The organism is Rugamonas rivuli (assembly GCF_009380165.1).
GTDB lineage: Bacteria > Pseudomonadota > Gammaproteobacteria > Burkholderiales > Burkholderiaceae_D > Rugamonas > Rugamonas rivuli.
The window spans coordinates 744637-859589 of sequence record NZ_WHUF01000001.1 but is presented as its reverse complement, the minus strand read 5'-3'; the positions used below and the strand labels follow the sequence as shown (position 1 = coordinate 859589).

Genomic DNA, 114953 nt, shown 5'->3' with positions numbered 1-114953 from the left:
GGCCGCAGCCTATGACATGGGCCTGCGTTCGCTGGCCATCGTCTTCATGCACGGCTACCGCTATCAGGCGCACGAGGTCAAGGTGGCCGAGATGGCGCGCTTGATGGGCTTTACCCAGGTATCGGTTTCGCACGAAGTGAGTCCGATGATGAAGCTGGTGGCGCGCGGCGACACCACCGTCGTTGACGCCTACCTGTCGCCCATCCTGCGCCGCTACGTCGACCAGGTGGCGAAGGAAATGCCGGGCGTGAACCTGCAGTTCATGCAGTCCAGCGGCGGCTTGAGCGACGCGCGCGCCTTCCACGGCAAGGACAGCATCCTGAGCGGCCCGGCCGGCGGCATCGTCGGCATGGTCCGCGCCAGCAAGCTGGCGGGCTTCGACAAGGTAATCGGCTTCGACATGGGCGGCACCTCGACCGACGTGTCGCACTTCTCCGGCGAGTTCGAACGCGTGTTCGAAACCCAGGTGGCCGGCGTGCGCATGCGCGCGCCGATGATGAGCATACACACAGTGGCGGCGGGCGGCGGCTCCATCCTGCATTTCGACGGCAGCCGCTATCGCGTTGGCCCGGACAGCGCGGGCGCCAATCCGGGGCCGGCCAGCTACCGGCGCGGTGGCCCGCTTGCGGTCACGGACTGCAATGTCATGCTGGGCAAAATCCAGCCGCATCACTTCCCGCAGCTGTTCGGCGCGGAAGGCCGGCAGGCGCTCGATGCGCAGGCCGTGCGCAGCCGCTTCACCGAACTGGCGGCGCAGATCACGGCCGCCACCGGCAAGGAGAGCACGCCGGAACAGGTGGCCGAGGGCTTCATCGAAATCGCCGTCGGCAATATGGCCAACGCGATCAAGCAGATTTCCGTGCAGCGCGGGCACGACGTGACCGAATACACGCTGACCAGCTTCGGCGGCGCGGGCGGGCAGCACGCCTGCCTGGTGGCCGATGCGCTGGGCATGACGACGGTGTTCGTGCATTCGCTGGCCGGCGTCATGTCGGCCTACGGCATGGGCCTGGCCGACCAGACCGTGATACGCGAGGCGGCGGTGGAAGTGCGCCTGAGCGTGGAAGCGCTGGTGGACCTCGATGCGCGCCTGCATGCGCTGGGCCGCCAGGCGCGCGCCGACTTGCATCACCAGGGCGTGGAGGACGAGCGCATCGTGCTGATACGGCGCGTGCATCTGCGCTACGAGGGCACCGATTCGGCGCTCATGGTGCTGTTCGATACCACCGACAGCATGACGGCGCAGTTCGAAGCGGCTTATCGCAAGCGCTATTCCTTCCTGATGCCTTCCAAGGCGCTGATCGTCGAGGCGGTGTCGGTGGAGGCGGTCGGCAAGTCCGACGCGCCGTCGGAGACGGTGGAGCCGGCCGCGCGCCGCGTGTCCGGCCTGATGCCGCATGCGGTGGTGCCGATGTACACCGGCGGCAAATGGCGCCAGACCAATCTGTATCAGCGCGGCGCCACGCGCATCGGCGATGTCGTCAAGGGCCCGGCCATCATCGCCGAGGCGAATGCGACCACCATCGTCGAAGCGGGCTGGCAGGCCGAGGTAACGCTGCACGACCATCTGGTGCTCAAGCGCGTGACGGCGCTGCCGGAGCGCCGCGCCATCGGCACCAGCGCCGATCCGGTGATGCTGGAGATCTTCAACAACCTGTTCATGTCGATCGCCGAGCAGATGGGACTGCGCCTCCAGAACACCGCCTACTCGGTCAACATCAAGGAGCGGCTGGACTTCAGCTGCGCCATCTTCGACGCCGACGGCAACCTGATCGCCAACGCGCCGCACATGCCGGTGCACCTGGGCTCCATGGGCGAGAGCATCAAGACGGTGATGCGCGAGAACGCGGGTCAGATGCGCGCAGGTGATGTCTTCATGCTCAACGATCCCTACAACGGCGGCACCCATTTGCCGGATGTGACGGTGATCTCGCCGGTGTTCGACGAGGCGGGCGTGGACATCCTGTTCTACGTCGGCTCGCGCGGACACCATGCGGATATCGGCGGCACCACGCCGGGTTCGATGCCGCCAGATTCCCGCGTGATCGAGGAAGAGGGTGTATTGATCAACAACTTCAAGCTGGTGGATGGCGCCAATGCGGGCGCCGCCGGCGGCCAGCTGCGCGAGGCAGAAACGCGCGCGCTGCTGGCGGGCGCGCGCTACCCGGCCCGTAATCCCGACCAGAACATGGCGGACCTGCGCGCGCAGGTGGCCGCCAACCAGAAGGGCGTGGACGAGCTGCACAAGATGGTCGCGCACTTCGGGCTGGAGGTGGTGCAGGCCTACATGGGCCACGTGCAGGACAATGCCGAGGAATCCGTACGCCGCGTCATCAGCGCGCTGAAGGACGGCAGCTACACGCTGCAGCTGGATAACGGCGCGCAGATACAGGTGGCGGTGCGGGTCGACCAGGCCAGCCGCAGCGCGGAGATCGACTTCACCGGCACGTCGCCGCAGCTGGAGAACAACTTCAACGCGCCGTCGGCGGTGTGCATGGCGGCTGTGCTGTACGTGTTCCGCACGCTGGTCAACGACGAGATTCCGCTCAACGCCGGCTGCCTGAAACCGTTGAAGGTGCTGATACCGCCGGGCTCCATGCTCAATCCGCATTATCCGGCATCGGTGGTGTCGGGGAATGTGGAGACGTCGACCTGCATCACCAACGCGCTGTACGGCGCGCTGGGCGTGATGGCGGCGGCGCAGGGCACGATGAACAATTTCACTTTCGGGAATGCGCGCTACCAGTACTACGAAACCATCAGCGGCGGCTCCGGCGCGGGGCCGGGCTTCGACGGCACCAGCGTGGTTCAGACCAATATGACCAACTCGCGCCTGACCGATCCCGAGATCCTGGAGTTCCGCTTCCCTGTGCGGCTGGAGAGCTACGCCATCCGCGAAGGCAGCGGCGGCGCGGGGCAGTGGCATGGCGGGAACGGCGGCACGCGCAAGGTGCGCTTCCTCGAACCGATGACGGCGGCCATCCTGTCCAATAACCGCATCCATGCGCCGTTCGGCATGGCGGGCGGCGAGCCCGGTGCGCTGGGCCGCAACACGGTGGTGCGCGCGGACGGCCGCGTCGAAGAACTGGCCCACATCGGCAAGACCGATATGCAGGCGGGCGATATGTTCGTGATCGACACGCCGGGCGGCGGCGGCTACGGCCCGGCCGGCGGCGAGGGTGGACGATGACGCCACTGCAGGCCGGTAGCTTCCTGCTGCGGCCCTTCATCGCCGCCGACGCGCCGGCCTTCGCGGCAGGCGTGCGGGAATCGATGGACAGCGTGGGCATGTGGATGACCTGGGCGCACGCCGAATACTCCGATGAGCAGGCGCTGTCCTGGTTCGAATGGTGCGACGCCAGCCGTGCCGATGGCAGCGCACACGAATTCGGCATCTTCCTCGCGGACGGCGTAACGCTGGTCGGCGGTGGCGGATTGAATCAGCTGAACGCGGTGAACGGCTTCTGCAACCTGGGCTACTGGGTGCGCGCCTCGGCGCAGAGGCAGGGCGCGGCGGCGGCAGCGGTGGGTGCATTGTCGCGCTACGCCTTCGAGCAGCTGAATCAATCGCGGGTGGAAATCGTGATCGCGGCGGGCAACGAGCCCAGTGCCGCCGTGGCCCGCAAGGCCGGTGCCACGCACGAATGCCTGGCCCGCAACCGCCTCAAGCTGCGCGGCCTTTGCGTGGATGCCCACGTCTTCTCCATGATACCGGCCTAGCCTCGCAGACCGGTGCGCCTGCCGATACCGTCGGCATCGAAAAATAGTACCAGCGATTCCCGGCTTGTCGATGGCCGGGACGCAGCGTACAGTTTTGGTTCGATGAACAGACGGGAAGGGAGGACACAGTGCGTACGATACTCAAGCTCCTGCGTGGACGAGGCTCGGCGAACCGCGCGATCCGGTCGGCCTTTCTGCTCTGCGCCCTGTACTTCGTGACGTGGTACCTGATTTCCCACCTGTCGAACTTCCCCGGCTCGCTGATGTTCTGATTACGCCGTCGTCGCGATACCGTACTTGCGCTGGGTGTGCGAATACTGCGCCTGCAGCGCCTCCAGCGAAGGATGGGCCGGGTCGATCTTGCGCATGCGCTCCAGCAGGAAGGCGCATTGCTCGGCCAGCGGAACCTCCCAACCCAGATCGTCCAGCTGCTTGAGTATCGCCGACGTCGCCGCCGGCAGCAGCGACATATTGGCCGGCGCCTTGCGCAAGGCCGCGTTCAGCGTATCGACCGCCGCCCGCAGGTCGCCCTGGCCGCGCTGCTCGGCTGCGTGGGCGATCAGCTCTTCCACATGATGCTTGATCTGCTCGCCCATGCCCGCCGCCAGATCGTGGCGGCCCGCCTTTTCGAACACCTGCACCGCATCGTCCATCGACACGCCGCTTTCGGTATCGTTCATCAGGTTGAGCATCAGGTCGGACGCCTGCTGGTCCAGCTTCACATTCAGGCAGCTGTGTACCAGACCGATTTTCAGCCCGGTCGACAGGCCACGGCTGGCGCCGATGGCATTGACGGCGGTGGTCAGCTCGGCCGCCGCTGCGGTGATATTGCCGCTCATTTCCTGCAGCAGGCCGGCGGCGATGGCCCGGCAGGCCTCGACGTTGGCGCTGGCGCGCAGTGAGCGTTCCATGTCGCGTATCACGCCGCTGGCCTGGTTGGCGTCGCCTTTCTTGACCAGCGTCTTGACCAGCTTGACGTGGTCTTCCGGGTCGCGGAATTCGGAGTACTTGGCCTTGGCCACCACCTGCTTGAACGCCTTCTCGGCGACGCCGACGTCGCCGGTCTCGTATGCCACTTCGCCCAAGTGGCGCAGGCGGTGCACCATATTGGGCGAGATCGCCACCGCGTCTTCCAGGATCTTCTTGGCCGACTCCTGCTGGCCCAGCGCCTCGTGCGTGCGCGCGAGCAGGTCGTAGGCCGCCATGAACTTGGGATTGTGGGTCAGCAGGTCCTGCAGCGTGTCCTGCGCCTCGATGTACTTCTGCTGTCCGAATTGGCAGCGCGCCATGCCCAGGTGCGCCCAGGCGATGGGGCGGGTCATCAGGATCACCTGGTACACCACCTCGGCCTCGGCCAGCTCCTCCAGCGTCACCAGCAGCTCGGCGCGCAGGCGCGCGAAGTCGATGGCGTAGCGGGGATTCTTTTCCTCTGCGATCAGGCATTCGGCGACGGCCTTGCGGATGCTACCCATTTCCACCAGCTGGTGTATCGGCAGGAACACGTCGCGCCGCTCGACCGCCTTGCGGATGCGCTGCAGCAGTGCGTCCACGGTGAAGGGCTTGAGTACGTAATCGGTCGGCGTCAGTTCGGCCGCGCCTATCACTTTGCTGTAGACGCCTTCGGAGGTGAGCATGATGAAGATGGTGGACGGCAGTATCAGCTTGTGCAGGCGCAGGTCTTCCAGCAGTTGCTGGCCATCCTGGCCGTTGTTCTCGCCGCTGCCGTTGCCCAGGTCGTACTCGCACAGCACGATGTCGAACGGTTTCTTGCCCAGCTGGCGGATGGCCGTGCCGGAGCTGACCGCGTAGTCGATCTTGGTGATGCCGGCCTGGTTCAGCATATTGTGCAGGCTACCGCGCATCCCCGGGTTGGGGTCGACGATCAGCACCGACAAATCACTATATTCCGCCATGTTACGCATCCTAGCTAAAGTTAAATCTAGCATACTCCATGGCAAGTCAAAATGTTATGAAAACCCGGCGCTTTGCCCGTGGCAGGGGCATAAACCCGCCCAAAATGACTGAAAATGTTGCTTTGACGGCAGTTTTTGGCCCGAATTGGCGCTGTATAGACGACGGCGTAACGGGTATAATGCGCGCAAAGGAAATTATGCATTACAAGTATCTCGTGCTCCATCTACCTTTAATCCGCAGCCACGCTGCATCAACCATCCTCCAAATATGTTGATCCTGCCGGGCTCCAACGCCCTGTCCGCATTCCGTAGCCAACGCCTGTTAACTCAACTGCAAGCCGCGCTGCCTGCCGTCGCCGCCGTCCAGGCGCGCTATGTCCACTTCATCGATGCCGCCGCGCCGCTATCGGCCGACGACACCAGCCGCCTCGGCGCGCTGCTGACCTACGGTGAGCCGGCCCACGCCGACAACACCGACGGTGCAGTCGAAGAGTTCTTCGTCATTCCGCGTTTCGGCACGATCTCGCCGTGGGCTTCGAAAGCCACCGACATCGTCCACAACTGCGGCATGGCGCACATCAAGCGCGTCGAGCGCGGCATCGCCTTCCGCATCAATCTGAAGACCGGCATTTTGGGCAGCAGCATCGGCGCCGCCAAGAAGCTGTCGGACGAAGAAGTGCAGGCCGTCGCCGCGTTGCTGCACGACCGCATGACGGAATCGGTGCTGCGCCATCCTGACGAAGCCGCCGGCCTGTTCCGCACGCTGGAAGCGAAGCCGCTGGAATCGGTGGACGTGATCGGCATGGGCAAGGCAGCGCTGGAAAAGGCCAACACGGACCTGGGCCTGGCGATGTCGGACGACGAGATCGAGTACCTGGACGCCGCCTTCACCAAGGCCGGCCGCAACCCGACCGACGTCGAGCTGATGATGTTCGCGCAGGCGAACTCGGAGCACTGCCGCCACAAGATCTTCAACGCCGATTGGACCATCGACGGCGAAGCGCAGACCAAGTCGCTGTTCGGCATGATCAAGAACACCCACCAGCTGCAGCCGAAAGGCACCATCGTCGCCTACAGCGACAACTCGTCGATCATGGAAGGCGCGGAAGTGATGCGCTTCTTCCCGCAGGGCGACGCGCACCAGTACGCGCCGACCACCGAGTTGACGCACACACTGATGAAAGTGGAAACCCACAATCACCCGACCGCGATCTCCCCGTTCCCTGGCGCCTCCACCGGCGCCGGCGGCGAGATCCGCGATGAAGGCGCGACCGGCCGTGGCGCCAAGCCGAAGGCTGGCCTGACCGGCTTCACCGTGTCGAACCTGATGCTGCCGGGCGCCGTGCAGGCATGGGAAAACGATGCCGACGTCACCGCGCCAGTGGCCGACTACCGCAACAGCGGCAAGGCCTACGGCAAGCCAGACCGCATCGCTTCGGCGCTGCAGATCATGATCGAAGGCCCGCTGGGCGGCGCTGCGTTCAGCAATGAATTCGGCCGTCCGGTACTGGGCGGTTACTTCCGTACCTACGAACAGAATATCGGCAAGCAGTTCGCCGGCGCGCACGACACCGTGTTCGGCTACCACAAGCCGATCATGATCGCGGGCGGCATCGGTAACATCTCCGGCCAGCACACGCACAAGAACGACATCCCGGTCGGCAGCCTGCTGGTGCAGCTGGGTGGTCCGGGCATGCGCATCGGCATGGGCGGCTCGGCCGCGTCGTCGATGGCCACCGGCACCAACACTGCGGACCTGGACTTCGACTCGGTCCAGCGCGGCAATCCAGAGATGGAACGCCGTGCGCAGGAAGTCATCAACGGCTGCTGGCAGTTGGGCGCCAACAATCCGATCATCTCGATCCACGACGTCGGCGCAGGCGGTCTGTCGAACGCCTTCCCGGAGATCACCAACGACGCCAAGCGCGGCGCGATCTTCGACCTGCGCAAGATCCCGCTGGAAGAAAGCGGCATGGCGCCGAAAGAAATCTGGTCCAACGAATCGCAAGAGCGCTATGTGCTGGCGATCTCGCCGGACAGCCTGCCGATGTTCAAGGCGCTGTGCGAGCGTGAGCGCTGCCTGTTCGCAGTCGTCGGTACCGCGACCGAAGAGCGTCAACTGAAGCTGATCGATCCTGAGCTGGGCAACGAGCCTGTCGACATGCCGATGGACGTCCTGCTGGGCAAACCGCCTAAGATGCAGCGCGACGTGCATCACGTACAAAACGAATTCCCTGCGATCGACCTGACCGGCATGGACCTGGAAGAAGCCGCCAAGCGCGTGCTGCTGCTGCCTACCGTTGGCGACAAGTCCTTCCTGATCACCATCGGCGACCGTACCGTGGGCGGCATGTCCGTGCGCGACCAGATGGTCGGCCCATGGCAGGTGCCGGTAGCCGATTGCGCCGTCACCGCGATGAGCTTCGAAGGCTATCTGGGCGAAGCGATGGCGATGGGCGAGCGTACTCCGCTGGCCGTGATCAACGCCGCAGCGTCGGGCCGCATGGCCGTCGCCGAGGCGATCACCAACATCGCCGCCGCGCCGATCAAGGATATCTCCGACATCAAACTGTCCGCCAACTGGATGGCCGCCTGCGGCCAGCCTGGCCAGGATGCAGCGCTGTTCGACACTGTCAAGGCAGTCGGCATGGAGCTGTGCCCGGCGCTGGGTATCAGCATCCCGGTCGGTAAAGACTCGCTGTCGATGCGCACCACCTGGAAGGATGAAGGCGACCAAAAGGCTGTCACCTCGCCGGTTTCGCTGATCGTCTCGGCCTTCGCGCCGGTGCACGACGTACGCAAGTCGCTGACCCCGCAGATCAAGACCGACGCTGGCGACACCGCCATCATCCTGATCGATCTGGGTCGCGGCAAGAACCGTCTGGGCGCATCCGCGCTGTCGCTGGTCATGGGTCAGCTGGGCAACGAAGCACCTGACGTGGACAGCCCTGAAGACCTGAAAGCCTTCTTCACCGCGATCCAGCAACTGAACAACGACGGCAAGCTGCTGGCCTACCACGACCGATCCGACGGCGGCCTGTATGGCACGCTGACCGAGATGGCCTTCGCCGGCCGTGCGGGCCTGTCGATCAACCTCGACATCCTGACCTTGGAACAAGGCCACGGCGCCGACCAGGGCGACGCCAAGAACTGGGCCGGCCAGATCGCCGAACGCCGCAACGAGCAAACGCTGCGCGCGCTGTTCTCCGAAGAGCTGGGTGCTGTGATCCAGGTTCGCGCCGAAGAGAAGTCGCTGGTGATGGACGTGCTGCGCACCTTCAACCTGGGCGCATGCAGCCATATCATCGGCAAGCCGAACGACCGTGGCGTGATCGAGTTCACCCGTGACGCCAAGATCATCTACACCAAGCCGCGCTCGGAACTGCACCGTCTGTGGAGTGAGACCAGCTGGCGTATCGCCCGCCTGCGCGACAATCCGGCCTGCGCCGATGCCGAATACGACCGCATCCTGGACGAAACCGATCCTGGCATCACGCCGAAGATCACCTTCGACCTGACCGAGAATGTCGCGGCGCCGTTCCTGGCGACCGGCGTGCGTCCGCGCGTGGCGATCCTGCGCGAGCAGGGCGTCAACTCGCACATCGAGACCGCATACGTGATGCACCAGGCAGGCTTCAACGCCGTCGACGTGCACATGAGCGACCTGATTGCTGGCCGCGTCAAGCTGGATGACTTCCAGGGCATCATCGCCGTCGGCGGCTTCTCGTACGGCGACGTGCTGGGCGCCGGCGAAGGCTGGGCCAAGACGATTCTGTTCAACGCCGCGCTGGCCGAGCAGTTTGCCCGCTTCTTCGCGCGCACCGACAGCTTCGGCCTGGGTGTCTGCAACGGTTGCCAGATGATGAGCAATCTGAAGTCGATCATCCCTGGCGCGCATGCGTGGCCTAAGTTCACCACCAACAAATCGGAGAAATTCGAAGCGCGCTTCGCGATGGTGGAAGTGCTGGACTCGCCGTCGATCTTCTTCAACGGCATGGCCGGCACGCAGACCGCTATCGCCATCGCCCACGGCGAAGGCTATGCGGACTTCACGCAGACCGGCAACATCAACGAAGCCGTGGCAGCGATGCGCTTCGTCGACAACCGTGGCGCCGCTACCGAAGCCTATCCGTACAATCCGAACGGTTCGCCGCAAGGCCTGACTTCGGTGACGACGGCCGACGGCCGCTTCACCGTGATGATGCCGCACGCCGAACGCGTATTCCGCTCGGTGCAGCAGTCGTGGCACCCTGAATCGTGGGGCGAGGATTCGCCTTGGATGCGCATGTTCCGCAACGCGCGCAAGTTCGTTGGGTAAGCAAGGCAGGTAAGATAAGCAAAGGCCGGAGCGATCCGGCCTTTTTTTATATCCAGCCCAACACGCCGCCGAAGACTGCCAGCGCTACGCTCACGCCCGCAGCCAGCGCGGCAACCACGGTGATCTGCCGCTTCAGCGACGTCATGTCGTGCACCCAGTAGGCGACCACGAAGAACGGCAGGTAGCCGATCAGCCAGATCAGCCACGGCGCGCTCAGGTTCCACGCAGGCCATTCCCAGACCAGCGCGCCGATGTGGTTCAGCCAGACTTCCACGCACACGCACAGCACCGAGTTGACGGCGGCCAGTAGCCAGCGGTTGTTGATACCGGCAATCTTCAGCTTGCGGTCGGCGGGCAGCGTGCGCGCCGCGTACAGCCCCATGATGGCAAACATGAAGCTGATCTCGATGTTCAGGCCGATCAGCAAGACATAGGCGGAACCATTCGGTGTGCTCCAGGCCGGCGCAAAGCCGGAGAAGTGGAATAGCATGCCGTTCCAGATCTCGTTGACCCAATCCATCAGCCAGAACGCCAGGCCCGCCAGCACCACGTTCCAGCGTCTGGCGGAAGCCTGTTCGCCGTAGGCGTGTATCACCAGCAAAAGCAGCGGAATGATGTACCACTGAAAATGCGATGCGTTGCGGACCAGTTCCTGGGCCGGTGCTGCGGATGCTGCGATCATGGCTTGCTCCCGTGGTGAAGATGAAACGATTCTAGGCACGGGGAGCATTGCTGGCTTGACAAGGTAGGACATATTTTTTGACAATTCAGGCCATGCAGAAAACTCCTCCGGCCATTCCAGGCACCTACGTCCGCATGCTGTTCGATTACCTCGAAGGGCAGGGGTGCGCCGCTGAGACAGTCTTGGGAGAGTCTGCGCCTGCGGCGGATGCCGGCGGGCTGTCCTATTCCGCCCGGCACTGGCAGATGCTGCTGGAGCGCGCCGCGCGGCACCTGGACGATCCCGCGCTGGGCCTGCGGGTGGGCGCGACCATCTCTCCCGCGCATTTGGGGGCCTTAGGCTACGTTCTGTTGGCATCCAGCGGGGTTCCGGCGGCACTGGAGCGCTACGTGCGCTATCAGCGGCTGGTGCACGATGTCAGCCCGGTCGGCTACCGGCTCGACAACAACGCTCTGGTGCTGGAATGGAGCGCCGAGTCGCGCGGCGTGGGCTTGCTGGTGAATCAATGCGGTATGGCGGCGCTGGTGCAGTTCGCCCGGGATATCACCGGCAGCGATGTGGCGCCTTTGGCCGTTCACTTCGTTGAGCCGCAACCAGCGGATCTGGCGCCGTATGTTGCGCTGTTCCGTTGTGCGCTGGTCTTTGCTGCGGCGGCCACCAGAATCGACTTTGCGGTCAGTTTGCTGAGCTTGCCGTTACGCCAGCCTGATCCGGCTTTGGTGGCGATGCTGGAGTCTCAGGTGCAACAACGTCTGGCGGCATTGCCGCAAAAAGACGATCTGGCCCAACTGGTCCGGCGCCATATTGCCAGCGCTTTGATTAAAGGCGAGCCGTTTCTTGATCAAATCGCGGACGAATTGAATATGTCCGGCCGCACACTGCGTCGGAAATTGGAGCAAGGCGGTAATACATTCCGGGTGTTATTGGACGAAACTCGTCTGCAGATGGCGCAAGGCTATTTGCGTGATAAGCGCCTGGCATTGCCCGAAGTCGCATTACTGTTGGGTTATTCCGAGCAAAGCGCTTTTAATCGCGCCTTTTTACGATGGAGCGGCGATACACCCAGCTCATGGCGTCGAAAGATGTTTATTGGCCTCGCGATAACTGAGCGCTGAAAGCCGATGTTTTTCTTTTGATGTAAATGCGCGGACGGCATCGGGATCATGGCGGGCATAATCCCTCAACGCCCAGCCGATTGCTTTTTGTATGAAAAATTCTTTTTCGTGCGCGAGCATGAGAGAGTAATTGAATAGTCTTTCAACATCCACCTTGTCGCGCCAACCTAATTGATGCAATAAGGCGATCCGGCGCACCCACATATCGTTATGCTCGATAGCCTGGTCCATTCCATCATGGCGATAACGCAAAACATCGCCGATTACCGCAGCCAGCGCATCCACCGTATCCCACCATGATTTACTCTGGACCAGCTCCAGTAGATCGGGAATATGCGCCAGCTCCAATTGTTTCCAGTGCATCGCCAGCAGATCGATTGCGACATATTGATATTCCCTTTGCGGAAAATCCCATAATGCGCGCGCATAAAGAATTAAATTATCCGCGCTTATGCCTTTTAATTGCTGGAGTAAAGGCTTGGCGGCCTGCCGTCTTTGCGGCGTGCCGACGCCCAGGAAATCGAACTGGTCGCGCATGTAAGCGCGCACGGCCGGAGCGCGCCCGGGCGTGGCGGCATGGGCGAGGGCGGTGTCGAGTGCTGTGTGGAATTCTGGAGTCATCGTTGGCCAGTATAGATGATTTTGCGTGTAGCCCCTTAGGTACGCCAGAAGTTGGCACGTATTTGCCAGATTCTGGCTTGCGGTGGGCAAAAGAAACGGCGAGTGCTACGTCGCCGGTCAAATAAAAAAGCGCCTCAGGAGGCGCTTTTTTGGGGAGAGCGGAAGCCCGGCTTATTGGACTTTGGCTTTCTTGGTCAGCTCGTCGCGGAAGGCGGCGATTTTACGCTGCTGCAGTGCTTCAGCAATCTGGCCTTTGACTTCTTCAACTGCAGGCAGTTTGGTGGCGCGGGATTCTTCCAGCTTGATCACGTGATAACCGTACTCGGTTTTAACCGGGGTCTGGGTGATTTCACCATTTTTCAGAGCAACCATCGCATCGGCGAAAGGTTTTACCAGTTTGCCCGGAGCCATCCAGCCCAGATCGCCGCCGTTATTAGCCGAACCGTCTTTCGACACTTTGGCCAGTTCTTCGAATTTACCGCCGGCTTTCAGCTTGGCGATAATATCCTTGGCTTCCTGTTCGGTTGCGACCAGGATGTGACGCGAGTGATATTCTTTCTCGCCCATGGCAGCTTTATACTTGTCGTATTCAGCTTTGATCTCGGTGTCTTTAATCGGATTCTTTTTAACGTAGTCAGCCAGCATCGCGTTGATGATAATGCTTTGACGTGCGTTTTCGATTGCTGCTTTAACTTCAGGCTTGGTGCCGAAACCTTGTTTATCCGCTTCCTGGATCATGACTTCGCGGCCGATCAATTCTTTCTTGACCATCTCACGCAGTTGCGGGCTGTCAGGCTGCTGACCTTGCGCTACTACTTGTTTGACCATCTGGTCTACTTTAGCGGCAGGAATAGCCTTGCCATTAACGGTCGCGACGTTTTGCGCGAATACCGGAGCTGCGACGACAGCGATCAGTGCTAACAACAGGCGGGTTGGCTTCAACATCATTATTAAATCCTATAAAAAAACAAGAAATCGCACTCGGGCGGTGCATTGTACCAACGCAAAATCAAAAACGGCGCCCCGCAGGGCGCCGCCTCATCTATAACATTACTGCACTTTTGCTTTCTTGACCAGTTCTTCCTGGTAGGCTTGCAGTTTCTTCTGGGCCAGTGCTTCCGCAACTTGCGGCTTCACTTCTTCCAGGGTCGGCAGTTTGGCTGCACGGATGTCGTCCACTTTGATCACGTGGAAGCCGTTCGGGGTTTGAACTGGCTTCTCGGTGACTTGGCCTTTTTGCAGGCCGACGAAGGCTGCCGAGAATGCTGGTGGGTAGGACGAAGGTACTGCCCAATCCAGATCGCCGCCATTGGCTGCGGAACCGGTGTCTTTCGACGCTTTTGCCAGTTCTTCGAACTTGGCGCCGCCTTTGATCTTGGCGATGACGTCGTTCGCTTCAGCTTCGGTTGCCATCATGATGTGGCGGACATGGTATTCCTTGTCGCCGTTCTGGGCCACGAAGCGGTCGTATTCAGCCTTGATGTCGGCATCCGAAACCGGGTTCTTCTTCATGTAGTCGCCGACCAGTGCGTTGACGATGATGGCCTGGCGGGCGTTTTCGATTTGCGTCTTGACCGCTGCATCTTTACCGAAACCTTGTTTTTCCGCTTCCTGCATCATTACTTCGCGGCCGATCAGGTCTTTCTTGATCAGTTCGCGCAGTTGAGGCGAATCCGGCTGCTGGCCTTGGGCAACGACTTGCTTGACCACGGCGTCAACGCGCGAGGTTGGGATGGCTTTGCCATTAACTACGGCAACGTTTTGAGCGAAAGCAGGTACGGCGGCAACGGCGAGAAGTGCAATCAGCAAACTGGCTGGCTTGAAAGTCATTATTAATTCCTGTAAGGGGAAAGTTTTAGCGAAATTGCCTGGGCAGGAGTTGGATCTGCTATCTGTCTTTGTGTTCAATTATTTTGAAACCGATAGCGACCGCTCCCCGACCAAGCGCTACATCATACTTCGGACGGAGCCAATGCGGTAATGGCCAATGCATGAATTTCTTTATGCATCATATCGTGCACGGAATCATACACGAGTCGATGTCTTGTGACGAGTTTGAGCCCCTCGAATTGTAACGAAACAATTCTAACGTTGTAATGACCCCCACCCGAGGCCGCGCCGGCATGGCCGGCGTGCAGGGCGGAGTCGTCATCCAGCGTCAGTTCCAGCGGTGCCAGGGCGGCCTGGAAGCGGCTGCGCATGCGCTCCATGCGGTCGTCTGTATTGATTCCGCTCATGCTTCATCCTTCATGTGACGCGACAGGTAGATGGTTTGACCGACGATAAACACAAACATGATGCCGGTGGCGCCAAAGGCCTTAAAACTGACCCAGGAGCTGGTGTCGCCTTTAAACCAAACGAAGGCGACATACCAATTCAGGAATCCCATTGCCGTATGGAAGCAGATCCAGGCCCAATTCAAGCGGCTCCAAACCTGGTCCGGCAATTGAACGATTTCCTCCATCGACTTGCGCATCAGATTCTTTTTAAAGACGAACTCGCTAATGAACAGGCCCAGCGCGAATGCCCAATAGAAAATGCTGAGTTTCCATTTGATGAAATCTTCGTCGTGCAGATAGATCGTCATGCCGCCGAAGACGACGAACATGAACAGCGAGAACCACAGCACGGAATCAACCTTACCGTTTCGTAATTTGGCGTAGGTGATTTGCAACGCCGTGGCGAGTATGCCGACCAGCGTCGCGATGACGATAGGAGACTGATCCGCCGTCACCGAGCCGCCGGAGACGATGCCGCTGAGATAGGTGTTAATGAAGTGCTGGGCCGCTTCCGCATTCCAGCCCGACAGCTTGTAAGCGACAAAGAACAGCAGCAGCGGGATCAGGTCGAACAGAAATTTCATGTTGTCTCAGGCGTTATTGTGGGTCGAAGCGCAGCGAGGCCGAATTGATGCAATAGCGCAATCCGGTTGGAGGAGGGCCGTCCGGGAACACATGGCCCAGATGGGCGTCGCACACCGCGCAAATGATTTCGGTGCGCAGCATACCATGGGTGCGGTCGGTTTTTTCGATGACATTGGCCGGATCGAGCGCTTCGAAGTAGCTCGGCCAGCCGCAGCCGGAATCGAATTTAGCGTCGGAACGGAACAAGGGCGTGTCGCAGCACACGCAGGTGTAGATGCCGTGTTCGTGATGATCCCAGAACTTGCCGGTGAAAGCGCGTTCGGTGGCGGCGTGCCGGGTGACTTGGTATTCCATAGGGTCCAGCATGGCGCGCCATTCGGCGTCGGATTTGGTGACTTTATTGCTCATGGCTTAGTGCTCGCTTAAGAAGAACAGCTTACTTCGAGATGGCTTGCCCAGTCCGGCGGCAAGGCTGCATATTGATCGTGCTCAGGCTGTTCGTCGTATGGGCGCTGCAAAACTGACAGCAATCGCTCCACCTCAGTAAAGTCCTTATTTTGTGCTTTTTCAATGGCAATTTGCGCCAGGTAATTACGCAGCACGTATTTGGGGTTGACCTTGTTCATCGCAAGCTGACGGGCGCTGTCGTCGCTGGCTTCGGCCTGCAGACGGGCGCGGTACTGCGCGGCCCAGGCGTCGAAGGCCGGGCGGTCGATGAAGAGGTCGCGCAGTGGTTCGTCGCCGCTGGTGTCGGCTGCCTTCAAGCCGCTCAGGCGGCGGAAGAAGAGGGTGAAATCGACATGGTTGGCATCCATTAGCGCGAACATGGCGTCGAACAGCGCACGGTCGGCGTCGGCATGCTGCTCCAACTGGGACAAGCCCAGCTTGGCGCGCAGCAGCTCGTCCATCTTGGCGGCGAATGCCGGTTGGTAGACGTCCAGCGCAGCCTGCGTGGCCTCGACCTCGCCGATCAGCGGCAGCAGCGCCTGGCCCAGTGCGTAGCAGTTCCAATGGCCGACCTGCGGCTGGTTGGCGTACGAGTAGCGTCCCTGCTGGTCGGTGTGGTTGCAGATGTGGTCGGAATCGAAGGCCTCCATGAAGCCGAACGGGCCGTAATCCAGCGTCAGGCCGAGGATGGACATATTGTCGGTGTTCATCACGCCATGCATGAAGCCGACAGCCTGCCAGTGGGCGATCATTTGCGCCGTGCGGCGCGTCACCTCGGCCAGCAAAGCCTGGTAAGGATTGTCTTCTTCGCGCAACGCCGGATAAAAGCGGTCGATGACGTAGTCCGCCAGGATTTTCAACTCGTCGTTCTTGTTGCGGTAGAACCAGTGCTCGAACGAGCCGAAGCGTACGAAGGTGGGCGCCATGCGCACCACCACGGCGGATGTCTCCACGGTTTCGCGCATTACACCCTGGTCCGATCCCGCCACCGACAGCGCGCGCGAGGTCGGGATGCCCAGCCCATGCATCGCTTCCGAGCACAGGAATTCACGAATCGACGAGCGCAGCACCGCGCGGCCATCGCCCATGCGCGAGTACGGCGTCAGGCCTGCGCCTTTCCATTGCAGTTCCATCGGGCCTTCGGCGGTGGCGACATCGCCGAACAGCATGGCGCGGCCGTCGCCCAGCTGGCCGGCCCATACGCCGAACTGGTGGCCGGAATACACGGCGGCCAGCGGCAGCGCGCGCTCTGGCGCGGCGTTGCCGATCAAAACGTCGAGGCTGTCGGCTAGTTGCGCAGGCGTCAGCCCGACCAGCTCGGCGGCCGGCGCGCTGACGGCGACCAGATACGGCGCCGGCAGCGGCGTCGGCATCAGACGGGTGTAGAAGGCGGGCGGCAGGGACGCGAAGGAATTGTCCAGCGGCAGTTTAGAGGCAGTAATGGCAGTTCCCGTTTCTGAATAAGCCCCATAGGGCGCAAGCCTGCGATTTTACCGCAGCAAGGGCATGCCGCAGTGCAGCATCGAAATGCATTGACGCTCCTTGGCCGGGCATTCCAAACTCGTTCATATAAAATCAACTTTTCCCGGAGCTTGCATGTATCCCCAGAGTCCGCTGATGGGCCAGATGATGAACCAGCCCTTGCTCGTTTCCAGCATACTGGACTTCGCCGCCCGGCACTACGCCAACAGCGAGATCGTCTCGCAGCGGGTTGAAGGCGACCTGCACCGCTACACACTGCGCGAATGCCAGCAGCGCAGCAAACGCCTGGCCAACGCCTTGCACGGCTTAGGCGTACGCATGGGCGAGCGCGTCGCCACGCTGGCCTGGAACGGTTATCGCCACCTGGAAGCCTATTACGGCGTGTCCGGCTCGGGCGCCGTGCTGCATACGATGAATCCGCGCCTGCATCCCGAGCAGCTGGCCTACATCTGCAACCATGCCGAAGACCAGTACCTGATGTTCGATTTCTGCTTCCTGCCGCTGGTGGAAGCGTTCGCGCCGATGTGCAAGACCATCAAGGGCTACATCCTGCTGGGCGCGGCCGACCGCATGCCGGCCGAAACCAAGATACCGAACCTGCTGTGCTACGAAGACCTGATCAACGCCCATTCCCCCGATTACGAATGGCCGCTGTTCGATGAGAACGCCGCCTGCACGCTGTGCTATACCTCCGGCACCACAGGCAATCCCAAGGGCGCGCTGTACTCGCACCGCTCAACGGTGCTGCACGCTTACGCATCGGCGCTGCCGAACGTGCTCAACGTTTCCTCGCGCGATACCGTGATGCCGGTCGTGCCCATGTTCCATGTGAACGCCTGGGGGCTGCCGTATTCGGTGCCGCTGTCCGGCGCGAAAATGGTGTTCCCCGGCCCCGCGCTGGACGGCAAGTCGGTCTACGAGCTGATGGAGAAGGAAAAGGTCACGTTCTCGGCCGGCGTGCCGACCGTGTGGCTGGGCCTGATCAACTACGCGATGCAGAACAAGCTGAAGTTCTCGACCTTCCGCCGCACGGTGATCGGCGGCTCGGCCTGCCCGCCGGCGATGATGAACGCGCTGATCGACGAGTTCGGCGTGGAGGTGATCCATGCGTGGGGCATGACGGAGATGTCGCCGCTGGGCACGGCCGGCGGCTTGCTGACCAAGCATCTGGACTTGAGCAAGGAAGAGCAGCGCAAGATCCTGCAAAAGCAGGGCCACGGCATCTACGGCGTCGACATGAAGATCACCGACGACGACGGCAAGGAACTGCCGTGGGACGGTGTCAGCTACGGCCATCTGCTGGTCAAGGGCCCGTGGATCATCTCGCGCTACTTCAAGAACGAAGGCGGCGACGTGCTGCAGGACGGCTGGTTCCCGACTGGCGACGTCGCCACCATCGACGAAGACGGCTACATGCAGATCACCGACCGCAGCAAGGACGTCATCAAATCCGGCGGCGAATGGATAGGCACCATCGACCTGGAGAACGTCGCCATGTCGCATCCGGCGGTGATGCAGGCCGCCTGCATCGGCGTCGCCCATCCCAAGTGGGACGAGCGGCCCCTGCTGGTGGTGGTGCTGCGGCCGGGGCAGGAAGTCAGCCGCGACGACTTGCTGGCCCACTTCCACGGCAAGGTGGCCAAATGGTGGCTGCCGGACGATGTGGTGTTCACCGATGCCTTGCCGGTGGGCGGCACCGGCAAGATCCAGAAAAACAAACTGCGCGAGCACTACAGGAACTACCGCCTGCCCACCGCATAAAGCCGCCTTATTTTTTGGCGGCTGGATGCAGCGCCATCGGCAGCTCCGGTAACAGCAGCAAGGTCAGCAATCCCAGCCCGACCAACAGCGTGCCGGCGCCGAAGATATTGCCGATGGCGTGGCGGTAGACTTGCGCCGTCGCCGCCTGGCCGTGCAGTTGATGGGCCAGGATGGCGCCCGAACCGGTCACGCCGACCAGCCCACCCAGCGAGCGGAAGAAGGCCAGCATCGCCGTGCCGACGCCGCGCCGCGAGGCGGGCAGTGCGTTCTGCACAGCCATCGTCATATTCGGCATCACCAGGCCGAGGCCGGCGCCGAGCACGAACATGGCAGGCTCCATCACCAGATAGCCCGCCGATCCGGCGATGCCCCAGGCCAGCACGCCGAACGACGCGGTCGCCAGGCTCAGACCCAGCAGCTGCGCCGGCTTGTAGCGTCCGCCGGACCTGGCCAGCACGCGTCCGTTCAGCGACGACGAGATCACCAGGCCCACCATCATCGGCACCGTCAGCAGGCCCGAGTTGGCCGGGCTGGCGCCCATCACCATCTGGAACAGCAGCGGGAAGAACACGCTGGAGCCCATCATGCCGACGAAGGTCAACGCCAGCACCACGCTGGCGACGTTGAACACGCGGTTCTGAAACAGGTCCGGCGGCAGCACCGGCTCCGGCACGCGGCGCACATGCCACAGCAGCGCGGCCGTCAGCACCGCCGCCAGCGCGCTCAGGTATTTCACCTCGCTGCCATCCCACGGCCATTCGGTGCCGCCCAGCGCCAGCACCAGCAGCGCCGCCGTCACCGCAGCGGTCATCAGCACCGAGCCCAGGTAGTCGATCTTGTGCTCGCGGTGCGGGCTGTTGTGGTGCATGGACTTGGAAATCACATACAGCGCCGCCGCGCCCACCGGCACGTTGACGTAGAAGATCCAGTGCCACGACAGCCAGTCCGTCAACAGGCCGCCCAGCACCGGCCCCAGCACGCTGGTGGCCGCGTACACGGCGGCGATGCTGCCCTGGCGCTTGCCGCGTTCGGCCGGCGGTATCAGGTCGCCAATGACGATCTGCGCCAGCGGCAGGAAGCCGCCCGCGCCCAGGCCCTGGATGGCGCGGAAGACGATCAGCTCCATCATGTTCTGCGCCAGGCCGCACAAGGCCGAGCCGGTCAGGAAGATGATGATGGCCGCGTACAGCAGCGGCTTGCGGCCGTACTGGTCGCTCAGCTTGCCGTACAGCGGCATGGTGGCGGTCGATGCCAGCACATAGGCCGTCACCACCCACGACAGATGGGCCATGCCGCCCAGGTCGGAGACGATGCGCGGCAGCGCGGTGGCGACGATGCTCTGGTCCAGCGCGGCCAGGCCGATCATGATGACCAGGCCCATATAGATGGCGCGGATTTCCTTCGCCGTGGCCGGCGCACCGTTTGCGGTATGAGCGCTCATTCGCCGACCTCGTTCAGGTATTGGATGGCATGGCGCAGTGCTTGTGCGCCTTCCGGCGGCAGCTGCGCCAGCTTGCGGGCCAGCCAGTCCAGGCGGCGGCTGCGGATGTCTTGCAGCACGGCCGCGCCTTGCTCGGTCAGCAGCAGGCCGACGCGGCGGCGGTCCTCGGGATTGGGCGTATCGCGCCGCACCAGGCCAGCGTTTTCCAGCGCCTTGATGTGGCCGCTCATGGTGGGGCCGCGCAGCTTTTCCATGCGCGCCAGCTCGGCCACGCCGATGCCGGGCGTCGTGCTGATGGCGGACAGCAGCAGCTTGTGCTGCAGCGACAAGCCGTGCGGATCGCTGTCGCCCTCCTGGCGGATGCGGCGGAACACGTGGTGCAGGGCGGTGCGCAAGTCGTCGGCCAGCGCGATGGCGTGCTTGGGGATGGGAGGTTCGGCGGGCATGGGTATCTCATAAAATAGGTAGGCTACCTATCTATATTAAACCACGGCCTGCCGCTTTTCAAGGCAAAAAAAAGCCCGGCGAACCGGGCTGAGGGAGGAAACGTCTGTTAAAGCTGCTGCTACTTGAGGGCGCCGAACACCTTGCCGATCAGCTTGCTGCCTGCGCCGAGCGGATCGGCGCGGATGGCTTTTTCTTCCTCGCCTATCATCGTGTACAGGCCGTCCAGCGCGCGCTGGGTGACATAGCCTTCGACCGTGGCCTGGTCCTTGGCCAGTACGCCGAGCTTGGGCGCCATCGCCATCGCGGTGTTGTACTTGTTGGCCAGGTCCGAGCGGTCGGTGACTTTTTTCACGATCGGCAGGAACTGCACCGCCAGTTTCGGCGACGTCTTCTCGCGGAAGAAGTCCGTCACCGAGGTGTCGCCGCCGGTCAGGATATTCTTGGCGTCGGTGATGCTCATCGATTTGACGGCATCCATCAGCAGCGGCTTGGCCATCGGCACGGCTGCCTCGGCCGCGTGGTTCATCTGCACCACCAGATCGTCGAGCTGCTGGCCCTTGCCGGTCATCTTCAACAGCGGACGCGCCTGCTCAAGTATCTTTGGCAGCGGGATGCGCACCTTCTCATTGTTCAGGAAGCCGTTCTCCGCGCCCAGCTTGGAAACGGCCAGCGACGAGCCTTTTTCCAGCGCCGCCTTCAGGCCGCCGGATGCATCCTGGTTGCTCAGATCGGCCAGCGATAGCGCATAGGCGCTGGCCGCAGCCAGTGTCAGGGGAAGCAGCAGGGCGACGGCGCGGCGGGAAATGAGCATGGTGGACCTCCAGGTTGGCACGGCCGGCGGTCGCCGGCATGATGCTACTGTACCCCAGCGCCGCTCATGCCGCCAGTGCCGGCAACTCCCGCGCCAGCCGTTGCAGCAGGCGGTCGCATTCGAAGACGCTGAGCGTCTTGTGGCTGCCGCCTTCGCCTTCGATGTCGATCACCTCGTCCATTTCTCCGCGCGGATCGCCTTCCACGTTCGGGTTGCGCAGCATCTTGGGTGCGGCGAAGCGGCGGCTGTCGTTGACGGTCATGATGTTCTCGACCGCGTCCACCATCAGCCCGTACAAGTCTTCGCCGCGCTCGACGATCAGGATCTTGGCCTGCTCCAGTTTGTCCAGCGGCGGCATCTGGTACAGCTGGCGCAGGTCGATCACGCTGATCATCTGATAGCGCAGGTTCAGCATGCCGCGCATGAAGGCGGGCATGCCGGGCGGCCGCGTGATGTCGCCGGAAAAATCGATGATCTCGCGCACCTGCTTGATCTCCAGCGCGTAGGTGTTCTCCAGCGCGAAGGTGATGTAGACCTGGCGCTGCCCCTGTTTTGGATCGCGCTCCGTCTTCACGGCCTCGTCCTTGGGATACAGGTTGGCGTGGCCGGCGCGCATTTCCTTGATCTCGTTGCTGCTGAAGATTTCGCGGTGGTTGAGGAAGATGATGTCGCCCAGCTCGGGCTTGGCGATGCAGCCGCCGAACATGCCGGCGCGGGCCTTGCTCAGCAGCGGGATGGCCATCACTTCCTCGCTGTAGAAGTTGACGATGTTGTCGACCGAATCGACCAGGAAGCCGATGGTGGCGTCGTCGATGCGGGCGATGACGATGCGCTGATCTGGCAGGAACTGGCGCTCGGTCTGCACCGCCTGCACCGGCGCGGCGTTGAGCAGCGTGTTGAAATCGACCACGGCCACCTGGCTGCCGCGGAAGTTGATGCGGCCCAGGCACAGCGCGCTGTTGAGCACCGAGGCTTGCAGCTCGGGCACGCGGATGATCTCCTGGATCGCGCTCATCTCGAAGGCGAACGACGAGCCGGCGACGCGGAAGCTGACGCACTGACGCCGCTCGCCCTGGTTGCGCCGCGCCTGCTGCCGGTGTGCGCCTTGCAGCGCCAGCACCTGCGGCACGTTCTCGATGCGCACCAGCGCCCCCGGGTCCAGCACCTGCACCAGGCGGGCGCCGTCGTCCAGCAGGATGGTGCCGGCCACCACGCCGTGGGTGTCGCCGTTGGCATAGCTCAGCGTGCTGCGCTGTTCGGGGCGCACGCGCAGGATCTCGCCGGTGGCGTCGAACAATATGCCGACCAGCACGCCCTGGAAATCGAGGATGGCGATCTTGTCGCTGACCTCGGCCGCGCGCGCCTCCGGCCGGAACACGCGGCCCAGGTTGACCACCGGGATCACCGTGCCGCGCAGCGTGAACACGCCTTCCAGGAAGGCCGGCGACAGCGGCAGGGCGCTGATCTTGGCGGGGAAGTTGACCACCTCGCGGATGCAGATCGCGGGCAGCGCGAACTCTTCGCCGCCCAGCACGAAGGAGCCGAACAGTTCGGTGACGGAGGAGGTGGCGGCGTTGCTGCTAGTGGCGGGCATGGAGCTGGTCCTCTGCGGTGGCGATGATGTCGGTGACGGCGTAGCTCTGGGTGGCGCAATCGATGGTCAGCGTGCGGCCGCACTTGCCGCCCAGCCGGCAGTAGCTGACGTTGAGGCCGCACTGGCGCAGGTATTTGTGGGCGGCGGCGGCGTTCTGCTGGCCCACCTGCAGCCGCGACGAATGGCGTTGGAACATATGGGCGCCGCCGGCGACCACCACTTCGATATCGGGATAGTCGGCTTCGGTTGCGCCCATCAGGCGCAGCAGCGAGGGCACGGCCTGGCTGACATAGCGGGCGCCGATCTCGCAGTCCTGCTCCGGTGCTTCCGGCAGCAGGCAGTGGGCCAGGCCGCAGCAGCCGCGCTTCTTCCACAGGAAGGCGATGCCGACGCAGGAGCCCAGCAGCGCTTGCAGCTGGTCGGTGCGCACGCCTATCTTCAGCTTGCCCATCGGGACTTGCAGACAGTGCGGCATGGCGGCGGGGTTCAGACCGCCGAATTCGCTTATCGTGTTGATGCCGCTGCCGGCGCTGGTTGTCGCTTCCATGGTCGGGCTACCCAGGTTTTTCCATCGAATAAATCATCGGCCGTTCGAAGTGGTAGGCGGTATCGAGGCCGCCGATCGATTCGGATTCGCCCAGGATCAACCTGGAGTGGGGGGCCATGCTGTGGCGGGCCTGCTTCAGTACGGTCTCCTGATGTTGCTGGTCGAAGTAGATCAGCACATTGCGCAGGAATACCAGGTCGAATTGCTTGTGCGGCTTCAGCAGAGTCAGCAGGTTATGCTGGGCCAGCTCCACGTTTTTCTTCAGCGCTTCGACCACTTGCAGGCCCTTGGCGCTGGGCTTGAAGTACTTCTTCACCCAGTCCGGATGCGAGGCGTGGATGCGCTCGACCGAGCGGCCGGTGTACTCGCCAGCCCGTGCCACCGCCAGGATCTGCTGCGAGATATCGGTCGCGTGGATCTGGTAGCTGAAGCCCGGATGCGCTTCCTGGAACTCTTCGCACAACATGGCCATCGAGTACAGCTCCTCGCCGCTGGCGGCGGCGGCCGACCACACCTTGAGTCGCTTGCCTTGATGCGTTTGCCACCACTGCGGCAGAAACTCCTGCTCCACGTAGTCCCAGACTTGCGGCGTACGGAAGAACAGCGTGTCGTTGGTCGTGACCAGGTCGATGAAATGCGGAATCTCGGCCCGGTCCTGTTCCACCTTGTCCAGATAAGCCTGGTAGCTGCCGATCTCCAGCGCCTGCATGCGTGGCCGCAGGCGCCGTTCCAGCAAGATGCTTTTGCGCTCACTCATCGCGATGCCGGTGTGCTTGCGCACCAGCGCGATGAGGGCGCTCAGCGTTGCTGGGCTCAGTCCGGCGCTGGCGCTCATCGTCACACCACGAAGCCGGCTACGGTTTTATTCAGGTCGCCGGCGCGCTGGTTCAAGCCTTCCGTCGAGCGGGCGATGCTGTCGCAGGCGGCGGCCGATTTCTCGGCTTCCTCGGCGATGTACTGCACGGCCGTGCTGACTTCGCGCGCCGTCAGCAGCTGCTCGTTGGTGGCGGTGGAGATGTCCGAGATCGCAATGGTGGTCTTGGCCACGCCGGCGACGATCTTGTCGAAGGCGTCGCTGGCCTGGCGCGAAATCTCGCTGCCGGCCGAGACCCGCTTGACCGACTCGTTGATCAGCTTGGAGATTTCCTTGGTGGCCTGCGACGAACGCTCGGCCAGCTTGCGCACCTCGTCGGCAACCACCGAGAAGCCCAGGCCGTGTTCGCCGGCGCGGGCGGCCTCGATGGCGGCGTTGAAGGCCAGCATATTGGTCTGGTTGGCGATCTCGCTGATGACCTTGACGATTTCGCCGATGTCCTCGGACGAACGGTTGATCAGGTCCATCGCCTCGATCGACTTGGCCACCGCCTTGGCGCCGGCCTCAGCTTCGTGCTGGGTGGCCTTGGCCAGGGAGTCGGCGTCGTTGGTGTTCTGGGCGATGGTGTTGATCGAATTGGTCAGGCCGTCGATGGAGGCATTCATTTCCTCCACGGTGGCGCCCAGCGCCTGAGTGCCCACGGCGACGCCGTTGGAGCGCTCGGCGATGGTGGTGGAGGCGTCGGCAAAGCCGTTGGCCGAGGCCACGACATCGCTGATGACCTTGCGCAGGTCGGTGATCATCTTGCCTATGCCCTGGGCCAGGTGGTCCAGCGGCTCGTCGCCGTCGACGACGATCTTGCTGGTCAGGTCGCCCGATGCGGCCCGGTCGACCGATTCGAGCAGGCGCGTGATCTTGGCGCCGTCCGCCTCAGCCTTGGCCGCCACCGAGTTTTCCAGGTTGACCTGGTCGGTGATGTCGCTGGCGAACTTGACGACTTTATACGGTTTGCCGTTCAGATCGAGCACGGGATTGTAGGTGGCTTGTATCCATATGGTTTTGCCATTATTGCCGATTCGCTTGTAGCGGCCACCATCGAATTCGCCGCGGTTTAATTTCTGCCAGAATCGTTTATATTCCGAGCTATTCGCATACTCCGGTTCGCAGAACATGCGGTGGTGTTCGCCCTTGATATCTTCCAGGGTATAACCCATGGTATTAAGGAAATTATCGTTAGCATTCAGGACATGGCCGGCCATGTCGAATTCAATCACCGCCTGAGCCTTGGAAATGGCGGCCACCTTGCTTTCGTACTCGGCGTTCTTGATTTTGCTGTCGGTGATGACGGTGGCGAACTTGATCACCTTGTAGGCCTTGCCGTCGGCGTCGATGATGGGGTTGTAGGAGGCGCTGATCCACACCTCGCGGCCGCCCTTGGCGACCCGTTTGTACTCGCCGCGGTCGTACTCGCCGCGCCCCAGGCGGGCCCATAAGTCCTTGTATTCAGGAGTCTTTACGTATTCGGGATCGCAGAAGATCGAGTGGTGCTTGCCCTGGACTTCCTCCAGCGTGTAGTCCACGGTTTTCAGGAAGTTTTCGTTGGCGTGCAGGATGGTGCCGTCGAGGGAGAACTCGATCAGCGCCTGCACGCGATTCAGCGCGGTATTAATGGCTTGAATATCAAGATCTTGTGATTTGATTACCTGGCTATGCGCGTCCATATAAAGTCCTGTTATATTTTGAGAGAATTAATTGAGGGGAAATATTGATCGGAATTCAATTGGCTGTATTCATTCGCTGCCGAGGAATCTGTAGCCATTATTTATCCGGATTTGAATCGAACACAAGCCTCGTATTTATAATTTCGTCGCGCATGTACTTAATTTGCCACGAGGAATTAATATGAATGTGAGTATTGGTTAGAATCTCGCTTATTTAAAAAGCGTAATCGCGGCATTCAAAAGCGGTGGGCGAAACGGCAAGTTTGCCAGACTGCCCATCGCACCTTCCTGTACCATGCCGTAACGCCCTTCAAAAAAATAATACGACCGTTCTTTTATGCGGTATAGTAGGCGGGCTGAGATTCCCACCAAAAAACATAAGGAAGAGACATGACTGCTGAATATCAAGTCCACGGCACCGTTGCCGTCATCACGCTGAACAATCCGCCGGTCAACGGCCTGGGCCTGGCCACCCGCACGGCGGCGGTCAAGGGCATCCAGCAGGCGCTGGCGGACGACGCCGTCAAAGCCATCGTCATCACCGGCGCCGGCAAGGCCTTTTCCGGCGGCGCCGACATCAAGGAATTCAATTCGCCGAAAGCGTTGACCGAGCCCAGCCTGCACACGCTGATCGCCACCGCCGAAAGCTCGACCAAGCCGGTGGTTGCGGCCATCCACACCGTCTGCATGGGCGGCGGCCTGGAGCTGTCGCTGGGTTGCCACTACCGCGTGGCGATGCCGGGCGCGCAGATCGCGCTGCCGGAAGTCAAACTGGGCCTGCTGCCGGGCGCAGGCGGCACGCAGCGCCTGCCGCGCGTGCTCGGCCTGGAAATGGCGCTGAACATGATCGTCTCCGGCACGCCGGTGCTGTCCGACAAGCTGGCCGGCACCGCGCTGTTCGACCAGGTGTTCGCCGCCGATGCCGACCTGGTCAGCTCCGCCGTCGCCTTTGCCGAGAAGATCGCCGATGCGCGTCCGCTGCCGAAAGTGCGCGACCGTAAGGTGGACTACCCGAACCACGAAGCCTTCCTGCAATTCTCGCGCAACACCGTCAAGGCCATGTCCGGCCCGTTCCCGGCGCCGCTGGAGTGCGTGGAAACCGTGGCCGCTTCGGTGACGATGAAATTCGAAGACGGCATGAAGTTCGAGCGCGAGCGCTTCCTGCACCTGATCCAGACCACCGAATCGAAAGCGCTGCGCCACGCCTTCTTCGCCGAGCGCGTCGCCAGCAAGGTGCCGGACGTGCCGGCCGACACGCCGACCCGCGCCATCAAGCAGGCCGCCGTGATCGGCGCCGGCACCATGGGCGGCGGCATCGCCATGAACTTCCTGAACGCCGGCATCCCGGTCGTCATGCTGGAAACCAGGCAGGAAGCGCTGGACAAAGGCCTGGCCACGATACGCAAGAACTACGAAAACACCATGAAGAAGGGCAAGCTGACGCAGGAGAAGTTCGACCAACGCATGGCCCTGGTCAGCGGCACGCTGGCCTACGAGGATATCGGCCAGGCCGATATCGTGGTCGAGGCCGTGTTCGAGGACATGGGCGTCAAGGAGACCGTGTTCCGCAAGCTCGACGAGGTGATGAAGCCGGGCGCCATCCTGGCCTCCAACACGTCCACGCTGGACCTCAACCAGATCGCCGGCTTCACCAAGCGTCCGCAGGATGTCATCGGCACCCACTTCTTCTCGCCGGCCAACGTGATGAAGCTGCTGGAAATCGTGCGCGGCGCGCAGACCGGCAAGGACGTGCTGGCCACGGCGCTGGCGCTGTCGAAAAAACTCAAGAAAACCGGCGTGGTGTCGGGCGTGTGCGACGGCTTCATCGGCAACCGCATGATCGAGCAGTACAGCCGCCAGGCCGGCTTCCTGCTGGAAGAGGGCGCGCTGCCGGAGCAGGTCGACAAGGCGGTCGAGAAGTTTGGCTTCGCCATGGGCCCGTTCCGCATGGGCGACCTGGCCGGCAACGACATCGGCTGGGCCATCCGCAAGCGCCGCTACGTGGAGAAGCCGGAAATCAGCTATTCCAAGACTGCCGACCTGCTGTGCGAGATGGGCCGCTTCGGCCAGAAGACCGGCGCCGGCTGGTACGACTACAAGGCGGGCGACCGCAAGGCGTATCCGAACGAGCAGGTCAACGCCATGATCGTGCAGCACTCGGCCGACATCGGCGTTGCGCGCCGCAAGATCAGCGACCAGGAGATCGTCGAACGCCTGGTGTACTCGATGGTCAACGAAGCCGCGCACATCCTGGAAGAGGGCATCGCCTTGCGCGCGTCGGACATCGACATGGTCTACCTGACCGGCTACGGCTTCCCGCTGTTCCGCGGCGGCCCGATGTTCTATGCCGACACGGTGGGTCTGCCGAACGTGCTGGCGGCGATCAACAAGTACGCCCAGGGCCACCAGGGCGGTGCGTGGAAGCCGGCGCCGCTGCTGGTCAAGCTGGCCGAAGAGGGCAAGGGCTTCAATAGCTGATCGTTCACTGCTGTCTGAAAAAGCTCACATGCACAAAAAATTTTCGTTGCGTGTGAGCATTTCTCTCCAATTGTCGCTATAATTCCTCCAAACCAGCAGCACTTTCTTCGAAGCCCTAAAAAACGGTTCGAGTCGCAGCGTGAAGTACACGTTACCACCCAACTCATTTTTAGAGGCACACATGAAACGCATCGTCCTTGCCGCAGCATTGGCATTCGCAGCAATCTCCTCCGCGCACGCAGTCCGCATCAACAACCTGTACAACACCGGCATCGGTGCCAACGGCAGCGGCGACACCCATTACAGCCTGAACGCAGCCAGCAGCGATACCGTCATCGGCAACACCGTGCCGGTGATCACGTTCGACAACGTCTGGCCGATCAGCCCGTGGCTCGCCAACGATGGCACGTCGAAATGGATCACGCCAACCGCCTCGCAAGGCCAGAGTTTTGACGCGTTCAGCGCCGGCACCTACACCTACACCTTATCGTTCGACCTGAGTGGCTACAACGCCGCCACGGCAGCCTTCACCGGCCGCTTTGCCGCCGACAACGACGCCGTGATCAAACTGAACAATCAAGTCATCGCCAGCGGCAGCGGCTTCACCGCCTGGAACGGCTTTGCGGCCAGCAGCGGCTTCCAGGCTGGCGTCAATACTTTGCAATTCGTGGTTGGCAACTGGGCGCAGAACGGCGGCAATCCGACCGGCCTGCGTGTGGAATTCCTGTCTTCCGACGTAGCGGCGGTTCCTGAACCGTCGAGCTACGCTATGTTGTTGGCCGGACTGGTCCTGGTGGGGGTAGTGGGTAGTCGTCGTCAACAAGTTCGATAAATATTCCGCTTTCTCGTTTAAGCGCTTCGGCCGCCTTTCAGGCGGCCTTTTTTTGCCCTGCTGCTGCGGCCTGCATGTGATTGCAATAATTATATTGTTGTGATACGTTCACTCTTTAACATGAAACCAGGGGGAAGTATGAAGCCATTAAATTCGTCGCCGTTTGCGCAGCAACGTCGCCGTTTTCTTGTACAAGGTGCGGCGCTCACCGTAGCAACTGCTACCTGCGGGTTGATGGTGGGGAAGCAGGCGAGCTCGCTCTTGTCGTCGGACTCGCCGGTAACGCTGGCCGCGTCTGCTGATCCGGTCACTGCGCCGGACTTGAGCGCGATGGTGCGCAACGGTCAGCCTGTCCCGGTCGAACAGTTCTTTTCTTCGCCCGAGAATTTCACGCATTTCTTGAAACTGACCGGCGCCGCGTAACGGAAAGACATGCAGCAATCTGCATGTCTTCCGTCCGTTCTGCTGGATTTAGCTGAAGGAAATCAGGTTCCTGTCGGGTGCGAAAGTCCCGTCGTTGGCGTTAATGGCGTCCTTGAAGTCGCCGTTTAAACGCCACCTGCCCGCGGCATTGACCACCTGTCCGCTTATCCCATAGTCGAAGACTTCCTGCGGGGTCAATACGCGGTCATACAGAATGATGTCTGAGACTTTCCAGCTTACGACATCCGCGTTTGAAGTCAGGCTCGTCCGCCCAATCTGAATGGCCTCCAGGCCGCCGACGTTGGACCACGGAGCCCCCGGTTGCGTGTACCCCATCAGGAAGTCGTTGACGTAGAGCGCAATACGCGAATTCGCTTCGACAGTGAACGTGATACGCGTCCAGGTATCGGCGACATCTGTACGGCCTTTATGACCGGCGTCGATGCCCACTGTTTTTCCGTCAAATAACTGCATGAAGGCGTTGGCGTCGGCGAGTCCGTTTTTATAGATCACCCAGCCGCGCGCATCGGCATTGACCGCGCCCGTGACCCGGCGGATGAAGGGGCCTGCGGTCTCCAGCGACTTGACGCTTTGATTGACGGTGTAAGAGATGGAGAAATTTGTCGACGAGCAGAGCGCTGCTTTGGGTGCGATGGTGAAGCAGCACCATTGCGACGGTGTATTGGTGAACGTGGCCGAACGCTCGGAGAAAATACTGTTCAATTTCCGGTTGATCAGGGCATCGGGTGGCGCGGTGCGTGAACGGTCGAGCACGGCGGTGATGGCCGCGAACACTTCCGGGCGGATGTTGTTACCAGCGTCAGTGACCAGCACATTCCACGGTTTTAAATCCTTCACCTCGCCGCTGTTCCATACCCAATGGCAAGCAAGCTGCACGCCGGTGCGATAGAAGTTTTGCAGCAAAATCGACAGGTTGTGCTGTGTTGTAGTGTCCTGCAGCGCCGCCTCCTCGTCTTTGTTCAAGCCGAAGCTGCCCACATAGTATGGCTTGCCCAAATCGCTGGCCAGTTTCTGCATCACTTTCAGGTACGGCAAAGAGCATGACGTCAAATCCGCCCGCAATGCGCCGCTCTGGCCGGATACCGGCGCTTCTCCACTGCTGAAGTACTCGCTATTGAGGAACAGGTTTTCGCAGATGGTGTCGATCGGGCTTGGATTCATCGCACGGACGATCTCGACATGTTCGTCGATCGTATACTTTCGTGGACTGTAGTGCGGTAGCGCCGCGTTGCCGGAGGAGATCATGCGCTGCAGCGTGTCTTGCGCCCGCATGGTTTCAGCAATGTCCTTCAGTACGGCTGGCGCCGTGTTGTAGTCCAGGCCCGTGTTCAGTGTGATTTCCTGGCCTGCCATCCAGGCGGCAATACCCACATGATTTTTGTACCTGGCGACGAATGCAGCGGCAAAAGCGCGCAGGTAGTTTCGGGATTTGGAATCGCTTTGCAGCAATGCGCTTTTGTCCTCGCCCACCAATTCGGGAATGGCCAGGATGTTCCAGAACGGACAAGCGATAATGCCGATGTTGTGCGCCTTGGCGGCATCGAGCAAGTTCTGGACGGCGGCCCAATAAGAGTCATTGATTTTGAGGTCGCTGACGGCATTGCCGTTGAAGCTGGGCTGGCCCACTACGACGCTCCACGACAAATAACTGCCAGAGGCTGAGAATGGCGCAGCCATCACTTGCAGGTATTTAATGCCTTTCGATTGAAGATAGGGGAAGTCTTCAAGGTAGTCGGGATTGCTGGGGCCGGTCACCCCTTTGCCCGTTGCCGACCAGCCTCGACGCTCAAGGTAGCTGTAGGCATTCAATCCGATGCTGGCAACAGGTCCGGTGTTGAGTCCGTCATTGTTGTACTCCTGCATGACTCCGTTTTCGACTTTGATGTATGGCATAACGTTCCCTTGGCTACGAATTGTGGTGTGATATTGAAAGTTTAAGTTTATCAATAATTTAACGCGAGCCATAGCCTAAAAGACAAAAAAAATAGCCGCCATCGCTGGCGGCTATTTCGCACTGCTCAAGCAGGCTTAGTCGTTGGCGTAGATGTTGTTATTCTTGGTTTCGCCGACGAACAGCGCGCCGATCACCGCCGTGATCAGGGCGATGATGATCGGATACCACAGGCCGTAGTAGATGTCGCCCTTGAACGCCACCAGCGCGAACGAGATGGTCGGCAGCAGGCCGCCGAACCAGCCGTTACCGATGTGGTAAGGCAGGGACATCGAGGTGTAGCGGATGCGGGTCGGGAACATCTCCACCAGCATGGCGGCGATCGGGCCGTACACCATGGTCACGTACAGCACCAGGATGAACAGCACCAGCACCATCATCGGCTTGTTGATCTGCGTGTCGTCCGCCTTGGCCGGATAGCCTGCGGCCTTGATGGCGCCGCCGACTTCCTTCTTCAGCGCGGCTTCGGCGTCCTTGCTGGCCTTGTCGAAGTTCAGGCCGTCAGGCGTCATGGTGGCGTTGAAGGCGGTGATTTCCTTGTCGCCCACCTTGATCTTGGCGACGCTGCCGGCCGGGGCTTCCTGCGTGGTGTAGTTCACCGAGGCGTTGGACAACATGCCGGCGGCGATGTCGCACGACGAAGGGAACTTCTTGGTGGCGGTCGGGTTGAACAGGAAGTGGCAGGATGCCGGATCGGCGACCACCACCACTGGCGAGTTCTTCAGTGCGGTTTCCAGCGCTGGATTGCCGTAGTGGGTCAGGGCGCCGAACAGCGGGAAGTAGGTCGCCGCGGCCAGCACGCAGCCGCCCAGGATGATCCACTTGCGGCCGATCTTGTCCGACAGGATGCCGAAGAAGATGAAGAACGGCGTGGCCAGTGCCAGCGACAAGGCGGTCATGATGTTGGCGCTGGCGCCATCGATCTTCAGCACCTGGGTCATGAAGAACAGCGCGTAGAACTGGCCGGTGTACCAGACCACAGCCTGGCCCATGGTCAGGCCCAGCAGCGCCAGGATCACGACTTTCAGGTTGCGCCATTGGCCGAAGGCTTCGCTCAGCGGAGCTTTCGAGGTCTTGCCTTCGGCTTTCATCTTGGCGAAGGCCGGCGATTCATTCATCGACAGACGGATCCACACCGAAACACCCAGCAGCAGCACCGACACCAGGAACGGCACGCGCCAGCCCCACGCAGCGAAGTCTTCTTCGCCGACGGCGGTACGGGTGCCCAGGATCACCAGCAGCGACAGAAACAGGCCCAGCGTTGCAGTGGTCTGGATCCACGAGGTGAACGAGCCGCGCTTGTCGTGCGGCGCATGTTCGGCCACATAGGTTGCCGCGCCGCCGTACTCGCCGCCCAGCGCCAGGCCCTGCAGGATGCGCAGCGACACCAGGATGATGGGCGCCGCGATGCCGATGGCCGCGTACCCGGGTAGCAGGCCGACAATAAAGGTGGAGGCGCCCATGATCAGGATGGTGATCAGGAAGGTGTACTTACGGCCGATCATGTCGCCGAGGCGGCCGAACACCAGCGCGCCGAATGGACGCACAATGAAACCGGCGGCAAACGCCAGCAGTGCGAAAATAAAGGTGGTGGTCGGCTCGCCGATGAAGAACTGCTTGGCGATGATGGGGGCGAGCGAACCGTACAGATAGAAATCGTACCATTCGAAAACCGTACCCAGCGAGGACGCAAAGATCACCTTGCGTTCTTCCGGCGTGATGCTGCCGGACTTGGGCAGGTTGCGCGGGTCGGCAGTGCCTGATGTTGTCGTCATTTTTGTCTCCGTTAATTTTTTGGATTTCCCCAGCCGAGATAGTTACATTTTCGTCAGCTTGAGCGCAGTGTGGACTGCGAACCTTACGTCAGGCTTGCTTCAAACTTACGCGAAACTTACAGAAATAATTTGCGAACGACCGTACTAAAATATGCTATTCTGATTTCACTAAAAACCCCCACCTATACTTACAGGAGACATTCATGATCGACGCCGTCATCGTTTCAACCGCCCGCACGGGCCTGGCCAAATCGTGGAAAGGCGCGTTCAACATGACGCACGGCGCCACGCTGGGCGGCCATGCGCTGCAGGCGGCGATCAGCCGCGCCGGCATCGAAGCGGGCGAGGTTGAAGACGTGCTGATCGGCTGCGCGAATCCCGAAGGCGCCACCGGCGGCAATATCGCGCGCCAGATCGCCATCCGCGGCGGCTGCCCGGTGACGACCGCCGGCATGACCATCAACCGTTTCTGCTCGTCCGGCCTGCAGACCATCGCCACCGCCGCCCAGCGCATCATCGCCGGCGAAGGCGACATCTACGCCGCCGGCGGCGTGGAATCGATCTCCTGCGTGCAGCAGGAAATGAATATGCACATGTACAAGGAAGTCTGGCTGTCGCAGCACAAGCCGGAAATCTACTGGCCGATGCTGCAGACGGCGGAAACCGTGGCCAAGCGCTACAACATCAGCCGCGAGCGCCAGGATGAATACGGCGTGCAAAGCCAGCAGCGCGCCGCCGCAGCCCAGGCCGCCGGCCTGTTCGACGCCGAGATCGTGCCGATGACCACCACCATGGGCGTGGCCGACAAGGCCAGCGGCATGCTGCTGACGCGCGAAGTGACCATCTCCGCTGACGAAGGCATCCGCGCCGACACGACGTATGAAGCCGTCTCCAAGATCCGCAGCGCGGTGCCGGGCGGCGTCATCAGCGCCGGCAACGCCAGCCAGTTCTCGGACGGCGCGTCGATGTCCATCGTCATGAGCGCGCAGGCTGCAGCCGCCAAGGGCTTGCAGCCGCTGGGCATTTTCCGTGGCTTCGCCGTCGCCGGTTGCGAGCCGGACGAGATGGGCATCGGCCCCGTGTTCGCGATTCCCAAGCTGCTGAAGAAAGCCGGCCTGAAAGTCGAAGACATCGGCCTGTGGGAATTGAACGAAGCCTTCGCCGTGCAGGTGCTGTACTGCGCCGACACGCTGGGCATCCCGATGGACCGCCTGAACGTGAACGGCGGCGCGATCGCCGTCGGCCACCCGTACGGCGTGTCGGGCGCGCGCCTGACCGGCCACGCGCTGCTGGAAGGCAAGCGCCGTGGCGTCAAATATGTGGTCGTCACCATGTGCATCGGTGGCGGCCAGGGAGCGGCGGGCCTGTTCGAAGTGGTGTAAGCGATGCAGTCGCTACTGCTGTCGCGGCGCGATATCGCCTTCATGCTGTACGAATGGCTGGATGCGGAGGCGCTGACCCGGCACGCCCGCTTCCAGGACCACAACCGCGAAACCTTCGACGCCGCCCTCGACACGGCCGAACAGCTCGCCACCGAGCTGTTCGCGCCGCATAACAAGAAGAGCGACAACGAGGAACCGCAGGCCGTGCCAGGCGAGCACTGCCTGGACGTGCGCATCATCGATGAGGTGAAGACCGCGCTGGACGCGTTCTCGGCCGCCGGCCTGATGGCAGCGGGCCAGGACTACGAGCGCGGCGGCATGCAGCTGCCGGTGGTGGTGGAAAAGGCGTTGGCCGCCTACTTCACGGCGGCGAACGTCGCCACCAGCGCCTACACCTTCCTGACGATGAGCAATGCCAACACCCTGCTCAAGTGCGGCACGGCGGAACAGGTGCGGCGCTACGTCGACCCAATGTTCGCGGGCCGCTACTTCGGCACGATGTGCCTGTCCGAACCGCAGGCCGGCTCCAGCCTGTCCGACATCGCCAGCCGCGCCGTGCCCGACCCGCAGTCCGGCGTGGACGGCGAACGCCAGTTCCGCCTGAGCGGCAACAAGATGTGGATCTCGGCCGGCGAGCACGATCTGTCGGACAACATCGTCCATCTGGTGCTGGCCAAGATACCCGGCCCCGACGGCCAGCTGATTCCCGGCGTCAAAGGCATTTCGCTGTTCATCGTGCCCAAGTTCCTGGTCGACGAAGACGGCAGTCTCGGCGAACGCAACGATGTCGTACTGGCCGGCCTCAACCACAAGATGGGCAACCGGGGCACCACCAACTGCCTGCTCAATTTCGGCGAAGGCAAGTTCCAGCCGCAAGGCAAGGGCGGCGCCATCGCCTACCTGGTCGGCAATCCGCATCAGGGCCTGGCCCAGATGTTCCACATGATGAACGAAGCGCGCATCGGCGTCGGCCTGGGCGCGGCGGTGCTGGGCTACACCGGCTATCTGCACGCGCTGGACTATGCGCGCAACCGCCCGCAAGGCCGCCATCCGGCGCAGAAAGATCCGGCCCAGCCGCAACTGCCCATCATCGAACACACCGACGTGCGGCGCATGCTGCTGGCGCAGAAAGCCTATGTTGAAGGCGGCCTGGGTCTGGTGCTGTACAGCGCCCGCCTGGTCGACGAACAGCACAGCGCGGAAACGCCGGAAGCCCGCGAACATGCGGCCCGTCTGCTGGACTTCCTGACGCCGGTCACCAAATCATGGCCGTCGCAGTGGTGCGTGGAAGCCAACAGCCTGGCGATCCAGGTGCACGGCGGCTACGGCTATACGCGGGAATATAACGTCGAGCAGTTCTATCGAGACAACCGGCTGAACGCCATCCACGAAGGCACGCACGGCATCCACGGCCTCGACCTGCTGGGCCGCAAGGCCAGCATGCAGGACGGCGCGCTGTTCAAGGCCTTCGGCGCCGAGCTGCGCAAGACGGTGCGCAAGGTGCGCGGCAGCGTCGGTGCGCCGGATGCGCTGCCGGCCGAACTGGCCGAGCTGGCCAACATCAGCCGGGAGCTGCTGGCCCATGCCGCTGCGCTCGACGCCGCGTGGCAGGCAGTGGAACTCGTCACGCAAAAGCTGTATGCTGCCGGCGACATGAACAAAACCCTGGCCAACGCCAGCCTGTACCTGGAAGCGGTCGGCCACGTCGTGGTCGCCTGGATCTGGTTGCAGCAGGCCTTGCTGGCCGCTGCGGCCCTGGATGGAAGCGACGCCGATTTCTATCGCGGCAAGCTGCAAGCCTGCCGCTACTTCTTCCGCTGGGAATTGCCGAAAGTCGAACAGCAGCTGGAACTGCTGGCCAGCATAGACACCACCACGCTCGACATGCGCGACGCGTGGTTCTAAAGAAGCGATAACTAAAGCGAGACACAATGATCAAGCACATCGTAATGTGGAAACTGAAAGACCATGCCGAAGGCGCTGACCGCGCCGCCAACGCGGCCAAGATGAAAGCGCTGCTGGACGGCTGCGTCGGCCTGGTGCCGGGCCTGCTGAAGCTGGAGGCGGTCATCGCCCAGCCCGGCCTGGAGGCGACCTACGACCTCATGCTGTACTCGGAGTTCACCGACAAGGCCGCGCTGGACGAATACCAGAACCATCCCGACCACGTGGCGATGAAGCCATTCTTCGTCGCGGTGCGCGATGCGCGCCAGTGCATGGACTACGAAATTTAAGGATATCGCGATGCGTACAACTCAAGAATTGTTTTCTCTGGCCGGCAAGACCGCGCTGATCACCGGCGGTTCGCGCGGCCTGGGCCTGCAAATGGCGCTGGCGCTGGGCGAGCAGGGCGCCAAGGTCGTCATCTCCTCGCGCAAGCAGGCTGACCTGGACGAGGCCGTGGCCTTCCTGATCGGCCACGGCATCAATGCCCACGCCGTCGCCGCCGACCTGTCGCAGGATGCGCATGCGGACGCTCTGGTGACGGCCGCGCTGGCCCACCTGGGCCACATCGACATCCTCATCAACAACGCCGGCGCCAGCTGGGGTGCGCCCGCCGAAGACCATCCGGTCGAAGCGTGGGACAAGGTGATGAACCTGAACATCCGCAGCATCTTCGTGGTGTCGCAACTGGTCGGCAAGCGTTCGATGATCCCGCGCCGCTATGGTCGCATCATCAACATCGCCTCGATCGCCGGCTTGGCCGGCAATCCGCCGGGCACCATGCAGACCATTGCCTACAACACGTCCAAAGGCGCGCTGGTCAACTTCACGCGCACGCTGGCGGGCGAGTGGGGCCGTCACGGCATCACCGTCAACGCGTTGGCGCCGGGCTTCTTCCCGTCGAAGATGACCAAGGGCTTGCTGGAAAAACTCGGCCCTGACGAATTGTCCAAGGATGCACCGCTGGGCCGCCTCGGCGACGACGAGGACTTGAAAGGCGCGGCCGTGCTGTTCGCGTCCGACGCGGGCAAGCACATCACCGGCCAGATCCTGGCGGTGGATGGCGGCGTGTCGGCGGTGTGACGATGACCGGCATTCCCAAGACTTATCAGCGCATCGTGCTGGCGGCGCGTCCGCGCGGCCCGGTGGCGCCGGAAAACTTCCGCCTGGAGACGCTGGACGTGCCCGAGCTGGCCGACGGCGAAGTCCTGATACGCAACCACTACCTGTCGCTGGACCCGTACATGCGCGGCCGCATGAGCTCGGCCAAGAGCTACGCCAGTTCGCAGCCGCTGGACCAGACCATGATAGGCGGCACGGCCGGCCAGGTCGTGGCCTCGCGCAACGACTACTACCGCGTCGGCGAGTTCGTCGGCGGCATGCTGGGCTGGGCCGACATGGGCGTGTCGGACGGCGTCCTGCTGCGCAAGCTGGACACCACGCGCATCCCGCTGTCGACCTATCTGGGCGTGGTCGGCATGCCGGGCATGGCGGCCTGGTACGGCTTCAACCAGATACTCGAAGCTGGCGCTGGCGATACGGTGGTGGTATCGGCCGCCGCCGGCGCGGTGGGCAGCGTGGTCGGGCAGCTGGCGCGGCTGCGCGGCTGCCGCGTGGTCGGCATCGCCGGCGGGCCGGAGAAGTGCGAGTACGTGGTCAAGCAGCTGGGCTTCCATGCCTGCGTCGACTACAAGGCCGGCAACCTGGAGGCCGACCTGGCCGCCGCCACGCCGGACGGTGTCGACGCCATCTTTGAAAACGTCGGCGGCGCCTGCCTCGATGCCTCGCTGGCGCGCACCAATGCGTTTGCGCGCGTGGCCCTGTGCGGCCTGATCGCCGGCTTCAACGGCCAGGAAATGCCGATCAAGAATTCGCGCCTGCTGCTGCTCAACCGCGTGACGCTGCGCGGCTTCATCATCACCGAACACATGGAATTCTGGCAGCAGGGCTTGCAGGAGCTGGCCGTGCTGGTCGCCAATCACCAGATCAAATACCGCGAAACGGTAGCGGAGGGCCTAGCGGCCGCGCCGCAAGCGTTCATGGGCCTGCTGCAAGGGCATAACTTCGGCAAACAACTGGTCAAGCTCATCTAATGAAAACATTCAGAGGCAAGGTCGTCGTCATCACCGGCGGCGCGAGTGGGTTGGGTCGCGAATTCGCCAACGTGGCGGCGCGTGAAGGCATGAAGCTGGTGCTGGCGGACGTGCAGGCCGATGCGCTGCAACGCGCCGTCGACGAGCTGAAGGCGCAGGGCGCCAGCGTCATCGCGCAGCTGTGCGATGTGCGCAAGAGCGAGCAGGTGCAGGCGCTGGCCGATGCGGCGGTCGCTGAATTCGGCGCCGTGCATCTGGTGTTCAACAACGCCGGCGTCGGTTCGGGCGGGCTGATCTGGGAGAACACCGAGGCCGACTGGGAATGGGTGATGGGTGTGAATGTGTGGGGCGTGATCCACGGCGTGCGCATCTTCACCAGGCTGATGCTGGAGGCGGCCAAGCAGGATGCATCGTTCGAAGGCCACATCGTCAACACGGCGTCGATGGCGGGCTTGCTCAACGCGCCGGCGATGGGCGTGTACAACGTCTCCAAGCATGCGGTGGTGTCGCTGTCGGAGACCTTGTACCAGGATCTGCAACTGGTCGGGGCGCCGATAGGGGCTTCGGTGCTGTGCCCGTATTTTGTGCCGACCGGGATCAGCCAGTCGCACCGCAACCGTCCCGAGGATGTGCGCATGACGCAAGGCCCGACCGCCAGCCAGCTGGCGGCGCAGGCCATGACGGACAAGGCGGTTTCGTCGGGCAAGGTGTCGGCGCAGGATGTGGCGGAGATGACTTTCAAGGCCATCGCCAACGGCGACTTCTACATCTACTCGCATCCGGGCGCGCTGGCCGGCGTGCAGGAACGCATGCAGCATATCGTGGCCGGCACCAATCCCGGCGATCCGTACGCGGCCACGCCGCATGTGCGCGAAGCGCTGCGCGCCAAGATGAAGCTGGACTGATCGGCCCCCAGCCCGACAAACGCATGGCCGTGACTTTCGCTTTGTCAGGCCGGGCGCCGGCCGGGGCGACAGGCACCATCGGCTACAGTTTCGCGGCGATGGCCAGGCCGGCCTCGGTGGTGCTGGCCTTGCCGCCCATGTCCGGCGTGCGCTCGCCGTCCAGCAGCCATGCTTCGATGGCGGTGACGATGGCATCGTGCGCTGCGCGGTAATTGGCGTCGCCGTTGCCGAGGAAGTCCAGCATCATCGCGCCAGACCAGATCATGGCGACCGGATTGGCGATGTTCCGGCCGTAGATATCGGGCGCCGAGCCGTGCACCGGCTCGAACAGGGACGGCCATTGCCGATCTGGATTCAGATTGGCCGACGGCGCGATGCCGATGGTGCCGGTGCAGGCCGGGCCCAGGTCGGACAGGATGTCGCCGAACAGGTTGGACGCCACCACCACATCGAAACGCTCCGGCGACAACACGAAGCGCGCAGCCAGGATGTCGATGTGGTACTGGTCCCAGGTCACGTCCGGGTAGTCCCTGGCCATGTTGGCCACGCGTTCGTCCCAGTAGGGCATGCTGATCGAGATGCCGTTCGACTTGGTGGCCGAGGTCAGGTGCTTGCGCGGCCGGCTCTGCGCCAGTTCGAAGGCGTATTGCAGCACGCGGTCCACGCCGGTGCGGGTGAAGATGGCTTCCTGCAGCACGAACTCGCGCTCCGTTCCTTCGAACATGCGGCCGCCGACGGACGAATATTCGCCCTCGGTGTTTTCGCGCACGATGTAGAAGTCGATGTCGCCGGGCTGTTTGTTGGCCAGCGGGCAGGGCACGCCGGGCATCAGGCGCACCGGCCGCAGGTTGACATACTGGTCGAACTGGCGGCGGAACTTCAGCAACGAACCCCACAGCGAAATATGGTCGGGCACCAGCGCCGGCCAGCCGACCGCGCCGAAGAAGATGGCTTCGTAGCCTTTCAGCTGCTCGAACCAGTCGTCCGGCATCATCTTGCCGTGCGCGGCGTAGTAGTCGCAACTGGCCCACTCGAAGCGGGTCCATTCGATCTGGATGTTGAAGCGGCGGGCCGCGGCTTCGACGACTCGTATGCCTTCGGGCATGACTTCCTTGCCGATGCCGTCTCCGGCGATGACTGCGATTTTGTGCGTTTTCATGGGCGTTCTCCTTGGCGACTAGGATAGCGCGATCCGTCTCGCTTAGAATGTGTTGAAATGTGGCTTCATGGAACACGTATCGTGAATAATGGGATAGAAAACGGCGATTTGCGCGTGCTGGTGGCGGTGGTGCGCGCATCCAGCTTCGCCGGTGCGGCGCTGGCGCTGGGCATGTCGCCGGCCTATGTCAGCAAGCGTGTCGGGGTCTTGGAGGAGATGCTGGGTGTGCGGCTGTTCCACCGCACCACGCGGCGTGTCGTGCTCAGCGAGGATGGCGAGCAGGTCCACGCCCGCGCGCTGACGATACTGGAAAGCCTGGCCAGCCTGTTCGACGACGTCGCCGAGCGCAAGGGCGTGCCGCGCGGGCTGCTGCGGGTCAGCAGCAGTTTCGGCTTCGGCCGCAACGTGGTCGCGCCGGCGATTGCCGGACTGCTCAAAGCTCATCCGGCGCTGGAAGTCCGGCTGGAGGTGTTCGACCGCCTGGTCGATATCGTCGGCGAGGGCTTCGACCTGGATATCCGCGTCGGCGACGACATCGCGCCGCATCTGATCGCGCGGCGGCTGATGGACAATCACCGCATCCTGTGCGCCGCACCGGCCTATCTCGAACGGCGCGGAACGCCGCGCACGCTGCTGGAACTGGCCGGCCATGACTGCCTGGCGATCAAGGAGCGCGACATGCCGTTCGGCGTGTGGCGCTTGCGCAGCGGCGCGCAGGAAGAGATTGCGGTCAAGGTGACGGGGCCGCTGTCGTCCAACCACGGCGAGATCGCGCTGCAATGGGCGGTGGCGGGTGCCGGCATCGTGCTGCGCTCGCGCTGGGATGCGCAGCCCTTGCTCGACCGTGGCGAGCTGGTGCAGGTGCTGCCCGAATACACACAGACCGCCAACGTCTGGGCGGTGTATCCGCAACGGCTGGCGGGTTCGGCCAAGGTGCGCGTGTGCGTGGACTTCCTTGAGCGGCATCTGGCATGCGACAATCCCGCATCACCAACCAAGCCCGCACGCCGATGAGCCACACCGCCAAGCATGACATCCGTATCGGAGACTGGACCGCGCTCCAGGCCGACGCCAAACTGATACGCTTTGAAGTCTTCGTCGAAGAACAGAAAGTCCCCGCCGAACTCGAAATGGACCACATGGACGCAGTCTGCCTGCACGCCGTGGCTTACGATGCGGATGGCACGCCGATCGGCACTGGCCGCCTGCTGCCGGACGGCCACATCGGCCGCATGGCGGTGCGCCAGGCCGGGCGCGGCACGGGCATCGGCGGCGCCTTGCTGCAAGCGCTGATGGCCCAGGCGCGCGCCCGTGGCGACAAGCAAGTGGTGCTCAGCGCGCAATCCCACGCCGCGCCATTCTACGAGCGCCACGGCTTCGCCATCGATGGCGACGAATTCTACGAAGCCGGCATCGCCCACATCAATATGCAGTACACCTTTTAAACTCCGCTACAGGCTGCCGCGCACGCCCAGGTAGTAGCGGCGGCCGATCGGGTCGTAGACGCTGGCGTTGGTCTCGGTGCCGACGGTGTCGCCGGTCAGGCCGCTGATCACCGGCGCGGGCTTGGTGTTGAAGGCGTTGTCGATGCCCAGGTAGAGCGACAGCGTCTTGCGCAGCGCGTAGCTGAGCTGGAAGTCGTTGACGACCTTGGCGCCGACCTTGACGCTGCCTGCCGGTTGCTTGAACTGTGCCAGCAACTGGTCATCCACGGCCGATGCGCCGATGTAGCTGGTGGTCGAGTTGAGTGTCCATTCCCGCCATTGATAACCCAGGTTGAGCATGGCCTTGTTGCGCGGGTAGCCCACTTCGCCAGCAGCCTGGTCGGCCGGCGTGCCGGGCAGCGGTATGTTGTAGAACTCCTTCAGATACGTGTAGGCGAGCCGAGCGGCCAGGCGCCCCGGTCCCAGCGTGCCGGTCCAGGCGCCGGTCAGGTCGATCCCCGATGTACCGGTGCCGCCGCTGTTGGTGACGGCGCTGTCGATATAGGTCAGCGCACCGGCACTAAAAGCCCCGGAATTGCTGGCGCGGCGCGTGATGAATTGGCAGAAGCTGCTGTTGCCGCCGTTGTAGCACTGGTCCAGCGCGTACTGGCGCGGCGTGGTGACGATGGCGTCGGCGATCTTGATGTTGAAGTAGTCCGCCGTGAAGGTGAACCTGGCCGGCGTGTACACCAGGCCGACCGTGCTGGAGCGGCCTTTCTCCGCCTTCAGGCCGGGGTTGCCGCGGTTGTAGCCGCTCAGTGCCTGGATGTCCGGCTGGCTGAGCGTGAATTTGCCGTTGGCGTTGATGTTGGCCAGCACGCCGGCGTCGGCGCGGCAGGCGGTGTCGCGCGCGCCGGTCGAGCTGGCCGTGACGCCGCTGCACGGATCGACGATGCCGGTCGGGAAGACCTGGCTGGGCGGCAGGTACAGCTCGTTGATATTGGGCGCCCGTGTCGACAGCGCGCGGGTGGCGCGCAGCTTGAGCGTATCCGCCGTGCGCCATTCGAGGCCGGCGTTCCAGCTGTTGGCGGTGCCGACGGTGGAGTAGTGGCCGGAGCGGAAGGCGCCCAGGAAGCTCAGGTCCGTGGCAAATGCGCGGTCCTTGAGCAGCGGCACCCGCGCCTCGGCAAAGAACTCGCGTACCGAGAAGCTGCCCGACGTGGCGGGCAAGGCAGCGCCCGAATTGAGACCGCCCTGGGTCAGTGCATCGGGCACGCTGGACGAACTCTCCTTGCGCCATTCGAAGCCGGCCGCCACGCCGACCTTGCCCGCCGGTAGTGCGAACGCTTCGCCGCTGAACGAGGCCCCGGCCAGTTTTTGTGTGATCTCCACGTCCAGTATGCTGGGCACCGTCACATAGGCCAGCGCGGCCGGCGAGATGGTGTTGTAGCCAAAAATATTCAGCGGCGAGCAGCCTTGGGCGCGGGCCGTTGCATCGGCACAGACGGCGGCGCCGCCGGCGTCGGGAATGGCTTGCATGGCGTTGCGGAATTTCTGCAGGTCGACCTGGCCGTCGGCGCGCTGGTGTTCGCGGGTCTTGCCGTAGACCAGATAGCTGTCGTAGCGCCAGCCGTCCAGCGTTCCTTTCAGGCCCGTGGCCAGGCGCGAGGTGTCGCGGTCGATGCCGGCCTGGCGGTTGCCGATCTCGGCCAGCCGGCGGCTGAAGCTGTAGTCGCGCAGGCCGTCGCCGGTGCTGTCGGCGCTGCGGTCGAACAGATATTGCGGCACCAGCGGATTGCGCACCGCTACGCCATTGACCATGGTTTCGGCGGGCACCTGGCCGTTGCTGCTTTTGTAGAAGTCCGCCGAGGACAAGGCCAGCGGTTCAATGATGGTGCGGACCTTGGTGCTGCTGTAGTTGCCTTCGACGAAGCCGATAACGGCCGGCGTGAATGCATGCTCGCCGTTCAATGCCAGCAGATAGCGCTCGGTCGGCACGGCGATGGTGCGGAAGGCGGAGCGGTTGAAACCGGTCGCGGCCAGGCCGAGCGCGGCGTCGCCGTTGGTGGACCAGGGGATCACGTTACCTTGCGCATCGTAGGTGTAGTTGCCGGCCTTGCCGGCGGCGTCCTTGTTGTAGAAGAAGCGGCCCTGCGGCGCGGCCACCGAGTAGTTGCGGACCGGGACAAAGGCGTCGGCCGCCAGTCCGCTGCTGAGCATTTTTGATATCTGGTCCTGGGCCGAAATGTCGCGGTCGCGCGAGGACACGGCGCCCTGGCGCGTGTAGGCCAGATGGCCCATCAGGCTGGTGCGGCCGTCGGCGCTGTCGTAGCCGTAGCTGAGCGCCATTTTCTTCTTGAAGTCGTCGCCATGGCTGCTGCGGCCGGTGCTGGCGTCGAAGCTCAGTCCATTCAGATTGCGCTTGAGGATGATGTTGATGACGCCGGCCACGGCGTCCGATCCATACGTGGCGGATGCGCCGCCGGTCAGCAGTTCGATGCGCTCGATGAAGTCGGTGGGGATGGCGTTGAGGTCGACCGCGCTGCTGCCGGATACGCCCGCAACGAAGCGGCGGCCGTTGACCAGCACCAGCGTGCGGGCGTCGCCAAGGTTGCGCAGGTTGACGCTGGTGACACCGCCGCTGGTCGGCAAAAAGTTGGAATTGTTGCGGCTGAACGCGGGCGTGCCCAGCGTCGGATTCTTTTGCAGCAGTTCCTGCAGGTTGGTGGCGCCGGACGCGGCGATGTCGGCCGCGCTGAGGATCTGCAGCGGCGAGGGCGATTCCGCACCGGGAGCTGCCAGCCGGGTGCCGGTGACGTGCACGGTCGGCATGTCCGCCGCGCCGTCCTGGGCCCAGCCGCCCTGGCTGCCGAGCGCCATGCCGCAAGCCCCCAAAGCGCGCCATGCGTTGCGGCGCGAGATCGTTATTGTCATGGCTAACCCTCCTGGATGGACGAAAACAGGATTTCTGGTTGCTAGCGTTCTATTTCTAACGGAACACTTTACGCAACAAGATGGGAGGGTGTAAACAATTTACGTCTTTATCGCCCAGAAACGCAACAGGCTTACTGGCCGTACTTTTTGAGCAGGGCGCCCAGGCGCGCGGGGCCGTGCGTGCCATACCATTGCCAGATGGCTTCGGCCTGCCTGGGGTTCTGGTCGTAGTAGGTTTTGCTCAGCGCCAGCCAGGCGGTGGAGGTGAACAGCGGCTTGTCGAGGCGGGTGAACTCCTTGCCGTAGCGCGCGGCCACGGTGGCGTCCATATCATCCTGCGAGGCCAGCGACACGGCAAAGCCGTCGATGCGATGCCGCCGCAGTTTTTCGAAATTGGTGTCGGGATTGGCGGCGCCCTGGTCGACCTGCACGCCACGCTCGCGCAGCACCTTGATGTGCGGCGCGCCGTGCGACAGGCCGATGATGCGGCCGCGCATCACCACGGCCGGATCGCCGTTCTTGGGCAGGCCGTCGGCGGTGCGCACGAACACCACGCTGTACAAGGCCATGCCGCGCGTGGGGTCGGGCTTGCCGTGTTTGTCGAGCGGATAAACGATCTGCGGCGAAGCGCCGACCACGTCGGGGGAGAACAGCGAGGTGGCGTCGATCTTGCCCGCTTCCATGCTCATGCGCAGGCGCGGCGGCGGCATGCGCACCATCACCGTCTCGCAGCCTGCGCTGGCGGCGGCGTCGCGGGTCAGTTCGGCCAGCGCGCCGGCCGCCGGCTTGGCTTCGTTGGGGCCGTTGCCGAGGTAGTAGGGTGGAACGGCCTGGTCGGTGTAGCCGAAGCGCAGTGGCGCGCAGGCCGCTGTAGCCTGGCCGGCCAGCAAGGTCAACATCGGTAGGAACAGCAGCGGCGTTACACGCATGGGCATGGTACAAGTGGCAAGTCCTGCGGCGGGCCGGGATGGCCGGACGCAGACGGGTCTGATCGCTAGTGTATCAGCATCTCTTGCAAGGTCGCCGGTGCATCGGCGTAGAGCTTCACCACGGTGGAGGTGCGCGTGCCGTAGCTCGGGCTTTCGATGCGCACCGCCGACAACATGCGTTCCAGGTCCAGCGGCACGCCGGTTTCCGGCAGGCGCTGGTCGGGCGCGGGCGTGGTGTCGGCCAGCATTTCGAAGAAGGCGTCGTCGGGCGCGCCCAGGCACAGCAGGCTGGCGAACTGGGCCTTGGTCTTGACCACCTTCGGCCACGGCGCATCCAGCAGCGCGTTCGACAGGCCGTACACGCCCGGCTCCAAAGGCTGGCCGTTGCGCGGGTCGGCGTCGCCGCGGTTGGAGAACCAGATCAGCGTGTCGCCGTCGCTCAGCACCAGGTTGAAGCCGTTGTAGGCGGCGGCATCGGCGCGGATGGCGTCTACGTATTCCTGCGGCGTCATGCTGCCGGCCAGGAAGTCGGCGACCAGGTGGCCGCGTGAGGGCGCATCGTCGCGGTGCTCGGACGGTGCGCGGATGTTGGTGATGGCGGCAAAGCGCGAGGCGTTGCGGCCGGCCGCCGGCTGGGTGATGCCCATCCAGCTGCCGCCGGCCTGCAGGTCGCGGCCGGCGTAGATTTGCGGATGCTCCGGCCACGCGGCGGCCGGCGCGGTGGCGCGCTGGTAGAACTCATCACGGTTGGCCGCAGCCACCAGCGGTACTGCCGGTATGACCCGCCAGGCAAAAACGATCAGGCACATGTGACTAAATCCGTAAAAACTTCGGTATGACGCGGGCCGGCGATCCAGGCCGGCAATCCGGCCTGTTCGACGGCGCGCTCCAGCGCGGCGGCAAAGCCGTCGGGCGTGGCGGCATAGACTTCCATCCATGTCTGCTTGCCGTCGGTCGCTTGCGGCCTGCGCTTGAGCTGGCAGGCGACGCCATGCTGCGCGCCCAGCGCGGCCTGCATGGGGACGACCGCCGCCAGCAAGGATGGCGCGTCACCATCCTTGACCTGATAGTAGATGTAGAGATCCATGCTAGAGATCGAGTGGGTCCAGCACGTAAGGCATGTCGAGGAAGATCAGCGGTGCGCCGTCGGCCGAGCCCAGGCGGACCGAGGCCGCTTCGATGGCGGCCAGCTTCATTTCGACCAGCGCATCGATGCCGCCCTTGCCGTTGGGCGCGGCGTTGACGACCATGCCGCATGGTTGTTCGGGATCGGCCGTGGCGAACACTTCGACGCCGGCCGCTGCGGCCGCGTCGGCAATGCTGACCAGCGTGGTGCGGCGCTTGAGCTTGCCCAGGTACTGGCTGCGGGCGACGATTTCCTGCCCCGGATAGCAGCCCTTCTTGAAGTTGACGCCGCCCAGCAGCTCGAAGTTGACCATCTGCGGCACGAACTGTTCCTGCGTGGCCTTGGTAATCTGCGGAATGCCGGCGTGGATTTCCGACAAATGCCAGGCGTCCGTGCGGCCGACCGACAGCTTGGCCGCCAGCTCCGGCACCACGGTTTGCGCGACCTCGGCCGACATCAGCCACTGGTAGCGCGCCGCACCAAACGCATCGGCCACGCGCAGCAGCGTGCCCAGCGGATGGTCGAGCTTGGTGAGCGGTTGGTCCGGCAGCGGGTCGAACCAGTTTTGCAGCGCGTCTTCGGCCATGCCGCCGCCCAGGCCCAGCACGACCTGGTTGGCCGGCAGTTCGCCCGCGTCGCTGAGCTTGGTCTTGGCGCGCAGCACGAACATGGACAGGCGCTTCTGCACCGGCGCCTGGATCTCGCGCGGCAGTTGCAGGAAGATGGTGCTTGCGTTACGCCACATCAGGAACGAGGCCAGCAGCCGGCCTTTGGGCGAGCAGTAACCGGCCAGGCGCACTTCGCCCGTGCCCAGGTGCTCGACGTCGTTGGTCAGCTGATTGTGCAGGAAACCGGCCGATTCCTCGCCGTCCAGCGCGATCAGGCCCTGGTCGCCGATCGGCGCGACAAAGCCCACGGCCAGCTGGGTGGTGGTCAGCGCCTGGGCTTGCTGTACTAAAAGTTCATTCCAAGAAGACATAATTTCCAATAATTTGACGATTAAAGCATTATCATTACGGGCTCATTATAGTGATGTCGGACGGATCGCGTCGGATGCCGCGCAAAACGCGGCACTGGCGGACTGTGCCAAGAAGTGGCAAGCTGTGCGACTTGATCCAACCCAACGGCTTTAACAATGGCTTTTATAAAAAAAATTATCACCCTTTGCATCATGCTGGCCATCGCCGGCGGCGGCTATTTTGTCTACTGGTCCCAGCACCCGATCATCGGCGATGAGATCGAAGCCATCGAATTCACCATCGCGCCCGGCAGCGGCGCCCACGCCGCCGGCCAGCAGATCGCCGAAGCAGGCGTGCCCATCGAGCCGCTGCTGTTCAACCTGCTGGCGCGCGTGACCAATAAAAGCGGCAAGCTGAAGGCCGGCGCCTATGAACTGAAGCCGGGCACCACGCCGCTGCGCCTGATCGAGCAACTGGTGCGCGGCGAGTTCGCGCAGGAGCAGCTGACCATCATCGAAGGCTGGACCTTCCGCCAGATGCGGGCCGCCATCGCCGCCCACAAGGGCTTGAAGCACGATACGGTGGCGCTGTCGGACAAGGAAGTGATGAGCGCGATCGGCTCGGAGTACAAGCTGCCGGAGGGCATGTTCTTCCCCGATACCTATCTGTTCGCGAAGGGCGCAAGCGATTTGCAGATCTACAAGCAGGCGCACGGCATCCTGCTCACGCGCCTGAACGAGGCTTGGGAAAAGCGCGATCCGGCGCTGCCGTACAAGACTCCGTATGAGGCGCTGACCATGGCGTCGATTGTCGAAAAGGAAACGGGCCAGAAGTCCGAACGCGGCATGATCGCCGGCGTGTTCGTCAACCGCCTGAAGCTAGGCATGTTGCTGCAAACGGATCCGACCGTGATCTACGGCATGGGCAACCGCTACGACGGCAAGATCCGCAAATCGGATCTGGAGACCGACACCCCGTACAATACCTATACCCGCACCGGCTTGCCGCCGACGCCGATCGCCTTGCCGGGCGTGCAATCGCTGGCGGCGGCGCTGGCGCCGGCCAAGACGGCGGCGCTGTATTTCGTTTCCAAGGGCAACGGCACCAGCCAGTTCTCCGATAATTTGACCGACCACAACCGGGCGGTCAACAAGTACCAAAGATAATTCATGACTCAACACCGCGGTAAATTCATCACCTTTGAAGGCATAGACGGCGCCGGCAAATCGACCCACATCGCCTTTGTCGGCGACTATCTGAAGAACAAGGGCATCAAGCTGGTCAGCTCGCGCGAGCCGGGCGGCACGCCGCTGGGCGAAAAGCTGCGCGATCTGGTGCTGCACGAAAAAATGCATCTGGAAACCGAGGCGCTGCTGATGTTCGCCAGCCGCCGCGAGCACATCGCCCAGGTGATCGAGCCTGCGCTCCACAGCGGCGCCTGGGCCATTTCCGACCGCTTCACCGACGCCAGCTTCGCCTACCAGGGCGGCGGCCGGGGCATGGACCTGGCCAAGCTGGAGGCGCTGGAGCAGTGGGTCCACCCGCATCTGCAGCCGGACCTGACGCTGCTGTTTGACGTGCCGCTGGAAGTAGCGCGCGCACGCCTGGACGCCACCCGCTCGCTGGACAAGTTCGAGCAGGAAAAGGCCGACTTCTTCGCCGCCACCCGCAACGAGTACCTGCGCCGCGCCACCCAGTTCCCGGCCCGCTTCCGCGTGATCGACTCGACCCAGTCGATTCCGGACATCCAGCTGCGGATCGCGGGCATCCTCGATGAAATGCTTGCACTTTAAAAGTATTGCATAAGCGATTGTTTTAAAACAGAATACCAATAATGAGCAATTCCATATATCCGTGGCAAGAATCGTCCTGGCAGCAGCTGCAACTGCTGCGCCAGCGCATGCCGCACGCCATCCTGTTCCATGGCGCCGCCGGGATAGGCAAGTCCGACTTCATCGAACGCTTCGCCCAGGGCCTGTTGTGCGAGGCCGTGCTGCCGGACGGCCATGCCTGCGGCCAGTGCGCGTCCTGCGGCTGGTTCTCCCAGCAAAACCACCCCGACTACCGCCGCGTGCGGCCGGAGGCGCTGGAAGACGAGCCCGCCGAGAGCGAGGAGGGCGAAGGCGAGGCCAAGAAGACCGCCAAGTCGACCAAGGCGCCGTCCAAAGAGATCAAGATCGAGCAAATCCGCAACCTGTCGGATTTCATGAACATTTCCACTCACCGCCAGGGGCTGCGGGTGGTGGTGCTGTATCCGGCCGAGGCGCTGAACATGCCGGCCTCCAACGCCTTGCTGAAGACGCTGGAAGAGCCGCCGCCGGGCACGGTGTTCCTGCTGGCCTCCAACAGCCTGGACCGGCTGCTGCCGACCATCCTGTCGCGCTGCCGCAAGTTTGCGCTGCCGATGCCCAGCCACGCCGAGGCCTTGGCCTGGCTGAAGGCCCAGGGCGTGCCGGACGCCGACAGCTGGCTGCGCGAGCAGGGCGGCGCGCCGCTGGCCGCGATGACGCAGGCGGAAACGGGCAACCGCGACGATCTGGAAGTGCTGCTGCAGCTGCTGGCGCATCCGAGCGTCGAAGGCGCGTTAAAAGTTGCTGATAAACTGCAAAAAGTGCCGCTCAGTGCACAGGTTTCCTGGTTGCAGCGCTGGCTTTATGACCTGTTTTCCTACAAACTGGCAGGTAACATCCGGTACTATCCGCGCTACCAGAAGGAACTGGCCAGCCTGGCTGGCAAGATCCACGTCAGCCGCTTGATGGCAGCGATCAAGGGAGCGAATGAACGCCGGGCGACCGCCGACCATCCGCTGTCGCCGAAGCTGTTCCTGGAGGATATGTTGCTCGATTACGCCGCCTGCTGCGCCTGAAAGGGAGTCCATGTCCGCTGCCAGCCCTCTCGACCCGACCGCCGCGCCAGCCGTTGCGCGGCCGACGGTATTGTCGCTGGCCATCAAGGAAAAAGCCGCGCTGTACGCGGCCTATATGCCTTTCCTGAAAAACGGCGGCATGTTCGTGCCGACCCAGAAGCCGTACAAGATCGGCGACGAGATCTACCTGATCCTGGCGCTGATGGACGATCCCAACAAATATCCGATCGCGGGCAAAGTCGCCTGGATCACGCCGGCCGGCGCGCACAACAACAAGGCGCAGGGCATAGGCGTGCATTTCCCGGAAGACGAGAGCGGCCAGCGCGCCCGCCTGCGCATCGAAGAGATACTCGGCGCGGCGCTGCGTTCGTCGCGCGCCACGCATACGCTTTAATGCACGCTTTAACTTCCCCACTGTTCCGAACGACATGACCACAGCTTTCCGCCACCGCCTTGCCACGCTCGACGATTTGCCGACCATCGTTGCCATCTACAACACCACCATCGCCTCGCGCGAAGTGACGGCGGATACCGAGCCGGTATCGGTGGAGTCGCGCCTGGGCTGGTTCCACGAGCACACGCCGGACAAGCGCCCGCTGTGGATCATCGAGCGCGCCGACGATACGGCTGCCCAACCGGAAACGCTGGGCTGGATGTCGTATTCGAATTTCTACGGCCGCCCGGCCTATTCGGGCACGTCGGAGATTTCGATCTACATCGCCGAAGCCTGGCGCGGCAAGGGCGTGGGCGGCTACTGCATCGCACAGGCCATCGCCCACGCGCCTTCGATCAAGGTGCATACCTTGCTGGGCTTTATCTTCGGCCACAACCAGCCTAGCCTGGGCCTGTTCGCCAAGTTCGGCTTTGCCACCTGGGCCAACCTGCCCAAGGTGGCCAATCTGGACGGCATCGAGCGCGACCTGATCATCCTGGGCAAGCGCGTAGGCTGATCGCTACCTCAGCGCGCGGTCGACGGCTGCGCGTATCTGGTCGGTGGCGCACACCACCGCCGAGTGGCCGCAATCGCCTTCGAGCACCGTGGTCGTGGCCCGCACCTTGCGCGCAAACGCCAGCGCCGGCTCGGGATTGACGATCAAGTCCTGGCGCGGGTTGATGATGTGCACCCGCGCCTTCACCTTGCCGGCGGCATCGTCGCCGATGTCCTGCGCCAGGAAGGCGCGGATTTGCCAGCGCGAGTCGTTGGCGTCGGCCGCATCCGGGTCCGGCTCCACTGTCTTCGCGATGAACTTCTCAACCTCCGCCGGCTTGGTCTTGGCGTTGCGGTAAGCCGGCGTGTCGAAGTGCGTGGCGAAGATCTGGTGGTAGAGCGGCAGCCTTGGGTTCTGCTTGTACTCGCCGTTGGCGTATTCCGGATCGGCCAGCATCGCCGCTTCCTCGGTGCGCCAGAACAGCAGGTCGTAGCTGGTCTGGCGCGGCGTGCCGGCAATCGGTACTGCCACGTCCATGTAGTCGGGATGGCTCACCATCCACTGGAAGGTTTGGGTGCCGCCCATCGAATACCCGATGATCGCGTGCACATGTTTGATGCCCAGCTTGTCGTTCAACAGGCGGAACTCGGATTCCACCATGTCGCGCACGGTGAAGACCGGGAAGGCCGTGCCGTGCTGCGTCGCGCTGTTGGAGGGCGAGCAGGCCACGCCGTTGCCGATCGCATCGATGACGATCACGTAATGCCCGGTCGTGTTGAGCAAGCCTTTCGGGCCCAGCAGCTCTACCGCCTCGGCGCTGGTGCCGGTGTGCCACGGCAGGAACACGACCGCGTTGGAGCGCGCGGCGTTCAGCGTGCCGATGGTGCGGTAGCCGAGCTTGCAGTCCTTGATGACGGCGCCGCTTTCCAGGTGCACATCGCCGAGATCGGCGAATTGCTGGGGCGGTGCATCGGCGGCGATGGCGGCCAGGGGCAGGGCGAGTACGAGGGCGGGCGCGATACGACTGAACATCAGGCGGACTCCGGCAGTGATTGGGAACACCGATTCTAGGCCAGGCGCGCTTGAGTTACAATCACGCCATGTTTATCGATTCCCATTGCCACATTAATTTCCCCGAGCTGGCTGCTCGCATGCCCGAAATCCTGGCCAAGATGGCCGACAACAAAGTGACCCACGCGCTGTGCGTGTCGGTCGACTTGCCGGATTTCCCCCAAGTGCTGGCGCTGGCCCACGAATATCCGCACATCTACGCCTCGGTCGGCGTGCATCCGGATTATGAAGACACGCCCGAACCGAGCGTCGAACAGCTGGTCGAGCTGGCCAATGATCCGAAGATCATCGCCATCGGCGAGACCGGGCTGGACTACTTCCGCCTGCAAGGCGACCTGGAGTGGCAGCGCGAGCGCTTCCGCACGCACATCAAGGCATCGCGCATCACGCGCAAGCCGCTGATCATCCACACCCGCAACGCCAGCGAGGACACCATCCGCATCATGCGCGAAGAGGGCGCAGGCACGGAGGCGGGCGGCGTGGCCGGCGTCATGCATTGCTTTACCGAGTCGCTGGAAGTGGCGCGCGCGGCGATCGAGATGGGCTTTTACATTTCCTTCTCCGGCATCGTCACCTTCAAGAGCGCCAAGGATCTGCAGGCGGTGGCGCTGGAAGTGCCGCTGGAGCGCATCCTGATCGAGACCGATTCGCCCTATCTGGCGCCGATGCCGCACCGTGGCAAGATGAACGAGCCGGGCTTCGTGGCCCACGTCGGCGAGTACATCGCCAAGCTCAAGGGCGTGCCGGTGGAGCAGGTCGCCGAGCAGACGACGGCCAACTTCTTCAAGCTGTTCAACGTCGCGGCGTGACCTTCCTATGCTGAATCTATCGAAACGCCGCGCGCTGCTGGCGGCCCTGGCGCTGGCTGTGACCGCGCCAGTTTTCGCCGCCGAGCAGACCGATGACGAAGTCGACCTGTTCCGCGCCATACAGCTGGATAACCTGTCCGCCGTGAAGAAGCTGCTGGCGCGTGGCTTGAGTCCGAATGTGCGCGAACCGGGCGGCGAGACGGCGTTGATCGTCGCGATGCGATACGAGGCCTACCGGGTGGCTCAATTCTTGATGGACCAACCCGGCATCGACCTGGAAGCGAAAGCGCCCAACGGCAATACCGCGCTGATGATGGCGGCCTTCCGGCAAAACAAGGAAACCGTGCTGGACATGATCAAGCGTGGCGCCCAGGTGAACCAGAAAGGCTGGTGCGCCTTGCACTACGCGGCAGCGGCCGGCAGTACCGAGATCACCACCATCCTGCTCGACAAGCACGCCTACATCGACGCCGAGTCGCCGTCCGGCATGACGCCGCTGATGATCGCCGCCCGTGAGGGCCAGGAAAAAGTGGTGGAGTTATTGCTGGAGCAGGGTGCGGACGCGACCCTGAAGGACGGCGGCTTCCACCTGACGGCCGCCGAGTTCGCGACCAAGGCCGACAAGCCCTGGATCGCGAAAACCATCAATGCCCACCTGGCCGCAAAGGCCAGGCCTTAATCAGGCTTTGCGGCGCTTGGCGTAAGCAGCCAGACCCAGCAGGCCCAGGCCCATCATCGCCCACGAGGATGGTTCCGGCACCGGGCTGGTGTTCGTCGTGAGATCGAGATTGTCTATGGCGATGCCTGCAAAACCCGCAAGCCCGTCTGGACGTTCGATCTGGAACGACGTGATGTCGTTAAAACCTGTCAGCGAGAAATGGTTAAACGCTTTGCCTTCCCGATTACCCCAATAATTAGGTATGTCGTCCAGGGTCAGCACAGTGCTGACCTTGCCACCGGCAGAGAGTGTAGCGCTGAGCACAAATGTGGTTTGCGCCGGGTATTCGCTCCAAACAGGCTGCTCGTCATAAAAGTTGGTCAAGTCCAGGCCGTTCAGGCTGAACGAGCCGCCGTTGTCGCGACGAACCCGCAACGTGTCAAAGCTGACCAGATAGTCGGTACCGTTATCCGCACCCGTACCGGGGAGCCCGGCTGCCCAATGTATACCCAAGACTGGCGTAGTGTAGACGTGGTTGTATCCGGTGAGCGCATAGCCTGCAACATGCGAGGGGGTATTGCCTAGGAATTCGGTATAGGCGGAATGGCCGTAGGGATCACTCGTCAGGGGAGACTGCTGGCCTCCCGGCATGGCGGACCCCGCCAGTCCATTGAAATCGATCACTTCCGCCCGAACACCTGCGCTTGCTGCACCCAATGCAGCGACCATAAGCAACTTTGATAAAGTCTTCATGCAACCTCCTTGGTTAAGTTGTTTTTAATTATATATTGTCTTTATTGTATTTTCACGAGGATGACTGTTAAAAGTGCAAGATCGGAATTGGCAGGTCTTTTGCGCGCAGTTCGCCGCTTCGGCGCCGGGGTTTGTTGGCGATAATGGATCCAGTGCATTGCCTCCAGACACAATGCTCATTAACCAAGGATACCCATGCTGAACGAACGCGAGATTGAAAGCTGCTATCTGGGGCAATTCATTCCAGTCCACTACCATCACAATATGCTGATGGATCAAAACCGCATGCACGGCTTCAAGTCGGCCATCGACTACGCGGTCAAGCCCGGCGCCAAGGTGCTGGAGTTGGGTGGGGGCACCGGCGTGCTGTCGTGGTTCGCGGCGGCCAAGGCGTCCAAGGTGTATTGCGTCGAGTTTAATCCCGACATGGTCAAGGAAGCCCGCAAGATGCTGGCGCTTAATCCCAACGGCGAAAAGGTCGAGGTCGTCCATGCCGACGCCTTCGAATACCTGCCGCCGGAGCCGGTCGACGTCGTCATCTGCGAGATGATCCACGTCGGCATGCTGCGCGAGAAGCAGGTGGAGGTGATTGAATCGTTCAAGCGCCGCTACACCGAGCGTTTCGGCGGCCCGTTGCCGGTGTTCCTGCCGGAAGCCGTCATCATGGCCGTGCAGCCGCTGCAGCAGGAATACGATTTCGAAGGCTTCTATGCGCCTATCGTGCAGTTCCAGGAAACCACCGTGATCTATCCGGGCACCGTGGAAATGTCCCAGCCTGCGGTCTACAGCATCATCGATTTCAACCAGCCTAACGAGCTGACCTATTCGTGGCAGGGCAAGTTCGTGGTCGAACGCAACGGCGAGATCAACGCCATGCGCTTCGTCACCAAGAACATCCTGGCCGTGGTGGCCGAGCGTTCGACCACCATCGACTGGCTCAACCACTACATGACGTTGCCGCTGGCCACCCCGGTCAAGGCGCGCGAGGGCGATGTGCTGCAAGTGAGCTTCCAGTACCGCGCCGGTGGCTCGATTCCATCGCTGCAAGCCTCGCTGCGCGCCGAAATCCTCTACGAAGCCGCACTGCAACCGGCCAGCTACATCCCGGCCTACGCTTAAAAAGCCCTTCCCGCAGGTCGTTCTGAAGCGTATATTTCGTCTTTTGCAGAAAGAAATATATGGAACAGAACGACCAACGCTACCTCATCCAGCAGAACAAGATCGCCGACGGCGACCAGAAACCACCCGTCTTTGCCAAAGTCATGCGCAGCAAGGAAGGCGTGTTCGAAGGCGTTTCCTTCATTAAATCGAAGGAAAAGGCCTCGATATTGACCATCGAGCAGGCCAACCAGGCCATCGAATGGGCGGCCAAGAAAAAACCGAACGCCCACGAGTACGTCACCAAGATCATCTGCGTCGGCCAGTAATTCCCATTCATCCGCCATTTCACGCGATTAACCGCAGTGTTTCTGCAGTTGGTCGCATGAGAATTGCCGCCGGAGACCAGCCGCACTAAAGTGACAGCATTGACAACGCATTAACTGCATCGGGAGCATCTCATGTTCGGATTTATGCTGTGGCTGGTTTTGCTGTTCCTCTGCTGGCCGCTGGCTTTGCTGGCGCTGGTGCTCTATCCGCTGTTCTGGCTGATCACGCTGCCGTTCCGCCTGATCGGCATCGGCGTTGAGGGTTTGTTCGAGGTGCTGCGCGCCATCGTCATGCTGCCGGCGCGCATCCTGGGCGGTTCGCCAGGCCGCTGAGTCAGTCGCGGTCTGGCGCACCGAGCGGAAAGTAGGGGCGGAAGTACCGCGCCTCATCCACCGCACGGGCGAACGACGGGCGCGCCAGCAAGCACGCACGGTAGGCACGCAGCACTGGAAACCGTTCGGCAATCGGAAATACCCAGTCGGCGTAAAACAGCGCCGGCGCAGCGGCACAGTCGGCCATGGAGAAATCCTGGCCCGTGGCCCAAGTCCTGTCGACAAGATATTCTTCGAGCCACGCATACGCGGCTTCCAGCTTGCTCGCCGCGTAGGCGAGTCCTTCCTCCTTTTTCTCCGCAATGCCAGTCAGTGCCTCGCCCACGGCGTGCTGCACGGGGCTCATCACGTGCAGATCGAAAAAGCGGTCGAGAAAACGCGTTTCCAGCGCGGCCGCGGAGTCCGTGGGTATCAGGCGTACCGGTCCCGGATGCTTGAGTTGCAGGTGCTCGATGATGATGCTGGTTTCGACGACGTTGCGATCGTCGTCCACCAGCAGCGGGAATTTGTGCAATGGCCAGCGCCGCTGCCACTCGGCCGAGTGCTGCGGCGTATCCGGCCCCAGGCTGCGGAATTCGAATGGCAGGTCATTTTCGTAAAGCGCGATCAGCACCTTCTGCGTGTATGACGAAAATGCGTGCCCGTAAAGTGCGAGTGTCATGTTGAAGTCTCCGTTTGTTCAGGCCAGGTTGGCTTTGAGATAGGCTTCCAGCTTGGCCAGGTGCTGCTTGCCGCCTTCGATGGCGCCGTACTTCTCGACCACCTCGTCGCGCGATTCCTTGTTGGGATAGAGCTGGCGCAGCGTGAGCAGGGTGCCGCCGGCGATTTCCTGCAACGTGATGCTGGCTTCGAACCAGATCCGCTCGCCGCAGCCATGGTCGTACACCAGCCGGGATGGCGGCGTGATTTCCTTGAATACCGAGTGGTTGGGATAGCGGGTGCCATCCGGCCCAACCATGTCAAAGGTCCACTCGCCGCCGACCCGGAAATCCATGCTCACTCTTTCGTTGCTGAAGCCGTCCGGGCCCCACCAGCGGTTCACATGCTCGGGCATGGTCATGGCTTTCCAGATCAGCTCGCGGGCAAAAGGCAATTCTCGCTGCAATACTAATTCGCGTTCGTTTTCACTCGTCGTCATTGCGTGTTCCTTTCTCTTTTTCCAAGGTATGCAGGTAGTCTTCCAGGCGGTCCAGACGGGACTCCCAGATGCTGCGCTGCTCGTCGATCCAGCCCGATGCCGTTTCAAAGGGCGCTTTTTCCAGACGGCAGGGCCGCCATTGGGCATTCTTTCCACGGCTGATCAGCTTGGCTCTTTCCAGCACTTTCAGGTGCTTGGTGACGGCCGGCATGGACATGTCGAACGGTTGGGCAAGCTCGCCCACCGTGGCATCGCCTGTGCCCAGGCGTGCCAGCATCGCCCGGCGGACAGGGTGGGCCAGCGCCGTGAAGATCGCATCCAGCTGAGTTTCGTATTTAACCATAAGGTTAAATTAGACTGAAAAACCGTTCCTGTCAACAGGTGACGGGAACGGTGCGACTGGTTTGGAAGAGGTTTAGAAGTCGACCAGGAAGCCTACGCCCAGGGATTTCTGCGAGTAGTTGTAGTCGATCAGGCTTTGGCCGTAGCCGCTGAAGGCTTGCACATAACCCTTCAGATTCGCCACCACCGGGAAGGCCCAGCCGGCCTGCAGCGCGCCGTGGCGCTTGGAGAAATTGCGCCGCGCCATCAGCGAGAATTCGTGGCCGTTGTTGCGGTAGCTGAGGTTGAGGTCGCCGTGGCCCAGGTAATCGGTGATGTCGATGTTGTCGTTGTCCGAGCGGGCGTTGTCCAGCCGCTTCCACAGGCGGAACTGCGCGGCAAACTTGCCGTGCTCCGCGCCCACCTCCGCATACACCCGGTTCCAGCTGCGCGACAGCGTCGAGGTCTGGCCGTTAGACTGGTGCACCATGCCCAGCGTCAGGTAGCGCACGTCGAGCGCGCTGCCCAGGTCGATGTTCAGCGGCGTGGTCAGCATCAGCTCGGGCTGGTAGTTGGTCTCGCGGAAGGGGCTGGATGCGGCGCGGTTGTAGGCTTGCCAGAAGCTGTTCTGGGTGTAGCCGAACCACAGGTCGACCGGCGTTTTGAAGGCTTGCTCGATCAATTTCATCTTGAAGCTGAGCTGATAGGTCAGTTCGACGTGTTTCGACTCGACGCCGGCAGGCGTGAAGTTCTCAAAAGGCGCATCATTGGAGCTGGTGCTGTAATTGGCCAGCAGCAGATAGGTGTCGCGGTGCGGGCGGAAGTTGAACACGCCGCGCTTGGCCGAGCGGTCCAGCTCCCACCATTGCACCATGCGCGAGACGGTGTCTTCCGGCGGGATGGTCGTCAGCGCGGCGACCGTGGGTGGCAATACCGGCGGCGTGGGCGGCTCCGCAGGCTGGGTGCTCGACGGCAGCGTCAAGGCGACGGCCAGCTTGCTGTCCTTGCCGGCGTCGGGTACGCCGACCGCGGCGCCGCCAGCGGCCTTCAGCGCCGGACCGGTCTTGGCCAGGCCGTCGTAGCAGGCCAGGCGCGCGCTGGCGTCGCCCAGCACGGAGCAGCGCTCGATGCGCAGTTCCAGGTCGGATACCGGCTGGGCCCATGCCATAGCCGGAGCTATGCCTAAGGAGAGAAGAAGAACGGTTTTGCCAGGTACGGTCATGTGGAACTTTCAGATAAACTTGGGAATTAGTCTACAGACTATATTAATTGCCACCAGTCATGTCGCACGGCAGGGCTTGAATTCCATCGCATGCGCCATATCTACGACTTCCTGCATGACAACTGCAACAAGGAGAGAATGATGACCCGCAAGACACCCATCGAGCGTTACCGCAACATTGGCATCAGCGCCCACATCGACGCTGGCAAGACCACGACCACGGAGCGCATCCTGTTTTATACCGGCGTCAACCACAAAATCGGCGAGGTGCACAATGGCGCCGCGACGATGGACTGGATGGAGCAGGAACAGGAACGCGGGATCACCATCACCTCCGCCGCCACCACCGCCTTCTGGAAAGGCATGGCGGGCAATTTCGCCGAGCACCGCATCAACATCATCGACACGCCGGGCCACGTCGACTTCACCATCGAAGTCGAGCGCTCGATGCGCGTGCTCGACGGCGCCGTCATGGTGTATGACGCGGTCGGCGGCGTGCAGCCGCAATCGGAAACCGTGTGGCGACAGGCGAACAAGTACGCCGTGCCGCGCATCGCCTTCATCAACAAGATGGACCGCGTCGGTGCGGACTTCTTCCGGGTGCGCGAGCAGATCGCCACGCGGCTGAAGGGCGTCGCCATTCCGATCCAGATTCCGCTGGGCGCCGAGGACAACTTCCACGGCGTGGTGGACCTGGTCAAGATGCGCGCGATTAACTGGGACGACGAGAGCCTGGGCGTCAAGTTCACCTACGAGGACATCCCGGAGAACCTGAAGGCGCTGGCGCAGGAGTGGCACGACAAGATGGTCGAAGCCGCCGCAGAAGGCACGCCCGAGCTGCTGGAAAAATACCTGGACGGCGGCGTGCTGAGCGAGGAAGAGATCAAGGCCGGCCTGCGCCTGCGCACCATCCGCAACGAGATCGTGCCCATGCTGGCCGGCAGCGCCTTCAAGAACCGCGGCGTGCAAGCGATGCTGGACGCGGTGGTCGAGTATCTGCCGTCGCCGGTGGATGTGCCTGCTATCGCCGGCCACGACGAGGACGACAATCCGATCGAGCGTCATCCGACCGACAGCGATCCGTTCTCGGCGCTGGCGTTCAAGATCATGACCGATCCGTTCGTCGGCCAGCTGACCTTCTTCCGCGTGTATTCAGGCGTGGTCAATTCCGGCGACACGGTCTACAACCCGACCAAGAGCCAGAAGGAGCGCCTGGGCCGCATCCTGCAGATGCACGCCAACGAGCGCAAGGAGATCAAGGAAGTCTACGCCGGCGACATCGCGGCGGCAGTCGGCCTGAAGGGCGTGACCACCGGCGATACCTTGAGCTCGCCGGATCACGTGATCGTGCTGGAAAAGATGATCTTCCCGGAACCGGTGATCTCGCAGGCGGTCGAACCGAAGACCAAGGCCGACCAGGAAAAGATGGGCATCGCCCTGAACCGGCTGGCGCAGGAAGACCCGTCGTTCCGCGTGCATACGGACGAGGAATCGGGCCAGACCATCATGTCCGGCATGGGCGAGCTGCATCTGGAGATCCTGGTGGACCGCATGCGCCGCGAGTTCAGCGTCGAAGCGACGGTGGGCAAGCCGCAGGTGGCCTATCGCGAAACCATACAGCGCACGGCCAGCGATGTCGAGGGCAAGTTCGTCAAGCAGTCCGGCGGACGCGGCCAATACGGCCATGTGGTGCTGACGCTGGAACCGCTGGAGGCAGGCAAGGGCTATGAGTTCGTCGACGCCATCAAGGGCGGCGTGGTGCCGCGCGAGTTCATTCCTGCGGTCGACAAGGGCGTGCAGGAAACCTTGCGCAGCGGCGTGCTGGCCGGCTATCCGGTGGTTGACGTCAAGGTGACGCTGACTTTCGGCTCGTACCACGATGTCGACTCGAACGAGAATGCCTTCCGCATGGCAGGCTCGATGGCCTTCAAGGACGGCATGAAGCGCGCCGATCCTGTGCTGCTGGAACCGATGATGCAGGTGGAAGTGGAAACGCCGGAAGAGTTCATGGGCAACGCCATGGGCGACCTGACGGCGCGGCGCGGCATGGTGCAGGGCATGGACGAAATCCCTGGCGGCGGAGGCAAGATCATCCGCGCGCTGGTGCCGCTGGCCGAGATGTTCGGCTACTCCACCACGCTACGTTCGCTGACGCAGGGCCGGGCGACGTACACGATGGAGTTCAAGCACTACGCCGCCGTGCCCAAGCACATCCTCGACCAGATCGCCGTCTCGTCCAAGGCGCGTCACTGATCAGTCGAAGACCTTCAGTTTGAGCTGAACGGAAATGGCGCCATAGAGCCGGTCCTTATAGGTCGGCACTATGGCGACATTGACGCCTACGCTCTTGTATTCGAAGCTGGCGGTCGGGATGGCCGCCAGAAACCATCCGCCATCGCGCATCTTGGGGTAGCCGCTGAAGCCGCCCGCCACCGCGCCCAACCTCACCGGCCCGACTTTCCATGGCTGGTAGTACACGCCCACATAATTCGAATACGCCCGGTCGCTGTTGTAGAAACGGCCCGCCGTGGCCGACGCCACCGTCGAGAAGCGGTACTCGCCGCCCAGGCCGGGGTTGCTGTCGTTCAGGCCCTTGTCGCGCTGGAAGTGGTAGGAGTAGAAGCCGCCGTTCAGCCACACTTCCTTCAGCGGCGCCGATTCGATGGTCTCGAAGGTGTCGGCCATCGCTCCAGCCGACAGGCCGGCCAGCAGCAGGGCGCCGGCTATACGCATACTTTTGATCATCCGAAGCTTTCTTCGTCATGGTGGGGACGATGGATTATAGCGAAGGTTGGCGCTGGTCCGCAGGATGGGAAGGTGCTGCCCGTTTTCATGGTCTAGTTGTCCGCTTGCGCGGATCGTAGACTGCCGTTCTTTTCGGAGGACTAACATGAAAATTACCGCAGCACTGGCGCGCGGCGCCAAACAGGCGCTGGCCGTCACGGAGCTGGAACTGGACGAGCCGCGCGATGACGAGGTGCTGGTCCGCGTTGTCGCCAGCGGCATCTGCCGCACCGATATCGATGTGCGCGACGGCTATCTGCCCACGCCCACGCCGGTCGTGCTGGGCCATGAGGGCAGCGGCGTGGTCGTGCGCGTGGGCCGGCTGGTGCGCCAGTTCGCGCCGGGCGACCACGTGGTCATGTCGATGGGTTCGTGCGGCGTGTGCCCGTCCTGCCAGGTCGGCATGCCGGCCTACTGCGTGCAACACGTGCCGCTGAACTTCATGGGCTCGCGCCCGGACGGCTCGGTCTGCATGCACGAGCACGGCGAGCACGTGCACAGTCATTTCTTCTCGCAATCGTCGCACGCCAGCTTCACGGTGGCGCACCAGAGTTCGCTGGTCAAGGTACCGAATGATGTGGACCTGCGCTGGCTGGGGCCGCTCGCCTGCGGCGTGATGACGGGCGCAGGCGGCGTCATCAACACGCTGAAACCGGAGGCCGGCACCAGCATCGTGATCTTCGGCGCTGGCACGGTGGGCTTGAGCGCGCTGATGGCCAGCAAGATCGTCGCTTGCAGCCGCCGCATCGTGGTCGACAACAAGCCGGAGCGGCTGGCGCTGGCGCGCGAACTGGGCGCTACTGACACCATCCTCTCCACCACTGATACTGACGTGGCCGCACAGGTCCGCGCCTTGACGGACGGCCTGGGCGCGCACAACGCCTTCGAATCGAGTGGCGTGAAAAGCGTGATCGGCACCGCGCTGATGGCGATACGCGAACGTGGCACTTGCGTGATCACCGGCGTGCTGCCGCAGGGCAGCGTGGTCGAGTTCGACGCCTGGCAACTGCTGCGCGGCCGCACCGTGCGGGGCAGCGTGATGGGCGACTGCCTGCCGTCGCAGTTCGTCCCGCGCCTGGTGGAGTTCTATCGCCAGGGCCTGCTGCCACTGGAAAAAATCTCCCGGCTGTATCCGCTGGCCGACATCAACCAGGCCATCGAAAACGGCATCTCCGGCGCCGTGGTGAAAGCCATCGTCGTCATGCCGCATCCCGACGCTTCAACAACCTAGGACTACCATGACCGTACACAGCAACGTTTTTGATTTTGTCATTCTCGGCGGCGGTTCGGCCGGCGCCGTACTCGCCAATCGTTTGTCCGAAGACGGGCGGCGCCAGGTTCTGCTGGTCGAAGCCGGCCGCGCCTTCGATCCGGACGCCTATCCCGAAGAGATCTACAGCAGCAACATCATCGCCGCCAAGGGCGACCCGCGCTATGAATGGGGCTACCACGCGCAGCCGGTTGAGCAGGCCCAGCCTGTGTATGCGCCGCGTGGCAAGGTGCTCGGCGGCAGCTCCGCCATCAATGGCGCGGTGGCTTGCCGCGCCTTGCCGTTCGACTTCGCCCGCTACGCCGCCAAGGGTTTGAAGGGTTGGAGCTTTGAAGAAGTGCTGCCGTACTACAAAAAAATGGAAAGCGCGCCGCACGGCGACGAACGCTGGCATGGCCGCAGCGGCCCGCTGCCCATCCACCAGATGAGCATGGACTACATCACGCCGGTGCAGCGCGCGATGGTGGAGGCGTGCTGGGCGCTGGGCGTCGATCGCGTCGACGACTTCAACAACCCGGAGGCTAACAACGGCGCCGGTCCCAATCCGATGAACATCGTCAACGGCGTGCGCGTCAATACCGGCATGGTCTACTTGAGCCGCGCCGTTCGGGCCCGTAGCAACCTCAGCATCCTGGACGGCAGCCTGATCGACCGGCTGGTGATCGAAGACGGCAAGGTGCAGTCGGTGCTGCTGGCCGACGGCCGCGTGGTGCGGGGCAGGGAAGTCATCCTCAGCGCGGGTTCGTACGGCTCGGCGGCGATCCTGCTGCGCTCGGGCATCGGGCCGAAAGCCGATCTGGAGGCGCTGGATATTCCGGTGGTGAAGGATGCTCCGGTCGGCGTGCGCCTGCTCGACCACGCGTTCTACTGGATGAACTTCAGCGGGCAGCAAGCGTTGAAAGGCCAGGAGCACCCGGTGGTCGGCGCCCAGTTGTGGACCAACTCGTCGCTGGCGGGATCGAAGCGGGAACTCGATATCGGCATCTCGCCATCGCACCTGCTCGACCCGGCCAGCAGCCCGACCGGTGTGGCGTTCTCGCTCGGCCTGGAGCTGATGCACTGCACGTCCGAGGGCCGCGTTCGCCTGCAGAGCCGCGATCCGCAGGCCGCGCCGCTGATCGAGCTGAATCACCTGACCAGCGAGGACGACATGGCGCGCATGGTGGAGTGCTTCCGCCTGGCCCGCAAGCTGGCCGCGACGGAGCCGCTGAAGAGCATGATCGTCGAGGAAATGTATCCCGGCCCCGCCGTCGGCGACAGCGATGCCGAGATACGGACCGCGCTGGCGCAAGGCGTGGGCACGCTACAGCATCCTTGCTCGACCGCGCCTATGGGCTTGCCGGACGACCCGGCCGCCGTGGTGGACGAACAGGGCCGCGTCTATGGCGTGCAGGGTTTGCGGGTGATCGATGCGTCGATCTTCCCGGAGATCCCGCTGATCAACCTGAACCCGACCGTCATCATGATGGCCGAGAAGCTGGCCGACACCATCAAGGCGTCGTTGTAGCAGGCTGGGGTGGTGCGCTGGCGGCGGGCTCGGCGAGTCCGTACGCGGCCGGCCAGCTGTCCGGCAGATGCCAGGTGCCGAACACCCGATCCAGGAAGGGCAGCGTCGAAGAGAAGTTGCGGTCCAGCGGCGCGACGCTGGTGTGGTGCCAGTGGTGGAAGGCCGGCGTGGCGATCAGCGATTCGAGCGGACCCAGGCGGACGCGCAGATTCGAATGGATGAAGAATCCCCATATCGTGCCGATGACGATCACCAGTGCCGGCGTGGCGCTGCCGCCCGCGCTGGCGCTGGCCAGGCCCAGGATGTAGAGCGGCGTCATGCCGAACAGCCGCGTGACGACCATGTCGACCGGATGCGCATGCGTGTTAATCAGGAAGTACAGGTGCTCGGGCTTGTGGTGCACCGAATGGAAGTGCCACAGCCACGGCCACTGGTGGCTCAGCCGGTGGCCCCAATAGAAGCCGATCTCGGCGATCAGCAGCGACAGCGGCAGCTTGACCAGTAGCGGCAGCGCGCCCACGGCGGCGGGCAGTGCGGCCGGCAGCGCCGCCTGCGCGGCGGCGGCCACCACCGCCATCAGCATGCCGACGATGGCGGCAGGCAGCAGGCTGTTGAGAAAATACAGGCCGAGATTCAGGGCCAGCGCGCGGCGCGGCAAGTGCGCCTTGCGCACGGCCAGCCAGCGCTCCAGCGGCACAAACACCAGCGACAGCAGCACCAGCCATACGCACAGCCGCGCCACGTTGACGGCGAAGGTGGGCAGGTAGGCGAGGAGGTCGTTTATCAGTGTCATGGCGTGCATCATAGCGGAAATAGAAATGCCGGACGCGAAGGTCCGGCATCGATGAACAGCAGCTGCGAATTAAGCAGCCTTGGCCTTGCGGCGGCGAGCGGCGAAGCCGACCAGGCCCAGGCCCAGACCCAGCATGCCCCAGGTTTGCGGTTCCGGCACGGCGACCATCGATACGCCATCCAGCAGCGAGAACGGTGGAACGCCGGCAGGGGTGCCAACGGCCAGGAAGCTCAGCACTTCGGTGGCGCCGGACGCGGTGAAGGTGAAGGTTTCTTTCTGCCAGCCGGTGAAGCCGTGGTTGACATTGTTCTTGATGGCGGTCGACTGGGTTTGATTGCCCAGCGATACTTGCCATTGCTCGGTGGTCGCTCCGTCGAAGCCGGACTGCTGGGCGCCAGCCCAGTAGAAGGTCAGGTTGTACTGCTGACCGGCGACCAGGCCGTGAACGGTCTGCTGCAGCGGTGCGATTTCAAACGCGCCGTCGGCTGCGACGAAGTTGCCGCCGACCGGGCTGGCTTGCAGGCCGTTCGAGGCGCCATTGTTCGGGCCCCACAGTTCCAGGTTGCCGTAGCTGCCGGACACGCCGCCGTTGTCCACGTTCGAACCGTTGAACAGGAAGTTGTAGCCGCCGCTGGACCAGCCGGACAGTTGATGGCCGTTCCAGTCGATCTGGCCGTAGTCGCCGGTTTCGAAGCCGCCGTTGACGATCAGTTCGGTGGAGGCGCTGGCCGCGCCGGTGCTCAGTGCAGCTGCGGCGGTAACGGCCAGCAGCAAGGATTTGATACGCATAGTGTAGCTCCAGAATTCTCGATTCGGACGGGCTTCCGGCCGCCGGCGGTGAGGAAAGATCACTGGCTAAAAAGCAATGATCTTGTTCGGAAAGCATTATGCTTAAAAATAGTTTAAAAAGGAATATTTTTAATTTGTAAAGGAAGTTGCATTTAACTCAACCCCTGTGCTACAAACTGGGAGCGTTCCCATAGCAAGGTGAAAGTAAATGGCGCCCTCAAATCGTCATCCGCCAGCCGCGCCGGTCGGCGCCTGCCATAGCGAGCCAGAACACCGCCGTGAAGGCCAGCGCGAACGCCATCGACGCGACCCAAGGGCCGAAAACCGGCGTGAGCGGCTGGCTGAAAACGTGGGCGTACAGCGGGCCCATGATGCCGCTGCCTTCGATGACGCAAGTTGCAATCCACGATCCCGCATACGCGGCGATGGCGTTGACGCCCATCGCCCGGCCCAGCGGCGGCCAGTCGCGCACATCGATCAGCTGGTGCGCCAGCGCGATCGCCAGCATGCCGAAGCCGCCGGTCCACAGCACGAACGACGAGGTCCACAACTGCTTGTTGAACGGCAGCGCCAGCGACCATAGGCCGCCGGCCAGCATCGCCGCCACGCCGGCCAGCGCCAGTTTGCGGGTCTGGCCCGAGCGTAGCCAGTCGCCTGCGCGCAGGCCGAGGATGACGGTGGCCTGCGAAGGCAGCGTGCCCAGGATGCCCTCGGGATCGTGGCCGATGCCGGTGGCGGCGTCGTATTGGTAGGCCAGGTGGCCCAGCAGCGCGCTGTCGATGCGGTCGGACAGGTTCAGTCCCGGCTCCAGCGTTCCGCCGGCGGCCAGCAATGCCCAGTGAGCCAGCAGGATGGAGGTGAAGATGGCCCATTGCGCGCGTGCGCTGCGCACGTGGATCGCCAGCAGGCCGGCGGCCGCGAAGCAGATGCCCGTCCTTTGCAGCACGCCGAACAGGCGGAAGCCGCGTCCGTTCAGCAGCAGCATCGCCACCACGTGCAGCGCAAGCCCCAGCAGCACGATGCGCACGGCGCGCAGCAGCACCGAGCGGGCCAGCGGCACGGTGGCCGCGCCGGCCTCCAGGCGGGGACTCAGCGCCAGATTGATCGATATGCCGACGATCAGCATGAAGATGGGGAAGATGAAATCCGGCGGCGTGCAGCCGTGCCACTCGGCGTGTTCGAGCCAGGGGTAGACGTGCGACCAGTCGCCGGCGTCGTTCACCAGCAGCATGGCGGCCACCGTCAGGCCGCGCACTGCGTCGATAGAATTGATGCGCATAGTTGTATGTTTTAGAGCTGCAGTTTGATGTGCAAGCGGTTGAGGCCAACGGCCAGCGTCATGACGATCATGGCGTAGGCGATGGCCCAGAAAAATCCGGGCAAGCCGGAACCCAGCACGCCGGGGAACGCGAGGTGCAGGTACTGCATCAGCGCGTAGACGATGTAGGGAATGAGGTAGACCAGCAGCGGGTTGGCCGCCGCCGGCCGGACCAGTGCGGTCCAGCCGCTCTGGCGCTTCAGGTCCACCAGCCAGTACAGCGCGGCAAACAGCAGCACGCAGATGGCGGAGCTGTACAGCGCCCAGCTGGGCGTGGCGTAGATCTTCGATATCTTGAAGTAGGGCTGGAGCACAAAGGCCAGCGCCGCCAATCCCGCCGCCAGCAGGACCGCATCGCGGAACGGCCGGCTGCGCTGGCGGCCGAAGAAGATCTGCGCCGTCAGCATGCCGCACAGCGCGATCGATGTGTGTACCGCGTTCTCGGCCTGCGAGGAAGCTCCATGGGTGGCGCAGTACAGGCCTGTGCAGGCCAGCACCAGTACACCGAGCGGCAGCAGGCGTGCGCGTGTCAGCTCCCATGCCACGGCACTGTACAGGTACGCCCAGCCTATCAGTCCCAGTATGCCCCACCATTGCGGCGCCAGACGCAGGCTGCCGTCGGGGCCGCCGCGAAACGCCAGCGCCAGGGCCAGCAGACCGGCGACGCCGGCCGCCCGCAAGGCCCAGGCCAGCGCCTTGCTCTCGAACCGGTAGACCATCCACACCATCATGGCGCAGCCATAGAACAGCAGCGACCACAAATGGATGGACATGCCCATCGCCGCTTCGTTGTAGCCATCCTCCGCGTTGACCATGAAGACGCCCAGCACCAGCAGCCCGGCGGCGCGCGCCAGCACGTGCCGCCAGCGGGCTGCCGCCGTGCCGCCCGCCGCCTGCCGCTGCGCCATGGCGAACGGTATCGACATGCCGACGATGAACAGGAAGGCCGGGAACACCACGTCCGGGAAGGTCATGGCGTCGGCGTCCGCCGGGGCATGCTCCATCCAGGCGGGCATGCCGCGCACGCCCGCCAGCGTGTTCACGAAGATCATGACCAGGATGGTGATGCCGCGGAAGGCGTCGATCGCCAGTATCCGCGCGGGTTTAGAGTTTGCCACGCAGTCCCAGGTAGTATTGGCGGCCGTTCGAGTACGAAGCGATAGGCTGGTCCTTGTTCTCGCCGTAGTAGCGCAGCACGGCGTTGTTCAGGTTCAGCGCATCGAAGGTAATCGACAGGTTCTCGTTGATCTTGTAGCTGACCGACGCCGCCAGGTTGCCGGTTCCGGCCATCACCTGCGGGAAGCTGTTGTACAAGCCGCCGGAGAAGCTGGAACGATAGGTGTAGGCCAGGCGCGCGCTCAGGCGGTCGTCCTCGTAGTAGGTCTCGGCATTGTAGGTGTTCTTCGAATTGCCCACCACCGGCTTGCCGTCGGCCGCGCTGCCGTCGGTGTAGGTGTAGTTGGCCACCACGCCGACGCCGCCGAACAGGTGCTGCTGGTAAGCCAGTTCGATGCCCTTGTTCTTGGCGCTGATGTTGGTCGGCGACGAAATCGAATAGCTGTCGAAGCGCTTGAACGAGTTGTTGAAGTAGGTGAGGTTGGCGGTGCCGTAGGTGACGTAGGACGACATGTCCATGTAGAACACGCCGGCCGACAGCAGCGACTTAGGCGAGAAGTACCATTCCAGCGCCAGGTCGTAGTTGGTCGAGCGCACCGGCTTCAGGCTGGAGTTGCCGCTGCTGCCCGTGAGGTTGGTGTCGTTCAGCGTCACCGCGCCGACCATCGCGCTGAAGTCGGGACGTGCCATGGTCTTGGCGACCGCAGCGCGGGCCACCAGCGTTGGCGACAGGTCGATCTTGAAGTTCGCGCTAGGCAGCACGTCGTTGTAGCCGCGCTGGTTCAGTGTAGGCGTGTAAGGGCCGTTGGTGTTGTCCAGGCCTATCGGATGGTCGCCGCCGGGGATGTTGGTGACGGTGGCCTGGTTGGTGTGCACGTAGCGCACGCCCACGTTGCCGCGCCAGCCGTCGCCGGCCAGGTTGACCATGCCGTAGATGGCGCTGGATTTTTCCTTCACATCCATCTCGCCGGCCCAGTTCTGGGTGGTCGGGCCGCCGGCAAGGTCGTACTTGGCGGCCCATGCGGCGATATTGTCAGGGCTGATCTGCCAGACGTTGCGCAGGAAGTCTGCGGCGCTGCTGATGCCGTTGCCGAAGTTGGATGGATAGGTGGTGCCGTTCCACACCGGCAGCGGCGCCGAGGTGGTGCCGTCGCAGGCCTTGCAGCTGCGGTTCTCCGGCTGGCTCACGCTGCGATGGTGCTCGGCGTAGCGCACGCCGAACTTGGCCGATTCGAATACGCCGCGATCGAGCCGCAGTTCGCCGTCGGCCTGCGCGTATTTTTCGCTGTCCTTGGTGATCACGTGCGATCCCCAGGCGGAGGCGGTGACGTAGTTGGTGAACTTGGAGGTGTCCGCGCCAGGGAAGGACATGGTGGCCGGCGACATGCCGTTCAGCGTGTAGCTGGAGCCGGCGCCGGTCAGGCCTGCCTCGTAGCCGATATCGGCCGGGGTCTTGCCCTCGCCGCGCGTGTAGCCCACGGTGCCGGTGATGCGCAGGTCTTGATTGACCTTGTAGCTGCCATCGAGGTCGATGTAAGCCGACGAGGACGACGAGCCGGGACGGTAGATCTGGTCGCCGAAGGCCGAGTACAGCGACGAGTTGTAGGTCTGCGTGGCGCTGACGCCCGGATATTGCGAAGCCGGTATGGCCGCCGCCACCAGCGTGCCGCTCTTGATGGTGTAGGTGGACGGGATCACGCCGACCGATGCGCCGGTGTCGGGATTGGTGGCGTTGATGTTGGCGGCGATGTTGTTGTAGAAGCTGCGGTTGTAGTTGGCCGCGTCCAGCGTGGAGCTGAAGCCGTTGATGTCGAAGCTCAGGTCTTTGTTCGGCTTGAACTGCAGGTCGATGGCGCCGCCGGTGCGCTTGCGGGTCTGCTCGAACAGCGAGGCGCTGATGCCGGCCGGCGCCAGGATACCCGCCAGTTCGGGGTGCGCCTTGGCGGCGTTGCTGTCGGCGGCGATGGCGGTGTAGCCGTAGAATTCCTGGCCGTCGCGGCGTTCATGGCGTTTTTCCGAGAACAGCTGCACCAGTACGCCGAAGGTCTTGGCGTCGTTCTTCCAGCCCAGCAGCGCGTTCAATTGCGGATCGGTCTTCTTCGGCAGATCGGTGTAGATGGCTTGGGCCGACGCTTCCAATGTCAGCTGCTTCTTGAAGTCCAGCGGCTTGCGGGTCTCGATATTGATCGAGCCGGCCACGCCGCCTTCGACCATGTCGGCCTGCTGGCTTTTCTGCACCGTGACGGCGCTGACGATCTCCGATGGTAGCAGCGCGTAGCTGACGCTGCGCCCAACGGCTCCGGCCTGGTCCAGCACGAACCAGTCGCCGGTGCCGATCGAGTGGCCGTTGACCAGGGTTTGCGTCAGGCTGGAGCTGGTGCCGCGGATGCTCACGCGGTCGTTTTCCGCGAAGCCGCCTTCGCCGCCGGCGGAGGAGGAGATGTTCACGCCCGGTACGCGCTGGATGGCGTCGGCCACGTTCTTGTCCGGCATTTTGCCGATGTCCTCGGCCGATACCACTTCGGACAGCGTATCGCTGTTGCGCTTGCGGGTCAGCGCCTGCTGCAGGGAGGCGCGGATGCCGGTGACTACCACCTGTTCCAGCTGCTTGCCGCTGTCGTCCGCCGCCTGCTGCGCCAGTGCCGGCGTCGCCGATGCTGCGCATGCCAGCATCAACGCCACTGCCGACGCGATCGGCGTAGGCGCCGTTTTCATCCCTGCTTTGCTGTCCATCTAGTCTCCCTCGTTTGAAGATTGTTTTAGTGTGAGCAGATTGTCCGCAGTCTTCCTTAACGAAATCCAAAAGGAACCTTAAGGTTTTCCTAACGTTGTGGCGCGCAGGCGATTGACAGTTCGCTAAGAAGATGCGTAGATACGGGCTTCACGAAAGAGGTAGCGACACATGAAGATATGCCTGGTCGAAGACGACCTGGAATTGGGCAAGGCCTTGCAAGCGGCCTTGCAGGACGCGGGACAGGAAGTGGTATGGGTGCGCCGCGCCAGCGATGCGCGCCATTGGGTCGAGACCGAGCCGTTCGACGCCGTGCTGCTGGACCTGGGCCTGCCCGACGGGAACGGCATCGACGTGCTGCGCGAACTGCGCGCCGCCGGCCACACATTGCCGATCCTGGTGATCACGGCGCGCGACAGCCTGGAGGACCGCTTGAACGGCCTCGATCGCGGCGCCGACGATTACCTGGTCAAGCCCTTCGTCGTCACGGAGCTGCTGGCGCGGCTGCGCGCGGTGATGCGGCGCGCGACCGGCTGGAGCGAATCCGGCGAACCGGTTTGGAAGGTCAAGGATCTGGTGCTGGACGATAAACGCATGCTGCTCACGCGCAGCGGCGTCAATGTGGTCTTGTCGAAGACCGAGTTCGCGCTGCTGCACGCGTTGATGCGCTATCCGGACCGGGTGCTGACGCGGCGCGAGCTGGAGTCGCGCGCGCTGCCGCACAGCGAAGGCGCGGCGCTGGACGTGCACATGTCGCACCTGCGGCAGAAAATCGGCGAAGGCTATATCCGTACCGTGCGCGGCGTCGGCTACGTGGTTGACAAATGACGCGGCATAACCGCTCGCTGTTCAAGCGCCTGCTGTACGGCTTCATTTCGGTGATGATGCTGATCTGGCTCGCCAACCTGGCGCTGGACGTCTACGAGACCCGCACCAGCAAGCGGCGCGACATGCAGCGCGAACTGCGCGCCAGCGCCTTGCGCATCATGGTGCTGATGCAGACCGTGGGCGAGCGGCCGCCGGAGCAGATCAAGCCGCTGGTGCACAAGATGGAGCAGCTGCACTACGCGTTGTACACGGAACTGGGCTGGTACATCCCGGCGCTGCAAACGCAGGTGTGGCGGCACGGTGCGCTGGTGTACGCGTCGGAGGACCAGGGCCTGCCGCCGACCGACGCCGCCGCCGGGCCGTACGGCCAGCCGCTCAAGGATGGCTGGGTGGTCTCGGTCGAAACCGATGCCGCCACCGGCGTCACCGTGCGCATGGCGACGGAGGTGATCGGCGAATGGATGCTGCAGGTGTCCAGCATCGGCTACTATTTCGCGCCGCTGCTGTTCAGCATACCGTTCCTGTTGCTGCCGGCCTGGCTCATCATCCGGGTCGGGCTGCGGCCGCTGAAATCCATCGTCGGCGAGATCGAGGAGCGCTCGGCCACCGATCTGTCGCCGCTGGCGCCTTCGCCGTATCTGGAGCTGTCGCCGCTGGTCGGCTCGGTCAACCGGCTGATGGAGCGGCTGACCGAGCGGCTGGAGCGCGAACAGGAATTTCTCATCGATGCAGCGCATGAACTCAAGACGCCGCTGTCCATCATCCAGATCAACGCGGACACGTTGACCACGACACGCACGGCGCAGCGGGTGGAAGACGCGGGGCAGGGCTTGCGCACAGGGGTGGAGCGCGCCACGCACACCGTGCACCAGTTGCTGGCCCTGGCCCGATCCGGCGGCGACCGCGATCACACCAGCCTGATGCCGCGCGACCTGGTCGAACTGGTGGCGGACCGCCTGGCGCAGGCCGGACAGATCGCCGCCACCCGCCACGTGGAGATCGAACTGCAAGCGCCGGAACGCTGCATGCTGGCCATGCATCTGGAGAGCATGGCCTCGCTGATCGATAACCTGGTCAGCAACGCCGTCAAATATTCGCCGGAGGGCGGCCGCGTGACGGTTGCCATCGCCGAGGCGGACGGCCGCATCGTGCTGTCGGTCGCGGACCAGGGCCCGGGCATCGCGCCGGAGATGCAGCGCAAGGTGTTCGAGCGCTTCTTCCGCCTGCCGGACCAGGACCAGGCCGGAAGCGGATTGGGGCTGGCGATCGCCGAGCGGGCGGCAGCGCGCAACCAGGGCCGGATCCGGCTGGCCAACCGCGACGATGGTCCCGGCTTGCAGGTGGAGGTCAGCTTTGATGGCGTAAGGGAGTGACGTATATTTTCTTTGCCATTTATGCCATATAATCTGGCCGCTTAGACTCCGATACGTACTCTCATACGCCACCATGAATTATCTGACCCGCTTTCGTCCCCTGATCCTCGCCGTGCCGCTGCTGCTGGCCGGCTGCCAATCCACCATGCAGCGCATCGCCGATTGCAAAGTCGGCGACTGGGCCGCCATCGGCCACAAGGACGGCATGTCCGGCGAACCGGCCGATTATGCCGAGCGCAAGGAATTCTGCGACGATCACGCCGACGACAAGAAGCCCGCCGCCATCGGCGCCGAGGCGCAGTACACCGCCGGCTGGGCGCAGGGCAACTGGGATTTGTGGTCGCAGCTCGGACAGAATGACGGCGGCAAGGGGTTCCAGGCGCAGTACGAAGCGCATGCCGCCAGCGACGAGGTCCGCAAACACAAGACGCCGCTGAACCGTCCCGCCTACGATGCCGGCTGGGCGATCGGCAATTCGGACTACTGGAAAAACCAGGGCAAGCACGCCGGCACCGACGGCCAGCCGCTGGCCGCGCAGAAGGAAGCCGCTCGCGCTCGCGCCGCCGGCATGCAGCTGCGTTTCGATGAAGCGGCGTATGCCAACGGCTGGCAGGCCGGCAACCGCACTTTCTGGCAGGACGCCGGCTACAACGACGCCCGCAACGGCACGCCGGACAGCGAGTTCCGCCAACGCGCCTCGGCCGCCCGCAGCGCCGGCGTGCAGGTGCAGGAAGACGCCTACCGTGCCGCATGGAACGCGGAGATCGTCAACTACTGGCGCAATCTCGGCACGCAGGACGCCGTCAGCGGCAGGGACTTCGCCATGCGCAGCAAGGAAGCGCGCGCCAAAGGCCTGAAGATTTTCGAGTCGGAGTACCGCCAGGCCTGGGATGCGCGCCTGACCGACTACTGGCGCCAGGCTGGCGCCGATGACGGCTACGGCAAGCCGTTCATGCTGGATGACCGCATCGCCAACGCGGGCCGCAACGGCGTGTTCGTGATCGCCGCCACGCGTGAGCTGTACACGGCGGCATGGGACGATCAGAACGCCAAGTACTGCGTGCCGGAGAACGCTTTTGAACGCGGCCGCACCAACAGCGGCATGGCGGTCGATGTCTGCCGTGTCGAACTGCGCAACCAGTTGAAGCATGCCTATGTCAGCGGCCAGGATTACGAAATCACGGCCGCCAAGCGGCAACAGGCCATCAACGATGTCAACGAGATCTCAGGGCGTCTGAGCGATATCCATCATCGCCTGAACCGCCTGGAGCGCGAGATCCGCTCCAACCTGGAAGCCAAGGACCGCGTGATCACAGACGAAACCAGGAAGCAGGACGCCCGCCGCGAGCAGGAGCGTCGCGACCTGTCGGAGTATGCCCAGCGCCTGGAGCGCCAGCTGGATGACGCCCGTCGTTGGGTGGAGCGCCATGACCAGCAAATGCAGCGCCTGCGCCGCGATATCTACTAGTTTAGAATCCGCCGCTGGAAGTGACGAAGGCGGCGAAGCTGCCGACATTCAGGCTGCCGAATCCCGTGGTGTAGTCCCAGCCTTTGGCGGCGGCATAACCGCCGTTGGTGCCGGTGACGACATCGTGGAACAGCGCAGTCTGCGCCACGCCGTATTTGTACAGTGCCGGCGCGGGGAAAGCCAGGCGGTTGTTGTTGGCCGACTGTATCCGCGCCCAGAATCCGGCGAAGATCGGCGCCGACAGGCTGGTGCCGCCATACTGCGCGTTCCTGCCGTTGACGATGGTGATCGCTCCGGTAGCCGGATCGCCGGCGAAGGCGATGTCCGGCACGCCGCGTCGCGTGGAAGTGCCGAGCACCTTGGACGACAGCTGCCATGCGGGCGCCGCCTCAATCAGGCTGGCGCCTCCGCCCGTGCCGCCGCTGCTGGCGCAGGTGCTGTAGTTGGAACATGCCCAAACGGTTTCGCCGGTCCATGCGCCGGTGCTGCTGGTCGTCACCGAAGTGCCGCCGACCGAGATCACATACGGCGATACGGCAGGGTAGCTTTGCGCATTGGTCCTGCCGCCGCATTCGTAGGAACCAGAATCCCCGCTGGCGACGACGAAGGTCTGGCCTTGCGCAACGGCGGCCAGGAAGATCTGGTCGTCGGTGGCCTGGGTGCCGGTCAGGCGCGCATTGGTTTCACATTCGCCCAGCGACACACTGATCACCTTCGCCACGTTTGCGGCTACCGCTGCGTTGTAAGCCGCCGTCAGGTCCGCCTCGCTCAGCGAGTTCGCCGCATAGAACACGATGGACTTGACCGCGCCGCCGGCCGCGCCCAGCGCGTTCTGGCTGTCGATATCCCATTCCGCTGTGTTGTCCGCGCTGGAAGATGTGCTTTGGCGCCGGCTGGCGCTGGCGATGTTGACGACGCTGACGGTGGGCTGCGCGTAGCCGGCGGTGCGGGCGAAGCTGCTCAGGTCCGTCAGCGTTTGCGTCATGCTGCCGGCGGTGATGATGCCGATGGTGGTCTTGGCGGCCGTCGGCAAGGCGCCGGCGTTGTAGATGGCCGGCCAGGCGGTCGGGCTGTGCCCAACTTTGCCGGCGGTGGCGTAGGTAGTGGCCTGTGCCTGGACTTGCGCGGTGTGCGCCAGGTGCACGGTTTGCAGGCCGTGCACGCCCAGCACGATGCCCTCCAGCGCCTTGGGCACGACGGGGTCGTTGGTGTTGGCATATGCGTTACGTTCGCCGCGCGAATAGTGGCGCATCTGGACATTGAACGCCGAGCGCGCAGTGCCTACCGAGCCGTCGGCGCTGACCAGCAGATTGTTCGGACTGACCTCGATGTTGACAAAGCCGCTCTGGCTCAGGTGCTTGACCACGGCGGCGACATCGGCGGCGGTGGGCGCATAACGGGACAGGAATTGTTCGCTGGTCAGCGGTGTGCTGGTTTGGCCGGACATCAGGCTGGCGGCAAAGGCATCCAGCTGTTCGCGGTTGCGCAGCTGGAGCGAGACGGCGACGTGCAGCGTGTCGCCCGAGCGCATTTCCGCCCCCGCTGTGTAATCGCTGGCGTCCGGTGCGTGCGAGTGGGTGGCACGCCAGTTCTGCGGCTGTGCCATCGCTGGAAGGGCCAGCGCCAGAGCGAGGCCGCAGGCCGCAGCGGAAAGGGAGGGGCGGGGTGAGATGCGCATGATGTGCTCCTGAGCTTTAGCCATTAAAGTTTATCTCAGGAAATATATCGAGTGGTGAAATTTACGCGTTTTTACAGCCCGCCGTTGCGGGAAAGCCTTTATGACGCGGCAATATTTTGTAACAACGCGCAGGCCTGCGGCACGCGGGGCTTGCGTTATCATGTTGGTATGACCGCCCTCCGATCCGATGAAGTTCTTATGCTCAGCTATCGCGATGGCGATCTGGCTGCGTTCGCGGAACTGTATCGGCGCCACAGCCAGGGCTTGTATCTGTTTTTGACGTGGCGCTCGCCGCGGCGGGAGTGGGTCAACGACATCATGCAGGACAGCTGGGCCAATCTGCATCAGGCCCGCGCGCGGTATGAGCCGGGCGCCAGCTTCCGTACTTATCTTTTTCAAATCGCCCGCAACCGCTTGATCGACCTGATACGCTTGAACGAGCGCGTGCTGCTGGCCAGCGATGGCGGGGAGGATGATTGGTTCGAGCGTGTCGCCGATGCCGCGCATGACGGGCTGGCTCCGGACGGCGAGTTGGAACGCAAGCAGCAGACCAGCCATTTGCATGCGATGATACGGCAACTGCCTGTCGATCAGCGCGAGGCGCTGGTGCTGCAGCAGTTTAACGGTATGAGCCTGGAAGAGATTGCGGAGCTGGTGGCGGCGCCGGTGGAGACGGTGAAGAGTCGTCTGCGCTATGCGATGCGCAAACTGCGTCAGGAATTGGCGCCGGCTGCCGAAGAGGCGAGAGCATGAATCCACACGATCACACTGAAGACGCGGCGTTCGAAGACTTCCTCAAGGGTGAGGGGGATTTGGCGCGTCAGTTGCAAGGGTTGCCGCAGCCGTCGGTGCCGGAGGCTTTGTCTGCCGCCATTCTGGCGCGGGCTGCGGCGGACTTGGGCGGCGGTGCGCGCGCGGGGGAGTCTGCCAACGATGCGTTGCATGGCGGGGCGCAGGCATCTTCACCGGCGCGGCATTTTCTGCGGCGCGCTCGGGTGCCGTTGGGGATTGCGGCCAGTGTGGTGCTGGCGTTGTTCGTGGTGCGCGGTTTGATGCCGCAGGCGTTTGCTCCTGAGGTTCGGCAGGACAGCGTTGTTCAGGAATCGGCGCCACCGGCTGCGAAGATGGCGGAGGTTGCGCCGAATCGGGACGTGGCTGAGACAACCATCGCCATCGCCGAACCGGCGGCGGTACCGGCACCGCCGCCGCCGCCGCCGCGGCTATCTGTCGCTTCGGCCGCCGTTCGCGCTGCGAAGCCTGCTGCCTCCATGCCGCAATATCCGCCATTGGCGCAGTCTGCACCGATGGCGGATATTGCGTCTGCACCGTCGCTGGCGATGCGCTCCGCTCCGCCGCCGGCGCCGGCGCCGGCATCCCTATCTTTTTCTGCGCCTGCGGCGGTGCTTGCACGTGCCCCCGTTCCTGCGCATGCGGCTTTGCCTGGGCCTGAAGTCATGTCCACGCCTGTAGCGACGCCGGCATCCACATGGCTGGCCCGCATGGAGGAAATGCTGAAGGCCGGCCAAACGAAAGAAGCGCACGCGGAATGGCTCAAGTTCCGCGCGCGCTATCCCGATACTGAAGTGCCGCCCGAACTCCAGCGGCAACTCGAAACCGTCAATTAACCTCGAACTCTCCGACCAGCGCCGTGCTGCCAGTATCGCGCAAGCGCAGCGTAACCATCTGATCGCGCTGTTTCGCCGTGCCGAAGCCGATGCTCAAGCGCAGCTGCACGGTAGTCGCTCCGGCCACGATCTGCTGGCGATGGCCGAATGAATTGACTTCCACCCGGTACTTGCCTGGCTTGGCCACCCGCAGCGAAAACTCTTCCGGCCCATAGCCGCCGGTGAAGTCGCGCGACATGCGCCCGCCCTGGTAGGTGTAGCGGTTCGCGTAGTAGCACTTCTCTCCATTCGGATCGGTGATCCACAGATCGATGTCGGTATTGTCCGCGTCCCAGGTCAGCACTGCGCGCAAGGCCAGTGGCAGGTTGCGCAGCAGGCGCGGATCGATACGGCTCGTATCCGGCTTGACGGCAGCCTTGGCGACGATGGCATTCAACTCCGCCAGCGTCACCAGCTCGATTTCCGCAAAGCGTGCATCCCATGGCCGGTTCAGTACCTCGGCCAGCTGGTCGACAGCAGGCTGCACTTGTCCGGCGGCGGCATATGCCAGGCCCAGGTCGCGATACGATTGCGGTTCTTCCTCGGCCAGGCGCAGCACCTGCTTGAAAACAGGGATAGCCAACGCAGGCTCGCCCGCTTGCAGCAAGCGGTAGCCCAGTATCCGCAGGACCTGGCGATTTTCCAGGTCCATCTCCGCCAGATTCGATAACACGCGCAAGGCCAGGTCGCGCTGCCCTTGTTCCAGCAGCATGTCCGCGCTGTCCAGGAAGAAGGCGCTGCTGTTGGTGTAGTTCGGCTTCTCGTCCAGGTACACGGCATACAGGTCCGCGCCCTTGGCGGCTTTCATGCGCGCCCGGTATGGCTCGTTCGGCGACCATTTCTTGAGCTGAATGCCGGCATTTGGCGTCTCGTCACCCAGCGCCGGGTATGGCTTGGCGGCCGATTCAGACCTGCGCAGATCGGCGCGGCCATAGGCGGCGGGCGCCGGTGCCGGCGGTGGCGGTGGTGAGCCCATGGCCTTTGGCGATGCAACCGGTGCGGATAGCGTGCGCGCGGCCTCCATCAGTACGGGAGCGGCTTCCACTTGCGGGTCGTCCATGGGTTTGAGGTCAGCCTGCTTGGGCAGGCCGGACTTCGGATAGCTCTTTTCCCACCAGGCGACCTTCTGTTCGAACTCGCGCACGATCTGGTCGCTGTGCTGCGTGGCGATGAGACGCCGTTGCGTCCAGCGGTTTTGTTTGAGCTTGGCGTAGGCTTCCTTGTAGGCCGCAGGTGGTTCGATGTCATAGCGCAGATAGTCTTCCAGCCTGTCCAGCACCAGCAGCGAGGTCTCGCGGGTCGGCATGCCGAAGCGCTGGCCCAGGCGGCGGATTTCGCCGCGCTTCAAATCGTAGTCCGCTTCCAGCGCATGCAGGCGGTAGCTGGCCCACATGCCGGCGGCCAGCGGGTGAAAGGGCGCGCTGCCGCTGACTGGGACCGTGACCGTGCGGCTCTTGCCCTGCTGGGTCAAGGTCAGCGTCAGCTCGGCCGTGGCTTGCGTCAGGCGGCCCGCGACGCGCAGCATGCCGTCCTGCGGCTCGCGGGCCTCGAACGAGATGTCCTTGGCGCCGGTCGCAGAGACGTCGCTCAACTGGAGTTCATCGGCCAGCAAGGCCTGTGCGGCAAGCGCTGGCTGGTTCGCCTGCAACTGCACCAGCCGGCCCCCGTTGCGCTCCGCCAGTGCGGACAGCCGTGCGCTGTCCGATACCAGCGCCGAGTTCAAAGCAAACAGGCGCTGCCCCTTGGCCAGGGCCGGGAAGGGCGCGTCGCCATAATTGGACAGGCCATCGCTGACCAGCAGATATTCGTTGACGTCCGCCTCCGGCTTCCACGCGCCGAGGGCGCTGGCGCCATCGTAGGCCGTGGCGGCCAGCGCAGCGCGCAAAGCACTCCAGTTGCCGTTGACGACGCGGAACCGCTGGCTGGCCTCGGCCCGGTCGCGCAGGCGGAACAGGCGCACGTCCACATTGCGCACTGTCTTGAAGTACTGATCCAGTACAGCCAGTTCGGCATCGGTCTGGCGTTGTGCGCCTGAACCGGAACTGTCCCATAACAGTCCCAGTACGGCGGGCGGCAGGCGTACCGGATGCGTGTTGTCGCCGGCGACAGCGATCTCGCTCAGGAAGAAGGTATCGCCGTCGAACTCCTGCACAAAGGTCTGTGGCTGCTCGGTAGTGGGCAGCGCCAGTTCCAGTGTGCCGTCGGCGCGGAAGCTGGTCTTGGCGATGCGGGCGCGATAGCCGTCCTGCTGCCGTTCGAATTGCACGCTGCCCAGTGCACCGCGCGTTTGCGGCGGTGCGCTCGCACCGTGAACGTTCAGCGCCAGATCAAATTCGTCGACGCCGCCACCGTAGGCCAGCGGCAGGCGATACAGGCGTTGCGCTTCGCGGCGCGGTAGCGGCTCTGCATATTTGAGCTGCACCGTGCGGGTGCCGTGCGGCGGAATCGGATAGACCCGCAGCTTGAAGTTATTCCCCTGCGTGGTCTCCAGCAGCGCCGGATCGACACGGGTGCGCTCGACCTGTTCGAAGATCAGGCGGCCCTTGGCTTTTTCGACCGGCACGGCTGGCCGCAGCGCGCCGTCTATATCGAGCGCGAAAGCGGTCACGCGCTGTTCGGGCAGCAGCGGGAATTGCAGCTCGCCCTCCAGCTGCACCGCGTTGGGATTGTGGAACACCATCTCCACCGTGGTCTGCGCCAGGCCGCCGCTGATGTCGGCGGTGATGCGCAGGCTTTGCAGGCGCACCGGCGTTTGCGCGCGCGGGACAATCAGCCGTGGCGGCATGATGGGCGGCAGCGGCGTAAGCGCCTGCGCCATCATCGATACACTCAATAGGAAAACCGCAAACAGTGGGCGCAACATGACATCTCCTTTGCCGGAAAAGCCCGGCGATATGCATGTAACGGCGCGGCGCGGTGGACGGGGTTAAATCCGCAAAAAAAATGTATGCGGCACCGCAGCAATATTCAATTGCTTTATTTGTATTTGTTGCTATCATTTCCCAGGCTTACTGCTGAGGAGAGTAGATGACTGCCATGAACACGCCGCACCCGTACTACGAAATCCTGATTGCCGCAGCGCGCAAAGTCGGCCCCGTGAAGGTCGCCATGGCGCATGCCTGCGATCGTCATGCGCTGGAGGCTGCGCTGGACGCGGCCAGCATGGGATTGATCCTGCCCATCCTGGTCGGCCCGCAGGCGCGTATCCGCCAGGCGGCCGATGAGGCCAAGCTGGATATTTCGGCGCTGCCGCTGGTCGACACCGAGCACAGTCACGCCTCGGCGTTCCGCGCGGTGGAGCTGATACGAGAAGGCCAGGCGGCGGTGCTGATGAAGGGCAGCCTGCACACCGACGAATTAATGGGCGCCGTGGTGGCCGGCGATACGGGCCTGCGCACCGGGCGCCGCCTCAGTCACTGCTTCGTGATGGACGTGCCGGGCCGCGGCGAGCCGCTGATCATCACCGACGCCGCAGTCAACATCAATCCCACGCTGGACGACAAAGTCGACATCATCCAGAACGCCATCGACCTTGCGCACGTGCTCAAGTTCGATCCGGTGAAGGTGGCGATACTGGCGGCAGTGGAGACGGTCAGCGCCAAGATGCCGTCCACGATCGACGCGGCGGCGCTGTGCAAGATGGCGGACCGGGGCCAGATCACCGGCGGCATCCTCGACGGCCCGCTTGCGATGGACAACGCCATCGACCCTGAAGCGGCCGAGATCAAGCATCTGGTCTCACCGGTTGCGGGCAGGGCGAACATCCTGGTGGCGCCCGATCTGGAGGCAGGCAACATGCTCGCCAAGAGCCTGACCTTCATGGCTGGCGCGGCGGCGGCCGGCATCGTGCTTGGCGCCCGCGTGCCGATCATCCTGACCAGCCGTGCCGATTCCGTGGCCGCTCGCCTGGCTTCCTGTGCGGTGGCGGTGCTGGTGGCGCACAGCAAACTGGCCGGCAAACGTATCCTGGGAGGCTGACCGCATGGCACCCAACGATAGCATCGTCGTCATCAACGCCGGCTCGTCGAGCATCAAGTTTTCCTTGTTCAGCGGCGCCGCGCTGGCGCTGACATTCAAGGGCAAGATCGAGAACCTGTACAGCGGCGTGACGCGTTTCAGTGCGCAGGACGCGCAGGGGCAGTCCATCGGTGAGCGCAGCTGGCCTGCCGCACCATTGGACCACGAAGCGGGCATGCGCTTCCTGATCGACTTCGCGCAGACGCATCTGGAAGGCCACCGCGTGGTGGCGGTCGGGCATCGCATCGTCCACGGCGGCGTGGCCTACAGCGGGCCGCAGCGGCTGGACGCGAAGGTGCTGGCGGCGCTGGAGAAGCTGATCCCGCTGGCGCCGCTGCACCTGCCGCACAACCTGGCGCCGGTGCGCGCCGTGATGGCGATGGCGCCGGATGTGCCGCAGATGGGCTGCTTCGACACCGCCTTCCACATCGGCCAGCCGGCGGAGGCGCAGGCGTTCGCGCTGCCGGCGCGGATCACGGAGCAGGGCGTGCGGCGCTACGGCTTCCACGGTCTGTCGTACGAATATATCGCCAGCCGTTTGCCGGAGGCCGATCCGGCGCTGGCCCATGCCAAGGTGGTGGCCGCGCATCTGGGCAATGGCGCCAGCATGTGTGCCATGGCGGCCGGGCGCAGCGTCGCCAGCTCGATGGGCTTTACCGCCGTCGATGGCCTGCCCATGGGCACCCGCTGCGGCGCGCTCGATCCCGGCGTGGTGCTGTACCTGATCGATGAACTGGGCATGGACGTGGGCGCGGTGCAGAAGCTGCTGTACCAGGAGTCCGGCCTGCTCGGCGTTTCCGGCATTTCGTCGGACATGCGCACGCTGGAGCAAAGCGACGATCCGCGCGCCAGGGCGGCGATAGCCCTGATGGTGTACCGAATCGGCCGCGAACTCGGTTCGCTGGCGGCGGCGCTGGGCGGACTGGATGCGCTGGTCTTCTCCGGCGGCATAGGCGAGAACAGCGTCGCCTTGCGCGCCGCCGTCTGCCGGGATGCCGCCTGGCTGGGCGTGGAACTGGATGTAGAGGCCAACGCCGCCAATCCACGCGGCGTTGCGCGCATCAGCGCCGCCGGCAGCAGGGTGCCGGTGTGGGTGGTGCCGGCCAACGAGGAATTGATGATTGCCCGGCACACCCTGTCCTTGCTGGAGAAGGCATGAATACGGAAACGGTATATCCGATTTTGAGCGGCAAGCGGGCGCTGGTCGTCGGCGTCGCCAACGAACACTCGATCGCCTGGGGCTGCGCACTGGCTTTCCGCAAGCTGGGAGCGGAAGTCGTGCTCACTTACTTGAACGAGAAGGCCTTGCCGCATGTGGCGCCGCTGGCCGCCGAAATCGATGCGCAGCTGCTGCCGCTGGATGTTACGCAAGCGGGTCAACTGGAGGCGCTATTCGCGGCGCTGGCGGAGCACGGCAAGCTCGATATCCTGGTGCACTCGATAGCCTATGCGCCGAAGGCGGATCTGCAGGGCGGGCTGCTGGACTGCTCGCTCGACGGCTTCCTGCAGGCGATGGATGTGTCCTGCCACTCCTTCGTCCGCATGGCCAAGCTGGCGGCGCCGCTGATGACGGACGGCGGCAGCATGCTCGCCATGAGCTATCACGGCGCCGACAAGGTGGTCCCGAACTACAACGTCATGGGACCGGTGAAGGCCGCGCTGGAGGCGTCGTGCCGCTACCTGGCCTACGAGCTTGGGCCGAGCGGCATCCGCGTCCACGCGATTTCGCCCGGGCCGCTGCAAACGCGGGCCGCCTCCGGCCTGAAGGACTTCGACCTGCTGCTCAGCGATGCGGTGGCGCGTGCGCCGCTTGGACAATTGGTGGACATTCTCGATGTCGGCAATACCTGCGCCTATCTGGCCTCGCCGTATGCGCATCGTCTGACCGGCAGCACAGTGTATGTTGATGGCGGCTTGAATATCATCGCCTGACGGCGAACTGAAAGGAGCGGCAGATGCAAATCATTTTATCCGGCCTGCATGGCGACGCAACTGAAACCACGGTGGCCGAAGGCCTGGCGCGCTTCTTCCACGTCACCCATGTCAACATGGTGCGCGAGGGGATGGACGACAATCCATGGGCCCTGATCGACGTCGCCGATTCCTACGAACGGGTATGGGGCGTCTGCAACCAGCTGCGCGGCGTTTTCCATCGCGGCAAAGCGCTCAAGTTCTACATTCCGCTGCACCAGGAGGACGTGTATCATGACCTCGAACCTCACGAACGACTGGACTTCAATTAATGGCAACAAGCGTCACACTGCAGGACATCACCGTAGACAATTTTGAGAGCTTCATGGACATGGAGCTGCCGGAGCACCAGCGCGATTACCTGGACAGCAATGCGTATTCGATTGCGCAGTCCAGGTTCTACGACGATTTCGTCACGCGCGGGATTTACTGCGACGGCGAGCCGGCTGGCTTCCTGCTGTACGACGTGCGCGCCGAGGACGTCGACGGCCTGTATGGCATCTACCGCTTCATGGTCGATTTTCCGCAGCAGGGCAAAGGCATAGGCCGCAAGGCCATGGCGCTGCTGCTCGACGAGCTGCACAGCAAGCCGGACGTCCATCGCATCATCATCTACTACAAGCCGGGCAACGCTGTGGCGCAGGCCTTCTATCGCAGCTTCGGCTTCCGCGAATGCGGGATCGACGACAATGGCGAGATGATCGCCGAGATCATCCCGTCACGGCTTCCCGATCAGCAGGTATAAGGCGGTCTGGTTACGCGAGGCGCGGCCGGCGCCGAAGTAGAGCGGCCCCAGAGGCGTATCGATGGCGAGGTACAGCGCATTGCTGCGCACCGTCTGCTCGCCGTTCAGCGAGTCGATGGTGTTGCCGACGCGGCCCAGTTCCGCCGATGCGCCGATGTAGGCTCCGTCCAGCAAGCCGGGCCCCGAGATGCGGTAGTTGTAGACCAGCCGGCCGAAGTGCAGGCTGTTGCCGACCAATTCGCCGGTGCGGTAGCCGGACATGCGCAGGAAACCGCCGAAGGATACGATTTCGTGGTCCGGCAGGGCGTTCTCTCCCAGCTTGTGCTGAATTTCCAGCGCTCCTTGCAGCGAGTGCGGGCCGGTAGCCAACGCTGTCAACGCGGAGAAGGACAGCTTGTTGTAGTTGGTGTCCGCACCCAGTGCGGTGCGGGAGGAGTACACCCGCAGGTCCGCCTCTGCGCCGGAGCGCGGGAAGGAGCGGCTGTCCAGCGTGTCGGCCCGAAGGCGCAGCTGTACGCCGCCTGTGCGCGCCTTGGGGAACAGATCGGACGGCGGCACGAAGCTGGTGTCCAGCAGCAGGTTGACGTGGCCGCGCGTGACGCCAATGCGCGCCTCGCCCCATTCACCCAGCGGCACGCCGAGGTCCAGGCCCGCCGCGATCGACTCGTAGCGGTAGCGCGCCAGCCGGCTGCCGTTGGAGTAGATGTCCAGCGGCGTGCGCTCGCCCGAGAGCGAGGCGCTGGCGAACAGGCGCTGCGCCGGCGTCAGTGGTTGCAGCCATTCGGTGCTGAGGCGGTCGGTGTGGCCTATCTCCAGGTCGTTGCGCCACTCCGCGCCCAGCGCGTTGAGCCAGGTCCAGCGGTGCATGGCGCGCAGCGTGAAGAAGGAATCGCCTTCGAAGTCGGTCGATACGCCCAGGCCCAGGCGCAGATACTGCGGTCCCCAGGATTTTTCGTTGACGATGGTGGTCAGCTCGTGGCGGCCGTCCGGCAGCGGCGTAAGCGTATAGCTGACGTGTTCGAAGTCGCCGCGCCCGAACAGGCGCCGCATGTCGCGCTCGGCCTTGGCGACATCGAACTGGTCGCCGGGCTGGGTCTCCATGATGCCACGCAGGGATTCCTCCGGCACCCGCTGCGTGCCGTCGATGCGCACCGACGACAGCAGCACGCCTTGCGGCGCCTGGGCGTGACGACGGCGCGCACTCAGTACCGCATAGTCCTCGGACGACACGGCGTAGCGCTGCAAGCGCTCTGCGACCTGGTGGCCGGCCTGTTCGCCGTAAGCTGCGGCCTCTTTCAGCAGATCGAAACTGCCGGCATCCACGGTCGCCAGGTTGGGCGTGATCAGCACGTCGACCTGGGGATTGAGCTCGGCCAGGGAAGTGCGCAGGTTGCTGGCGGTGAGCATGCGCGTCATCTGTTCGGACATCGACAGCACGGATTTGATCTCGTCGCGCTTGAGCAGTGGCGTGCCGATATTGATGGCGATGATGATGTCCGCGCCCATCTTGCGTGCCACATCGACCGGCAGGTTGCGGGCGATGCCGCCGTCGATCAGTAACTGGCCGTCGATTTCCACCGGCGTGATCACGGCGGGGATGGCCATGCTGGCGCGTATGGCCTGCGCCAGGTTGCCGTGTTCCAGCACCACCATCTCGCCGCTGCTGACGTCCGTGGCGACCGCGCGGAAGGGGATGGGTAGCTGGTCGAAGTCGGGGACGGACTGGCGCACGGTCAGCCGGCGCAGCAGCGCTTCGAGCGCCACGCCGGATACCGCGCCTTTCGGCAGCGACAGGCCGCCCGGCCCGATGCCGATCTCCGGGCCGACGAAGCTGTCCGCATCGTCGGTCTTGCGGGCGATGGAGAGGTCGCGCCGGGCGACGTCGTGGAACAGGTTGGCGGTGCTGAGCGTCTGCATTTCGCGCTCGATCTCTGCCAATGGCATGCCGCTGGCGTAGGCCCCGCCGACGATGGCGCCGGCGCTGGTGCCGACGATGATATCGACCGGCACCCGCAGTTCCTCCAGTACCTTCAGCACGCCGATATGGGCGCCGCCGCGAGCACCGCCGCCCGACAGCACCACGGCTATTTTGGGCCGCGTAGCGGCATGGGCGAGCTGGCAGCTCAAGCAGGACAAGAGGATAAGCGCAGGGATTATTCGCATGCGAGGACTCTAGCACAAAAGTCGCTTGACCTTACCTCCGTGGGAAGGTGTAAGATTCTGTCCACTATGCGTCCATTCATCCGCTTCCTGCTCTGGATTTTGATAACAGCCCTGCCGCTGCAAGGGGTAGCTGTTGCCTTGATTCCGTGCCATACGGTGACGACGCAGACGGAAGCGCGGTCGGAGCACTGCGCGCCGGACAAGCCCGAGCCGGCGTCGGGAGCGCATGGAAAATGCAGCCATTGCGCCAGTTGCGTGGGTGCGTCCGCGCCACCCGGCGTGCCCGCCATCGTACTGCCTGCGGCGTTTTTCGGCGCCGCCTTCATCGCGCCTGAACCTGCGATGACCGCCTATATCCCCGCCACGCTGGAGCGTCCGCCCCGCCTTTCCTGATATTTGCCGAAGCTGCGGGCTTGCCCGCGTATCCGCCATTTTTCTAGGAATCCTATGAATCGCTTTCGCATACTGCTGCTGGCAGTAGCCTGCGCGCCTGTGTATGCATCCGCCCAATCCGCGCCTAAAGCGCCGGATGCGGATGCCAAGGTGCCGCCGCCGGCATACCGTTCGGCCTTTGCCGATATACGTCCAACCCCGGACACCGCCGTCACGCCGGACAAGGTCTGGCTGCAGGCCAACCGCGAACTCGCCGCGCAACCCGGCCACTCCATGCACATGCAGATGGAAATGCAGCCGCAGATGCAGCCTGAGACGCCCAAGGCTGAAACCAGCGACGACCCGCACAAGGGTCATCACCAGCATATGAAAGGCCAATAACATGGCACGATTACCCAAGGCGGCAGCGGCAGGATTTTCCGCCATGCTGCTGGCAGGCTGCGCCAGCCTGTCCAACGACGGCGGCCTGGCCGATGTCTCCCGTTTGGCGCAGGAACGCATCGGCCAACCGGCCAGCCTGTCCCGCGACGCCGACAACAGCCTGCAGGTAGGCACGCTGCTGGCGCAGCCGCTGACCCCGGAGACCGCAGTGCAGATAGCGCTGCTGAACAGCCCCGCATTGAAGGCATCGTTGGCGGAGTTGGGTGTGACGGAGGCGGAGTTCATCCAATCCAGCCGCATGCGCAATCCCAGCCTCGGTTTTGGCCGCATCCGTGGCGGCAGCGAAACGGAAATCGACCGCAGCGTCACGTTCGATATCGCGGGCTTGCTGACTTTACCCGCACGTTCCCGCATTGAAGGCCGCCGCTTCGAACAGGCCAAGCTGCAGGCCGCAGCCCAGGCGGTTCAACTGGCGGCCGATACGCGCCGCGCCTACTTCACCGCCGTGGCGGCGGCCCAATCGGCGGCCTTCGCCGAGCAGGTGCGCGTGGCTGCGGACGCCTCGTCCGAGCTGGCGGAAAAGATGGCCAAGGTGGGCAACTGGAGCAAACTGGATCAGGCCCGCGAACGCGCCTTTTATCAGGATGCGTTGACGCAGCTGGCCCGCAGCCGCCACGAGGCGACCGCCTCGCGTGAGCAGCTGATCCGCCTTCTCGGCCTCTGGGGCGAGCAGCAGAATTTCACGCTGCCGGACCGTCTGCCCGACCTGCCGCCGCAGCCTCAGGAAATGAACGACGCCGAGGCGCAGGCGCTGACGCAGCGCCTGGACATGCAGGCCGCACGCCGCGATACCGAAGCCACGGCCGACGCCCTCGGCCTGACCAAGGCCACCGGCTTTATCAACGTGTTCGACGCAGGCTACGCCAACAAGAGCAGCACCGGCAAGCCGCGCGAGAACGGCTACCAGGTCACGTTCGAACTGCCGATCTTCGACTGGGGCAGCGCCAAGGTGGCGCGGGCGCAGGCGCAGTACATGCAGTCCGTGCACCGCACTACCGACACGGCGGTGCGAGCCCGTTCGGAAGTGCGAGAGGCGTATTCGTCCTACCGCACCACCTACGACATCGCCCGCCACTACCGCGACGAGGTGGTACCGCTGCGTAAAAAGATCTCGGACGAGGTACTGCTGCGCTACAACGGCATGCTGGCCAGCGTCTTCGAACTGCTGGCCGACTCGCGCGAACAGCTCAACAGCGTCAACACCGCCATCGAAACACAGCGCGACTTCTGGATCGCCGAAACCCGGCTGCACACCGCCGTCAACGGCGGCAGCGCCAACGAAACAAGGACCACCCCATGATTTCACGTAGAGACTTCTTCAAGGGCGCGGGCGCCGTCGCGGTCAGCGCGGCCGCCGTCAGCAAGGCCGGCGCGGCCACGCTGCCGGAGGCGATGACCATGGATAACGCCGACACCCACGTGCCGCCGCTGCCGTCCAACGGCCGTCCGTTCAACCCGGTGGTGACGCTGAACGGCTGGTCGCTGCCGTGGCGGATGAATAACGGCGTCAAGGAATTCCACCTGATCGCCGAGCCGGTGGTGCGCGAAATGGCGCCCGGCATGAAGGCCAATCTGTGGGGCTACAACGGCCAGTCGCCCGGCCCGACCATCGAGGTGGTGGAGGGCGACCGCGTGCGCATCTTCGTCACCAACAAGCTGCCGGAGCACACCAGCGTGCACTGGCATGGCCAGCGCCTGCCGAACGGTATGGATGGTGTCACCGGCCTGACGCAACCTGGCATCGCACCGGGCAAAACCTTCGTCTACGAATTCGTCGCCAGGCGTCCCGGAACCTTCATGTACCACCCGCACGCAGACGAGATGACGCAGATGGCGATGGGCATGATGGGCTTTTGGGTCACGCACCCCAAAGACCATACGCAGTTTGCGGTCGACCGCGACTTCGTCTTCCTGCTGAACGCCTACGACATCGATCCCGGCAGCTACACGCCGAAGACCAACACCATGCTGGACTTTAACCTGTGGACGTTCAACAGCCGCGTCTTCCCCGGCATCGATTCCATGCCGGTGCGGCAGGGCGACAAGGTGCGCATCCGCGTCGGCAACCTGACGATGACCAACCATCCGGTGCACATCCACGGCCACGAGTTCTTCGTCACCGGCACCGATGGCGGTTGGACGCCACCGGCCTCGCGCTGGCCGGAAGTGACGACCGATATCGCTGTCGGCCAGATGCGGGCGATTGAATTCGTCGCCACCGATCCGGGCGACTGGGCTTTCCACTGCCACAAATCGCACCACACGATGAACGCCATGGGCCACAACGTGCCGACCATGATAGGCGTGGACCATCGCGGCATCGCCGAGAAGATCAACAAGATCGTGCCGGAGTATATGACCATGGGCGACAAGGGCGGCGCCATGGGCGGCATGCAGATGGCGCTGCCGGAGAACACGCTGCCGATGATGACGGGCGAAGGCCCGTTCGGCGGCGTGGACATGGGCGGCATGTTCACCGTGGTCAAAGTGCGCAAGGACCAGAAACGCGGCGACTACACGGACCCGGGCTGGTACAAGCATCCCCCTGGCACGCAAGCCTACGAGTGGACCGGCGCCTTGCCCGAGCCAGCGCGCAAGTACACCGCCGGCGGCCAGTCCATGCCGGCACTGAACCCGCCGGACGTGGAACTCACGGTACGCAAACCCAGCGGCCATAGCGGCCATTAAGGAGAATACACATGAAGACTTTGCATAATCTGGTGGCAGCCGCCGTCGTCGCGGTGGCGACGCTGTCGGCGCCTTTCGCTGCCGCACATGCCAGCTTGAAGAGTTCTAACCCGGCGGCCAATGCCGTGCTGGACGCCGCGCCGAAAGAGATCGCGCTGACGTTCAACGAGAAGGTCGAACCTGCGTTCAGCAGCATCACGCTGACCGGTGCCGCCGGCCATGTGCTTGCCGGCGCCGTGTCCGACAAGGCCAAGGCTACCGTCGACGCCAGCAATCCGGCGATTCTGCGGCTGGTGTTGCCGCCGCTGTCAGCGGGCGTGTACACGGTAGCCTGGGCAGTGGCCGGTCCTGACGGACATCGCCGCAAGGGTGAGTTCACCTTCACGGTCAAATAGTGGAGGCGGGCGTCGATGCCGTCTGGCTGCTGCAAGTCGGCTCGGCTTTCCTGCTCAACTGCGGCTTTAGCTGGCTGGCCGGTTCCTGGTGCGCGCGCCGTTGGCTGCCAGCTGGCGCCGGTGATCCGGCAGGTTTCGATGCGTGCATGCGTGTGCTGGATATGCTGGCGGCGGGAGTCGCCATCGCGGCCGGTGGGTTGTCGCTGCTGGCCGCCACCGCCGTCATGGGCGGCACCGGCCTGCGCGAAGCTTGCGGCATGTTCTGGATGATGGCGACAACTACCGCTTACGGTTGGTCCGGTTGCGTCGCCGTCGCTGCGCTGGCGGCTGTGCTGGCGTTGCGCAGCGTCCGACGGCGCCTGCCGCCGGCTGGCGAACTGGCGGTACTGCTGGGCATGGGCGTGTTCGCCGGCACACGTTCATCGATGGGCCACGCGGGCGAGCAGGGGCTTTGGTCGTTGCCCATGGCGGCGGAGTCCATCCATCTGTCGGCCATCTCTGTGTGGGCAGGCGTGGTGGCGGTTTCTGGCTTGCTGGTGTTGCAGGTGCGATGGGAGATGGACGCGGTGAATCGCTACCTGAACTGGATGTCGCATGCCGCAACGGCAGCGCTGGCGGCCATCGCTATCACCGGGATCTACAGCGGCTGGCACCGCGTCGGCAGCGCCGGGAATTTGATTTATACCGTTTACGGCATTACCTTGCTGAGCAAGGTGGCCTTGGTGCTGGTAGCCATCGGCATCGGCGGTTACAACAAATTTATCGGTTTGCCGGCCGCGTCGCGGTCGCCGGATGGCGTTGCGGTGGTGCGGCTGGCGTTGAGGATAGAGACGGTTCTGCTGCTCGGCGCCATACTGGCCGCCGCCATGCTGACATCGCAGCAGCCGCCGACAGCTATTTGACGGGCGAGAACAGGACTTCCACACGCGTGCCGCGTTCAGCAGCCTGGGAGGCGATGCGGAGTTGCGCTTGATGGCGGGCAGCGATCTCGAAGGCGATAGGCAGACCCAATCCGCATCCGCCTGCGACATCGCTGCTGCTGCCGCGATAGAAGCGTTCAAGCACAAGGCTGCGTTCATGAGCGGGAATGCCTGGCCCGTCGTCTTCGACCGAAAGATGAACCGGATCCGCGTGCAAGGCCAGCGTGACGACGCCACCGGGCCGGTTGTAGCGAATGGCGTTGTCGATCAAATTGCCCATCAACTCACGCAGCAGGTGGGCATTGCCGAAAATGACGACGCCGTGCTCCGGTCCTTCGTAGCCAAGGTCTATCTGTTTGTCCAGGGCGTTGTCCGCCCAGCGTTCCACTTCTTCCCGCGCCAGATCGGCCAGATCGACATTGTCAAGATTGAGATGTTTTTCGGCCTGGTGTTCGGAGCGCATCAGCGTCAACAGCTGATGCGCGACACGATGAAGCCTGGTAACTGCGCGATGCACGTCATCCAGCGCCTGATCCCTCTTCGATACATCCCGTTCGCGCAACGCGCGCTGGGTTTGCACCTGCAGCGTCGCCAGGGGCGTTCGCAGCTGGTGCGCGGCATTGGAGATGAACCGTTTTTGCGATTCCTGTTCGTCGCTGAGTTTTGCAATCAGCAGGTTGATGGCGTTTATTAGGGGCTTGATCTCCGCCGGCATATTCTCAGTGTCGGCCACGGGCGCCAGGTTGGCGGTTTCGTAGCTCCCCAGCCGGGCAGCGACGCTGTCGACTTTCGATAAACTGCGCGTGACCGCCAGCCAGATGAACACACCGCCCATCACCATCACCGCGATCTGCAACGGCGCCCACTGCGAGAATATCTTGCCAGCCACCTGTTCGCGCTTATTCATGGTTTCCGCGACCTGGATATGGATGGTGTCGTTGACGCCCGAAGGCGCAGGCATGTCCATCGATACCACGCGTATCAGCCGCCCATCCAGGACGGCGTCGTAAAAGGCCGGTTGCTCGGTCGCCTTCGCCGCAGGGGCGGGCGGAATCACTGCGTTGCTCAACAGGTTGCCCTGCCTGGACGACGACGTCTGCCAGTAGATCCGGTCCACCCGGTCCCACTGGAACATTTGCACTGCTTCGGGAGGCAAGGCCAGTCGCACACGTCCATCTTCGGACTTGATCTGGGCTGCCAGCGTCATCGCCGAGTCCAGCAACCATTGATCGTGTACTTGATAGCCGATGTGGCGGGCGATGAACATGCCGCCTACCGCGCCGAGCGTCAGCACCACGAGAATGGGAATCGCCAGGTGCAGCAGCAGCTGGCGGCGCAGGCTGGGCTGCGGCTTATTCATCTACACGCTCGTCCAGGCGGTATCCCAGGCCGCGCAGCGCCCGTATGTGTACCTGCGACTGGGCGTCGGCCAGCTTGCGCCGCAACCTGCTGACGAATACTTCGATCATCGCGGAGTTCTTTTCTTCGGCATGGTCATAGATATCGTCCAGGAACTGCGACTTGCTGACCACGCGCCGTGGACGTCGCATCAACAGGCTAAGCACCGATGCTTCGGCGGCGGTCAGCGCCAGCTCGCGGCCGCGCACACTCGCTTGTTTGGAGACCGGCTCAAAAACGATGTCGCAAAAGATCAGCTGCGACTCGTTCGGCGCGCTGCGGCGCAGTAGCGCGCGTATCCTGGCCTCCAGCTCGGGCAGCGCAAACGGCTTGGCAAGGTAGTCGTCGCCGCCGGCGTCGAGGCCCAGCACGCGGTCGTCGAGATCGAAGCGCGCGGTCAGTATCAGCACGGGCGCCGTCAGTCCCGCCTTGCGCAAGCGGCGCAGCACTTCCAATCCATCCATGTCGGGTAGCCCGAGGTCCAGCACCACCAGGTCGTAGGTCGTCTGCGCACACGCCTCCAGTGCCGAACGGCCGTCGAACACGACATCGGTCACGTAATCGGATTGCGCGAGTGAGCTGCTCAAACCATGAGCGAGTTCCCGGTCATCCTCAACAAGCAAAAGTGGCATGGCGATTCAATATGGGCAAGGTTCAGGCAAGGTTGACTTTGTATCATCAACTATCGCGGTGAGGTACGTCACCGCATTCTAACTGACACAGGAAGCTCCATGGGTATGAAAAAGCAGCCGGCCGCCATTGTCATGGTCTTGTTACTGGCATCGGCTTCCATCGCCGGATATCTGCTGTTCCAGCCGCCGCCGGCCGCACGTGCTGCCAATGTGGCAGCGGCGCCGGCGCCGGATCTCGACCGGATACAGTTCCCGAGCGGAGCACCGCAACTGGCGATGATACAGGCGCAGATACTGCCTGCGGTTGGCATTCCCGCCGGCGACACCCTCAGCGCCCGCGTGGTGTATGACGAAGATGTGACGGCCAGGATAGGCGTCGGCGTCAACGGCCGCGTGGCCGCGATCAAGGCGGCGCCGGGCTCTCCGGTCCATGCGGGACAGGTGCTGGCCGAAATCGATTCTCCGGATTTTGGCGCCGCCCTGGCGGACCTGAGCAAGGCGCGTGCTGACGAAGAACGCAAGCGGAAGGCGATGGAGCGCGCGAAGGAACTGGTGCCCGGCGAGGCCATCGCCAGCAAGGACTCGGAAGCGGCGCAGTCGGATCTCGACCAGGCGCACGCTGAGACCTTGCGCGCGCAGCAGCGCGTACACAGCATCAATCCACATGGCGACCGTATTCAAGGGCAGCGTTTCAGCCTGGTCAGCCCTATCGACGGCGTCGTTGCGGAGCGCAGCGTTACGCCGGCGCTGGAAGTGTCGCCGGGGATGCCGGCGCCGCTGTTCGTGCTCACCAATCCCAAGCGGCTTTGGCTGATGATCGACGTGCCCGAATCCATGCTGGCCAGCGTCAGGCAGGGCGCAAGCGTGGATGTTGAAAGCGATGCTTTCCCGAACGAGCATTTCAAGGCCACGATAGCGCAGCCTGGCCTGGTGGTCGATCCCAACACGCGGCGCGTCACGGTGCGTGCGCGTCTGGACAACCCGGCCGGCAAGCTGCTTCCCGAAATGTACGTCCGCAGCACGCTGCTGCAGGAGCGCGGCAACGCCGTCAAGGTGCCCAACACGGCGCTCGTCAATCGCGGCGTGTACACCTATGTGTTCGTGCAGTCGGCGCCGCAGCAGTTCCAGCGGCGCCAGGTGAGGATGCTCACGCGCGGGAACGATGCCAGTTATATCGGCGCGGGCGTGTCCGGCGGAGAGAACATCGTCACCACCGGCGCGCTGTTGCTGGATGCTGAAATGGGCGCACGCACGGGCGGAGCGCCATGATCGACCGTTTGATCGTATTCGCGCTGCGCCAGCGGGTGTTCGTGATGGTGCTGGTGTGTGCCTTGATAGGGTTCGGCTTCTACGCGTTGTCCAACCTGCCGATTGAAGCTTTTCCGGATGTGCAGGATGTGCAGGTACGCGTGATTTCGCAGCTCTCGGGCCAGGCGCCGGAGGATATGGAGCGTACCGTCACGCTGCCGATCGAGCGCGAGGTGGCCGGCATTCCCCACCTGATCAACGTGCGCTCGGTGACGATGACCGGCCTGTCCATCGTCACACTCACGTTCGACGACGAGACGGATAACTATTTTGCGCGCCAGCAGGTCAGCGAGAAGCTGTCGACCGTCACCTTGCCCACCGGCGTGCAACCGCAGCTGGCCCCTTTGTCGACCGCCGTGGGTGAAGTCTACCGCTATGCGATCGATGCGCCGCACATGTCCGAGGCGGACATCCGCACCTTGCAGGACTGGACGATCAGGCCCGCGCTGCGCATGACGCCCGGCGTGGCCGATGTGGTCAGCTTCGGTGGCACCATCCGCGAGTATCAGGTCGAAGCCGATCCCTTCTTGCTGGCCAAGTACCAGGTAACGCTGGACCAGGTGAGTCAGGCGATTGGCAATGGCACGGGCAGCGCCGGCGGTGGCCTGGTCAAGCTGGGCGACGCATCGCTCATCGTGCGCTCGGCCGGTCTGTTCACCAGCCTGGCCGACATGCGGCAGATCGTCGTCACGTCGCGCCAGGGAAGGGCGATCACCGTGGGTGACGTCGCCACCGTGCAGGCGGGCGAACGGCCGCGCTTCGGCATCGTCGCCGCCGACCAGCGTGACAGCGTGGCCGAGGGCATCGTCTCGATGACCAAGGGTGGCAATCCATCCAAGATCAATACCGAATTGAAGGAGCGTATTGCGCAGCTGCAGAAACGCCTGCCGGCCGGCGTGAAAATCATTCCGATATACGACCGCACCGAACTGGTTCACCATACCGTGAAAACCGTGGCGGAGAATCTGGTGATCGGCGCCTTGCTGGTGATCGTCATCCTGGTCGTGTTCCTGTCCAGCTGGCGGGCCGCGCTGATCGTCGCAACCGTGATCCCCCTGGCTTTGCTGTTTGCGTTTGTGCTGATGAATGCGCGCGGCGTATCCGCCAACCTGATTTCGCTGGGCGCGGTGGACTTCGGCATCATCATCGATAGCGCGGTGGTGATCGTGGAAGCGCTGATGGTGCGCATGGCGCTGATGCCGGTTCATGAGGCGAATCCGATTGAAGCGCGCATGCACGTGCTGCACCGGACGATGAGCGACATGGCGCATCCTGTGCTGTTCTCGAAGGCGATTATTATCCTGGCCTTTGTGCCGATCTTCACCTTCCAGCGGGTTGAGGGCAAGATCTTCACGCCGGTCGCCTTGACGCTGTCGTTCGCGCTGGCCGGCGCGGTGCTGCTGACGTTCACGCTGCTGCCCACCTTGCTGTCCTGGACCACCCAGCGCAGGCCGCTGGTCGAGGTGCACCGGGCCTGGCTGACCAATCTGCAGCGGCGCTATCACGCGCTGCTGGATGGCACGCTGCGCAAAACTAAGCTCGTGCTGTGGGTGTCGCTGCTACCGCTGGCTTTGGCGTTTGCCCTGTCGCCGCGCCTGGGCAGCGAGTTCATGCCCAAGCTGGATGAAGGCAATATCTGGCTCACGATTACCTTGCCCACCTCGGCGGCGTTGGAGACCACCAAGGCCGTCGAACGCCAGATGCGGAAAAAGCTGCTGGCTTATCCGGAGGTCGCGCACGTCATCAGCCAGGCAGGCCGCCCGGACGATGGCTCCGATCCCAAGGGCCCGAACAACCTGGAAAGCCTGATCGACCTGCAACCGCGCAGCCAGTGGCGCTTCCGTGACAAGGAAGCGCTGGTGGCCGACATGTCCGCCAGCCTGGCGGCTATTCCCGGCGTGACGACGAATTTTTCGCAGGTCATCCAGGATAACGTCGAGGAATCGCTGTCTGGCTTTCGCGGCGAGATCGTCGCCAAGATCAGCGGCAGCGACCTCGCTATCCTCGACAGCAAGGCGCAGCAGTTGATGGACGTGATCCAGTCCATCCCCGGCGCCTCCGATGTCGATGCGACCCGCATCGGCGGCCAGAGCGAAGTGGTGGTGACGCCGGATCGCAGCCGCATGGCGCGCTACGGGATTTCGATCGGCGACGTCAACACGCTGGTCAACCAGGCGCTGTCCGGCGCGGCCGTGACCAGCTACTTCGAGCAGGACAAGCGCTTCGACGTGGTCTTGAAAATCAATGAGCAAAACCGCAAGGGCATCGATGCCATCGGCAATCTGCGCCTCACTGTGCCGGGGACGCAGGTCGGCAACGGCATGGGCACGGTGGCGCTGCACGATGTGGCCACCATCGAATTGCGGCAAGGCGTGTCGCGCATCCAGCGCGAGTCGGGCTCCCGCAGCGTCATCGTCAAAATGAACCTGCTGGGACGCGACCAGGGCAGCTTCATCGAAGAGGCCCAGCGCGCTGTTAGCGAAAAGGTCAAGCTGCCGCCGGGGTATGAGATCACCTGGGGCGGCCAGTTCGAGAATTCCCAGCGCGCGGCCAAGCGCCTGGCGGTCATCATCCCGCTGACGATACTGCTGATGTTTTCCCTGCTGTTCTGGGCGTTCCGTTCCGTGCGGCTGGCGGGGCTGGTGCTGGGCATGGTGCCGTTCACCATGATAGGCGGGCTGGCGGCGCTGGGCCTGGCCGGGTTGCACCTGTCGGTGTCGGCGGCGGTCGGGTTTATCGCGGTGGCCGGTATTTCGGTGCAGAACGGCGTCATCATGGTCGAGGAAGTCATGCAGCGCGTGCGCGAAGGCGCGGCGGTGGCGCAAGCCATCGTCGGCGGCGCCGCGATGCGCCTGAGGCCTATCCTGATGACGGCCCTGATGGCCGGCATGGGCTTGCTGCCTGCCGCGCTGTCGCATGGCATCGGCAGCGAGACGCAGCGGCCGTTTGCCTGCGTGATCGTCGGCGGCATCGTCAGCGGCACGCTGTTCACGCTGCTGGTGCTGCCGGCCGCGCTGCGGCTATTTGGTAACTTCTCTGAACCGGGCGACACCGCCCCCATGAACCCATGACCTTACTATTGCCGATGAAATTGCGCCATCGCCGCATCTGCGCCGCGATGCTGGCGATACAGCTCGCGGGATGCGCGGCCGGGCCGGACTATCAACGGCCCGCGCTGGCCGTGCCGCAGACGTATGGTGCGGCGCCGGCCGTCATCGCCGCGCAGCGGTATGTGATGCAGCAGGACATACAGAACAATTGGTGGACGCTGTTCAAGTCTGCGGAGCTCAATGCGCTGATCGAGCAGGCATGGTCCGCGAATCCGGGCATCGAAGCGGCTGAGGCTGCGCTGCGTGCGGCGCAGGAGAACGTCTACGCGCAGCAGGGCTATTTCTATCCGACCGTGCAGGCTGGCTACACGCCGGCCCGCACCAAGGTTGCGGGCAATCTGGGCGGTAATTCTCCCGGCGTCCAGGGCAATGGATCGGTGATCAGCGCCAAGCAGAACACGCCTGCCAGCGAGGGCGGCACCGCGCCATTCAACGCGCCCGTGATCTACAACTTCCACACCGCGCAGCTGACTGTCGCCTACACGCCCGACGTGTTCGGCGCCAACCGCCGGCAGCTGGAGTCGCTGCAAGCGCAGCAGCAGATACAGCGCTTTGAACTGGAGGCGGCGTACGTCACGCTGGCATCGAACATCGTCGCTGCCGCATTCCAGGATGCCTTGTTGCGACGGCAAATGGCGGTGGTCAACGAGATGATCGAGGCGAACCAGCTTGCGCTGGCCTTGGCCCAGCGTCAGTTGAAGGCCGGTTATATCTCCCGCCTGGAGTTGTCGGCGCAGCAGGGCGCCTTGGCGCAGTCCAGGCAGCTGCTGCCCGCGCTGCAGAAGCAGTTCGAACAGAATCGCGATCTGCTGCGGGTGCTGGCGGGCATTCCGGTCGACGGCGAGGTGCCAGGGTTTGCCTTGGCTTCCTTCCATCTGCCCGAGGAATTGCCATTGACCTTGCCCTCGTCCCTGGTCGAGCAGCGCCCCGATGTGCGGGCGGCCGAGGAAGCGCTGCGCTCTGCCAGCGCCGAGGTCGGCATAGCGCGTGCTGCGCGCCTGCCGCAATTTTCCATCTCGGGTTCGGCAGGAGGTGCGGCCAGCCAGTTCGGGCAGATGTTCTGGACCAGCGGGAAATTCTTCGACCTGACCGCGAGCGTCACGCAATCGCTGTTCGATGCGGGCACGCTCAAGCACCGCGAGTCGGCTGCGCATGAGTCGCTGAAGGGCGCTGTTGCAACCTACAGGTCGACAGTCGCCACCGCTTTTCAAAACGTTGCGGATGTACTGCACGCCATTAATGCAGACTCGGGCACCCTGCAAACGGCGGTCGACGCCAGGGATGCCGCTAGGGCCGCTGTCGACATCACCGAACGGCAGCACGCGCACGGCGCCCAGGATCGCCTGGCCCTGATCGTGGCCGGACAGAATCTGCGCCAGGCCGAGTTGCAATTGGCACAGGCGCAGGCAAGCCAGCTCGGCGATACGGCGGCATTGTTCCAGGCGCTGGGCGGCGGCTGGTGGCATCGGAAGGAAGACTAGCCATGACGATATTTATTCACATAATCAATCAAGGAAGCACTATGCGTCGGATGACAGGCGTTTTATCGATTGCTGCTTCGGCCGTACTGCTGGCCGCTTGCGCAAGTAAAAGTGACACCAGGACGGTCAACTGGCAGCAGGGCGGCAAGCGGGCATGGGTGGTCAGCGAGTTGGACCCTGATGCACCGCGTGCCACGTTGCGGCCATGCCTGGCCAATTTATCCGCGGCCGACTACGCAAGCCGGCATTTCGTCGAGGTGAGATACCACCACGCCAGGCTGATACACCACGAAATAGCCGAGCTGCCGCCGGGCATGGCGATCAAGGCAGGGGATGAGATCGAACTGTGGCCGGCGGACTGCTCGGCAGGCAAGCTCTCGCGGATCGGCAAGGCATTGAACTGACGCGATTGTAACGACATCGCCGCCGCCGGGATGGCGGCGGCGATGGATGCTGCTTTTACAGAGACTTCAGGAACGCCAGCAGCGCATCGCGGTCGGCCTTCGACAGATTCTCGAAGCGCTGGCGCGATTTGTCGGCCTCGCCGGCGTGCCACATGATGGCTTCGGTGAGGTTGCGCGCGCGGCCGTCGTGCAGATAGCCGACCTTGCTGCTGTTGCCCATCACCTTGTCCGTGTAGCCCAGGCCCCACAGCGGCGAGGTGCGCCACATGCCGCCCTTGGCCTGGCCTTCGGCGAACTTGTCCGCCAGGCCCGCACCCATGTCGTGCAGCAGCAGGTCGGAGTAGGGACGGATGGTCTGGTTGCGCAGTTCCGCGAACAGATGGCCCGAACCGGTTTTCATCTCGGCGGTGTGGCAGGCCACGCAGCGCATGCCCTGGAACAGCTTGGAACCCGCCGCGACCTGCTGCGCATCGACCCGATGCTCATCCAGCGGCGCCACGCCTTTCGGGAAGCCGCTTGGAATGCTGCGCTGGGCCGGCACGGCCACCAGCGACAGATAGCGCGAGATCGATTGCAGGTCCGCTTCCGTGATGCCTTTTTGCGTGCCGCCGGCCGCGCAGCCGGCGGGGCCGGTGGCGCAGGCGCGGTTGGGATAGACCGGCGATGTGACCGACATATCCAGCAGCAGCGCTTCGCTGGCCTGGTGGCGCAGCGTGGCCTTGGCTGCCTTCCAGCCGAAGCGTCCCAGGCGCACGGCGCCGGTCTCAGGCTCGTACACATAGTTGGCCACGCCGATCACGCCATCCGCATCGGGCACGGTGCGGGCGCGGGCAATGATGTCCGCTTCCGGCACGGCTTCCAGCAGGCCGGTGCCGATCATCGGCTGGGCGGCGCGCAGCGACCAGATGTCCGGCACCGGACCTTCGAAGGCCAGCGTCGGCTTGCGCAGTTCGACGGCGCTGCCGTCGGCCAGCTTGACGGTGCGGGATTCGAAGCCGCCCACGCTGACCGTGTTGCCCCAGTTTTGCGGTGCGCCGCCGGCCGAGTAGGCGTTCATCTGCACCGCCGTACCGTACTGCGCGTGCGGTACTTGCTGGCCTTGCGCATTGGTGCTCGCCACCCGGATCGACATGGCGTCGAGCTTCTGGTTGACGGCGATCGGCGCCGGGCTGCGGCCGTTGTTGACGTGGCAGGCGATACAGGCGGACTGGTTGAAGCGCTGTCCCTGCAAGCCCACGGCCGCTGCGTAGCGGTCGTTGCCGGGTTCGTTGTGGTCGCCCGTGGTGAAGTTGGTGTGCACCAGGCGGCGGCCTTCGACGAAGCGCTGCATGTTCTGCATGCCGATGTTGTTATGCGGCTGCTGGAACATGAAGGCGCCGTTGTCCGAGTAGTTGTAGGACACGGAGCCCTGGCCGCCGGACAGCGTCTCCTCCGGCAGCGGCACCGAGTTCAAACGGGGCTGCACGCCGTACCACGGCTTGAGGCCGGCGCCGACCACATAGGTCCACTCGTAGGAGTAGTAGCGGATGCCGCCGGTGTCGCCGTTGGCGGTCATCGATGCGGAGGTGGAGAACATCGACGGCGAGACTTCGATGATGTCGCCCGCCACCAGCGGACGCGCTTTCACGTCCTGACCGTTGGGCATGCCGTTGGCATCGAGGTCGCCGTGGCCCGGGTATTCCTTGATGCGCAGCGTGCAGGCGTTGTTCAAGCCATCCGCGCTGGCCAGCTTGCCGGCGGCAGGGTAGGCCACCGGTTTGCAGATCGTCACGTTGCGGTCCACCAGCTCACCCGGCGCCATCCAGCCGTAGCCGGTCACGCCCGGACGGTCGAAGCCGCGGAAGAAGGCGATCCCGCCCGGCAGGAAGTCCACCGTGGTGTACTGGTTGACGATCAGCGTAGGTTTCGTAACGCCTGGCACGCGGCTGTTGTCGATGATCTCCACGCCCCAGCTGCGGTTCTTGAAGTAGTTCGAGACGAAGGTCAGGTAGTTGCCCGGGCCCTTGTCGACCGGCAGGCCGGTGGCGGGATCGACCGTCTCGTTGGGGCCGTAGCCGATCTCGTTCCAGTCCTCGCCCCGTTCGCGGCCGTGGCGGGCCAGGCCGCGCGCGCCGAAGCGCGTCACCAGCGTGCCGTCGGGCAGGGTGAATTGCAGCGTTTCCAGCGGCTGCGCGGCGGCGGGCAAGGGCGCCCAGCCGGCGCCGCTGGCCGGATACTTCAGCGGCGAGGTGGCGCTGCCGGCCAGCGTGTTGTCGCTGCCTGGCGTCTTGAATTCCACTTCGTACAGCGAGTAGCCGTACTGGGTGGCGCGCGCCACGCCTTGCAGGCGGATGTAGCGGGCGTTGATGCCGAGGTTGAAGAACTCTTCGGTGCCGCCCTGGCCGGCGCTGACGTAGCGCACCTGCGACCAGGTCTGGCCGTCGTCGGACACGCGCAGCGAGTATTGCTTGCCGTAGGCGTTTTCCCACAGCAGTTTCATGTAGCCGACCTGGGTCTTGGCGCCGAAGTCGAACTGTATCCAGGCGCCGTCTTCGGCGGTGCTGGCCCAGCGGGTGGCGGCCTTGCCGTCGATGGCCATCGATGCCGCCAGGCCGCCGTTTTCCACCTGCGACGAGGTCGCAGCGACCGGCTTGATCGCCACGCCGGGCTGGCTCGGGTCGATGACGACCGGCGGCGGATTGTCCACCGGCGGCGTGACCGGCGGCGCTGTCACCGGCGTGCCGGAGAAGGCCTGGATCTCGAAGATGGAATAGCCGTAGTTGGTCGAGCGCTTGATGCCTTTCATGCGCAGGTAGCGGCCCTGGCCGTTCAGGCCGGTCCAGTCTTCGCTGCCGCCCTGGCTGTTGTCCACGGTCTTGATCGTGGTCCAGGTCGCATTGTCGTCCGAGACCTGCAGCAGGTACTGGGTGGCGTGGGCGTTTTCCCACTCGATGTGGACGCGGGTAATCGGCTGGGATTTGCCGAAGTCCAGCGTCAGGTACTGGTCGTCGGCGAAGCCGCTGCCCCAGCGGGTCGTATCGTTGTGGTCGATGGCGGCGGCGGCCGACAGGTCGCCCCGTTCGGAAGAGCTGGCGGTGGCGCTGAGCGGCGTCAGCGCGACTTCGGCCGACTGCGCCGCGCCGCCCTGGACCTTCATCGCGCTCAGCATGCGCGCGCTTTGCGGCGCGGCGGCCTGGTCGCCCCCGCCGCCGCATGCGGCCAACGCGAGCGTCAAGGCCAGGGGCAAGCCCTGTGCCGCGAGATTCCTGCTACGTTTGTTCATAGTACGTCCTTGTTCGTGATGGCGGGGTGCTGGATGTGGAAGCGTTTCCATATCCGGCCGTGGCTTTCCGATCGGGGTGTTACGGTTCAAATCAGGTACTGGGGTGTTGGAGCGGTGAACTATTGCCCGGATTGAGTTTTATGAAAACTTTCGATGGGGCAATAGTTGTGAAGATATCTTGAGTCATCAGACATGTCAAGCGTGCGTGCGCGCACGGTTGAAAAGCGCAGTTGCGCGATTTTTTTACTACGCCTTGACGCCGACGATGACGCTGGACGCCTTGAAGGCTGCGGTCGCGGTCTTGCCTGCGGCCAGGCCGAGGTTTTGCACGCTGTCGTTGGTGATGATGGCGGTGATCAGGGTGCCGCTGCCGACGGTCAGCTTGACTTCCGAGTTGACCGCGCCCTCGACGACTTCGCTCACCGTGCCGGTCAGCTGATTGCGGGTGGACAGGCGGACGCCGGTGGTGTCGGTCAGCAGGATGACGGAGGAAGCCTTGATCAGCGCGAAGGCGTCCGAACCGGCCTGCAGGCCCAGGGATTCGGTGCTGCTGTGGGTCAGGATGGCGACGATGACCTGGCCATCGGGCAGGGTGATGGCGACTTCGTCATTCACGGCGCCGCGCTGGATGGACGAGACTTTGCCGCTCAATTGATTGCGAGCACTGGTAAACATGGTTTCTCCTTGACTGTGGTGGATCGTTCAAAGGAGTTATGTTAACCGACCGGCCGGTGGGCCGGCCAGTGTCGCGGCCAGAATCGATATATATGGTTTAGCGTATATGCCGTCATCCATGCGCCGGCAGGGCCAGCCGTTGTGCGGCTGGACGGGCCAGCCTGGCCGGCGGCCGGTGCGCCTGGTCCAGCTTGAATACGCTGACCACCTCGGACAGTCCGGCAGCCTGCTCCTGCAGCGAGGCCGCCGCCGCGGCCGCCTGCTCCACCAGCGCCGCATTCTGCTGGGTCACGGTATCCATCTGCGCGACCGCCTGGTTGATCTGCTCGATGCCCACTTCCTGCTCCCGGCTGGCGGCGGTGATTTCGCCCATGATGTCGGTCACGCTGCGGATGCTGGCGACGATCTCGTCCATCGTGACGCCGGCCTGGTTGACCAGCCGGGCGCCGACGCCGACTTTTTCGACGGAATCGTTGATCAGCGCCTTGATCTCCTTGGCGGCGGCGGCCGAGCGTTGCGCCAGGTTGCGCACTTCCGACGCCACCACCGCGAAGCCCCGGCCTTGCTCGCCGGCGCGCGCCGCTTCCACCGCCGCGTTCAGCGCCAGGATGTTGGTCTGGAAGGCGATGCCATCGATCACGCCGATGATGTCGACGATCTTTTTAGATGAGTCGTTGATCGAATTCATCGTCACCACCACCTCGGCCACCACCGAACCGCCGCGTCCGGCCACGTCGGAGGCGGAGGCCGCCAGCTGGTTGGCCTGGCGGGCGTTGTCGGCATTTTGCTTGACGGTGGAGGTCAATTCCTCCATCGACGAGGCGGTCTCTTCCAGCGAACTGGCCTGTTCCTCGGTGCGCTGCGACAGGTCGAGGTTGCCGCTGGCGATCTGGCTCGACGCGGTGGCGATGGTGTCGGTGCCGCCGCGCACCTGGCCGACGATGTCCTGCAAATGGTTGTTCATGTCCAGCAGCGCTTGCAGCAGCATGCCGGTTTCGTCGGTGGTGCGGATCTCGATCCTGCTGGTCAGGTCGCCCGCCGCCACGGTCTGCGCCACGCGCACCGCCTGCTGCATCGGCCGCGTGATCGAGCGCGTCGCCAGCCAGGCGATCAGCACCCCCATACCGATGGCGGCCATCGACAGCAGTATCATCATCAGGCGCGCGCTTTTGTAGGCGACGGCGGCGTCGTTGCCCGCTTCGGTGTTGAGTGCGGTTTCCAGTTCGGACAGCTGGGTCAGCAGTTCCAGCCATTTTTTCTGCACCGGCCGCAGTTCGCCGATCAGCACCTTGGTCGCCTCGTCGGCCTTGTTGTCCAGGCCCAGTTTTTCCGCCTTGGCGATCAGCGGCAGCGCCGCCGTTTCGGCCTCCTTAATCTTCGGCATCAAGGCCAGCTCGCGGTCGGTGGTGCCGGACAGCGAGGTGAACATCTGGTTCAGCTTCTTTTCCGCCTCGGCGTATTTCTTTTCGTCGGCGCGCATGCGATCCGCCTCGGGCCGCATGTCCTTCATGTCGTTGAGCAGTGCCAGATTGCGCAAGGCGATGGAACGGTCGGTCACGGTGGAGAGCATCAGGTCGGCCAGCTTGCCCTCGGGGTTGTTGACGTTGGCGATTTCGTCCAGCCGCTGCTGCACCTGGGCCATGCGGGTGATGCCCAGCACGGTAACGGCCAGCAGCAGCGCGAGCACAATGCCAAAGCCCGCGCTCAGGCGGGTTCCAATGTTCCAGTTCGAGACATTCACGTTGCTCTCCTTGTCGAGGATGCAGATCAAATGCGTAACGGCAGGCTGGGGCGAGGGTTGGGCCCCGAACGGGATGGACTGCTGCGAGAGTTGTTACTGTGATCCTGATAGTCGCCCTTTGTCAACGTCGATCTTGTTGTAAAAGGAACTCAAACTGTGCCGTAGTGTATTTTTTGAAGGCACAATGAAGCATCCGGTTCCGGCCGAATGCCTAGAGGGGATGGACATGATGCGCACGGTGGCCGCCAAAATGGCGGCGTTGACCCTGACCGCCTTGCTAGGACTGGCGACGGTAACGGCCGTTAATCAATTTCAAACGGACAGGGTCTATGAAGGCGCCAATTTCGGCAACTTCAACGCGGCCCCCAGCCTGGTGGTGCTCGACGAGATGCGCAGAAGTTTTTTGCAGCTCAGTGTCCAGCTCAGCCGTCATATCCACACCTATGCGGGCGAGTCTTCGCCGGAGACCGAGAAGCTGTTGAAGGCCGATCGCCAGGCAGTGTTTGACGCCATCAACAAATACGATATCGACGGCTGCCTGGGCAACAACTGCTACGCGGACAACACCGACAAGGCCTACCTGGAGAAGGAAAGAGTGGTCTGGGCCAAGTACGACGCCGCGCTCGACGCCATCCTGAAGACGGCGCGCGGCGGGCCGTCCGAGATGGCCAAGGCGCGCAGCATGATGCTGGAGGCCGATCCGATGGCCAACGAGCTGCACGATCTGATCACCAAGCACATCGTCTACAACGTCGACATCGCCAAGGATTTCACGGCCAAGGCCATGCTCATCAAGCGCGAAGCGCTATACATCACACTCGGCATAGGCGCGGTCATGGTGGTGCTGATCGGCGGCATGGGCTTCGGCACGGCGCGCTCCATCATCCGCCAGCTGGGCGGCGATCCCGAAGCGGCGGCCAGCGTGGCGGCCCGCTTTGCCACCGGCGACCTCACCGAGCGCATCGAGCTGCGGCCGGGCGATACCGCGAGCGTGATGGCCAGGATCAAGACCATGATCGCCGCCATGGAACGCCTGGCCAGCCGCGCCGAGGCCATAGGCAAAGGCGACCTGGAACAGGAGGTCCAGCTGTCGTCCGAACACGACCGCCTGGGCAAGGCATTGAATGAGATGATACGAATGTTGCGATCCGGCAAGCAAGAGAACGAGCGCCGCAACTGGCTCAAGGATGGCTACGCCCAGCTGTCGAGCTCGCTGAGCGGCGACCTCAGCTCGGAACAGCTGGCCGACAGCGCCGTCGCCATGATAGGCCGCTACCTGGGCGCGGGGCGCGGCGTGTTCTACCGCTACGTCGAAGCCAGCGAGCAGCTGGAGCTGATCGGCAGCTATATGTACACCGAGCGCAACCGCATCGGCGCCCGCTACGCGCTGGGCGAGGGCGCGGTCGGCCAGGTCGCGCGCGAACGCAAGCCCATCATCCTGGCGGTGGCCGACGACGAGCCTGCCCCCATCGTCACCGGCACCGTCCAGGAGACGCCGCGCTATACCTACACCTATCCGCTGGTGCACGAGAAGGAGCTGGTGGGCGTGCTGGAACTGTCGAGCATGGTCGGCTTCGACGAGCGCCGCGTCGAGTTTCTCAACAACGTGACGACCTTGCTGTCGTCGCTGCTGTTCGTGGCCGACCAGCGGGCGCATATCCGCAAGCTGCTGCTGGCCAGCGAGGCGGGCGAGAAGGAGATGCGCGCCCAGAGCGAGCAGCTGCGCGCGGCCAACGACCAGATGCTGGAACAGCAGCGGCAGCTGCAGCAGCGCACCGAGCAGCTGCAGGAAAACAATGCGCGCATGGAAGAGCAACAGCAGCAGTTGCAGCAGCAGACCGAGGAGCTCCAGCAAAGCAACGCGCAGATGGAAGAACAGCAGCAGCAATTGCAGCAGCAGGCCGAGGAAATGCAGCAGACCAATGCGCAGATGGAGGAGCAACAGCAGCAGCTGCAGCAGCAGAATGCCGACCTGCAGGAATCGCGGCGCCTGCAGGAGATCCGCACGCAGCAGCTGGACCAGGCCAGCAAGTACAAATCCGAGTTCCTGTCGAATATGTCGCACGAGCTGCGCACGCCGCTCAACTCCATCATCCTGCTGTCGAAAATGATGTGCAGCGACGACGCGGCAGGCGTCGGCGGCGAGGCCTACAAGTGGGCGCAGGTGATCCACCGCTCGGGCCAGGACTTGCTGCGGCTGATCAACGACGTGCTGGACTTGTCCAAGGTCGAGGCGGGGCGCATGGACGTGCACCTGGCGCCGGTGGCCAGCGCCCAGGTCTGCGCCGACCTGCAAGGCATGTTCGAACACATGGCGCGCGACAAGGGCCTGAGCCTGACCGTCACCGACCAGCTGCAAGGCGATTTCGTCACCGACTGGGACAAGCTGTCGCAGGTGCTGCGCAATCTGCTGGCCAATGCCGTCAAGTTCACCCGGGAGGGCGGCGTCAGCTTCACCATCGGCCGGCGGCCGGGCGCGGCGCTGCCGCTGTGCCTGAGCGTGCGCGATACCGGCATCGGCATCGCCGTCGACAAGCGGTCCGTGATCTTCGAAGCCTTCCAGCAGGCGGACGGCTCGACTTCGCGCGAATTCGGCGGAACCGGGCTGGGCCTGACCATCAGCCAGCGCTTCGTGCAGATGCTGGGCGGCGCCATCGAGTTGAACAGCGAGCCGGAGCGGGGCAGCGAGTTCATCGTGCTGCTGCCGGAAGTCGCGGCAAGCGGCGGCGCGGAGGCGCTGCCCGTGGCCGCCCCCGCCATGGGGCATGCGCCGGCGGCGGCCGTCGCGCCCCAGGCCGACGACCGCGCCCAGCTGGGCCCCGACGACCTGCTCATCCTGCTGGTCGACGACGACGAGGCATTTTGCCTGAGCGTGCTGACCATGAACCGGCGGCTCGGCTACAAGACCGTGCTGGCGCGCACCGGCGCCGAGGGCCTGCAACTGGCGGCGCGGCACAAGCCGCATGGCATCCTGCTGGACCTGTCGCTGCCCGACATGGATGGCAGCGAGGTGCTGCATCAACTCAAGAGCCGGCCCGAGCTGGCGCCGATTCCGGTCCACATCGTTTCATCGCGCGACCGCGACGACGCCTTGCTGTTGCAGGGCGCCATCGGCTTCCTGCAAAAGCCGGCGGACGAAGTACTGCTGGAGCGGGCCGAAGTGGCGTTGCTCGGCGCCGTGGCGCGTGTGGGGGCGGGTGGCAAGGGCATATTGGTTGTCGAAAACGGCGGCATCACCGGCACCGAAGTGGGCGCCATCATCGGCACCAGCCACGGGCCGGTGCAGGCGGCCGCGCCCGGCGCGGCGCTGGACGCCTTGCTGCAACAGCAGCGCTGGCCGCTGGCCGTGATCGACCTCGGCCGCGCGCCGCTGCAATCCAGCCTGGACCTGGCCGCCAGGCTGCGCGAGGCCAACCCCGGCATCGCGCTGGTGTTCTACGCCATCGACCACCCCAGCGACGTGGACAGCGCGGCGCTGCGGCGCTGGTCGGAATGCGTGATCGTCAAGACCGGCCAGGCCGACCGCCGCCTGCTGGAAAACGTCGAACGCTTCCTGCGCGCCGTGCCGCAGCAGCGCGCCACGCCGTCGGCCAAAACGCCTGCGGGGCGCGACGGCAAGCCGCTCACCGGCAAGCACATCCTGGTGGTCGACGACGATCCGCGCAATCTGTTCGTGATGACGGCCGCGCTGGAGCGCCATGGCGCCAGGATCAGCAATGCCGTCAACGGCCGCCGCGCGCTGGATCTGCTGCGCGAGCAGCGCGTCGACCTGATCCTGATGGACATCATGATGCCGGAAATGGACGGCATGCAGGCGATTGCCGCGCTGCGCGCCGACAGCACGCTGAGCAGCATCCCGGTCGTCGCCATCTCGGCCAAGGCGTCGCCGGCCGACATGGCCGACATCCTGGCCAGCGGCGCCGACGATTACCTGTCCAAGCCGGTCGACTACGACGTGCTGGTAGCCAAGGCCGTCAAGTGGTGCGGCGGCCGCGTGTCATGAGCGTGGCGGCGCAGGAGCAGGGCGGCAAGTGGCGCATCGCCGTGCTGGGCCGCGAGCTGGAGGCCGACCGCGACAGGCTGGCCGCCGCGCTGGACGCGCCGGCCGAACAAGAGGTCGAGCTGATCTTCTACGACGCCGACCAGCTGCCGCGCGCCATCCTCGACCTGCTGGCGGCGCGGCTGGAACGCGGCGGACTGCTGAAGATCGTCGCCTATCACGTGCTGCTGGCGCGCAGCCTGATGCGCCTGTCGCTGCCGGTACGCCATATCGCGCCGCAGCCGGCGCGCGCCGCCGCCACCCGCTGCCGCGCGCTGGCCCTGTGCGGATCGGCCGAAAGCCTGGACAAGATCCTGCACCTGGCCGGCCATTTGCCGCTGGCCGATGTCGCCGTGTTCGTGCTGCAGCACGTCGATGAAAACCAGCAGAACCTGTTGGACCAGCTGCTCAAGACCCGCACCGACTACCTGGTGGTGATGCCGCAGCAGCTGATGCCGGTGAAGCCGGGCACCATTTATGTGGCGCCGCCCGGCTATCACATGAAAGTGGCGCACGGCCTGGTGTACCTGACGCGCGACCGCAAGGTGCAATACTCGCGGCCGTCCATCGACCTGCTGCTGGAATCGATGGCCTACGAATACGGCGAGGCGGCGCTGGCGGTGCTGCTGTGCGGTTACGGCTGCGACGGCGTCGACGGCTGCGCCGCCTTGCGCGCGGCCGGCGCCAGCGTGCTGGTCGAGGACGGCGCCGAATGCGGCGACGCCCGCGTCATGCCGGATGCGGTCAACGCCGCCGGCCATGCCGACCACGTGCTGGCGCTGGCGCCGCTGACCAGCGTGGTGGCCGCCACCGTGGCCGGGCCGGAGGCGGCGCCGGAAGGCAAGCTGCTCAACCTGTTCCTGGATGCGCTGGCGCAGCAATACGGCCACGACTTCCGGCACTACCAGCGCGCCAGCCTGCAACGGCGCATCCAGCTGCTGATGGGGCAGTGCGGCCATGCCGGCTTCGACCAGTTCCAGCGCGCGCTGCTGTCCGACGCCGCGCTGTTCGAACGGCTGGAGGCCGAGCTGCCGGTGGGCGTCACCAGCTTCTTCCGGCATCCGGCCCAGCTGCGGCAGCTGCGCGAGGACGTGTTGCCCTACCTGGCCAGCTTCCCCCTGATCAAGCTGTGGTCGGCCGGCTGCTCCAGCGGCGAGGAAGCCTATTCGCTGGCCATCCTGCTGGAGGAGCTGGGCCTGCTCGAACGCAGCCACCTGTTCGCCACCGACATGAATCCCTACCTGCTGGACCAGGCCAAGAGCGGCTTGTTCCCGGCCGGCGCGTTGGCGCTCAACCGCAGCCAGTACCAGGCCAGCGGCGGCGAAGGCAGCTTCGACGATTACCTGGCGCCGCGCCGGCGCTTCCTGGAGATCGTGCCGCGCCTGTGCCAGAAAGTGCTGTTCCACCGACACTCGCTGACCGGGGATGGCAGCTTCAATGAATTTCAGCTGATTGTATGTCGCAATGTGCTAATCTATTTCGACGTCGAGCTGCAGCGCCAGGTTCTGCAACGCTTTGCCCGCTCACTGCATGTGGACGGCTTTCTGGTGCTGGGGCCGCAGGATGGCTTGAACCTGGTCGCGCTGGAGCAGGGGTTTGTGCCGCACCCGGGCGGCAACTACGTGTATCGGCGTGCGGAGGGGCATCATGCGTGAGCGCTTCAACATCCTGGTGGTCGACGACAACGTCAACAACCGCCTGACCTTGCGCGCCTTGCTCGGGCGCCTGCCCGGCTGCGGCGTCATCGAAGCCGCCTCCGGCGCCGCCTGCCTGCTGCTGACCGTCGAACAGGAGGTGCACCTGATCCTGCTCGATGTGCAAATGCCGGAGATGGATGGCTTCGAAACGGCCTTGCACCTGCAAATGACCGAGCGCACCCGCAACATCCCCATCGTGTTCGTCACCGCCACCTTGAAGGCCGAGGAGTTCAGCAAGCGCGGCTACGGCCTGGGCGCGGTCGACTATCTGGCCAAGCCGCTCGACGACAACCTGCTGCTGAACCGCGTGCGCCTGTACAAAAGCCTGCACGAGCGCGAGGCCGCGCTGGAAAAGCACGCGCTTGATTTGCAGGCGTCCAACGAGCAGCTGCAGGAAGCGCTGGACCGCCTGCGCATGACCCAGGACAAGCTGGTGCAATCGGAAAAGCTGGCGGCGCTCAGCCCCATCGTGGCCGCCGTCGCGCACGAACTCAACACGCCGATCGGCAACTGCATGACGGTGGCTTCGACGCTGGACGCCGACATCGCCGAAATGGAGCAGATCCTCAATAGCGGCCAGCCATTGAAACGCTCGCAGCTGCTGGAGCATCTGGGCCGCGCGCGCACCGCTTCCCAGCTGATGCTGCGCGGGATGTTCCGTACCGCCGAGCTGGTGTCCAACTTCAAGCAGGTGGCCGTCGACCATGCCAGTTCGCAGCGGCGCACCTTCGACCTCAAGGATATCGTCAGCGGCGTGGTCATCCTGATGAACACGACACTGCGCAAGACGCCGTACAAAATCGCCGTCAACATCCCGGGCGGGCTGTGGATGGACAGCTATCCGGGGCCGCTGGACCAGATCCTGTCCAACCTGATCGGCAATTCGGTGCTGCACGGCTTCGACGGCCGCAGCGAGGGCCTGATCACGCTGGAGGCCTACGCCGAGGGCGAGAACGTGCGCCTGATCTACCGCGACGACGGCAACGGCATGACGGATGAAGTCAAGCAGCACGTGTTCGATCCCTTCTTCACCACGCGCCTGGGCAAGGGCGGGAGCGGACTGGGCATGAGCATCTGCTACAACCTGGTCACGGGCCTGCTGGGCGGCACCATCGAGGCTGCCGACGGCGTCCCTTGCGGCGCCGTCTTCAACATCGTGCTGGCCTGCAAGGCCCCACAGGTCACGCCGGCCTGAAGGTATCCACATTTTTCGCTTGACCGATCAATAACCGCAGGGTTATTATTAATTCCATCACCACACGGTTATGGATTGAAATGACACATTCTCACGACGCGATTTTCCGGGCACTGGCCGATCCTACGCGGCGGGCCATCTTCGAGCGGCTGTGCGCCAACGGCGAGCAGACGGTCGGAGGGCTGACCGCGCAGGCCGAGGTCTCGCAGCCCGCCGTATCCAAGCATTTGGCCGTGTTGAAGCAAGCCGGGCTCGTATTTGACCGGCACGAAGGGCGCCAGACCCACTACAGCGCGCAAGTCAAGGCGCTGGCTCCGCTGCTCGACTGGACCAACCAGATGGCTCGCTTCTGGGACGACCGGTTCGACGATCTTGAAAACCTACTGCAAAGGATGGACCAATGAACGCTATCGCACCTGAACTCCGTACCGTCGTTGTCGAACGGGAGTTTGCACATCCGCCGGAAAAACTCTGGCGCGCGCTGACCCAGCCGCACCTGATCGAAGCTTGGCTGATGAAGAACGATTTCCTGCCTGTGGCGGGACATAATTTCAATTTCAAGGCTGACTGGGGCACGGTCGATTGCCGCGTGACGGAGGTCGAGCCGATCAAGACGCTGGCCTACACGTGGTCGGCCATGGGACTGGAGAGTGTCGTCACCTGGACGCTGGAAGCCAGCGGCAAGGGTACGCATCTGCGGATGGAACAGTCGGGCTTCCGTGCCGACCAGGAGCAGGCCTATCAAGGCGCCAAGTTCGGCTGGCAGAAATTCTTCGGCGCGCTCGAACAGCTGGTGGAG

Annotated in this window: 99 protein-coding genes (2 of these 99 only partly in view); 55 read left to right on the top strand and 44 right to left on the bottom strand. The window is 63.7% G+C overall.

What is annotated here, in order from left to right:
* The 3 genes from GEV01_RS03625 to GEV01_RS30905 all read left to right on the top strand — a co-directional run.
* Nucleotides 1-3190 carry the 3' portion of a hydantoinase B/oxoprolinase family protein gene (locus tag GEV01_RS03625; protein ID WP_152801761.1) on the top strand. The gene continues 443 nt to the left of window position 1, outside the view, so 3190 of the gene's 3633 nt are visible here — the last part of the coding sequence; its start codon lies beyond the left edge, outside the window; its stop codon occupies nt 3188-3190.
* On the top strand, nt 3187-3720 hold the full coding sequence (locus tag GEV01_RS03620) for a GNAT family N-acetyltransferase (protein ID WP_152801759.1): 534 nt from the start codon (nt 3187-3189) through the stop codon (nt 3718-3720). The genes GEV01_RS03625 and GEV01_RS03620 overlap by 4 nt, the downstream gene beginning before the upstream one ends.
* Nucleotides 3721-3848: 128 nt before the next feature.
* Complete coding sequence (locus GEV01_RS30905) at nt 3849-3992, top strand: hypothetical protein (protein WP_217428357.1); 144 nt, start codon at nt 3849-3851, stop codon at nt 3990-3992.
* On the opposite strand, the gene GEV01_RS03615 is transcribed toward GEV01_RS30905, so the two are convergent.
* Nucleotides 3993-5633 carry a response regulator gene (locus tag GEV01_RS03615; protein ID WP_152801757.1) on the bottom strand — a complete coding sequence of 547 codons (1641 nt, stop codon included), beginning with the start codon at nt 5631-5633 and terminating at the stop codon, nt 3993-3995.
* Between the two features lie 268 nt (nt 5634-5901).
* Between GEV01_RS03615 and purL the strand changes: the two genes are divergently transcribed.
* On the top strand, nt 5902-9951 hold the full coding sequence (gene purL, locus GEV01_RS03610; RefSeq protein ID WP_152801755.1) for a phosphoribosylformylglycinamidine synthase: 4050 nt from the start codon (nt 5902-5904) through the stop codon (nt 9949-9951).
* A gap of 46 nt (nt 9952-9997) precedes the next feature.
* Here purL and GEV01_RS03605 read toward each other — a convergent pair whose 3' ends face one another.
* Nucleotides 9998-10633 (bottom strand): hypothetical protein, encoded by a 636-nt coding sequence (locus GEV01_RS03605; protein WP_152801753.1) that lies wholly within the window; start codon nt 10631-10633, stop codon nt 9998-10000.
* Between the two features lie 92 nt (nt 10634-10725).
* Between GEV01_RS03605 and GEV01_RS03600 the strand changes: the two genes are divergently transcribed.
* The gene (locus GEV01_RS03600; RefSeq protein ID WP_217428340.1) at nt 10726-11748 is read left to right on the top strand and encodes an AraC family transcriptional regulator; all 1023 of its coding nucleotides are present in this window, start codon (nt 10726-10728) and stop codon (nt 11746-11748) included.
* Here the strand turns inward: GEV01_RS03600 and GEV01_RS03595 are convergent.
* The 7 genes from GEV01_RS03595 to GEV01_RS03565 form a co-directional block, all read right to left on the bottom strand.
* A complete protein-coding gene (locus tag GEV01_RS03595) occupies nt 11701-12369 on the bottom strand; it encodes a DNA alkylation repair protein (RefSeq protein ID WP_152801749.1) in 669 nt (222 codons plus the stop codon). The two genes, GEV01_RS03600 and GEV01_RS03595, sit on opposite strands and share 48 nt — an antisense overlap.
* A gap of 171 nt (nt 12370-12540) precedes the next feature.
* Nucleotides 12541-13317 (bottom strand): peptidylprolyl isomerase, encoded by a 777-nt coding sequence (locus GEV01_RS03590; protein ID WP_152801747.1) that lies wholly within the window; start codon nt 13315-13317, stop codon nt 12541-12543.
* A gap of 102 nt (nt 13318-13419) precedes the next feature.
* Nucleotides 13420-14199 carry a peptidylprolyl isomerase gene (locus GEV01_RS03585; protein ID WP_008448369.1) on the bottom strand — a complete coding sequence of 260 codons (780 nt, stop codon included), beginning with the start codon at nt 14197-14199 and terminating at the stop codon, nt 13420-13422.
* 122 nt (nt 14200-14321) lie between these two features.
* The gene (locus GEV01_RS03580) at nt 14322-14606 is read right to left on the bottom strand and encodes a BolA family protein (RefSeq protein WP_152801746.1); all 285 of its coding nucleotides are present in this window, start codon (nt 14604-14606) and stop codon (nt 14322-14324) included.
* Nucleotides 14603-15232 carry a septation protein A gene (locus GEV01_RS03575; RefSeq protein ID WP_152801744.1) on the bottom strand — a complete coding sequence of 210 codons (630 nt, stop codon included), beginning with the start codon at nt 15230-15232 and terminating at the stop codon, nt 14603-14605. The genes GEV01_RS03580 and GEV01_RS03575 overlap by 4 nt, the downstream gene beginning before the upstream one ends.
* A gap of 13 nt (nt 15233-15245) precedes the next feature.
* Nucleotides 15246-15641, bottom strand: a complete 396-nt coding sequence (msrB, locus tag GEV01_RS03570) for a peptide-methionine (R)-S-oxide reductase MsrB (protein WP_020703277.1) — start codon at nt 15639-15641, stop codon at nt 15246-15248.
* Nucleotides 15642-15655: 14 nt separating this feature from the next.
* Complete coding sequence (locus GEV01_RS03565; RefSeq protein ID WP_235914195.1) at nt 15656-17053, bottom strand: protein adenylyltransferase SelO; 1398 nt, start codon at nt 17051-17053, stop codon at nt 15656-15658.
* Nucleotides 17054-17276: 223 nt separating this feature from the next.
* Between GEV01_RS03565 and GEV01_RS03560 the strand changes: the two genes are divergently transcribed.
* Nucleotides 17277-18923 carry a 3-(methylthio)propionyl-CoA ligase gene (locus GEV01_RS03560; RefSeq protein WP_152801740.1) on the top strand — a complete coding sequence of 549 codons (1647 nt, stop codon included), beginning with the start codon at nt 17277-17279 and terminating at the stop codon, nt 18921-18923.
* A gap of 7 nt (nt 18924-18930) precedes the next feature.
* Here GEV01_RS03560 and GEV01_RS03555 read toward each other — a convergent pair whose 3' ends face one another.
* The 7 genes from GEV01_RS03555 to GEV01_RS03525 form a co-directional block, all read right to left on the bottom strand.
* Entirely contained in the window at nt 18931-20364 is a 1434-nt protein-coding gene (locus GEV01_RS03555; protein WP_152801738.1) for an MDR family MFS transporter, read from the bottom strand.
* Nucleotides 20361-20810: a MarR family winged helix-turn-helix transcriptional regulator gene (locus GEV01_RS03550; RefSeq protein WP_152801736.1), complete on the bottom strand. Its 450-nt coding sequence runs from the start codon at nt 20808-20810 to the stop codon at nt 20361-20363. Before GEV01_RS03550 ends, GEV01_RS03555 begins: the two co-directional genes overlap by 4 nt.
* 119 nt (nt 20811-20929) lie before the next feature.
* The gene (locus tag GEV01_RS03545; protein WP_152801734.1) at nt 20930-21622 is read right to left on the bottom strand and encodes a DUF4197 domain-containing protein; all 693 of its coding nucleotides are present in this window, start codon (nt 21620-21622) and stop codon (nt 20930-20932) included.
* A gap of 64 nt (nt 21623-21686) precedes the next feature.
* On the bottom strand, nt 21687-23216 hold the full coding sequence (locus GEV01_RS03540) for a chemotaxis protein CheW (protein ID WP_152801732.1): 1530 nt from the start codon (nt 23214-23216) through the stop codon (nt 21687-21689).
* A complete protein-coding gene (locus GEV01_RS03535) occupies nt 23203-23763 on the bottom strand; it encodes a chemotaxis protein CheD (protein ID WP_152801730.1) in 561 nt (186 codons plus the stop codon). Before GEV01_RS03535 ends, GEV01_RS03540 begins: the two co-directional genes overlap by 14 nt.
* Before the next feature lie 7 nt (nt 23764-23770).
* Entirely contained in the window at nt 23771-24598 is an 828-nt protein-coding gene (locus GEV01_RS03530) for a CheR family methyltransferase (protein ID WP_152801728.1), read from the bottom strand.
* Nucleotides 24599-24600: 2 nt separating this feature from the next.
* Nucleotides 24601-26298, bottom strand: coding sequence for a methyl-accepting chemotaxis protein (locus GEV01_RS03525; RefSeq protein WP_152801726.1), 1698 nt, complete (start codon nt 26296-26298; stop codon nt 24601-24603).
* Between the two features lie 390 nt (nt 26299-26688).
* On the opposite strand from GEV01_RS03525, the gene GEV01_RS03520 reads away from it, so the two are divergent.
* From GEV01_RS03520 to GEV01_RS03510, 3 genes are all read left to right on the top strand, one after another.
* The gene (locus tag GEV01_RS03520) at nt 26689-28776 is read left to right on the top strand and encodes a 3-hydroxyacyl-CoA dehydrogenase NAD-binding domain-containing protein (protein ID WP_152801724.1); all 2088 of its coding nucleotides are present in this window, start codon (nt 26689-26691) and stop codon (nt 28774-28776) included.
* A gap of 181 nt (nt 28777-28957) precedes the next feature.
* Nucleotides 28958-29608 (top strand): PEP-CTERM sorting domain-containing protein, encoded by a 651-nt coding sequence (locus tag GEV01_RS03515; RefSeq protein WP_152801722.1) that lies wholly within the window; start codon nt 28958-28960, stop codon nt 29606-29608.
* Between the two features lie 138 nt (nt 29609-29746).
* Entirely contained in the window at nt 29747-30031 is a 285-nt protein-coding gene (locus GEV01_RS03510) for a hypothetical protein (protein WP_152801720.1), read from the top strand.
* Between the two features lie 48 nt (nt 30032-30079).
* On the opposite strand, the gene GEV01_RS03505 is transcribed toward GEV01_RS03510, so the two are convergent.
* Together GEV01_RS03505 and GEV01_RS03500 are read right to left on the bottom strand one after the other, a co-directional pair.
* Nucleotides 30080-31945 (bottom strand): LamG-like jellyroll fold domain-containing protein, encoded by a 1866-nt coding sequence (locus tag GEV01_RS03505; protein WP_175022902.1) that lies wholly within the window; start codon nt 31943-31945, stop codon nt 30080-30082.
* A 135-nt stretch (nt 31946-32080) separates the two neighbouring features.
* Nucleotides 32081-33778 (bottom strand): MFS transporter, encoded by a 1698-nt coding sequence (locus GEV01_RS03500; protein ID WP_152801716.1) that lies wholly within the window; start codon nt 33776-33778, stop codon nt 32081-32083.
* A 203-nt stretch (nt 33779-33981) separates the two neighbouring features.
* On the opposite strand from GEV01_RS03500, the gene GEV01_RS03495 reads away from it, so the two are divergent.
* Genes GEV01_RS03495 through GEV01_RS03470 form a run of 6 tightly spaced genes read left to right on the top strand, consistent with a single transcriptional unit; the run spans nt 33982 to nt 40102 of the window.
* Nucleotides 33982-35160, top strand: coding sequence for an acetyl-CoA C-acyltransferase (locus tag GEV01_RS03495; RefSeq protein WP_070266649.1), 1179 nt, complete (start codon nt 33982-33984; stop codon nt 35158-35160).
* Between the two features lie 3 nt (nt 35161-35163).
* Nucleotides 35164-37065: an acyl-CoA dehydrogenase gene (locus tag GEV01_RS03490; protein WP_152801714.1), complete on the top strand. Its 1902-nt coding sequence runs from the start codon at nt 35164-35166 to the stop codon at nt 37063-37065.
* A 26-nt stretch (nt 37066-37091) separates the two neighbouring features.
* Nucleotides 37092-37394, top strand: a complete 303-nt coding sequence (locus GEV01_RS03485; RefSeq protein WP_152801713.1) for a Dabb family protein — start codon at nt 37092-37094, stop codon at nt 37392-37394.
* A gap of 10 nt (nt 37395-37404) precedes the next feature.
* On the top strand, nt 37405-38187 hold the full coding sequence (locus tag GEV01_RS03480; RefSeq protein WP_152801712.1) for an SDR family oxidoreductase: 783 nt from the start codon (nt 37405-37407) through the stop codon (nt 38185-38187).
* A 2-nt stretch (nt 38188-38189) separates the two neighbouring features.
* Nucleotides 38190-39197, top strand: a complete 1008-nt coding sequence (locus GEV01_RS03475) for an NADP-dependent oxidoreductase (RefSeq protein ID WP_152801711.1) — start codon at nt 38190-38192, stop codon at nt 39195-39197.
* Nucleotides 39197-40102 carry an SDR family oxidoreductase gene (locus GEV01_RS03470; RefSeq protein ID WP_152801710.1) on the top strand — a complete coding sequence of 302 codons (906 nt, stop codon included), beginning with the start codon at nt 39197-39199 and terminating at the stop codon, nt 40100-40102. Before GEV01_RS03475 ends, GEV01_RS03470 begins: the two co-directional genes overlap by 1 nt.
* Nucleotides 40103-40184: 82 nt before the next feature.
* Here the strand turns inward: GEV01_RS03470 and GEV01_RS03465 are convergent, their stop codons facing one another.
* Nucleotides 40185-41261: a tartrate dehydrogenase gene (locus GEV01_RS03465; protein ID WP_152801709.1), complete on the bottom strand. Its 1077-nt coding sequence runs from the start codon at nt 41259-41261 to the stop codon at nt 40185-40187.
* An 81-nt stretch (nt 41262-41342) separates the two neighbouring features.
* Between GEV01_RS03465 and GEV01_RS03460 the strand changes: the two genes are divergently transcribed.
* Both GEV01_RS03460 and GEV01_RS03455 read left to right on the top strand, forming a co-directional pair.
* Complete coding sequence (locus GEV01_RS03460) at nt 41343-42275, top strand: LysR substrate-binding domain-containing protein (protein ID WP_328595426.1); 933 nt, start codon at nt 41343-41345, stop codon at nt 42273-42275.
* Complete coding sequence (locus tag GEV01_RS03455) at nt 42233-42706, top strand: GNAT family N-acetyltransferase (RefSeq protein WP_408014814.1); 474 nt, start codon at nt 42233-42235, stop codon at nt 42704-42706. Before GEV01_RS03460 ends, GEV01_RS03455 begins: the two co-directional genes overlap by 43 nt.
* Nucleotides 42707-42712: 6 nt before the next feature.
* Here the strand turns inward: GEV01_RS03455 and GEV01_RS03450 are convergent, their stop codons facing one another.
* The 5 genes from GEV01_RS03450 to ygfZ all read right to left on the bottom strand — a co-directional run bounded on the left by GEV01_RS03450 (nt 42713) and on the right by ygfZ (nt 48653).
* Entirely contained in the window at nt 42713-45619 is a 2907-nt protein-coding gene (locus GEV01_RS03450; RefSeq protein WP_152801707.1) for a TonB-dependent receptor domain-containing protein, read from the bottom strand.
* A 131-nt stretch (nt 45620-45750) separates the two neighbouring features.
* Nucleotides 45751-46554, bottom strand: a complete 804-nt coding sequence (locus GEV01_RS03445; protein WP_152801705.1) for a type 2 periplasmic-binding domain-containing protein — start codon at nt 46552-46554, stop codon at nt 45751-45753.
* A 59-nt stretch (nt 46555-46613) separates the two neighbouring features.
* Nucleotides 46614-47357, bottom strand: a complete 744-nt coding sequence (locus GEV01_RS03440) for an NRDE family protein (RefSeq protein WP_152801704.1) — start codon at nt 47355-47357, stop codon at nt 46614-46616.
* Nucleotides 47348-47635 (bottom strand): DUF4936 family protein, encoded by a 288-nt coding sequence (locus GEV01_RS03435; protein WP_152801703.1) that lies wholly within the window; start codon nt 47633-47635, stop codon nt 47348-47350. Before GEV01_RS03435 ends, GEV01_RS03440 begins: the two co-directional genes overlap by 10 nt.
* A 1-nt stretch (nt 47636) precedes the next feature.
* Complete coding sequence (ygfZ, locus tag GEV01_RS03430) at nt 47637-48653, bottom strand: CAF17-like 4Fe-4S cluster assembly/insertion protein YgfZ (protein WP_152801702.1); 1017 nt, start codon at nt 48651-48653, stop codon at nt 47637-47639.
* A 156-nt stretch (nt 48654-48809) separates the two neighbouring features.
* Here ygfZ and mltG point away from each other — a divergent pair, with 156 nt between their 5' ends.
* Genes mltG through GEV01_RS03405 form a run of 5 tightly spaced genes read left to right on the top strand, consistent with a single transcriptional unit; the run spans nt 48810 to nt 52449 of the window.
* A complete protein-coding gene (gene mltG / locus GEV01_RS03425; protein ID WP_152801701.1) occupies nt 48810-49799 on the top strand; it encodes an endolytic transglycosylase MltG in 990 nt (329 codons plus the stop codon).
* Between the two features lie 3 nt (nt 49800-49802).
* Nucleotides 49803-50426: a dTMP kinase gene (tmk, locus tag GEV01_RS03420; RefSeq protein ID WP_152801700.1), complete on the top strand. Its 624-nt coding sequence runs from the start codon at nt 49803-49805 to the stop codon at nt 50424-50426.
* Nucleotides 50427-50467: 41 nt separating this feature from the next.
* The gene (locus GEV01_RS03415) at nt 50468-51499 is read left to right on the top strand and encodes a DNA polymerase III subunit delta' (protein WP_152801698.1); all 1032 of its coding nucleotides are present in this window, start codon (nt 50468-50470) and stop codon (nt 51497-51499) included.
* Between the two features lie 10 nt (nt 51500-51509).
* Nucleotides 51510-51893 (top strand): PilZ domain-containing protein, encoded by a 384-nt coding sequence (locus GEV01_RS03410; RefSeq protein ID WP_008448417.1) that lies wholly within the window; start codon nt 51510-51512, stop codon nt 51891-51893.
* A 34-nt stretch (nt 51894-51927) separates the two neighbouring features.
* Nucleotides 51928-52449 (top strand): GNAT family N-acetyltransferase, encoded by a 522-nt coding sequence (locus GEV01_RS03405; protein WP_152801697.1) that lies wholly within the window; start codon nt 51928-51930, stop codon nt 52447-52449.
* Between the two features lie 3 nt (nt 52450-52452).
* Here the strand turns inward: GEV01_RS03405 and GEV01_RS03400 are convergent, their stop codons facing one another.
* A complete protein-coding gene (locus GEV01_RS03400) occupies nt 52453-53460 on the bottom strand; it encodes an alpha/beta fold hydrolase (protein WP_152801695.1) in 1008 nt (335 codons plus the stop codon).
* A gap of 68 nt (nt 53461-53528) precedes the next feature.
* On the opposite strand from GEV01_RS03400, the gene GEV01_RS03395 reads away from it, so the two are divergent.
* Both GEV01_RS03395 and GEV01_RS03390 read left to right on the top strand, forming a co-directional pair.
* Nucleotides 53529-54308, top strand: a complete 780-nt coding sequence (locus GEV01_RS03395; protein ID WP_070357354.1) for a TatD family hydrolase — start codon at nt 53529-53531, stop codon at nt 54306-54308.
* Nucleotides 54309-54315: 7 nt separating this feature from the next.
* Nucleotides 54316-54987, top strand: a complete 672-nt coding sequence (locus GEV01_RS03390; protein ID WP_152801693.1) for an ankyrin repeat domain-containing protein — start codon at nt 54316-54318, stop codon at nt 54985-54987.
* Here the strand turns inward: GEV01_RS03390 and GEV01_RS03385 are convergent, their stop codons facing one another.
* The gene (locus tag GEV01_RS03385) at nt 54988-55719 is read right to left on the bottom strand and encodes a PEP-CTERM sorting domain-containing protein (protein ID WP_152801692.1); all 732 of its coding nucleotides are present in this window, start codon (nt 55717-55719) and stop codon (nt 54988-54990) included.
* 195 nt (nt 55720-55914) lie between these two features.
* Between GEV01_RS03385 and GEV01_RS03380 the strand changes: the two genes are divergently transcribed.
* From GEV01_RS03380 to GEV01_RS03370, 3 genes are all read left to right on the top strand, one after another.
* Complete coding sequence (locus tag GEV01_RS03380; RefSeq protein ID WP_152801690.1) at nt 55915-56838, top strand: methyltransferase domain-containing protein; 924 nt, start codon at nt 55915-55917, stop codon at nt 56836-56838.
* A 59-nt stretch (nt 56839-56897) separates the two neighbouring features.
* A complete protein-coding gene (locus GEV01_RS03375; protein WP_008448427.1) occupies nt 56898-57146 on the top strand; it encodes a hypothetical protein in 249 nt (82 codons plus the stop codon).
* 132 nt (nt 57147-57278) lie between these two features.
* Nucleotides 57279-57479 carry a hypothetical protein gene (locus tag GEV01_RS03370; protein ID WP_152801688.1) on the top strand — a complete coding sequence of 67 codons (201 nt, stop codon included), beginning with the start codon at nt 57279-57281 and terminating at the stop codon, nt 57477-57479.
* A gap of 1 nt (nt 57480) precedes the next feature.
* On the opposite strand, the gene GEV01_RS03365 is transcribed toward GEV01_RS03370, so the two are convergent.
* The 4 genes from GEV01_RS03365 to GEV01_RS03350 all read right to left on the bottom strand — a co-directional run bounded on the left by GEV01_RS03365 (nt 57481) and on the right by GEV01_RS03350 (nt 60106).
* The gene (locus GEV01_RS03365) at nt 57481-58140 is read right to left on the bottom strand and encodes a glutathione S-transferase family protein (RefSeq protein ID WP_152801686.1); all 660 of its coding nucleotides are present in this window, start codon (nt 58138-58140) and stop codon (nt 57481-57483) included.
* Nucleotides 58141-58158: 18 nt separating this feature from the next.
* Nucleotides 58159-58617, bottom strand: coding sequence for an SRPBCC family protein (locus GEV01_RS03360; protein WP_152801684.1), 459 nt, complete (start codon nt 58615-58617; stop codon nt 58159-58161).
* Nucleotides 58604-58960, bottom strand: coding sequence for an ArsR/SmtB family transcription factor (locus GEV01_RS03355; RefSeq protein ID WP_152801682.1), 357 nt, complete (start codon nt 58958-58960; stop codon nt 58604-58606). The genes GEV01_RS03360 and GEV01_RS03355 overlap by 14 nt, the downstream gene beginning before the upstream one ends.
* A gap of 72 nt (nt 58961-59032) precedes the next feature.
* Entirely contained in the window at nt 59033-60106 is a 1074-nt protein-coding gene (locus GEV01_RS03350) for a phospholipase A (RefSeq protein WP_152801680.1), read from the bottom strand.
* 195 nt (nt 60107-60301) lie between these two features.
* Here GEV01_RS03350 and fusA point away from each other — a divergent pair, with 195 nt between their 5' ends.
* Nucleotides 60302-62413, top strand: a complete 2112-nt coding sequence (fusA, locus tag GEV01_RS03345) for an elongation factor G (protein ID WP_008448431.1) — start codon at nt 60302-60304, stop codon at nt 62411-62413.
* Here the strand turns inward: fusA and GEV01_RS03340 are convergent, their stop codons facing one another.
* Nucleotides 62414-62905: a hypothetical protein gene (locus GEV01_RS03340; protein WP_152801678.1), complete on the bottom strand. Its 492-nt coding sequence runs from the start codon at nt 62903-62905 to the stop codon at nt 62414-62416.
* Nucleotides 62906-63050: 145 nt separating this feature from the next.
* Between GEV01_RS03340 and GEV01_RS03335 the strand changes: the two genes are divergently transcribed.
* Together GEV01_RS03335 and GEV01_RS03330 are read left to right on the top strand one after the other, a co-directional pair.
* Complete coding sequence (locus GEV01_RS03335) at nt 63051-64175, top strand: NAD(P)-dependent alcohol dehydrogenase (protein ID WP_152801676.1); 1125 nt, start codon at nt 63051-63053, stop codon at nt 64173-64175.
* Between the two features lie 7 nt (nt 64176-64182).
* The gene (locus tag GEV01_RS03330) at nt 64183-65721 is read left to right on the top strand and encodes a GMC family oxidoreductase (RefSeq protein WP_152801674.1); all 1539 of its coding nucleotides are present in this window, start codon (nt 64183-64185) and stop codon (nt 65719-65721) included.
* On the opposite strand, the gene GEV01_RS03325 is transcribed toward GEV01_RS03330, so the two are convergent.
* The 5 genes from GEV01_RS03325 to GEV01_RS03305 form a co-directional block, all read right to left on the bottom strand.
* Nucleotides 65705-66514: a sterol desaturase family protein gene (locus tag GEV01_RS03325; RefSeq protein ID WP_235914190.1), complete on the bottom strand. Its 810-nt coding sequence runs from the start codon at nt 66512-66514 to the stop codon at nt 65705-65707. The two genes, GEV01_RS03330 and GEV01_RS03325, sit on opposite strands and share 17 nt — an antisense overlap.
* 69 nt (nt 66515-66583) lie before the next feature.
* On the bottom strand, nt 66584-67303 hold the full coding sequence (locus GEV01_RS03320) for a PEP-CTERM sorting domain-containing protein (RefSeq protein WP_152801670.1): 720 nt from the start codon (nt 67301-67303) through the stop codon (nt 66584-66586).
* 217 nt (nt 67304-67520) lie between these two features.
* Entirely contained in the window at nt 67521-68582 is a 1062-nt protein-coding gene (locus tag GEV01_RS03315) for an acyltransferase family protein (RefSeq protein WP_152801668.1), read from the bottom strand.
* Nucleotides 68583-68593: 11 nt separating this feature from the next.
* On the bottom strand, nt 68594-69739 hold the full coding sequence (locus tag GEV01_RS03310) for a DUF5009 domain-containing protein (protein ID WP_152801666.1): 1146 nt from the start codon (nt 69737-69739) through the stop codon (nt 68594-68596).
* Entirely contained in the window at nt 69726-72470 is a 2745-nt protein-coding gene (locus GEV01_RS03305) for a TonB-dependent receptor (RefSeq protein ID WP_152801664.1), read from the bottom strand. Before GEV01_RS03305 ends, GEV01_RS03310 begins: the two co-directional genes overlap by 14 nt.
* A gap of 169 nt (nt 72471-72639) precedes the next feature.
* Between GEV01_RS03305 and GEV01_RS03300 the strand changes: the two genes are divergently transcribed.
* From GEV01_RS03300 to GEV01_RS03290, 3 genes are all read left to right on the top strand, one after another.
* Complete coding sequence (locus GEV01_RS03300) at nt 72640-73296, top strand: response regulator transcription factor (protein ID WP_152801662.1); 657 nt, start codon at nt 72640-72642, stop codon at nt 73294-73296.
* Complete coding sequence (locus GEV01_RS03295) at nt 73293-74669, top strand: sensor histidine kinase (protein WP_152801660.1); 1377 nt, start codon at nt 73293-73295, stop codon at nt 74667-74669. The genes GEV01_RS03300 and GEV01_RS03295 overlap by 4 nt, the downstream gene beginning before the upstream one ends.
* A 73-nt stretch (nt 74670-74742) precedes the next feature.
* A complete protein-coding gene (locus tag GEV01_RS03290; protein WP_152801658.1) occupies nt 74743-76137 on the top strand; it encodes a DUF2799 domain-containing protein in 1395 nt (464 codons plus the stop codon).
* Between the two features lies 1 nt (nt 76138).
* On the opposite strand, the gene GEV01_RS03285 is transcribed toward GEV01_RS03290, so the two are convergent.
* Nucleotides 76139-77815, bottom strand: a complete 1677-nt coding sequence (locus GEV01_RS03285) for a S53 family peptidase (RefSeq protein ID WP_175022900.1) — start codon at nt 77813-77815, stop codon at nt 76139-76141.
* Nucleotides 77816-77866: 51 nt separating this feature from the next.
* Between GEV01_RS03285 and GEV01_RS03280 the strand changes: the two genes are divergently transcribed.
* Complete coding sequence (locus GEV01_RS03280; RefSeq protein WP_328595425.1) at nt 77867-78568, top strand: sigma-70 family RNA polymerase sigma factor; 702 nt, start codon at nt 77867-77869, stop codon at nt 78566-78568.
* Nucleotides 78565-79440: a hypothetical protein gene (locus GEV01_RS03275; RefSeq protein WP_152801654.1), complete on the top strand. Its 876-nt coding sequence runs from the start codon at nt 78565-78567 to the stop codon at nt 79438-79440. Before GEV01_RS03280 ends, GEV01_RS03275 begins: the two co-directional genes overlap by 4 nt.
* On the opposite strand, the gene GEV01_RS03270 is transcribed toward GEV01_RS03275, so the two are convergent.
* Entirely contained in the window at nt 79433-82342 is a 2910-nt protein-coding gene (locus tag GEV01_RS03270) for a VIT domain-containing protein (RefSeq protein WP_152801652.1), read from the bottom strand. The two genes, GEV01_RS03275 and GEV01_RS03270, sit on opposite strands and share 8 nt — an antisense overlap.
* Nucleotides 82343-82506: 164 nt before the next feature.
* On the opposite strand from GEV01_RS03270, the gene GEV01_RS03265 reads away from it, so the two are divergent.
* The 5 genes from GEV01_RS03265 to GEV01_RS03245 are packed head-to-tail and all read left to right on the top strand — an operon-like array spanning nt 82507 to nt 86212.
* A complete protein-coding gene (locus GEV01_RS03265) occupies nt 82507-83457 on the top strand; it encodes a phosphate acetyltransferase (protein ID WP_152801650.1) in 951 nt (316 codons plus the stop codon).
* A gap of 4 nt (nt 83458-83461) precedes the next feature.
* Nucleotides 83462-84655 carry an acetate/propionate family kinase gene (locus GEV01_RS03260; protein ID WP_152801648.1) on the top strand — a complete coding sequence of 398 codons (1194 nt, stop codon included), beginning with the start codon at nt 83462-83464 and terminating at the stop codon, nt 84653-84655.
* Nucleotides 84652-85428, top strand: coding sequence for an enoyl-ACP reductase FabI (gene fabI, locus GEV01_RS03255; RefSeq protein WP_152801647.1), 777 nt, complete (start codon nt 84652-84654; stop codon nt 85426-85428). Before GEV01_RS03260 ends, fabI begins: the two co-directional genes overlap by 4 nt.
* Nucleotides 85429-85451: 23 nt before the next feature.
* Nucleotides 85452-85739 (top strand): RNA-binding protein, encoded by a 288-nt coding sequence (locus GEV01_RS03250; protein WP_152801644.1) that lies wholly within the window; start codon nt 85452-85454, stop codon nt 85737-85739.
* A complete protein-coding gene (locus GEV01_RS03245; protein ID WP_152801642.1) occupies nt 85739-86212 on the top strand; it encodes a GNAT family N-acetyltransferase in 474 nt (157 codons plus the stop codon). The genes GEV01_RS03250 and GEV01_RS03245 overlap by 1 nt, the downstream gene beginning before the upstream one ends.
* On the opposite strand, the gene GEV01_RS03240 is transcribed toward GEV01_RS03245, so the two are convergent.
* Nucleotides 86186-88339, bottom strand: coding sequence for a patatin-like phospholipase family protein (locus tag GEV01_RS03240; protein WP_235914183.1), 2154 nt, complete (start codon nt 88337-88339; stop codon nt 86186-86188). The two genes, GEV01_RS03245 and GEV01_RS03240, sit on opposite strands and share 27 nt — an antisense overlap.
* Nucleotides 88340-88531: 192 nt before the next feature.
* On the opposite strand from GEV01_RS03240, the gene GEV01_RS03235 reads away from it, so the two are divergent.
* Genes GEV01_RS03235 through GEV01_RS03210 form a run of 6 tightly spaced genes read left to right on the top strand, consistent with a single transcriptional unit; the run spans nt 88532 to nt 93194 of the window.
* A complete protein-coding gene (locus GEV01_RS03235) occupies nt 88532-88768 on the top strand; it encodes a hypothetical protein (protein WP_217428338.1) in 237 nt (78 codons plus the stop codon).
* 54 nt (nt 88769-88822) lie between these two features.
* Nucleotides 88823-89149 carry a hypothetical protein gene (locus GEV01_RS03230; protein ID WP_152801636.1) on the top strand — a complete coding sequence of 109 codons (327 nt, stop codon included), beginning with the start codon at nt 88823-88825 and terminating at the stop codon, nt 89147-89149.
* A 1-nt stretch (nt 89150) separates the two neighbouring features.
* Nucleotides 89151-90509, top strand: a complete 1359-nt coding sequence (locus GEV01_RS03225) for a TolC family protein (RefSeq protein ID WP_152801634.1) — start codon at nt 89151-89153, stop codon at nt 90507-90509.
* Nucleotides 90506-91897 carry a multicopper oxidase family protein gene (locus GEV01_RS03220; RefSeq protein WP_152801632.1) on the top strand — a complete coding sequence of 464 codons (1392 nt, stop codon included), beginning with the start codon at nt 90506-90508 and terminating at the stop codon, nt 91895-91897. Before GEV01_RS03225 ends, GEV01_RS03220 begins: the two co-directional genes overlap by 4 nt.
* 11 nt (nt 91898-91908) lie before the next feature.
* A complete protein-coding gene (locus GEV01_RS03215) occupies nt 91909-92292 on the top strand; it encodes a copper resistance protein CopC (protein ID WP_152801630.1) in 384 nt (127 codons plus the stop codon).
* A complete protein-coding gene (locus GEV01_RS03210) occupies nt 92292-93194 on the top strand; it encodes a copper resistance D family protein (RefSeq protein WP_328595424.1) in 903 nt (300 codons plus the stop codon). The genes GEV01_RS03215 and GEV01_RS03210 overlap by 1 nt, the downstream gene beginning before the upstream one ends.
* On the opposite strand, the gene GEV01_RS03205 is transcribed toward GEV01_RS03210, so the two are convergent.
* Both GEV01_RS03205 and GEV01_RS03200 read right to left on the bottom strand, forming a co-directional pair.
* Nucleotides 93187-94572 (bottom strand): sensor histidine kinase, encoded by a 1386-nt coding sequence (locus GEV01_RS03205; protein WP_152801628.1) that lies wholly within the window; start codon nt 94570-94572, stop codon nt 93187-93189. The genes GEV01_RS03210 and GEV01_RS03205 overlap by 8 nt on opposite strands.
* Nucleotides 94565-95242 carry a response regulator transcription factor gene (locus tag GEV01_RS03200; protein WP_152801626.1) on the bottom strand — a complete coding sequence of 226 codons (678 nt, stop codon included), beginning with the start codon at nt 95240-95242 and terminating at the stop codon, nt 94565-94567. The genes GEV01_RS03205 and GEV01_RS03200 overlap by 8 nt, the downstream gene beginning before the upstream one ends.
* Nucleotides 95243-95341: 99 nt before the next feature.
* Between GEV01_RS03200 and GEV01_RS03195 the strand changes: the two genes are divergently transcribed.
* Genes GEV01_RS03195 through GEV01_RS03180 form a run of 4 tightly spaced genes read left to right on the top strand, consistent with a single transcriptional unit; the run spans nt 95342 to nt 101545 of the window.
* On the top strand, nt 95342-96511 hold the full coding sequence (locus GEV01_RS03195) for an efflux RND transporter periplasmic adaptor subunit (RefSeq protein WP_152801624.1): 1170 nt from the start codon (nt 95342-95344) through the stop codon (nt 96509-96511).
* The gene (locus tag GEV01_RS03190) at nt 96508-99621 is read left to right on the top strand and encodes an efflux RND transporter permease subunit (protein ID WP_152801622.1); all 3114 of its coding nucleotides are present in this window, start codon (nt 96508-96510) and stop codon (nt 99619-99621) included. Before GEV01_RS03195 ends, GEV01_RS03190 begins: the two co-directional genes overlap by 4 nt.
* Nucleotides 99618-101141, top strand: a complete 1524-nt coding sequence (locus GEV01_RS03185; RefSeq protein WP_235914176.1) for an efflux transporter outer membrane subunit — start codon at nt 99618-99620, stop codon at nt 101139-101141. Before GEV01_RS03190 ends, GEV01_RS03185 begins: the two co-directional genes overlap by 4 nt.
* Nucleotides 101142-101143: 2 nt before the next feature.
* Nucleotides 101144-101545, top strand: coding sequence for a hypothetical protein (locus GEV01_RS03180; RefSeq protein ID WP_152801620.1), 402 nt, complete (start codon nt 101144-101146; stop codon nt 101543-101545).
* A 55-nt stretch (nt 101546-101600) separates the two neighbouring features.
* Here the strand turns inward: GEV01_RS03180 and GEV01_RS03175 are convergent, their stop codons facing one another.
* The 3 genes from GEV01_RS03175 to GEV01_RS03165 form a co-directional block, all read right to left on the bottom strand.
* A complete protein-coding gene (locus tag GEV01_RS03175; protein ID WP_152801617.1) occupies nt 101601-104807 on the bottom strand; it encodes a di-heme oxidoredictase family protein in 3207 nt (1068 codons plus the stop codon).
* Between the two features lie 246 nt (nt 104808-105053).
* Nucleotides 105054-105482 (bottom strand): TOBE domain-containing protein, encoded by a 429-nt coding sequence (locus GEV01_RS03170; RefSeq protein WP_152801615.1) that lies wholly within the window; start codon nt 105480-105482, stop codon nt 105054-105056.
* A 112-nt stretch (nt 105483-105594) separates the two neighbouring features.
* Nucleotides 105595-107223, bottom strand: a complete 1629-nt coding sequence (locus GEV01_RS03165; protein WP_328595423.1) for a methyl-accepting chemotaxis protein — start codon at nt 107221-107223, stop codon at nt 105595-105597.
* Nucleotides 107224-107407: 184 nt separating this feature from the next.
* Between GEV01_RS03165 and GEV01_RS03160 the strand changes: the two genes are divergently transcribed.
* The 5 genes from GEV01_RS03160 to GEV01_RS03140 all read left to right on the top strand — a co-directional run.
* The gene (locus GEV01_RS03160; protein WP_152801611.1) at nt 107408-111226 is read left to right on the top strand and encodes a response regulator; all 3819 of its coding nucleotides are present in this window, start codon (nt 107408-107410) and stop codon (nt 111224-111226) included.
* Nucleotides 111205-112917, top strand: coding sequence for a chemotaxis protein CheB (locus GEV01_RS03155; RefSeq protein WP_217428336.1), 1713 nt, complete (start codon nt 111205-111207; stop codon nt 112915-112917). Before GEV01_RS03160 ends, GEV01_RS03155 begins: the two co-directional genes overlap by 22 nt.
* Nucleotides 112910-114154 (top strand): sensor histidine kinase, encoded by a 1245-nt coding sequence (locus tag GEV01_RS03150; RefSeq protein ID WP_152801607.1) that lies wholly within the window; start codon nt 112910-112912, stop codon nt 114152-114154. The genes GEV01_RS03155 and GEV01_RS03150 overlap by 8 nt, the downstream gene beginning before the upstream one ends.
* An 80-nt stretch (nt 114155-114234) precedes the next feature.
* Nucleotides 114235-114558 carry an ArsR/SmtB family transcription factor gene (locus GEV01_RS03145; RefSeq protein ID WP_152801605.1) on the top strand — a complete coding sequence of 108 codons (324 nt, stop codon included), beginning with the start codon at nt 114235-114237 and terminating at the stop codon, nt 114556-114558.
* A protein-coding gene (locus GEV01_RS03140) for an SRPBCC family protein (protein WP_152801603.1) crosses the window boundary here: on the top strand, nt 114555-114953 show its 5' portion. It continues 15 nt past the right edge of the window; only the first 399 of its 414 coding nucleotides appear in the window; it begins with the start codon at nt 114555-114557; the stop codon falls past the right edge of the window. Before GEV01_RS03145 ends, GEV01_RS03140 begins: the two co-directional genes overlap by 4 nt.

Excerpts from the sequence above, each read along its gene's own strand:
- mltG (WP_152801701.1), top strand. The coding sequence starts at position 48,810 with ATGGCTTTTATAAAAAAAATTATCACCCTTTGCATCATGCTGGCCATC.
- GEV01_RS03600 (WP_217428340.1), top strand. The coding sequence starts at position 10,726 with ATGCAGAAAACTCCTCCGGCCATTCCAGGCACCTACGTCCGCATGCTG.
- GEV01_RS03385 (WP_152801692.1), bottom strand. The coding sequence starts at position 55,719 with ATGAAGACTTTATCAAAGTTGCTTATGGTCGCTGCATTGGGTGCAGCA.
- tmk (WP_152801700.1), top strand. The coding sequence starts at position 49,803 with ATGACTCAACACCGCGGTAAATTCATCACCTTTGAAGGCATAGACGGC.
- GEV01_RS03490 (WP_152801714.1), top strand. The coding sequence starts at position 35,164 with ATGCAGTCGCTACTGCTGTCGCGGCGCGATATCGCCTTCATGCTGTAC.
- GEV01_RS03245 (WP_152801642.1), top strand. The coding sequence starts at position 85,739 with ATGGCAACAAGCGTCACACTGCAGGACATCACCGTAGACAATTTTGAG.
- GEV01_RS03320 (WP_152801670.1), bottom strand. The coding sequence starts at position 67,303 with ATGCGTATCAAATCCTTGCTGCTGGCCGTTACCGCCGCAGCTGCACTG.
- GEV01_RS03585 (WP_008448369.1), bottom strand. The coding sequence starts at position 14,199 with ATGACTTTCAAGCCAGCCAGTTTGCTGATTGCACTTCTCGCCGTTGCC.
- GEV01_RS03520 (WP_152801724.1), top strand. The coding sequence starts at position 26,689 with ATGACTGCTGAATATCAAGTCCACGGCACCGTTGCCGTCATCACGCTG.
- GEV01_RS03620 (WP_152801759.1), top strand. The coding sequence starts at position 3,187 with ATGACGCCACTGCAGGCCGGTAGCTTCCTGCTGCGGCCCTTCATCGCC.
- GEV01_RS03185 (WP_235914176.1), top strand. The coding sequence starts at position 99,618 with ATGACCTTACTATTGCCGATGAAATTGCGCCATCGCCGCATCTGCGCC.
- GEV01_RS03355 (WP_152801682.1), bottom strand. The coding sequence starts at position 58,960 with ATGGTTAAATACGAAACTCAGCTGGATGCGATCTTCACGGCGCTGGCC.
- GEV01_RS03580 (WP_152801746.1), bottom strand. The coding sequence starts at position 14,606 with ATGAGCGGAATCAATACAGACGACCGCATGGAGCGCATGCGCAGCCGC.
- GEV01_RS03175 (WP_152801617.1), bottom strand. The coding sequence starts at position 104,807 with ATGAACAAACGTAGCAGGAATCTCGCGGCACAGGGCTTGCCCCTGGCC.
- GEV01_RS03485 (WP_152801713.1), top strand. The coding sequence starts at position 37,092 with ATGATCAAGCACATCGTAATGTGGAAACTGAAAGACCATGCCGAAGGC.
- GEV01_RS03405 (WP_152801697.1), top strand. The coding sequence starts at position 51,928 with ATGACCACAGCTTTCCGCCACCGCCTTGCCACGCTCGACGATTTGCCG.
- GEV01_RS03555 (WP_152801738.1), bottom strand. The coding sequence starts at position 20,364 with ATGAGCGCTCATACCGCAAACGGTGCGCCGGCCACGGCGAAGGAAATC.
- GEV01_RS03205 (WP_152801628.1), bottom strand. The coding sequence starts at position 94,572 with ATGAATAAGCCGCAGCCCAGCCTGCGCCGCCAGCTGCTGCTGCACCTG.
- fabI (WP_152801647.1), top strand. The coding sequence starts at position 84,652 with ATGAATACGGAAACGGTATATCCGATTTTGAGCGGCAAGCGGGCGCTG.
- GEV01_RS03375 (WP_008448427.1), top strand. The coding sequence starts at position 56,898 with ATGGAACAGAACGACCAACGCTACCTCATCCAGCAGAACAAGATCGCC.
- GEV01_RS03575 (WP_152801744.1), bottom strand. The coding sequence starts at position 15,232 with ATGAAATTTCTGTTCGACCTGATCCCGCTGCTGCTGTTCTTTGTCGCT.
- GEV01_RS03455 (WP_408014814.1), top strand. The coding sequence starts at position 42,233 with ATGCGACAATCCCGCATCACCAACCAAGCCCGCACGCCGATGAGCCAC.
- GEV01_RS03265 (WP_152801650.1), top strand. The coding sequence starts at position 82,507 with ATGACTGCCATGAACACGCCGCACCCGTACTACGAAATCCTGATTGCC.
- GEV01_RS03510 (WP_152801720.1), top strand. The coding sequence starts at position 29,747 with ATGAAGCCATTAAATTCGTCGCCGTTTGCGCAGCAACGTCGCCGTTTT.
- GEV01_RS03495 (WP_070266649.1), top strand. The coding sequence starts at position 33,982 with ATGATCGACGCCGTCATCGTTTCAACCGCCCGCACGGGCCTGGCCAAA.
- GEV01_RS03615 (WP_152801757.1), bottom strand. The coding sequence starts at position 5,633 with ATGGCGGAATATAGTGATTTGTCGGTGCTGATCGTCGACCCCAACCCG.
- GEV01_RS03225 (WP_152801634.1), top strand. The coding sequence starts at position 89,151 with ATGGCACGATTACCCAAGGCGGCAGCGGCAGGATTTTCCGCCATGCTG.
- msrB (WP_020703277.1), bottom strand. The coding sequence starts at position 15,641 with ATGAGCAATAAAGTCACCAAATCCGACGCCGAATGGCGCGCCATGCTG.
- GEV01_RS03480 (WP_152801712.1), top strand. The coding sequence starts at position 37,405 with ATGCGTACAACTCAAGAATTGTTTTCTCTGGCCGGCAAGACCGCGCTG.
- GEV01_RS03370 (WP_152801688.1), top strand. The coding sequence starts at position 57,279 with ATGTTCGGATTTATGCTGTGGCTGGTTTTGCTGTTCCTCTGCTGGCCG.
- GEV01_RS03160 (WP_152801611.1), top strand. The coding sequence starts at position 107,408 with ATGAAGCATCCGGTTCCGGCCGAATGCCTAGAGGGGATGGACATGATG.
- GEV01_RS03215 (WP_152801630.1), top strand. The coding sequence starts at position 91,909 with ATGAAGACTTTGCATAATCTGGTGGCAGCCGCCGTCGTCGCGGTGGCG.
- GEV01_RS03250 (WP_152801644.1), top strand. The coding sequence starts at position 85,452 with ATGCAAATCATTTTATCCGGCCTGCATGGCGACGCAACTGAAACCACG.
- GEV01_RS03470 (WP_152801710.1), top strand. The coding sequence starts at position 39,197 with ATGAAAACATTCAGAGGCAAGGTCGTCGTCATCACCGGCGGCGCGAGT.
- GEV01_RS03200 (WP_152801626.1), bottom strand. The coding sequence starts at position 95,242 with ATGCCACTTTTGCTTGTTGAGGATGACCGGGAACTCGCTCATGGTTTG.
- GEV01_RS03590 (WP_152801747.1), bottom strand. The coding sequence starts at position 13,317 with ATGATGTTGAAGCCAACCCGCCTGTTGTTAGCACTGATCGCTGTCGTC.
- GEV01_RS03270 (WP_152801652.1), bottom strand. The coding sequence starts at position 82,342 with ATGTTGCGCCCACTGTTTGCGGTTTTCCTATTGAGTGTATCGATGATG.
- GEV01_RS03500 (WP_152801716.1), bottom strand. The coding sequence starts at position 33,778 with ATGACGACAACATCAGGCACTGCCGACCCGCGCAACCTGCCCAAGTCC.
- GEV01_RS03295 (WP_152801660.1), top strand. The coding sequence starts at position 73,293 with ATGACGCGGCATAACCGCTCGCTGTTCAAGCGCCTGCTGTACGGCTTC.
- GEV01_RS03415 (WP_152801698.1), top strand. The coding sequence starts at position 50,468 with ATGAGCAATTCCATATATCCGTGGCAAGAATCGTCCTGGCAGCAGCTG.
- GEV01_RS03465 (WP_152801709.1), bottom strand. The coding sequence starts at position 41,261 with ATGAAAACGCACAAAATCGCAGTCATCGCCGGAGACGGCATCGGCAAG.
- GEV01_RS03260 (WP_152801648.1), top strand. The coding sequence starts at position 83,462 with ATGGCACCCAACGATAGCATCGTCGTCATCAACGCCGGCTCGTCGAGC.
- GEV01_RS03190 (WP_152801622.1), top strand. The coding sequence starts at position 96,508 with ATGATCGACCGTTTGATCGTATTCGCGCTGCGCCAGCGGGTGTTCGTG.
- GEV01_RS03290 (WP_152801658.1), top strand. The coding sequence starts at position 74,743 with ATGAATTATCTGACCCGCTTTCGTCCCCTGATCCTCGCCGTGCCGCTG.
- GEV01_RS03230 (WP_152801636.1), top strand. The coding sequence starts at position 88,823 with ATGAATCGCTTTCGCATACTGCTGCTGGCAGTAGCCTGCGCGCCTGTG.
- GEV01_RS03525 (WP_152801726.1), bottom strand. The coding sequence starts at position 26,298 with ATGGACGCGCATAGCCAGGTAATCAAATCACAAGATCTTGATATTCAA.
- GEV01_RS03145 (WP_152801605.1), top strand. The coding sequence starts at position 114,235 with ATGACACATTCTCACGACGCGATTTTCCGGGCACTGGCCGATCCTACG.
- GEV01_RS03305 (WP_152801664.1), bottom strand. The coding sequence starts at position 72,470 with ATGGACAGCAAAGCAGGGATGAAAACGGCGCCTACGCCGATCGCGTCG.
- GEV01_RS03445 (WP_152801705.1), bottom strand. The coding sequence starts at position 46,554 with ATGCCCATGCGTGTAACGCCGCTGCTGTTCCTACCGATGTTGACCTTG.
- GEV01_RS03450 (WP_152801707.1), bottom strand. The coding sequence starts at position 45,619 with ATGACAATAACGATCTCGCGCCGCAACGCATGGCGCGCTTTGGGGGCT.
- GEV01_RS03475 (WP_152801711.1), top strand. The coding sequence starts at position 38,190 with ATGACCGGCATTCCCAAGACTTATCAGCGCATCGTGCTGGCGGCGCGT.
- GEV01_RS03220 (WP_152801632.1), top strand. The coding sequence starts at position 90,506 with ATGATTTCACGTAGAGACTTCTTCAAGGGCGCGGGCGCCGTCGCGGTC.
- GEV01_RS03315 (WP_152801668.1), bottom strand. The coding sequence starts at position 68,582 with ATGCGCATCAATTCTATCGACGCAGTGCGCGGCCTGACGGTGGCCGCC.
- GEV01_RS03440 (WP_152801704.1), bottom strand. The coding sequence starts at position 47,357 with ATGTGCCTGATCGTTTTTGCCTGGCGGGTCATACCGGCAGTACCGCTG.
- GEV01_RS03335 (WP_152801676.1), top strand. The coding sequence starts at position 63,051 with ATGAAAATTACCGCAGCACTGGCGCGCGGCGCCAAACAGGCGCTGGCC.
- GEV01_RS03150 (WP_152801607.1), top strand. The coding sequence starts at position 112,910 with ATGCGTGAGCGCTTCAACATCCTGGTGGTCGACGACAACGTCAACAAC.
- GEV01_RS03540 (WP_152801732.1), bottom strand. The coding sequence starts at position 23,216 with ATGCCCGCCACTAGCAGCAACGCCGCCACCTCCTCCGTCACCGAACTG.
- GEV01_RS03400 (WP_152801695.1), bottom strand. The coding sequence starts at position 53,460 with ATGTTCAGTCGTATCGCGCCCGCCCTCGTACTCGCCCTGCCCCTGGCC.
- GEV01_RS03170 (WP_152801615.1), bottom strand. The coding sequence starts at position 105,482 with ATGTTTACCAGTGCTCGCAATCAATTGAGCGGCAAAGTCTCGTCCATC.
- GEV01_RS03535 (WP_152801730.1), bottom strand. The coding sequence starts at position 23,763 with ATGGAAGCGACAACCAGCGCCGGCAGCGGCATCAACACGATAAGCGAA.
- GEV01_RS03380 (WP_152801690.1), top strand. The coding sequence starts at position 55,915 with ATGCTGAACGAACGCGAGATTGAAAGCTGCTATCTGGGGCAATTCATT.
- GEV01_RS03550 (WP_152801736.1), bottom strand. The coding sequence starts at position 20,810 with ATGCCCGCCGAACCTCCCATCCCCAAGCACGCCATCGCGCTGGCCGAC.
- GEV01_RS03300 (WP_152801662.1), top strand. The coding sequence starts at position 72,640 with ATGAAGATATGCCTGGTCGAAGACGACCTGGAATTGGGCAAGGCCTTG.
- GEV01_RS03285 (WP_175022900.1), bottom strand. The coding sequence starts at position 77,815 with ATGCGCATCTCACCCCGCCCCTCCCTTTCCGCTGCGGCCTGCGGCCTC.
- GEV01_RS03545 (WP_152801734.1), bottom strand. The coding sequence starts at position 21,622 with ATGCTCATTTCCCGCCGCGCCGTCGCCCTGCTGCTTCCCCTGACACTG.
- GEV01_RS03410 (WP_008448417.1), top strand. The coding sequence starts at position 51,510 with ATGTCCGCTGCCAGCCCTCTCGACCCGACCGCCGCGCCAGCCGTTGCG.
- fusA (WP_008448431.1), top strand. The coding sequence starts at position 60,302 with ATGACCCGCAAGACACCCATCGAGCGTTACCGCAACATTGGCATCAGC.
- GEV01_RS03180 (WP_152801620.1), top strand. The coding sequence starts at position 101,144 with ATGACGATATTTATTCACATAATCAATCAAGGAAGCACTATGCGTCGG.
- GEV01_RS03390 (WP_152801693.1), top strand. The coding sequence starts at position 54,316 with ATGCTGAATCTATCGAAACGCCGCGCGCTGCTGGCGGCCCTGGCGCTG.
- GEV01_RS03365 (WP_152801686.1), bottom strand. The coding sequence starts at position 58,140 with ATGACACTCGCACTTTACGGGCACGCATTTTCGTCATACACGCAGAAG.
- GEV01_RS03505 (WP_175022902.1), bottom strand. The coding sequence starts at position 31,945 with ATGCCATACATCAAAGTCGAAAACGGAGTCATGCAGGAGTACAACAAT.
- GEV01_RS03435 (WP_152801703.1), bottom strand. The coding sequence starts at position 47,635 with ATGGATCTCTACATCTACTATCAGGTCAAGGATGGTGACGCGCCATCC.
- GEV01_RS03515 (WP_152801722.1), top strand. The coding sequence starts at position 28,958 with ATGAAACGCATCGTCCTTGCCGCAGCATTGGCATTCGCAGCAATCTCC.
- GEV01_RS03605 (WP_152801753.1), bottom strand. The coding sequence starts at position 10,633 with ATGATCGCAGCATCCGCAGCACCGGCCCAGGAACTGGTCCGCAACGCA.
- GEV01_RS03560 (WP_152801740.1), top strand. The coding sequence starts at position 17,277 with ATGTATCCCCAGAGTCCGCTGATGGGCCAGATGATGAACCAGCCCTTG.
- purL (WP_152801755.1), top strand. The coding sequence starts at position 5,902 with ATGTTGATCCTGCCGGGCTCCAACGCCCTGTCCGCATTCCGTAGCCAA.
- GEV01_RS03360 (WP_152801684.1), bottom strand. The coding sequence starts at position 58,617 with ATGACGACGAGTGAAAACGAACGCGAATTAGTATTGCAGCGAGAATTG.
- GEV01_RS03330 (WP_152801674.1), top strand. The coding sequence starts at position 64,183 with ATGACCGTACACAGCAACGTTTTTGATTTTGTCATTCTCGGCGGCGGT.
- GEV01_RS03195 (WP_152801624.1), top strand. The coding sequence starts at position 95,342 with ATGGGTATGAAAAAGCAGCCGGCCGCCATTGTCATGGTCTTGTTACTG.
- GEV01_RS03395 (WP_070357354.1), top strand. The coding sequence starts at position 53,529 with ATGTTTATCGATTCCCATTGCCACATTAATTTCCCCGAGCTGGCTGCT.
- GEV01_RS03340 (WP_152801678.1), bottom strand. The coding sequence starts at position 62,905 with ATGATCAAAAGTATGCGTATAGCCGGCGCCCTGCTGCTGGCCGGCCTG.
- GEV01_RS03595 (WP_152801749.1), bottom strand. The coding sequence starts at position 12,369 with ATGACTCCAGAATTCCACACAGCACTCGACACCGCCCTCGCCCATGCC.
- GEV01_RS03530 (WP_152801728.1), bottom strand. The coding sequence starts at position 24,598 with ATGAGCGCCAGCGCCGGACTGAGCCCAGCAACGCTGAGCGCCCTCATC.
- GEV01_RS03350 (WP_152801680.1), bottom strand. The coding sequence starts at position 60,106 with ATGGCATGGGCCCAGCCGGTATCCGACCTGGAACTGCGCATCGAGCGC.
- GEV01_RS03325 (WP_235914190.1), bottom strand. The coding sequence starts at position 66,514 with ATGACACTGATAAACGACCTCCTCGCCTACCTGCCCACCTTCGCCGTC.
- ygfZ (WP_152801702.1), bottom strand. The coding sequence starts at position 48,653 with ATGTCTTCTTGGAATGAACTTTTAGTACAGCAAGCCCAGGCGCTGACC.
- GEV01_RS03275 (WP_152801654.1), top strand. The coding sequence starts at position 78,565 with ATGAATCCACACGATCACACTGAAGACGCGGCGTTCGAAGACTTCCTC.
- GEV01_RS03565 (WP_235914195.1), bottom strand. The coding sequence starts at position 17,053 with ATGCCGACGCCGCTGCCGGCGCCGTATCTGGTCGCCGTCAGCGCGCCG.